The organism is Mesorhizobium sp. M0751, from assembly GCF_040320265.1.
Classification (GTDB): Bacteria; Pseudomonadota; Alphaproteobacteria; order Rhizobiales; family Rhizobiaceae; genus Mesorhizobium.
The window spans coordinates 1-113,063 of record NZ_JAMYPH010000014.1; the positions used below are offsets into that span (position 1 = coordinate 1).

The window sequence follows — 113,063 nt, forward strand, 5'->3', positions numbered from 1 at the left end:
TATTTTTTCTCTCCCCACACCCCATTTCATCCCACTCTTCCGACGGCCGGCTTCTTTATTTCTTTAACCCCCCCCCCCCCTTCTCGGGGGTGTGGGGGGGTGCGCCCCCCCCCCCACGGAGAGGGGACTGCGCCCTACGAAGGCCCCCTCTCCGGCCGCTTCGCGGCCACCTCTCCCCCGCTTCGCGGGGGCGAGGAACCCAGGTCTTGACCGGCCATACCTCACTTCTTCGCGAACAATCAGCGCCACGACGGCCAATGTTGCTTGCGGCCCCTTGCGGCCCTTCGGAAGCCGCTCTAGCGTCGATGGAGTTCAAAAAACGTCAAAAAGTGAGAGAAACGCCGATGCTGCCGGGCCTCAAGGCCGGATTCACGCTTGACGCCCAGCTGGAGGCCGACAGCGAACAGCTGATGTGGCTCGGCCTGTGCGAATTGCGCGTCATGAACGACCGCCGCTGGCCGTGGCTGCTGCTGGTGCCGCAGCGGCCGGGCATCGAGGAAATCCACGACATGACGCCGCTGGACCAGGCGATGCTGACCTTCGAGACCAACATGGTGGCGCTGGCGCTCAAGCGCGTGACCGGCTGCACCAAGATCAACACCGGCGCACTCGGCAACATCGTGCGCCAGTTGCATGTACACGTCATTGCGCGCTCGGAAGGCGATCCCGGCTGGCCCGGACCGGTATGGGGGCACGGCCTGCGCGAGCCCTATCAGCGCTCCGACCTTCGCAAGTTTGCGGAAAAGATCAAGGCAGCGCTATAAGCCTCTCCCGTGTCCATCTTGAACCTTCCCGAGTCTGCATGAGCTTTCGCCTGTTTGACGCGCCCTTGCGCGAGCCGAGCCAGTTCGTCGGCTTCGCCGGCAACATTATCGACCGGCAATCCGAAAACCGCGCCGACGATTCCGTCGAAAAGGCGCTCGCCGATCCCTCGGCGCGGCTTTTGCTGATGCGTGGCGGCCGGCTCTATCTGAAGCTTGCGCAGGGCGCATTCGACCCCTGGTTCGGCGCGGCCGAATGCCGGCCGCTCGAGGCATCGCTCGAAAATGGCGTCCTGCTCGGCTTTTCCGAAAGCGGTCCGGTGCTGGCGGTGCCGGCCGGGGTCGAGCCCGAGCAGCTTCCCGAGACGATCAAGGCGATCGACTATCGCTCGGTCTATATGCAGGGGCTGATCGACGAAGCGGCGGCCGGCGCGCTGGCGCAAGGGGCGGCGCTGCTCGCCTGGCATGCCAGCCATCGCTTCTGCAGCAAATGCGGCACCGAAGCCGAGATGCGGGCGGGCGGCTACAAGCGGCATTGCCCGGCCTGCGGTACGGAGCACTTTCCGCGCACCGACCCGGTGGCGATCATGCTGACGGCAACGCGCGAAAAATGCCTGCTCGGCCGCGGCCGGCATTTCGGGCCCGGCATGTATTCGGCGCTCGCCGGTTTCATCGAGCCGGGAGAGACGATCGAGGCGGCGGTGCGCCGCGAAACGCTGGAGGAAGCCGGCATCAGGCTTGGCCGCGTCGTCTACCACGCCAGCCAGCCCTGGCCGTTCCCCTATTCGCTGATGATCGGCTGCTTCGGCGAACCGCTCAACGACGATATCCAGCCCGACCTCAACGAGCTGGAAGATTGCCGCTGGTTCTTTCGCGACGAGGTGCTCTCGATGCTGGCCCGCGAGCATCCGGGCGGCCTGGTGACGCCGCCGAAGGGGGCGATCGCCTATAACCTGATCCGCGCCTGGGCCGACAGCGCATAACAGGATCGACATCGCAGGAGCAGAAAATGATCCGTCACACCGTCGTGTTCACGCTGAAGCACCCGCCGCATTCGCTCGAGGAAAAAAGGTTCCTCGCCGACGCCAAAAGAATCCTCACGGCGATTAAGGGCGTCACGCATTTCGAGCAGTTGCGGCAGGTCAGCCCCAAGAACGACTACCGCTTCGGCTTCTCGATGGAGTTCGCCGATCAGCGGGCCTATTCCGGCTACAACGATCATCCCGACCACGTCGCCTTCGTCCGCGACCGCTGGATCCCGGAAGTCGAGGCGTTCATGGAGATCGACTACGTGCCGCTCGGCTGGGGCTGAGACTGAGAAGCGGCGCTCTAGAAAATCAATATCCCGCGTTGCGGTCCACGACATTTTCCAGCGCTTCGCCGCGCTCGAAGGCGTCCATCTGACGCAGCATGATCGGCGCCAGGTGGACCGGATCGGAGGTTGCCGCCGCGTGCGGCGTCACGAATACTTTCGGATGGCTCCATAGCGGGCTGGTCTTCGGCAGCGGCTCGACCTCGAACACGTCGAGGCTGGCTTCCTTCAGCGTGCCGTCGTCAAGTGCGCGCAAAATGTCAACGTCCTTCTGCAGCCTGCCGCGCCCGGCATTGATCAGCACCGACCCGCCGAGGCCGTTGCGCTTGCGCAGCTCCTTCAGCACGCCGTGGTTGATGATGCCGTGCGTCTGCGGCGTCAGCGGCAGAAGCACCACCAGGATGTCGGTGGCGTTGAGGAACGGGATCAGGCCGGCCTCGCCCGCGTAAGTCGAGACCCCTTGCATCGGCCGGTCGCTGCGCGACCAGCCATTAACGGGAAAGCCGAGCGACAACAGCACCGATACCGCCGCGCGGCCAAGCGTGCCGAGCCCCATAATGCCGACCGAGATGTCGCCGGCCGGCCGCTGCTGCGGTTCGTGCCAGATCTTCTTTTGCTGCTGGGCGCGGTAGAGCATGCCCTGGCGATGGTGGTCGAGCACCCGCCAGACGACGTATTCGGTCATGTACTGGGTCAGGTTGTCGGCCACCACCTTGACGACCGGTACGTCGGGCAAGGTGGGATCGGCGAAAATGTGGTCGACGCCCGCGCCGATCGAGAAGATAGCCCGCAGATTGGGCAGCGACGACAACAGGTTCGGCCGCTGTTTCCACACCACCGCATAGGTGATCGACGGATCGCCGGCGCCATTCGGCTCGAGCACCACTTCGCGCTCCGCCGACAGTAGTTCGCGCCAGCGCAGCGGATGAATACCGGTGAGGGCGAGCAGGATGCGGCCTTTTTCCATTGCGGATTGTTTTTCCCTTTTTACCAACAGCTTTCGCGTCCCGACGCGCAAGGGCGCGGCAGCGTTTTGATTTTGTGCATGATCTCTGGCGAAAATCTACTCGCTGACGATGCCGACCGGCGCCGTTTCGATCTTGAAGGCGGCCGAGATCAACGCCTTTGTGTAGTCGGTCCGCGGGTTGCCGAAAATCTGTTCGGAAGGACCGGCCTCGACGATCCTGCCGTTGCGCATGACGATGACTTCGTTGGCGAGCGCGCGGATGACCCTCAGATCATGGCTGATGAAGAGGTAGGCGAGGTCGTGCTTGGCCTGCAGGCTGCGCAAGAGGTCGACGACCTGCGCCTGCACGCTCATGTCGAGCGCCGAGGTCGGCTCGTCCAGCATGACGAAACGCGGGTTGAGCACCATGGCGCGCGCGATGGCGACGCGCTGGCGCTGGCCGCCGGAGAATTCGTGCGGATAGCGGTTGCGCGTCGCCGGATCGAGGCCGACTTCCTTCAGCACGTCGACGACACGCTCGTCGCGCGCATCGGGCGACAGCTTCGGCTCGTGGATCTTCAACCCCTCCTCGATGATCTCGGCGACCGACATGCGCGGACTGAGCGAACCGAACGGATCCTGGAAGACGATCTGCAGCTCGCGCCGCAACGGCCGCATTTCGTTGAAGGACAGCTGATCGATGCCGCGTCCGTTGAACTGGATGGTCCCGGTCGACGAGATCATCCTGGCCAGCGCCAGACCGAGCGTCGTCTTGCCTGAGCCGGACTCGCCGACGACGCCAAGCGTCTGACCGGCCCGCACGGTGACGTCGATGCCGTCGACTGCCTTCACATTGTCGACGGTGCGCCGGAAGAAGCCCTTCTTGATCGGAAACCAGACCTTGACGTCCTTGCCGACCATCACCGGCTTGGCGGCCTGGTTGGCCGCCGGCGGCTTGCCTTTCGGCTCGGCGGCAAGCAGATGCCGCGTATAGGCGTGCTGCGGATTGGCGAATATCTCCTTGGTCGGGCCGGTCTCGACGATCTTGCCCTTGGTCATCACGCAGACCCGGTCGGCGATCTTCCTGACGATGCCGAGATCGTGGGTGATGAACAGCATCGACATGTTCTTGCGGCTTTTCAGGCCGGCCAGCAATTCGAGGATCTGCGCCTGGACGGTGACGTCGAGCGCCGTCGTCGGCTCGTCGGCGATCAACAGTTCAGGCTCGTTGGCGAGCGCCATGGCGATCATGACGCGCTGACGCTGGCCGCCGGAAAGCTGGTGCGGATAAGCGTCGAGCCGTTTCTCCGGTTCGCGGATGCCGACCTCGTGCAGAAGTTCCAGCGTGCGCGCCTTGGCTTTGCGGTCCCCCAGCCCCTGGTGCAGCTTCAGCACCTCGACGATCTGCTGCTCGATCGTGTGCAGCGGGTTGAGCGAGGTCATCGGCTCCTGGAAAATCATGGTGATCTTGTTGCCACGCACGCGGCGCAGGTCTCTCTCGTCCGCGGCAAGCAGGTCGGCGCCGAGGAACAGGATCTTTCCCGACGGGTGGCTGGCGGTCGGATAGGGCAGCAGCTTCAGCACCGACAGCGCGGTGACCGACTTGCCGGAGCCGGATTCGCCGACCAGCGCCACCGTCTCGCCCTTGGCGAGGTCGAAGGAGATATGGTCGACGGCGATCGACTGGTCGCCACCTTGCGTGAAGGCGACGCTGAGATCCTGGACCGAGAGCAGTGGGGTTTCGCTCATCTGAACGTCTTGCGCGGATCGAAGGCGTCGCGCGTCGCCTCGCCGACGAAGACCAGCAGCGACAGCATCAGCGAGATGACGACGAAGCCGGAAATGCCGAGCCAGGGGGCGTTGAGGTTGCGCTGCGCCTGCTTCAACAGCTCGCCGAGCGAGGCGGAGCCGGGCGGCAGGCCGAAGCCGAGATAGTCGAGCGAGGTCAGCGTCGAGATCGAGCCGCTGAGCAGGAACGGCAGGAAGGTCAGCGTCGCCACCATGGCGTTGGGCAGCAGATGCCGGAACATGATGGTGATGTTGGACACGCCGAGCGCGCGCGCCGCATTGACATATTCGAAATTCCGGGCGCGCAGGAACTCGGCCCGCACCACGCCGACCAGTGCCACCCACGAAAACAGCAGCATCAATCCGAGCAGGATGAAGAAGCCGGGCGGCAGGATGGCGGCGACGATCAGGAGCAGATACAGCACCGGTATCGCCGACCAGATCTCGATGAAGCGCTGGAACAGAAGGTCGGTCCAGCCGCCGAAATAGCCCTGCAGGGCGCCGGCCGCCACACCGATCAGCGCCGAGCCGGCAGTCAGGATCAGGCCAAACAGCACCGATATCCTGAAGCCGTAGATGACGCGCGCCAGCACGTCGCGGGCCTGGTCGTCGGTGCCCAGCCAGTTCCAGTTGCCGACGTTGCAATTGGGGTCCGCTTCGCCTTTCGGATACTGGTTGCAGCGCGTCTTCTTGTCGTAGAGCCAGGACGGCTTGGTGGGTGCTGCTTCGGGAATAGCGTTGTTGACGGTCTGGTAGGAGTAGCGCACCGGCGGCCAGACCATCCAGCCGTTGGCATTGATCTCGTCCTGGATGACCGGGTCGCGATAGTCGGTGACCGCGTAGAAGCCACCGAACTTCTCCTCGGGATAGGCGACCAGGACAGGAAACAGGATCTCGCCCTTGTAGGAGGCGATGATCGGCTTGTCGTTGGCGACCAGTTCGGAAACCAGCGACAGCACGAACAGGAACAGGAATATCCACAACGACCAGTAGCCGCGCCGGTTGGACTTGAAGTTCTGCAGGCGCCGCTGGTTGAGCGGCGACAGGAAGGGCCGCGCGATCCGAGGCGGCGCCGTTTCGGCTGCGGCTTGCGCCATCAGACGTCTCTCCGCTCGAAGTCGATGCGCGGATCGACCCAGGTGTAGATCAGGTCGGACAGCAGCCCGACGAACAGGCCAAGCAGCGAGAAGATGTAGAGATTGGCGAAGACCACCGGATAGTCGCGCTGCACGACCGAGTTGAAGCCGAGCAGGCCGAGGCCGTCGAGCGAAAAGATGTTCTCGATCAGCAGCGACCCGGTGAAAAAGGCCGAGATGAAGGCGCCGGGAAAACCGGCGATGACGATCAGCATGGCGTTGCGGAAGACGTGGCCATAAAGCACCTGCCGCTCCGACAGGCCCTTGGCGCGGGCGGTGACCACATATTGCTTGCGGATTTCCTCGAGGAAGGAATTCTTGGTCAAAAGCGTCGTCGTGGCGAAGGCCGACAGCACCAGCGCCGTCAACGGCAAGGTCATGTGCCAGAAATAGTCGACGATCCGCGCCGGCCATGACAATTGGTCCCAATTGTCCGAGGTGATTCCGCGCAACGGGAACCAGTCCCAGAACGAGCCGCCGGCAAACAGCACCATCAGCAATATGCCGAACAGGAAACCCGGAATGGCGTAACCGACGATGACGACGCCGCTGGTCCAGACGTCGAAAGTGGAGCCGTCCTTGACCGCCTTGCGGATGCCGAGCGGGATCGAGATCAGATACGACAAGAGCGTAATCCACAGCCCGATCGAGATCGACACCGGCATCTTTTCCAGGATCAGGTCGAGCACCGATATGTCGCGGAAATAGCTGTCGCCGAAATCGAAGCGGAGATAGTTCCACAACATCATGCCGAAGCGCTCGAGTGGCGGCTTGTCGAAACCGAACTGCTTCTCCAGTTTCTTGATGAATTCCGGGTCGAGCCCTTGGGCGCCGCGGTATTTCGAGCCGACGTCGCCGGCGACATCGAAATTGGCGCCGCCGGCATCACCCCCGCCGCCGCCGAGGCGATCGCTGCCGCCCTGGTTGGTCAGCCTGGCGATGACCTGCTCGACCGGCCCGCCCGGCGCGAACTGGATGACGGCAAAGGACACCGCCATGATGCCGAACAGGGTCGGGATCATCAACAGGATGCGGCGCAGTATATAGGCGCCCATCAGATGTTTTCTTCCTTGAGGAGGACCATTGCGCCCAAGCCAATCGCCTCAGACCAATTTTCAACATTGGCGCCGCCCCTCATTGTCCTGCCGGACATTTCTCCCCGTATAGGGACGGGGAGAAAGGGGCTGGCCGCAGTCTCGGCGCCTTTGTTGCGACGTTTGTAGTTGGCGAAATCCCCGGCGAAGGCACCCCTCTCCCCGTCGCTATACGGGGAGAGGATGCCGGCAGGCAGGTGAGGGGCGGCGCCAACGCCCGCAAGAAATTCAGCCTTTGCCAATCTTTGCCGCCTTGTCTTTGTCGAACCACCACGACGTCTCGACCGGGAAGTCGTAATCCGGCTTTTGAGCGGGAAAGCCGAACATGTCCCAGAACGCCGCTCGGTGATTCGCCAGATGATATGTTGGAATCCAGTCTAGCCGCGCGCGCAAGACCCGATCGAGCGCATTGAGCGCGGTGACGAGTTCGATGCGGCTCTGCGCCTTGCCGGCTGCCTCGATCAGCGCGTCGATGGCTTTGCTTTCCGTACCGGGATAGTTGCGCATCCCCGGCGTTTTCGCCATCTGGGAAGCATAGAGGATCTCCAAACCGTCAGCGGTGGGCGTCGCCCCGATCGACCATGCGAGCATGTTGAAGTCGAAATCGTAGCTGCTCTGCCGCGCTTCGAATTGCGTCGAGTCGACCTGCCGGATCGAAGCATCGATGCCGATCGCCTTCATATTCTCGGACCACGGCGCGAAAATGCGAACCAGGCCCTCGTCCTCGGCCAGCATTTCCACCTGCAGTCGCTCGCCCTTGTCGTTGACGACGAAATTGCCCGCTCGCTTCCAGCCGGCTTCGGCGAGCAGCCTCGAAGCCTCGCGCAGCAGCTTGCGGTCGTGTCCAGAACCGTCGGAGACGGGTTGCATCACCGGTTCGCCGAAGGTCTCCGGCGGCAACTCGGCTCGAAACGGCTCCAGGAGTTTCAGTTCCTGGGATGAGGGCAGGCCCTCGGCCTTGTAATCCGATCGCTCGAAGTTCGATTGCGAACGCTCGTAAGAACCGAAAAACAGCACCCGTTTGGTCCATTCGAAGTCGAAGCAATAGGCGATTGCCCGTCTCACGCGTACGTCGCGGAACTGAGGGCGGCGCTGGTTCAGCGCGGCAGCCTGCATGGAGGGCGTTTTCTCGCCGGGAAATTCGCGTTTGAGGACCCTGCCATCCTTCAGCGCGGGAAAATCGTAGCCGGTCGCCCATACCCGCGCGGTGAACTCCTCGCGAAAATGCGTATCCCCTTTCTTGAACGCTTCAAATGCTGCCTGGCGATCAAGATAGAAATCGATACGGATGCGGTCGAAATTATTCAGCCCGCGGTTCAAGGCCAGATCGCGGCCCCAATAGTCGGCGACGCGTTCATATTCGACAGTCTGCCCGGCCACGACCCGCCCCATTCGGTACGGCCCGGAGCTGAGCGGAGGGGTCATCGTCGAGGCGTCGAAATCGTTGGCCGTATAGAAAGCTTTGGACACGATCGGCATTGCGACGACGGCGAGGATATTCTGCGCGGACTGCTGGCCGTTGAAGGTAAGGTTGACCGTAAGCGGATCGACTGCGACCGCATTCGTCATATGCCGCAGCGCTTGGGAAAGGTTCGGATGTCCCCGGTCTTTGTAGAGGTTCAAGGCGAAGGCAATGTCTTCGGCGGTCAGCGGCGAGCCATCATGGAAACGCGCTTGCGGCCGCAGGCTGAAGCGGTAGCCATTGCGGTCCTGCGACAAGGTGACGGATTCGGCCAGCAGGCCGTAGACCGCATCCGGCTCATCGACTGCCCTTGCCATCAGCGAATCGAAGCAGAGCTCGGTACGCGGCGGCGAATCCCCTTTCAGCACCAGCGAGTTCAGCGTGTTGAAAGTCAGGAAGCTCTGATTGAGGGTGGAGTTCGGCGGAGCGAAATTCATCCGGCCGCCCTTGGGAGCGTCCGGATTGACATATTCGAAATGCGTGAAATCCGGAGGATATTTGAGATCGCCGAAGGCCGACAGGCCGTGCAGTTTCACGCCGGTCGGAATCGTGGCGAAAGCCCGGCCTGGCAGCAGCGCTGCGGCCGCGGCGGCACCGCCCAGGGCGAGGAAGTCGCGACGGGGCAGCGCCGCCATCAATTGCCACTCTTGTATTTGGCCGCCAGCGCCTTTTCCTTGACCGGATCGATCCACCAGGAATTCTGGTCGACGCCGATATAGGCGGGCTGCTTTTCCGGCATACCGAACTTGTTCCAGTAGGCCAGCCAGACCACGGCGCGGTAATATTGCGGCACGACGTAGAAATTCCACAACAGCACCCGGTCGAGTGCATGGGTGGCAGCAACCAGATCGTCGCGGTCGGTGGCATAGATGATCCGGTCGACCAGCGCATCGACGACCGGGTCCTTGATGCCGGCGTAATTGCGCGATCCCGGCGAATCGGCGGCCTTGGAGCTCCAGAAATCGCGCTGTTCATTGCCGGGAGAGTCCGACTGGCCGAGTATCGAAGTGACCACGTCAAAGTCGAAATGGGTGACGCGGTTGATATACTGGGTCTGGTCGATCAGGCGCAGCGTCGCGTCGACGCCGATCTTGCGCAGATTGGCGATATAGGGGCTGGCGATGACCTGGTCGGTGTCGTTCCAACCGAGGATCTCGAATTTGAACGGTTCGCCGGTCTTGGCGTTGACCATCTTGCCGCCCTTGATGACCCAGCCGGCCTTGGCGAACAGATCGACCGCCGTCTTCAGGTATTTGCGCTCAGCCTGAGGGGTGTCGTAGACCGGCAGCTTGAATTCCTGGGTAAAGACTTCAGGCGGCAGCTTGTCGCGGTACTCCTCGAGTATTTCCAGTTCCTTGCCTTGCGGCAGGCCGCTCGACGCCAGTTCCGTGCCCTGGAAATAGCTGCTGGTGCGGGTGTTGGAACCGAAGAACAGGGTCCGGTTCATCGTCTCGAAGTCGAACGGGTACATCAAGGCGGCGCGCACCAGGCGATCTTGGAACAGCGGGCGCCTGGTGTTGAGCATGAAGGCCTGCATCGGCTCGGGCGACGCGGTCTTGAATTCCTTCTTGATGACGTCGCCGGCTTGGACTGCCGGGAAATTATATGCCGTGTTCCAGCGCCTCGAACTGTTCTCCGGCTTGATGTCGTCAAGCCCGCCCTTGGTGAAGGCCTGCCAGGCGGCATTGTCGTCGAGAAAATAGGTGAAACGCTGCCTGTCGAAATTCTCGCGGCCGATTTTCACCGGCAGCTTGGCCGCCCAGTAATCGGGGACGCGCTGCCAGACGATTTCCGAACCCGGCTTGAAGCTGGCGATCTTATAGGCGGCCGAGCCGAGCGGCGGCTCCTGCGTTGGCCTGGTGACGTCGCGCTTCTTGCCGCTGGCGTCGGTGCCTTCCCACCAGTGCTTGGGCAGCACGACGAGATCGCCGATGATCTTCGGTAGTTCCCGGTTGCCCTTCTGGTTGAAATGGAACTCGACCTCGCGGTTGGAGATGGCGACCGCGTCGGTGACGTTTTCGAAATAGCGGCTGTATTGCGGGCTGTTGGCCTTCAGCACCTGGAAAGACCAGATCACGTCGTCGGTGGTGATCGGCTGGCCGTCATGCCATTTCGCCCGCGGGTCGAGCCGGTAGGTCGCCGAGGAATAGTCGGCCGGATATTTATAGGCATCAGCGATCAGCGGATGGCTGGTGCTGCCTTCGTCGGTCGCCTGCTCCATCAGCGTGTCGTAGAGCAGGCCGCCGCCGAACTGCGCGAAGCCGGCTGCCGGCGAACCCTGCACGATGTATGGATTGAAGCTGTCGAACGTGCCAAGCACCACGGAATTCACTGTGCCGCCCTTGGGTGCATCCGGGTTGACGTAGTCGTAGTGGTGGAAATTGTCGCCGTATTTGGACTCGCCGATCAGCGACGAGGTCGTGCGCCATTCGTCCGCTAAGGCCGCCTGCAGGCCGCCGGCAAAAGCAGCCAGCATCAGCACCGATTTCAGAAGCGTCCGCGCTCGGCCAACCGTCATGCGTTCTCCTCTTCGCGATATAGCGCCGTCACCATAGCGTCTGGGCCCAATCTAGATCATTTGGCGCCACTGAAAACCGCAACCGAGCGGCTTTGTCGTCGCATATGCATTTTTCCTAACGAAAAAGCCGGGCTGAACCCGGCTTTTTCAAGGATTATACCATTACAGTTTTGTTATTTTGCGGGTGCGACCGGAGCGGCGGGCGCCGCGCCTTCTGCCGGCTTGGCAGGGGCTGCACCTTCGGCCGGCTTGGCGGGCGCGTTTTCGGCCGAGGCGCCGGGCGCCGGCAGCGGCTTCGGATTGTCCGACAGCGTGCGCAGATAGGCGATGACGTTGGCGCGGTCCTCGTCCTTCGGCAGGCCGGCGAAGCCCATCGCGGTGCCCTTCACGAACTTCTTCGGCGAGGTGATGAAGTGGTTGAGATTGTCGTAGGTCCACTTCTCGCTGCCGCCCTTGGAGAACTCCTTCATGCCGGCCGAATAGGCAAAGCCCTCATGCTCGGCGACCGGACGGTCGATAATGTCCCACAGATCGGGGCCGACCTTGTTGGGGCCGCCCTTTTCGCCGGAATGGCAGGCCTGGCATTTCTTGAAGATGGCGGCGCCTGCTTCGGCGCTGGCGGTGGTCAGCAGCTCGGCGATCGGCTTGGCCTCTGCGGCGGGCGCGGCCGGGCCGCCTTCGGCGGGCTCGGTCGCCTCGATGGCGAAGCCGGGCTTTTCCGGCGCCGGCGAGGCAAACAGCGCGTCGGATACGATGCCAACGGAAAAGACGATGAACACCGTGCCGAGGAAAGCGGCGAGCAGCTTGTTGACTTCGTTGGAATCCATACGCCCCAGGCTCCCTTTTCCGGCGGACCGATCCGTCCACTCCGTCCGTCGGTATCGTGAACCACCCTGCGAGGCGGTCAAATCGCGCGGAAACTAGGTCTTTTGCTCCGGCGTTGCAACACCTATAAGGGCGCTGCCAGTGAGACCTTTTGCCACTTTTGTCCTCCTCTTTTTCGAGCCCCTGCCCGCCTCATGTCCACCCTCATCCTGATCCCGGCCCGCATGGCCTCGACCCGCCTGCCGGGCAAGCCGCTGGCCGACATCGCCGGCACTCCGATGATCGTCCACGTCGCCCGCCGTGCTGCCGAGGCCGGCCTCGGCCGGGTGGTCGTCGCCACCGATACGCAGAGCGTTGCGGAGGCGGTGCGCGCGCATGGTTTCGAGGCGGTGATGACGCGGGCGGACCACGAAACCGGCTCCGACCGCATCTTCGAAGCGCTGACCATTCTCGACCCTGGGAACAGCGTCGAGACGGTCGTCAATGTGCAGGGCGATCTGCCGACCATCGACCCCCTTATTATCGGCGCCGCGCTTAAGCCTTTCGAGAGCGCGGCGGTCGACATCGCCACGCTCTGCGTCGAGATCGTCCGCGACGAGGAAAAGACCAATCCGAACGTCGTCAAGCTGGTCGGCTCGCCACTCTCGGCGACGAGGCTCAGGGCGCTCTATTTCACCCGCGCCACCGCACCCTGGGGCGAAGGCCCGCTCTACCATCATATCGGCCTCTATGCCTATCGGCGCGCCGCACTCGAGCGCTTCGTTGCGCTGAGGCCGTCGCCGCTGGAGCGTCGCGAGCGGCTGGAGCAGTTGCGGGCGCTGGAGGCCGGCATGCGCATCGATGCGGAGATCGTGCAGTCGGTGCCGCTTGGCGTCGATACGCCGGACGATCTCGAGCGCGCCAGGGCGCTCCTTTCCAACTAAGAAGTTCTTCCCCCAATCCCCGAGACTCTGCGCATGCCTGAAAAGACCAACAAAATATCCTTCCAGGGCGAGCCGGGCGCCAATTCCGACACTGCCTGCCGCAACATGTTCCCGTCGATGGAGCCGTTGCCGTGCCCGACCTTCGAGGACGCCTTCAACGCGGTCGAGACCGGCAAGGCCGATCTGGCGATGATCCCGATCGAGAACACCATTGCCGGCCGCGTCGCCGACATCCATCACCTCTTGCCGGAATCGAAGCTGCACATCATCGGCGAATATTTCCTGCCGATCCACTTCCAGCTGATGGTGCTGCCCGGCGTCAGGCGAGACGAGATCAGGACCGTGCACAGCCACATCCACGCCCTCGGCCAATGCCGCAAATACATCCGCAAGAACGGCTGGAAGGCGACGGTGGCCGGCGACACCGCGGGCGCCGCCAAGATGGTCGCCGCGATGAAGGACCGCACCATGGCCGCGCTGGCGCCGGCCCTGGCCTCGACGCTCTACGGGCTCGACATCATCGAGGAGAATGTCGAGGATACCGACAGCAACGTCACCCGCTTCGTCGTGCTGACCAAGAACAAGCAATGGGCCGAACGCCCCTCCGCCGACGCCAGGATGATGACGACCTTCATCTTCCGCGTGCGCAACGTGCCGGCGGCGCTCTACAAGGCGATGGGCGGGTTCGCCACCAACGGCATCAACATGACCAAGCTGGAAAGCTACCAGCTCGGCGCGTTCACGGCGACGCTGTTCTACGCCGACATAGAGGGCCATCCCGACGATCCGCTGGTGAAGCTGGCGCTCGACGAGTTGCGCTTCTTCTCGCGCGAAATGCGCATTCTCGGCGTCTATCCCGCCAGCGCCTCGCGCGAGCAGTGGAAGGTGGCGGATTAGGATCCGGTCAGGTCAGGCCGAGCTTGTTCTGCTTGGGCGGCTTGCCGCATTCGCGGCGGCTGATCGACCGGTTCATGGCATCGATCTTGCCGCTTGCCTGGTCGGCGTCACGCCTGGCTTTTGAGCGCATATCCGGCGTGAACGGGCCAAAGCCCGTCGCCGGGTTGGAGAAGGACGGCTTGGCGTCCACCGGCAAATGATATTGCTGCGCCAGGCCGTTTCGTTGCGCCAGCAATTGATTGCAAGGCACCTTGTCGTATAGCAGCGAGGACTGGACGTTTTCGTCCTGCCGTTCGGACATCGAATTGCCGACGCAGCCGGCCATCGCCAGGCAAGACGCCAAGACCATCATGTTCCAGCGCATGAACGTGCTCCTTGTCTTTCGCAGCTGCCGCTCTCCTGCGCAGCGGCAGGAGTCTTAGCCAGATTTTACGCTGCCGGAAAGCAAGCTGGCCACGACGGCCAGCCCTTCGACCGGCTCGCGGCGATCCTGGCGGATGATGGTTGCCTGCAGCGACAGGACCGAAAAGCCGTCGGCGTCCAGAACCCGTTCTACATAGCTTTGCGAATGCGCGTAGCGGCGCGACGGCTGCAGGGCGAAGCCGGCGCTGCCGGACGATTCGCCGCCGGGGAACGTCTCGACGGAGAACGCAAACAGACCGCCGCCGGCAAGCATTCCGGCAATCTTGTTCACCACCCTGTCGAGTGCGCCGACATAGATGAACACATCGGCCGCCGTAACCAGATCGGCTTTCGGGCCGGAATAGCAAAACTCCTGCAGGTCCGCCTTGACCAGCAGATCGTAGACGCGTTTGGCGCGCGCCTGCCTCAGCATGCCGGCCGAGATGTCGTAACCTTCCAGCCGATCGGCGATCGGCCGCAGCTTCTGGCCCATGAGGCCGGTGCCGCAGCCGAGATCGAGCACCAGCGAAAACCGGCCCGGCCGTACTGCCCGGATGGCGCGGTCGAGGCATTCGGGGAGACGATAGCCGAGCCTGTCGACCAGTTCACCCTCGAAGCTCCCGGCATAGTGGTCGTACAGCGTCTCGACAAAGGCGCTGGGCGGCGCCGGGGCCGCCGCTGCCCTGCCGATCAATTGCAGCTTGAGCACCGCGCCGAGCCTGTCCGCCGGGTCGAGCCGCAGCGCCTTCGTCCAGGCCTGCGCGGCGAGATCGGGCGCGCTCGCTGCTTCCTGCATCTCGCCGAGGCGGAACCAGCCGGCCGCCCAGTGCGGCGCCAGTTCGAGCGCGCCGAGCAGCAATTCCGCCGCTGCCGCATGATCGCCGGATGCATAGAGCATTTCGGCATAGTCGGCGCGGCGGTCGGCGGTCAAATCGCCGGACGAGGTCTGGAGCGGTTTCATGGCGATCGGGTTCCGCCGGGTGTTTGCAGCCGGCTTGCGCTCTATGCTGGAGTCAGCAGTGACTTACAACAGGCTTCCCGCGCCGGAATTAGCGCCTATCTTGGGGCCATGCGCGCCAGCGACCTGCTTCATCCCCGGCCGGAAGGGCTGTATTGCCCGCCCGGCGATTTCTTCATCGACCCGGTGCGGCCGGTCAACCGGGCCTTGATCACACATGGCCATTCCGACCATGCCCGCTCCGGCCACCGCTCGGTGATGGCGACGCAGCAGACGCTCGATATTATGGGGCTGCGCTACGGCGAAGGTTTTGCCGGAACCACGCAAGCCGCCGTGCTCGGCGAGACGATTGCGCTTGGCGGTGTCACCGTCAGCTTTCACCCGGCCGGCCATGTGCTGGGCTCGGCGCAGATCAAGGTGGCGCATCAGGGCACATGCATTGTCGCGTCCGGCGATTATAAGCGCCAGAAGGATGCGACCTGCGAGCCGTTCGAGCCGCTCGAATGCGATGTCTTCATCACCGAGGCGACGTTCGGCCTGCCGGTGTTCCGGCATCCGCCCGATAGCGAAGAGATCGCGCGGCTGCTGAAATCGACCGAGCAGTTTCCCGAGCGCACGCATCTGGTCGGCGCCTATGCACTCGGCAAGGCGCAGCGCGTCATGCGTCTGCTGCGCGATGCCGGCTACGAAAAGCCGATCTACATCCATGGCGCGCTGGCCAAGCTCAGCGAGTATTACCAGAGCCAGAATATCGATCTCGGCACATTGGAGCCGGCGACCGTCGAGACCGGCGCGAAAAGCGACTTTGCCGGCGCCATCGTTGTCGGTCCGCCATCCGCCTTCGCCGATCGCTGGGCGCGGCGTTTTCCCGATCCGATGTCGTGCTTCGCCTCAGGCTGGATGCGCATCCGCCAGCGCGCCAAGCAGGGCGGCGTCGAGCTGCCGCTGATCATTTCCGACCACTCCGACTGGGACGAGCTGACGGCGACGATCAAGGAGACCGGCGCCGCGGAAATCTGGGTAACGCATGGCCGCGAGGAGGCGCTGGTGCGCTGGTGCGAACTCGAAGGCATCGCTGCCAGGCCGCTGCATCTGGTTGGCTATGAGGATGAGGGCGATTGATGGCAATCGTTGAACCACCAATCGCGGGCGCCGCATGAACCGCTTCGCCGAACTTCTCGACCGTCTCGTCCTGACGCCGTCGCGCAACGGCAAGCTGACGCTTTTGACCGACTATTTCCGCAGCGTCGAGGATCCGGATCGCGGGCTGGCGCTGGCGGCCATCACCGGCGATCTGTCCATCGCCGCGGTCAAGCCGGCGATGCTGCGGACATTGGTGATCGAGCGCATGGACCCCGTGCTGTTCGGCTATTCCTACGACTATGTCGGCGACCTGGCCGAGACCGTGTCGCTGGTCTGGCCGCAAGCGCCGGTCGACATTGCGAACCACGCGCCGACGCTGGCCGAGGTGGTGGCAAAGCTGCAGGCGGCGAGCCGCTCCGACGGGCCGCAGGTGCTGGCCCGGCTGCTCGACAGCGCCAGCACTTCGGCGCGCTTTGCTATCATAAAGCTGGTCACCGGCGGCCTGCGCATCGGCGTCTCGGCGCGGCTGGCCAAGCAGGCGCTGGCCGATTTCGGCAAGGTCGATATCGCCGAGATCGAGGAACTCTGGCACGGGCTGACGCCGCCCTATATCGCGCTGTTCGCCTGGCTGGAGGGCAAGGCGGAAAAACCCAGGAAGACGGCGCTGGCGCTGTTCAGGCCGGTGATGCTGTCGAATGCCGTCGGCGACGGCGACCTCGAAAAGCTCGACCCGGCCGACTACGCGGCCGAATGGAAATGGGACGGCATCCGCGTCCAGGCGGTTTGCGAAGGCGGCATTCGCCGGCTCTATTCGCGCACCGGTGACGATGTCTCCGGTGCTTTTCCGGATCTTGCCGAGGCGATGGATTTTTCCGGCGCCCTCGACGGCGAGCTTCTGGTCGGAGACCCCAGGCAGGCGACCGGCACCTTCTCGGACCTGCAGCAGCGGCTGAACCGCAAGAGCGTGTCACCCAGGATCCAGCAGCAATACCCGGCTTTCATGCGCTGCTACGATGCGCTGCAGATCGGTGACGAGGATGTGCGCGGACTTCCCTTCCGCGAACGGCGCGGCCGGCTCGAGGCCTTCGTCAGGACCCTCGATCCGAGCCGCTTCGATCTGTCGCCGCTGGTCGAATTCACCAACTGGCAGGCGCTGGAGGAATTGCGCCGCAAGCCGCTGCATCCGGTCATCGAAGGCGTCATGCTGAAGCGCTGGGATTCGCCCTATGTGGCCGGGCGGCCGAAGGGCCCCTGGTTCAAATGGAAGCGCGATCCGCACACGGTCGACGCGGTGCTGATGTATGCCCAGCGCGGCCACGGCAAGCGCTCGAGCTTCTATTCCGACTACACATTCGGTGTCTGGTCCGGGCCGGAAGGATCGGAGGAGCTGGTGCCGGTTGGAAAGGCCTATTTCGGCTTCACCGACGAGGAACTGAGGCAAATCGACAAATATGTCCGCGACAACACGATCGAGCGCTTTGGCCCGGTCCGCTCGGTACGTGCCGACCGCAGACAAGGCCTGGTGCTGGAGGTGGCGTTCGAAGGGCTCAACCGCTCGACGCGGCACAAATCCGGCGTTGCCATGCGCTTTCCGCGCATTTCACGGCTGCGCTGGGACAAGCCGGCGGCCGAAGCCGACCGCATCGAGACGCTGCAGGCGCTGCTCGACAGTTAATGCATGTCGCGCAAAAGTGTGCAGCGGTTTTGCGGTAACGACATGCGCCAAAACAAGAACCTAAGCGCGTCGCATGCGGCCGGTCGAACGCGACGCGCTTTAGGGAACGACTGAAACGCGGATCTCGTAAATGTCGACCGACTTGCCCTGCTTGTCGAAGTCGGAATTGATGGCGATGGTGCCGGCAGCACCCGGACGCTTGTCGGGAAAGCGCACGTCGAACAGATATTCATTGCGCTCACGACCGACCGCATAGCGCTTGCGGCCGCAGTCGCCGAGTTCGCCGAAATTGCAGTCGACGGAAATCTGCGTCTCCTGGCCCTCCTCGGAGCGCGCGATGATGTCGAATGTGGCATGCTTGCCGGCGAGTTTTTCCAGCACGCCTTGCCCGACGTCGAAGCTGATGGCCGAGCCGGATGCCCCCGAGCGGATGCGCAGGAAGGAACCGCTTTCGTCCTGGATGACGTCGGCCTTGGCGTCCGACGGTGCGTTGACCTGCGTCGGGTCACCCGGCGAAAAGACGTTGATCCAGTCGCGCGCCTGGTCCTGCTCGCCCTGCTTCGGCGGCGAAGCGGTGTCGTCCGGCGTGAAATCATCGCCATCGACCGTTGGCGGCGCTTCCGGCGGCGCCGTGTCGAGTTCGGTCGCCGATTTGAAGACGCCGGTCTGGTTGGCGAAATAAAGGCCGATGCCGGCGGCTGCGAGCAGCGTCACACCGAAGAAGATCGCGGTCAAAGGCAGGCGCCGCCGCCTCGCCCGCCGGTCGTCGCGGTCGGGCGTCACTTCCGCGTCGTCGATTTCGGCTTCGGTCGGAACCGAGGCCCCCATGTCGATCACCGGCGCCTCGGGAACAGGCGCATCGGGCATGATGTCGGGGACGACCGGCAGGACGCGCGACCGGGGCGCATCGGATTCAGGCGGCTGCGCCGGACCGTCAACGACGACATCGGGCGTAGGCTCGGCTTCGGCTTCGGTTTCAGCCGGAGGCTCCACCTCCGGTGCTGCCTCCAAACTGTCGGTCGGCGCGGCGACGTCGGCAACCGCCGGCAGGAATTCCGATTCGATTTCGGTGATCTTCGCCTGGACCGCCTTGCGGCGCTTGATGGCGACTTCCACGGTGACGTTTGGATTGGCCTGCAGGGCACGGTCGAGTGCCGCGAAAGCCGATCGATAGACCCGCTCGCGAAACGCCCGGTCGTCGGCATTGCCTTTCTCGAAGGCATTGCGGATCGCTTTTTCGATCGCGTCCAAGCGAATTCCCTCTGCAATTTCACTCACATTGTCATGATCGTTAGCCGCAGGCGACCAATCAATCAACAAGCGAGCGGCCGCATTCTGCCTTACCGAGGGGTACAAAACCGATTTCGGCGGTTTTCGGTAAAGGAATCAACATTTTTCGCTGATTTTCTGGTCACCGCCAACGTGGCGGTCGCGCGGCCTGCCGATGCGGCGTCACGCGGCCTATGGCGGATCGGTGCGGCGGAGGCGGCACGAATTACCTCGTCCTGAAATCGCGGCTGCCATCTTGAATTCGCGGCCGGTTGCGTCTATCACGCAGCCCATCTTGGAAGCTCGGCTTCCCGGGCCGCTTTAGCTCAGTTGGTAGAGCACATCATTCGTAATGATGGGGTCAGGTGTTCGAGTCACCTAAGCGGCACCAAAAACATCCAACAATATCAGTGATTTGAGGCAGTTTTACGCTGCAAGCCGTTCTCATCCTAGCAGCCATAGGCCACAGATAGCCACACAGAGCACCCCGCTTTTTTCGTTACGTTTGCCGAACCGGCTGCTGCCGGGACTCGCTCATCAGCGTTTCGCAACTAAGGATGAGTTGACGCCCGTACTGATTGGACGCCTCCATGACCGCCTTCTTGCCCACGCAAGATTGGGGCAAGCGCCGGAAACCCGGCCCCAGTCCGCCCCAGCCACCCACGACGAAGGCGACAGGCCACGTGAGCACCAAGGCTCCCATCCACGCCAGTCCTACGATCTCTGACGGAGCGGGTTTGAGTGCAGAACGTTCAGAACCGGTCGAGAGCAGGACCCGTTCAACGCCGCATGCGCCGAACAATTGTTATGACCACAATTGCAAAAATCAGCCCAAGCGTGAACCACGGTGCAACATCGAATAATATTCGAAGGCCACCCGCCATCTCGCTCGATCCTCTCGTTTGCCGGAGCTAGTCGATTGACCCTCAATATTCCACCCTCGACAGCAACACGCTCGTTTCACATGGCCGATTTGGCAAATCACCCCTCGGAGGCGGGCGTTATTTGGTCCCGGAGCCGATATGTTTGCTGCTGCCATAGGCATGAAGACTACAAAACAGCCAGACAACCAAGGCGGCGGCAAGACCTAGCGAAGCGGGCTGGATAGCCTCACTTCCGTGATGATAGCATGAAAGAAACGCGTTCCATCGATCCAGCCCAAAGCCCATCTCATCGTCGGCCGTTCCGGCCTCACGTTCAACAGGGGGAGAAAATCATGGAAGAGGAGCACGATGTCCTAAGCGACCTGAGCTATGTCGCCGAAAATTTCGATAATGTGGCGAAGGAAACGGTCGTCCTGGTGCTGGAGGCTGCGATCGCCGAGATCATCGGCCTCAGAATTGCCCTGCGGACTGCCGCGCCGAAGGCGACATGGACGACAGACTGAGTTGCAGCCGGGTTTAACGAGCGCCTTAGCTCGGCGAGGTGTCGCCCAGTGTCGCCACCGTCTTCAGCGCGCCGTCGAGCATGTCGCCCTTCTCGTCCTTCAGCGCGGCTTCGCGCAGGCGCCGGATCCAGTCGGCGGCGTCCGGGCGGCCTTTGAGCAGGTCGAGCGCCGACAGCACGCGATCGAACTTGGATTGCGCGCGGGCATGGGTGTCGCTGTAGCCCTTGATCAGCCGGCGGCAATTGAGGATCTCGACGGCCAGTGCGTAGTCTTGCCGGACATGGCCAAGCGCCAGCGCATACCAGCGCTCGATATGCGCGGTCTCGACCTTGTGGCGCAGCAGGCGGCGGCGCCAGCGGCGCAGGCCGCCGATGAACCACAATGCGGCAAAGCCGGCAAAGCTGTCGGTGCGGATATGGCGGCCGCGGTTGATGCGGCGGTCGAGGAAGGCGGCGAGCTTCGGCCGGCTTTCGATGTAGCTGCCGAGCCCGGCCGGCAGCGTGCCGCAGAATTCCTCGATGCGCGGATGGAAATATTCGGTCACCTGCAGGACCGAGCCTTGCTTGACGCCGACCTCGCGGCGTACGCGTCGGTCGCGGCTCGAGCGCGTCTTCAGGTCGGCGACGCGGATCATGTCGTCGTAGCACATCGCGTTGGCCAGATGTTTGGCGGCGGCGATCGACAGCGCGTAGGCGTGTTCGGCATTGTCCAGAGCGACGGCCTTGTCGAGCCTATCGAGATACTCGCCGCCATAAGCGATATCCTGATAGTCGACCACTTTTTTCAGGCCGCGAAGCGCCATGTCGCGCACGGGTACAGGCAGCGCGGCGACGCGCGCCGCCAATTGTTGCCAGCCTTTCAACAGGCTTTCCGGACCGCTGACTTCTGTCGCCGCGCCCGAGCCGGCTTCAGCGGCCGCCGGTCCTGCAGTCTTGTCGCCCGAAGGCGCACTCGCGATGCCGCGCGCCCGATCATAGGCGGCGCCGAAGGCGGCGAGGCTGGCCTTCACACCGCGGCCGCCGGCGGCGATCGCCTGCTCGTAGCTCTCGCGCGTGAACGGCAAGGCATCGGAGCCGGCCAGCGCGCCGAGCAGGCTGGCCGAGATCATCGAGCCATTGTCGGCGGCGATCTTCTCCATGTCGAAGGCGATGAAGCGCTTGGCCGCTGCCTCCGCCGTGGCGTGCACCTTGGAGGACGAGGCGCGGCCATCGCCGGGCTCGATCTTCTCCGACACCGCTGCGATGCGGTGCGACGAGGCGATCAGCGTAGTGCGCTCGGGCGTGACGAAGCCGCGGATGATGGCGCGGCCGGCTTCCATCAGTTCGGCGGCGATCAATATATCGACGTCGCCCTGCGACGGCGACAACGCGAAGACCGGCAGGCGGCCGGTGTCGCGGCACATCTCGACGTAATAGATGGTGGCGCCGGTGCGCTGGGCGACGCCGGCAACCGAGGTCGATTGCGCGACGTAGCCGTTGCGCTCGGCAACGTCGGTGATCCAGTCGGCCAGCACGCCGCCGCCCTGGCCGCCGACCGCCAGTACGGCAAGCTTGATGACGCGCTCGTCGTCCGGCGCGCCGGCCTTGGAACGGGTTGATGGGACAGCGTCAAGCATCGGCGAATATCAGGCGCCGGCTTTCACGGCGCCGTTGCAAGAGGCCGATCGTGGCGCGGCGAGCGGCTTCAAGGAAGCGGTCCCAGCGGCTCGGATTGTGCACGACATCGGCGCGGTAGAACGACGGGCAGAGCACCGCCGCGTCGGCGACCTCGCCGCAATTGCCGCAGCCGACGCAGCTCTGGTCGATATGCGCCACCGGGTCGTCGCGCAACGGATCGTCCAGCGATTTCACCGATAGCGACGGGCAGCCGGAAAGCCGCATGCAGGCATGATCGCCGGTGCAGATATCTTCGTCGACGCCGAATTTCGGCTTGACGATCCTTGTCCCGCCCTTGATCGCCTTGTCGACCAGCGGCTTTTCGCGGCGCTGCCGGTTGAGCATGCATTCGGACGAGGCGACGATGACTTTCGGGCCCTTTTCGTCCGTCGTCAGCGCCTCGCGCAGCGTGTCCTGCATCTTGGTTACGTCGTAGGTGCGGTCGATGTGGCGCAGCCATTTGACGCCCATGCCCTTCACCGCCTCGGTGATCGGGTGCTTGGTCGACTTGGTCTTGTTGCCGGCGCGGGACGACAGGATGTCCTGCCCTCCGGTCGCGGCCGAATAGAAATTGTCGACAATGACGATGACGCCGTCGTTCTGGTTGAAGACGGCGTTGCCCACCGAGGAGGTCAGGCCGTTGTGCCAGAAGCCGCCGTCGCCGACGAAGGAGATCGAGCGGCGCTTGGCATCGGGCGAATTGAACGCCGAAGCCGAGGCTGGCCCCAGCCCGTAGCCCATAGTGGTGGCGCCGAGCTCGAAAGGCGGCATGATCGAGAACAGGTGGCAGCCAATATCGGAGGCGATGTGGTGCTTGCCCAACTCCTGCTCGACCAGCTTGGTCGCGGCGAAGATCGGCCTTTCCGGGCAGCCGACGCAGAAGCCGGGCGGACGGCCCGGGACGACGTTGATCAGGTCGGCGGTATCGAGCCCATCGCCGATCTTGTTTGGTGCGCGGACTTCGCTCGGCAAAAGATGGGGAATGGTGGCGCGCAGGAACGATCCGATGCCGTCGAGCATCACCTGGCCGGTGTATTCGCCGGCCATCGGCAGATGTTCCTTGCCGACGAGTTTGGTGCCGCGCCCGGCCTTGTGCAGCATCGCGGCAAAGGCCTGCTCGATGTAGTTGGGCTGCCCTTCCTCGACCACGAGAACTGCATCCTTGCCCTCGCAAAAGGACAGGAACTCGTCGTCGACCAGGGGATAGACCGCATTGAGCACATAGAGCGGCACGTCGGTGTCGCCATAGGTGTCGGCGAGGCCGAGCCGCTGCAGCGCCCGGATGACCGAATTGTACATGCCGCCCTGCATGACGATGCCAACCGAGCCGTGCTCCGGGCCGAAAAACTCGTTGATCCTGTTGGTGCGGATGAAATCCACCGCCGCCGGCCAGCGTTTCTGCACCTTCTCCTTCTCGTGCAGGAAGGAGGCGGGCGGCAGCACGATACGGCCGGTGTCGCGGCGCGGCGCCTCGAGCGCATCGGCCACCGTCATCGCCGGGCGCTTGTTGTCCTTGGCAATGAAATGGCCGTGGACATGGCAGCAGCGGATGCGGACCTGCAGCATGACCGGCGTGTTGGAAACCTCGGACAGCTCGAAGCCGTCCTCCACCGCCTTGACGATCGACGGCAGGTTCGGTCGCGGGTCGAGCAGCCAGACCTGGCTCTTCATGGCAAAGGCGTGGCTGCGCTCCTGCATGATCGAGGAGCCTTCGCCGTAATCCTCGCCGACGATGATCAATGCACCGCCGGTGACGCCGCCGGAAGCGAGATTGGCGAGCGCGTCGGAGGCGACATTGGTGCCGACCGTCGACTTGAAGGTCGCCGCGCCACGGATCGGATAGTGCACCGACGCGGCCAGCATGGCGGTGGCGGTGGCTTCCGAGGCGCTCGCCTCGAAATGCACGCCGAGCTCGCCGAGGATATCCTGCGCATCGGCCAGCACGTCCATCAAATGGCTGATCGGTGCACCTTGATAGCCACCGACATAGCCGACGCCGCATTGCAGCAGCGCCTTGGTGATGGCCAGAATGCCCTCGCCGGAAAACTCCTCGCCGGCGCCGAGCCTGAGCTTTTCGACTTCCTTGGCAAAAGACCGTTCGGCCATTTTGGGCTCCTTCCGTTACCGCCCCGATGGCGGCGCGTAAGATCGTCAGATGTCGTGCTTGCGAATGTTCTTCAGCATCTTCTGCAATGTCGCGATCAGCGCCGCGTACTCTGCGTCATCGACATCGTCGAACATTGCCTCGAAAGCGTCGTGCATGGCCGGCCAGGCGCGCGCGAATTCGGCGCGCCCGTCGTCGGTCAGGAACACATGGCGGATCCGGCTGTCGGTGACCCCCTGCTCGCGCCGAACAAACCCTTGTCCCTCCAGCGTGTCGAGCGTCCTGCTCAAGGTCGACTGCTCGATGACAGTATAGACCGAGAGATCGTTGACGGTGACGCCATCGGTGACCGACAGCACGGCCAGCGTGCGCACTTGAGGAATGGTCAGCCCCTGCTTGCGGAAATTGTCGCGCAAGGTGGCGTTGTAGCGGCCCATGATGCGGTTCATCAGATAGGGCGCGAATTGCTGCAGGCCGATCTGGCCCAAAGTCGAGATGCGTTGGCGCCTTTCAACCTTCTGTTCCATCACAGCCTCCCCGCCAGGAGAAAGCCGGAGCCGCCGCCCAAGCCAGCACCCGGATGGGTCGAGGCACCGATGTGGTAGAGACCCCTGACCCCGGTGGCATGATTGCGGCTCGTCTTGAACGGCCGCCACAGGAACGACTGGTCGATGGTCGAGGAGCCGCCATAGGGGTCGCCGCCAACCAGATTGATGTTCATCGCTTCGAGATCAGCCGGCGAATAGGCGCGGCGTGCGATAACGCTGTCCTTGAACCCGCCGATATGGCTGGCAAGGATGGCTTCGGCACGATCGGCATAGGCTTCGCGCAGCGCCTCGGTCCAGCGACCGTCCGCTGGTGTTTGCAGTTTGCCGGCGGCATCACCCTTGATATTGCGAGGCGCCTCGGGAAGTTGAAGCCACAGGACCGCCTTGCCATCCGGGCAGCGCGACGGGTCGAGCGCGTGCGGCTGGCCAACGCAGATGGTCGGCACCTCAGGCAGCATGCCGCGCACAGCCTCGTTGCAGGCCTTCGACACGCCGTCGAGCCCCGGCGTCAGATGCAGCAGCGCGACCTTGTCCAGGCCCTCGCCGCGCCATACCGGCGGCTTGTCCAAGGCATAGTGGATCTGGAAATTGCCCTTGCCGTAGCGGTATTTTTGCGCTGCCTCGACGTCGGCTTTCGAGGCCGCGTCGCCGAGCAGCCGCTCGTAGAGCTGGGTCGGCGTGACCGAGCAGATAACGCTCTTGTTCGCCGTGACCGTTTCGCCCGAAGCCAGCCGCACGCCTGTGGCGCGGCCTCCGCTTTGGACGATAGCCGCGACGTCGGCGCCGGTGCGGATTTCGCCGCCACGTTCCCTGATCAGGGCTTCGAAGGCGGACAGCAGGTTCCTGGCGCCGCCCTTGACGATCGGCGCGCCGGCCGCCTCAAGCGCGAAGGCGATGACCTTGGCGATCTGGCCGGAGAACGCGTCCTCAGGCCCGAGGCCGGCATGCAGCACCCAGGGCGCCCAGAGCGCGCGCATGGTTTCCGACTGGTAGATGCTTTCCAGCCAGCCGCGCGCCGGCACCAGCGCGTCGCCGAGAAAGGCGGCAAGGCCGCGCGGGCCGCGCCGCCAGGCTTCGCCCGCCAGCAGCCTGGCCGTCGGGTAGGACCACAGGCAGCCGCCGAGCAGCCCGAACAGCAGGCCGGCGCTGCGCTCGATCTCGCCGACATCGTTTGCGTGCCGGTCGCCGTCACCCGCGGCGATTGCATTGATCGCCGTTACATTGGCGATACGGTCGGTGCGCAGGACGGCATGGCTGCCGTCCGGGCGCAGCACGCCGGTCGGCGTGGAGGTGTTGCAAAACTCCAGGCCGTGCCGCGCCAGATCCTTACCCAATGCCGCATAGGCCGGCGAGGTGATGAACAGGACGAAGGTCGTCGCCATTACGTCATGGATGAAGCCGGGCGCGGTGATCTCCTCGGTGCGCATGCAGCCGCCGATGCGGTCGTTGCGTTCGAGCACCAACACCTTCGCCCCCTTGCCGCCAAGCATCGCCGCGCAGACCAGCGCGTTGATGCCGCTTCCGACGATGATGTGATCGGGAGCACTCATCGAGTGTTGCTCCCGGTGAGCGGAAGGTGGAATTCATTTGCGCGGGCTGGCGTTCCTGCGCGCCCCCCTCTGTCCTGCCGGACATCTCCCCCACTTGGGGGGAGATCGGCCGTCACCTTGGCCTTCGCCACTCTCCAACGTCGCAGGAATGAGCGGGGCGCCGAAACTGCCAATCTCCCCCCAAGTGGGGGAGATGTCCGGCAGGACAGAGGGGGGCGCCGTAGAGCCGCAGCCTTGCAGGTCTGCTGCTCCCAAACCGTCACTACAGCATTGCCTGCGCACATGATCTTCTCCCGAAGACCGCAGCTACCCTATTGCCTTGGCACCAATGCCAGCGCGCGGATCGGGCTGCCGGTACCGTGCTCGATCTTGAGCGGTGCCGCGATCAGGATCGCGCCCTTCGGCGGCAGCCGGTCGAGGTTGCAGAGGCTGGCAAGGCCGTAGCGGTTGGCCTTGTGCATCAGGCTGTGCGCCGGGAATGGCGGCTCCATGCCGCCTGCTTTTCCAGCATCCGTGCCGATCGTCTCACTACCCCAGCCCTTGATGTCCTTGCCGATCAGATACTGGATGGCTTCGGCGGTCGGGCCAGGCGTGTGCGGACCAGTCTCATTGGCGTTGAGGAACTCGGCTTCCGAGCCGTTGCGCTTATACCAGTCGGTGCGCATCACCACCCACTCGCCCGCGTTGATAGCGCCATGTTCGGCTTCCCATGCCTTGATGTGATCGACGGTGAGCAGGAAATCGTGATCGGCTGCCGCTTGCTTCGAACAGTCGATGACGTTGACCGGACCGACGAAGTTCTGCGCCGGAATGGTGTCGGTAGCACCGTCCGGATAATCCTTGCCGGTGATCCAGTGGTTGGGCGCGTCGAAGTGCGTGCCCGAATGCTCGCCGAGCTTGAGCCAGTTCCACGCCCACCACGGGCCATTCTTGTCATAGGCGGAGATGGCGTGGATCTCGATCTTCGGCGTGTCCACCGCCAGTTCCGGCGGCAGCTTGATCAGCGGCGTGTCCGGCCCGAGCGGCGCCGTCAGGTCGACCACCTGGATGGCGCCGGAAAGAAGCTGGCCGGCAACTTCGCCGAGGAGTTGTTGTGTGTCCATGGTCTCTGTTCCCTCTTTCTCGATGGTGCTGAAGGCTCTCGCGGCCCTTAATATCCTACTAGACGAAAACATATGCATCTGCAATTATCTTTAAGCATAAAGGAAATGGGACGGGGCGTGAGCGAGTTCGACGCCATATTTGTCGGGGCAGGCCACAACAGTCTGGCATGCGCCGCGCATCTGGCGCTCAAAGGCTGGAAAACAGCGGTTTTCGAGCGCAATGCAACGATTGGCGGCGCCGTCCAGACGCGCGAATTCACGCTGCCGGGCTTCCGGCACGATTTCGGTGCGATGAATGTGAGCCTGTTCGCTGGTTCGGGCTTCCACAAGAAATATGCAAATGAATTGAAAACCCACGGGCTGGAATTCGTGCCGGCGGCCGACTGTTTTGCCAGCGCCTTCCCCGACGGTCGCTGGTTCGGCGTCAGCAGCGACCTGGAAAAGACCGCCTCGCGCATGGCTGGCTTCTCCGCGACCGACGCAGCCACATGGCGTGGTCTGGTTGCGGCATTCCCGGCGCAAGCCGAGCATCTGTTCCGGCTGCTGGGCTCGCCGATGAGCGGCCGAGCGCTCGCCGGCACCGCCTGGAACCTCTGGCGCAAGAAGGGTTTTGCCGGCGCGCTCGATACCGGGCGGTTGCTGCTTTCCTCACCCCGCGCGTGGCTCGAGGAGACTTTCCAGTCACCGCATGTCAGGGCGACGCTCGCCACCTGGGGCATGCACCTCGATTTCGCCCCGGACATTGCCGGCGGCGCGGTGTTCCCTTACCTCGAATCCATGGCCAACCAGTGCTTCGGCATGGTGCTCGGCAAGGGCGGCGCCGACACCATCATCCGCGCTGTGTCGGGGATGCTTACGGCTGCCGGCGGCAAGATCGTCACCGAGGCTGATGTCGCCGAGATCACGGTTTCCGCCGGCAAGGCGACCGGCGTACGGCTCGCTTCCGGCGAGACCCACACCGCCACCAGGGCCGTCATCGCCGGTGTCGCGCCCAAGGCGCTGACCGGGAAACTTTTGCGTAATGGATCGGGCGATGCCGGCTTCGACACGGCCATGAAAAACTTTCGCCATGCGCCGGGCACGTTGATGATCCATCTGGCGCTCGACGATCTGCCGGAATGGCGCGCCGGTGCCGAGCTTCGGCAGTTCGCCTATGTGCACCTGTCGCCGTCGCTCGATGCCATGTCGCGGACCTATCAACAGGCGATGTCCGGCATGCTGCCGGATGAACCGGTGCTGGTCGTCGGTCAGCCGACCGCGGTCGATCCCTCGCGTGCGCCGGACGGCAAGCACGTGCTGTGGGTGCAGGTGCGCATGCTGCCGGCCGAGATTGTGGGCGATGCGGCGGGCACGATCGCGGCGGCTCACTGGGACGAGGCTAGGGAGCACTACGCCGAGCGCGTCCTCGACATTATCGAGCGCTATGCGCCCGGCCTTCGCCGGAAGATCCTCGGCCGCGCCGTGTTCTCGCCCGTCGACCTCGAACGCGAGAACCCGAACCTCGTCGGCGGCGACCAGATCTGCGGCAGCCATCATCTGGCGCAGAATTTCCTGTTCCGGCCGGCGCGCGGTTACGCCGGCTGGAACACGCCGGTCGGCAATCTGCACCTGACCGGGGCGGCAACATGGCCGGGCGCCGGCACCGGGGCGGCGTCGGGCTTCATGCTCGCGCAACAACTTGGCGGGAGGTAGGCACCATTTTTCATCCAGGGGTGAAGGAGGACAAGGCGCGGTTGCCCAAGGAGCCTGAACCCACCGATTGACAACGACACCGCGCATAAAAGCAACAGGGGAACGACCATGACAATCAACAGACGAGAATTGCTCGGATATGGCGCGGCGGCACTTGGCGCAACGGCGCTCGGCCTGCCGCAAATCGCCAAGGCTGCAGGCGAACTGACCATCGCCTACAATGTCAACCTGCCGTCCTGGGACCCGACCACCGGGCCTTCGGCGGTCAACCCGACCATCCAGGGTCTCTACCAGTCGGTGTTCGACCAGTTCATCCCGCAGAAGCCGGATCTTTCTTTCGCGCCCGGCCTGCTCACCGAATGGGGCTGGAACGAGGATCGTAGCAAGATCATGATGACAGTGCGCGAGGGCGTGAAATGGCATGACGGCTCGCCATTTACGGCCGAAGACGTGGTCTGGTCGCTGCAGCGGGCGGGCGACGAAAAGACCGGCAACCCGATCCAGTTCGTCTGGAAGAACGTCAACAACTTCAAGATCGACGGCAACAAGATCACCGGCGATGTCGTGCAGTTCGACCCGGTGTATTTCAAGTGGATGTCGTTCCTCACCGGCTACATCATGCCGAAGGCCTATTACGAGAAGGTCGGCGCCGAAGGCTTCGAGAAAGCTCCGATCGGCACCGGACCCTATATGGTCGACAAATTCGAGCGCAACGCCTTCCTGCGGCTTAAAGCCAACCCGAACTACTGGGGCGGCAAGCCGGCCTTCGAAAACGTGACCATCAAGTTTGTCACCGATGCGGCGAGCCGCGTCGCCGAGATCGAGTCCGGTTCCTCGCAGGTGACGCTGGAAATCCCCTATGAGGAATATGACCGCCTGATCGCCAAGGACGGACTTGCCGGCTCGTGCAAGAATGTTTCCGACATCGGCATGATCTTCTTCAACGACATCGACGTGATGCTGGACAAGAACGTCCGCCAGGCGGCGGTGATGGCGGTCGACAAGAAGCTTTTGGTCGATCGGTTGCTGCGCGGTTACGGCCAGCCCATCGATACGCTGGAGACGCCGGAATACGCCGCTTACGATGCGTCGATCAAGGTGGAGCACAATCCGAAAAAGGCCAAGGAACTGCTGGCCGCATCCGGCTATTCGCCGGAAAAGCCGGTGACATTCACGATACAGACGACCAAGGGCTTCAAGCCCAAGGACTACGAGATGATCCAGGCGATCGTCGGCATGTGGCGCAAGGTCGGCATCGAGGCAACGATCGAGGTCTACGAGATCGCCAAGCACTACGAGCTGCGCGCAGCCGACAAGCTGGCGCCGGCGGCCTTCTACAATTGGGGCAATGCCATCGGCGATCCCACGACGTCGACCGGCTTTGCCATGTATGGCCCAAGCCCGCATTCGGTATGGGACAGTCAGGACCTGATCGACATGATCAACCCGCTATGGGGCGAGAAGGACGAGGCCAAGCGCATCGCCGGCTGGAAGGCCGTCGACAAATACATCGCCGAACTGGCCTATGTGCTGCCGCTGATCCAGTATGCGCAGCCGATCGTGCATGCCAAGGGCGTCAATGTCGTACAGCATGTGTCGGGCGCACTTCTGCCGGCGCTGATGAGCCCGGCCTGAGATCAGCGCGAGGAGGCCCGCGGTCGCAAGATAGCGTGCCTCCTCTGCTTGCGCAGGTCCCCTCATCCGGCCCTTCGGGCCACCTTCTCCCCAGCTGGGGAGAAGAGACTGGCTCAGCCGTCAGCGACCTCTTCTCCCCTCGGGAGAAGGTGGCCGCGAAGCGGCCGGATGAGGGGGCCTGTTCGTTCCATCAGTCACTGAAACGCATTAGGCTTAAGCCAGAATGCTGCTGCAAAGATTCCTGATCCGTCTCCTGACGATGGCGATCACGCTGTTCGGTGTGGCCGTCGTCGTCTTCGTCGTCATCCGCGTCGCGCCGGGCGATCCGATTGCGATGATGCTGCCGCCTGGCGCCACCGATACCGACATCGCGCGGCTGCGCGCGCTCTACGGGCTCGACAAGACCATCGTCCAGCAATTCTTCATCTGGCTGGCCGGTGTCGTCAGGGGCGATTTCGGCACTTCGATCTCATTGCGACAGGATGTGCTCGGGCTGGTCTTCAATCGCCTCCCGGCGACGCTGGAACTCGCCATCGTCGCGCTTGTGATGGCGGTGGCGATCGGCGGCACGACGGCAATCCTCGGCGCGCGCGAGCGCGGGACCGCGGTCGAAGCCGGCATCGACATTGCCAGCGGTGCGGCGCTCTCGATTCCCGATTTCCTGTGGGGCCTGGTGCTGATCCTGCTGTTCGGCGTGCTGGTGCCTATCTTCGACATTTCCGGCCGGGTGTCGCCGCAGCTCGACCTGCCCTTCGCCACGCAATTCTATCTGTTCGAAAGCATCGTGCGACTGCGCTTCGACCTGATCAGGGACCTGCTGGCGCACATGCTGATGCCGGCGATTGCGCTGGCGCTGCCGCTGGCCGCGATCATCTCGCAGCTGCTGAAACAGTCGCTGAAGGAAGTGCTCGACCTCGACTATGTCGTACTCGCGCGGGTAAAGGGCTTTTCGGAAACGCAGGTCATCCTGCGCGAGGCGCTGAAGAACGCGGCGCTGCCGACGCTGACACTGGTCGGCGTGCAGTTCACCTTCCTGATCGGCGGCACGGTCATCGTCGAGCGGCTGTTTTCCTATGAAGGCCTCGGCAACATGGCGATCGACGCCGTCATCAACCGCGACCTGCCGCTGATCCAGGGCATCGTACTGGTGTTCGCGCTGCTGTTCGTGCTGATCAACCTTGCCGTCGACATGATGTATGCGCTGCTCAATCCGAGGCTGCGCCATGGATGAGGCCCGCATTTCAAGACATGGCTCGCGGGCACGCCTGTGGCTGGCCGGCGGCTGGCTGCTGATTGCGCTGCTGGCCGCGATTTTTGCGCCGCTGGTCGCGCCGCAGGACCCGCTGGCGCAAGACCTGATGCTGGAACGCCTGCCGCCGTTCTGGCTGACCGGTGCCGAGCCCGGCTACTGGCTCGGCACCGACAGCCTCGGCCGCGACCTGCTCTCCCGGCTGATCTTCGGCGGCCGCATCGCCTTCATCGTCGCCTTCGCCGCCGCGATCGCCGCCTGCCTGGTCGGCTCGACGCTCGGCCTGATATCAGGCTATTTCGGCGGCTGGGCCGACCGCATCATCTCGCGCATCGTCGATGTCTGGATGGCGTTCCCGCCGGTGCTGTTCGCCATCCTGCTGGTCGCCGTGCTCGGTACCGGCTTGAGCTCGGTCATCATCGCGATCGCCGTCATCGACTGGACGCGCTTCTGCCGGGTGATCCGCGCCGAGGCGATGGGCCAGTCGCGAATGGACTATGTCGAGAACGCCCGCATCGCCGGCTATGGCCGCATCGGCATCATGCTGCGCGAGGTGCTGCCCAATGTGGTGCCGTCGATCGTCGCACTGCTGTCGCTTGAGATGGGCATTGCCGTCATCGTCGAGGCGATCCTGTCCTTCGTCAATCTGTCGATCTCGACCGACGATCCGACCTGGGGCGGCATCATCGCCGAGGGCCGCCTGTCGATCCATCAGGCCTGGTGGGTGCTGGTGTTCCCGCTGGTCACCCTGATCCTGACGGTGCTGTCGTTCAGCCAGTTCGGCGAAGGTCTCAGGGCACGTTTCGATCCGGTGCTGCGATGAACGCGCCCGCGAAACCCTGCCTCGACATACGCGACCTTAGCGCGGTGCTGCCTAATGGCTTGCGCGTGCTGCGCTCGGTGTCGCTAGCCGTCGGGTCCGGAGAAGTCCGGGCGCTGGTCGGCGAGAGCGGCGCCGGCAAGACGATGATCGGCAAGGCGGTGCTCGGCGTGCTGCCACCCAGCGTACGCATCGTCGAAGGCGATATGCTTTTCGAGGGCGAGGACCTCGGCAAGCTCCAGCCCAGGGCACGGCGCACGCTGATCGGCGCGCGCACGGCGCTGATCCCACAGGATCCCTTGACCGCGCTCAATCCGTCGCGCCGCATCGGCCCGCAGATGACCGACCGGCTGGTGCGCATCCTCGGCTGGAGCGGCGAGAAGGCCGATGCCCGCATCCGTCAATTGCTCGACGAGGTGCAGATCCGCGACCCCGAGCGTGTCCTCAAATGCTATCCGCACGAGCTGTCCGGCGGCATGCGCCAACGTGTGCTGATCGCCGCTGCGTTTGCGGCCGAACCAAGGCTGATCGTCGCCGACGAGCCGACCACGGCGCTCGACGTAACCGTGCAGAAGCAGATCCTGCGGCTGATCGCGCAATTGCAGCGCGAGCACGGCACGGCGATCCTGTTCGTCACCCACGATCTCGGCGTCGTCGCCAAGATCAGCCAGAAAGTTTCCGTGCTCTATGCCGGCAAGGTGGTGGAGGAGGCCGAGACGGCTGCCCTCTTCGCCGCCCCGCAGCACGCCTACACACGGGCGCTGATGGCGGCGACGCCGCGCTACACCGATCCGCTTGCATCGCTGAAACCGGTGGACGAGGCGGTATTGGCCGGACTGGCGGCCGAGATCGCCACGGCCGACCAGACCTGGAGGCGACCGCATGGCTGAGCCGCTGTTTTCCGTGCGCGGGCTCAAGGTTGCGTTGCCCGATATGACGCGCAAGCCGCTGATCGGCCGGGCGCCGATGGTGGAGATCCTCAAAGGCCTCGATTTCGACCTGCCAAGGGGATCGGTGACCGGCATCGTCGGCGAATCCGGCTCCGGCAAATCGACGCTTGGCCGCGCGCTGGTGCGGCTTTTGGAGCCGAGCGCCGGCACCGTCACCTTCGACGGCCGCGACATCACGCATCTGGCGGAGAATGAGCTGCGGCCGCTGCGCCGCAATCTGCAGATGATCTTCCAGGATCCGATGTCGTCGCTCAACCCGCGCCGCACCATCTTCAGCATCATCGCCGCGCCGCTCAAGCAGAACGGACATGGCGACAATCTCAAAGGGCGTGTCGCGGAGGCATTGCAGCGCGTCGGCCTGCCGCAAAGCTTTGCCAGCCGCTACCGCCACGAACTGTCGGGCGGCCAGCGCCAGCGTGTCGGCATTGCGCGCGCGCTGGCGCTGTCGCCGAAATTCGTGCTGGCCGACGAGATCGTCTCCGGCCTCGACGTCTCGACCCAGGCGCAGATCCTCATGCTGCTGGAAAAACTCGCCGCCGAGATGGGCCTCACCATTGCCTTCATCAGCCATGATCTGTCGGTGATCCGGCGGCTGTGCCGGCAGGTGATCGTCATGCGCGAGGGCGCGATCGTCGAAGCCAGCGCGACGGATACTTTGTTCGAGAAGCCGCAGCAGGCCTACACGCGCGACCTGCTCGCCGCCATTCCGCTGCCCGAGATCGATGACGCTTGGTTGCTGCCCGCCGCAAAGGCGCGGGCATGAAACACAATCCTATTCGCACGCCGAAGAGCGGGCCTCGGACGTGCGCCGACAAGTCAGCTCGCGAAACGGAGGAGAACTGGAATGAAATACGCAATCAGAAACACGATGCTTGCGGCCGCTCTGCTCGGCTCGATGGGAGCGGCCTCGGCTGATTCGATACCCGGCATGCGTGGCCACGACCACACCGGGGTCACCGTCCCCGACATGCAGCAGGCAGTCGAGTTCTTCACCGAAGTGGTTGGCTGCAAGAAGGCGATGTCGTTCGGCCCGTTCGCCGACGACAAGGGCACGTTCATGCAGGATCTGCTGGGCGTCGATCCCAAGGCGGTGATCGAGGAGATCACCCTGGTCCGCTGCGGACACGGGTCGAACATCGAGCTGTTCAAATACACTGCGCCGGACCAGAAGGACCTGACGCCTCGCAACAGCGACATAGGCGGCTTCCATATCGCCTTCTATGTCGACGACATCGCCGCCGCAAAAACCTATCTTGACGGCAAGAGCGTCAAGACGCGGATGGGGCCGCTGCCGGTTACCGAAGGCCCGGCCGCAGGCCAGACCATCCTCTACTTCCAGGCGCCTTGGGGCTTGCAGTTGGAAGCGATCAGCTATCCCAATGGCATGGCCTATGAAAAAGATGCGGAGACGGTGCTGTGGAGCCCGAAGAACCCGGAAAAATAGTCCGGGCGTCCCTGGCCTGCGCAAGCCGATTGCCGGCAAGCTGGGTTTCCGAGGCGGATTGTTTCAATCCTGAAACTTCAAGCTTGAATTAATCCGCCTCAGGCGTAAACTCGACGGACAGAAGCGAAGAGGAGATCGCACGATGAAAGTTGCGGTTCTCGGCGGCGGACCAGCCGGGCTCTACTTTGCCATCTCGCTGAAGCTCAGGGATGCCGCGCATGAAGTGACGGTGTTCGAGCGCAACCGTGCCGATGATACGTTCGGCTGGGGCGTCGTGCTGTCGGCCGAAACGCTGGAGAACCTGACCAAGAACGACCCGGTCAGCGCCGTCTGGATCCGCAAGCACTTCGCCTATTGGGACGACATTGCCGTCATCCATGACGGCGTGCGCACGGTCTCGACCGGCCACGGCTTTTGCGGCATCGGCCGCAAGCGGCTGCTCACGCTGCTGCAGCGGCGGGCGCGCGAACTAGGCGTCAAACTGGTCTTCGAAACCGACATCGCCGATCCCAAGCCGTATATGGAGACGCACGATCTGGTTGTCGCCGCCGACGGGCTGAACTCGAAAGCGCGGGGCGCCTTCATCGACGTGTTCAAGCCCGATATCGACATCCGCAAATGCAAGTTCGTCTGGCTCGGCACCCACCAGAAATTCGACGACGCCTTCACTTTCATCTTCGAGAAAACCGAGCATGGCTGGGTATGGGCGCATGCCTACCAGTTCGATAGCGATACCGCGACCTTCATCGTCGAATGCAGCGAGCAGACCTGGCAGCGCTTCGGCTTCGGCGCGATGTCGCAGCAGGAATCGATTGCCGTCTGCGAGCGCATCTTTGCCCGCCATCTCGGCGGCCACGCGCTGATGACCAACGCCAATCATATCCGCGGCTCGGCCTGGATCAATTTCCCGCGTGTCTTGTGCGAACGCTGGTCCTACAAGAACCTTGCGCTGATGGGCGACGCGGCGGCGAGCGCGCATTTCTCGATCGGCTCCGGCACCAAGCTGGCGCTGGAAAGCGCGGTGGCGCTGGCCGACTATGTCGAGTCCGAGCCGGACCTCGAGGCTGCCTTCCGCAAATATGAGGATGCGCGGCGTACCGAAGTGCTGAAGCTGCAGTCGGCGGCGCGCAATTCGCTCGAATGGTTCGAGGAGGTCGAGCGCTATCTCGGCCTCAACCCGGTGCAGTTCAACTATTCGCTTTTGACACGCTCGCAGCGCATCAGTCACGAGAATTTGCGGCTGCGCGATGCCGAGTGGCTGGCCGGCGCCGAGGAATGGTTCCAGCGCCAGGCCGGCGCCGGGGGCAATAATCTGCGTCGCGCGCCAATGTTTGCGCCGTTCCGGCTGCGCGACATGGCGCTGCAGAACCGTGTCGTCGTCTCGCCGATGGCACAGTACAAGGCGGTCGACGGCTGTCCGACCGACTGGCATTTCGCCCATTACGCCGAACGGGCCAAGGGCGGCGCCGGCCTCCTCTACATCGAGATGACCTGCGTCAGCCCGGAGGGCCGCATCACGCCTGGCTGCCCCGGTTTCTATGCGCCCGAGCATGAGGTCGCCTGGAAGCGGCTGGTCGAGTTCGTCCATGGCGAAACCGAGGCCAAGATCTGCGCCCAGATCGGCCATTCGGGTGCCAAGGGGTCGACCAGGCTCGGCTGGCAAGGAACCGACGTGCCGCTGCCCTCGGGCAATTGGCCGGTCATGGCAGCGTCTTCCGTGCCGTGGTCGCCGGAAAACCAGGTGCCGAAGGCGATGAACCGCGCCGACATGGATATGGTGCGCGACCAGTTTGTCGGCTCGGCCGAGATGGCGGCGCGCTGCGGCTTCGACATGCTCGAAATCCACGCCGCGCACGGCTATCTCCTGTCCTCCTTCATCACGCCCTTGACCAACCGGCGCACCGATGCCTATGGCGGCTCGCTGGAAAACCGCATGCGCTACCCCTTGGAAATCTTTCATGCGGTGCGCGCCGCCTGGCCGGCCGAGAAGCCGATCTCGATGCGCATCTCCGCCAATGACTGGCTAGGCATCGAAGGCGTGACGCCGGCCGATGCCGTCGAGATCGCGCGGCTGCTGCATGAGGCCGGCGTAGACATCTGCGACGTATCGGCCGGCCAGACTTCGGCCGTGGCAAGACCGGTCTATGGCCGCATGTTCCAGACGCCGTTTTCCGATCGCATCCGCAACGAGGTCGGCATGGCGACGATGGCGGTCGGCAATATCTATGAGCCGGACCACGTCAACTCGATCCTGATGGCGGGCCGTGCCGATCTCGTCGCACTGGCTAGGCCGCATCTTGCCGATCCCTACTGGACGCTGCACGCGGCCGTCACGCTTGGCGATCGCGGCGTCAAATGGCCGGATCCCTATCTGCCCGGCCGCGACCAGCTCTACCGGCTGGCCGAACGCGAAGCGGCAGCGGGGCTGAAAGTATGAGTGCCGCGGCGACGATTTCGGGGCGTCATGCGCTGGTCACAGGCGGCGGCTCCGGCGTCGGCCGCGCAATCGCGCTGGCGCTTGCCGGCGCCGGCATCGACGTGACCATCTGCGGCCGGCGCGTGGAGCCGCTTGCCGAGGTTGCCGCCGAGAACAAGCGCATCTTCGCCAATGCCGCCGACGTCGCCGACGAGGCATCGATGGCGTCGCTCTACGAGGCCGCGGAAGCGGCACGCGGACCGTTCGACATCGTCGTTGCCAATGCCGGCATGTCCGGCAGTGCGCCGGCGCAACGGACCTCGCTGGCAGACTGGCAGCGCACGCTCGACGTCAACTTGACCGGTGCGTTTCTGACGGTGAAGCCGGCGTTGGCCGGCATGGCAGTGCGCAAGACTGGCCGTATCATCTTCGTCGCCTCCACCGCCGGACTGAAAGGCTATCCCTATGTTGCAGCTTACGTTGCCGCCAAGCATGGCGTCGTCGGCCTGATGCGGGCACTCGCCGTCGAGACCGCCAAGTCCGGCATAACAGTGAATGCCGTGTGCCCAGGGTTTGTCGAAACCGAGATGCTGGAGAGCGCCGTCCAGCGCATCGTCCAAACGACCGGCCGCTCGTCCGAGCAGGCACGGACAAGCCTTGCCGCGACCAACCCGCAAGGCCGCTTCATCCAGCCGGAAGAAATTGCGGCCGCGGTACTTTATCTGTGTGGCGACGCCGCCCGGTCGATTACCGGGCAGACGATTTCGATCTCCGGAGGTGAGACATGGTAGCCGGTCCCCTGCCTGCCCCGTCCGGACCCGGCAAAGACCGCCTGCGGCTGTGGATACGCCTGCTGCGCGCCTCGCGCACCATCGAGGCCGAGCTGCGCGAACGCTTGCGGCAAGAGTTCAACACGACGCTGCCACGCTTCGACGTGATGGCCGCGCTCTACAGGGCGCCTGAAGGCATGCTGATGAGCGACCTGTCGCGCTTCCTGCTGGTGTCCAACGGCAATGTCACCGGCATCATCGACCGGCTGGTCTCGGAAGGGCTGGTGATGCGGGCCCGACGCAATGGCGACCGCCGCACTTCGATGGTGCGGCTGACCGAGGAAGGGTCGAAGACTTTCGCCGTAATCGCCGCCGCGCATGAGAAATGGGTCGGCGAGTTGCTGGGCAATGTGAGCGAGGACGAGGCGCGCCGGCTGACCGGCATGCTGACCTCCTTCCGCAGCAATTGGGAGGGACGGGAATGACGAAGATGGCGGGCCGCAAGCCGAAGCATTTCCTCTGGCAGGTCGACGGCAAGATCGCAAAGATCCGGCTCGACCGGCCGGAGCGCAAGAACCCGTTGACCTTCGACAGCTATGCCGAATTGCGCGACACTTTTCGCGATCTCGTCTATGCCGACGATGTCGATGCGGTGGTGTTCTTGCCCAATGGCGGCAATTTCTGCTCGGGCGGCGATGTCCACGACATCATCGGCCCGCTGGTCAAGATGGACATGAAGGCGCTGCTCGCCTTCACCCGCATGACCGGCGATTTCGTCAAGGCGATGCTGAATTGCGGCAAGCCGATTATCGCGGCGGTCGACGGCGTGGCGGTCGGCGCCGGCGCAATCATCGCCATGGCTTCCGATATCCGCATCGCCACACCTCAAGCCAAGACGGCATTCCTGTTCACTCGCGTCGGCCTTGCCGGCTGCGACATGGGCGCCTGCGCGATCCTGCCGCGCATCATCGGCCAGGGCCGCGCCGCCGAGCTGCTCTATACCGGCCGCACGATGAGTGCCGAGGAAGGCGAGCGCTGGGGCTTCTACAACCGGCTGGTCGATGCCGCAACGCTCGAGACCGACGCGCTCGACATGGCCGCGCGCATCGTTTCCGGCCCGACCTTCGCCCATGGCATGACCAAGACGCAGTTGAACCAGGAATGGTCGATGGGGCTTGACCAGGCGATCGAAGCGGAAGCGCAGGCGCAGGCGATCTGCATGCAGACCCGCGATTTCGAGCGGGCGTACACGGCTTTCGTCGCCAAGGAAAAACCGGTGTTCGAGGGGGATTGAGGATGGTCGTTTCCGTGGAGACACTGGCGGGACAGCACCCCCCTCTGGCCTGCCGGCCATCTCCCCCTCAAGGGGGGAGATCGAATGTCGCTGCGGCCTTCGCCAATCGCCACCGCCGCAAGATGGGAGCCGACGCCCGAGCTGCCAACCTCCCCCCTAGAGGGGGAGATGTCCGGCAGGACAGAGGGGGGCGCCGTGGAGCGCCAGGGCCGGAGAACTGTGGAGGCAGAAATGCCTGACCGTTCCTTCCTCTCCTGGCCGTTCTTCGAGGATCGTCACCGCGAGTTGGCGGAGCGGCTGGAGACATGGTGCGCCAAGAACCTGCCGGTCGCGCATAACGACGTCGACGCCGCCTGTCGCGAGCTGGTGGCCAAGCTCGGCCAGGACGGCTGGCTGAAGCCGACGGCGCTCGATACCGACAACCCTGCAGCACTCGACGTGCGTACGCTCTGCCTCACGCGCGAGACGCTGGCCCGGCGTGACGGGCTGGCCGATTTCGCCTTCGCCATGCAAGGGCTCGGCACTGGTGCGCTCAGCCTGTTCGGCTCGCCCGACCAGCAGAGCTGGCTGGCGAAGACACGGGTTGGCAAGGCGATTTCGGCTTTCGCGCTGTCGGAGCCGCGCTCGGGCTCGGACGTTGCCAATATGGAAATGACGGCCACGCGTGACGGCGACAGCTATCTCCTATCCGGCGAAAAGACCTGGATCTCCAACGGCGGTATCGCTGACTTTTATGTTGTCTTTGCCCGTACCGGCGAGGCGCCCGGCGCCAAGGGGCTTTCCGCCTTTGTCGTGCCTTCCGAAACCGAGGGGCTGATCGTTGCCGAGCGGCTGGAGGTGATTGCGCCGCACCCGCTCGCCCGGCTGTCCTTCGACAATGCACGCATTCCAGCCTCGGCGCTGATCGGCAAACCCGGTGACGGTTTTCGCATCGCCATGTCCGTGCTCGACGTGTTCCGTTCGACTGTCGGCGCAGCGGCGCTCGGCTTTGCCCGGCGCGCGCTGGACGAAAGCATCACAAGAGTGGCCGAGCGCAGCCTGTTCGGTGCGCCGATGGCCGAGCTGCAGATGGTGCAGGGCCACATCGCCGACATGGCGCTGGATGTCGATGCCGCCGCGTTGCTGGTCTATCGTGCCGCCTGGACCAAGGACATGGGCGCGGCTCGGGTTACCCGCGAAGCCGCCATGGCCAAGCTGTTCGCTACCGACAAAGCGCAAGAGGTGATCGACAAGGCTGTGCAGCTGCATGGCGGCGACGGCGTCCGCAAGGGCCATATCATCGAAAGTCTGTATCGTGAGATCCGGGCGCTGCGCATCTACGAGGGAGCGTCCGACGTGCAGAAGGTGGTGATTGCACGGCAGGTGATGGGGGCGGCCTGAGACCGGAGTTGTGTGGAAGAATTGATTGTCTTTGAGTTTTAAGCGACCGGATTTGAGCATTGGGAGGTTTTGACATGCACACCATCCTGCAGCCGGAAGGCTGGGCGAAACCCGTCGGCTACGCCAATGGCGTTACCGCGCGTGGGCAGCTTGTCTTCGTCGGCGGGCAGGTCGGCTGGAACGGACAGGGCCGCTTCGAGACCGATGATCTTGTCGGCCAGGTGCGGCAGACGCTGGCCAATATTGTTGCCGTGCTCGCCGAGGCCGGCGCCACGCCTGATGATATCACCTCAATGACCTGGTACTTTACCGACAAGGCGGAATATCTGGCCAATCTCAAGGGGATCGGCGAGGTCTATCGCGAGGTGATCGGCCGGCATTTTCCGGCGATGGCCGCTATGCAGGTGATGGCGCTTGTCGAGGATCGCGCCAAGGTTGAGATCCAGGCCACGGCGGTTATTCCGGAGTGACGGCAACACGCGGCAATTTTTTAAGCTTAAAACTTTCGCCTTGAAAAGCGCGGTACTTTGGATAGCATCGATCTTACGACTGCCGTGCCGGGAGGGCTTTCCGGCAGTCCGGTCACTTGGCGTATCAAAGCCGTGCGGGGCCAACCCGTCCGATCACAACCAGAGGGAACGAAAATGAACTTCACCCGTCGCAACCTGCTGCTTCTTGCTGCCGCCATCGGCATCGCCGGCGGCCCGGCCTATGCCGAAGGCACGCTGAATGTCGGCGCCTATCCGACCAATCCGCCTTTTGAATACAAGAACGAGAGCGGCACGTTCGAGGGTTTCGAAGTCGACATCATCAATGAGGCGGCAAAGCGTATCGGCATGACCACTGATATCGCCGACCTCGGTTTCCAGGCGCTGTTCGCCGCCACCACCTCGAAGCGCATCGACGTCGCCATCTCGTCGATCACCATCACGCCGGAGCGGCTGAAGTCTCAGTCGTTCACGCAGCCCTACTATGATTCCGACATGGGCATCGCCGCGAAGGCCGACAGCCCGATCAAAGCCGAGGCCGACCTCAAGGGCAAGATCGTCGGCGTGCTGTCCGGCTCGACCGGCGAAGCCTGGGTCAAGGCCCACCAGGAAGCGGACGGGTTCAGTGACGTCAAAGGCTACGACACGCAGCAGAATTTGCTGCTCGATCTCAGCTCCGGCCGCGTCGATGCGGCGGTCAGCGATATTCCGGGCCTGGAATATTCTTTCACCAGGATGAAGGATCTCGCCGTAAAAGAGCGCATCAAGACCGGCGAGCAGTACGGCCTGATGATGACCAAAGACCACCCGCTGCTCGGCAAGCTGAACGACGCGCTGACCGCGATGAAGAAGGACGGCACGCTGGCCGCGATCCACAAGAAGTGGTTCGGCAGCGACGCACCTGCCGAATCCTCGACCGTCAAGGAAATGCCTATGCCGAAGGCCTGAGCGGCAGTTCGCGCTTAAATGTCGTGCCGGCTTTCGTGCCGGCACGATTTTCGGATTTCGGGCTCGGGCTCGAGCGTCGCGGGACGCCAAACGTTTCGGGAATGCTGCGATGTCGCTGCTGGACACCTTCTTCAACGCCGACGTCATGGTCTCCAGCCTGCCGGCGCTGCTGCGCGGTTTCCTGAACACGCTGTTGCTTGGAATCATGAGCATCGGCATCGGTATTCCCGTCGGCCTCGCGATCAGCCTGGTGCGGCTCTATGCGCCGAAGCCGCTTCGGTTACTGGCTGTCGGCTACATCGACATTTTCCGGGCGATGCCGGTGCTGGTCGTGCTGATCCTGATCTACTATGCGCTGCCGTTCCTCGGCATTCGCCTGTCATCGTGGACGTCCGCGGTGATGGCCTTCGCCATCATCATGGCGGCCTATTCGGCCGAGGTGTTCCGCTCCGGCATAGAGAGCATTCCGCGCGGCCAGTTCGAGGCGGCGCAGGCGCTCGGCCTGCCGTTCTTGCTGACATTGCGCAAGGTGGTACTGCCGCAGGCGATCCGCGTGGTCATTCCGCCAATGACGAGCAATTGCGTTTCGATGTTCAAGGATACTTCGCTCGCATCCACCGTGGCGCTGCCCGAACTGCTGAAGGAAGCGACCAACGCACAGTCGCTCTATGCCAACCCCTCACCGCTGATCGGCGCGGCGCTGGTCTACCTCATCTTTCTCTGGCCGATGGTCCGTCTCGTCAGCCTCCTTGAACGCCGCTTCCAAACCGAAAAGACCCGCTGAATCTGTCAGCGCACTTCGCAGGAGACGACCTTGAACCAGCATCAGATTTCGAAAACCGGCGATGCCGCAGCTTTCCCGGTCGAGACGATCCGCGCCATGTTTCCCGCCTTGCAGCAGGCGGGCGACTTCGTCTTCATGGACAATGCCGCCGGCGCGCAGATCCCGCAAAGCGTACTCGATGCGGTCACCAACCATTTGGTCGCGCATAATGTGCAGCGCGGCGGCCGCTATGGCCGCAGCGTCACCGTCGACCAAGCCGTCGCCGGCGCGCGCGAAAGCGTGGCCTTGCTGATCAACGCCGCCAACCCGGCGGAGATCTGTTTCGGCATGAACGCCACTTCGTTCATCCGCCTGGTCAGCCTCGGCATCGGCCAGAGGCTTTCCGAGCGACCAAACGAGGAGCGTGATGAGATCGTCGTCACCGACATGGACCACGACGCCAATATCGCGACGTGGCTGGCGCTGGCGCCCGCCGGCGCCAAGTTCAAATGGTGGCGGATGCGCGAGGACGGCAATCTGCATGTCGACGATTTGCGCCCGCTGGTCTCCGAGCGCACCCGGCTCGTGGCCTGCACGGTGACGGCGCATTCGATCGGCTCGATTGTCGACGTTGCCTCCGTGGCTGGGATTGCGCATGCGGCAGGCGCTGAAGTGTTCCTCGACTGCGTGCATTACGGACCGCACGGGTTGATCGATGTGCAGGCTTGGGATTGCGACTATCTGGTCTGCTCCGGCTATAAGAATTTCTCGCCGCATATGGGCTTCCTGTGGGGCCGCTTCGAAACGTTGAAGCGCTTGCCGACCTTCCGCGAGGATTTCATCCCCGACGAGCCGCCCTACAAGATCGAGGCCGGTACCTTCATTTACGAGAACGTCTCCGGCATGGATGCCGCGGTGCGCTACCTCGAATCGATCGGCCGCAATTTTGCTCCAGCCAATAACCGGTCGCGCCGCGACAACATCGTCGCCGGCATGAATGCCATCCGCGACTACGAGCAGGTGCTGGCGCGCGAAATGCTGGCGGTGCTCAAAGATTGCGGCGCTACGATCTACGGCGTTGCCGAAGAGGCACGCCTCGGCGAGCGCGTGCCGACCTTCTGCTTCAACATCGGCACGCTGTCGCCGCAGAGGATCGTCGAGGAGATGGCCGAGATGCAGATCGGCATCCGCGACGGCCACATGTATGCGCCGCGCCTGATGAAGCGGCTCAATCTCAGCATGGACAGCGGCGCCGTGCGCGCCTCGCTGGTGCATTACAATACGATCGAGGAAGTCCGGCGCTTCGGCGAGGCGCTGCGCACCATCATCGCCCGGCTGTCCTGATCGGGCTGGCCGGCGGCGCCGGCGCGGTTCTCGTGAAGCGCGAAGGCGGTCGCACCCGGGTTCTCCAGGCCCGGGCGCAATTGCATGCTTGGGATCAAGTAATCGCCGCCATTCTGCTGCCGATAAGGAATGGGCCGGATTGTCTCGAGCGTCCGCATCCTCTCGCGCAGTCGCTCCGCGGCAGGCTCGAAATCGGCCTCCCCGAAACGGTCCACCCTGTAGACCACGAACGGCGGAAGCACGTCGTAGCCCGGATAGTAGAGAATCCCGTGATTGATCGGGAACAGCAGGTCGTCGATCGGGCCGTTGACGCCGCGGGCGGAATAATGCTCCTCCCAGCCGCCGGTGGTCACGATCAGCATTGCGCGCTTGCCGGCGAGCGTTCCCTCACCAAAGCGGTCGCCCCACCGCTTGTCGCTGTGCTCGCCGACGCCATAGGCGAAGCCGTAGGCGTACACCCGATCGACCCAGCCCTTGAGGATCGCCGGCATGGCGTACCACCACAGCGGGAACTGGAGGATCAGGGTGTCGGCCCATAGCAGCTTGCCGATCTCGGCTTTGACGTCATCGGTCAGAGTGTTCGTCGCGAAAGCCTTTTTGGAGGCGCCGGCCGGCAGGAAACGTGCTTCGGGTGGCCACGACGGAAAGTCGGCACGGTCTACCTCGGATTTCCAGCCATCGGCATAGAGGTCGGACACCCGCACCTCGTGGCCCTGGGCCTCGAGTTCCCTGATGGCGACGTCACGCAACGCGCCGTTGAGCGAACGCGGTTCAGGATGAGCAAAAACAAGCAGGACTTTCATGGGTCTACTCCGAAGAAGGGACGATAGACACCAAAAGTAGCCAGCCGTGGGCTGATCCACTATATGCGGGAAATGTATAATATAATGCCGAATAATGGATAGATCGGACGTCACTCTCGAGCGCATGCGCACCTTCGTTCGGGTTGCCGAGCGCGGTAGCCTCTCGGCTGTGGCGCGCGAACTCGGAGTTGGGCAGTCGACAATCACACGGCATTTGCGGGAACTCGAGGAGGCCGTCGGAGTACCCTTGCTCAGCAGGACCACCCGACGGGTCACGATGACCGATGAAGGCAGCCGCTACTATGCCGACAGCGTCCAGATCCTGCGCCTCGTTGAGCAGGCCGGCGACGAGGCGCGGGGCACACGCGGCGCGTCGGCCGGCACGATCCGGATATCCTGCACGGCGGCGCTCGGGATCTTGCACGTCAGCCGGCTGATCTTCGGCTTTCAAGACAGCTACCCAGATATCGGCATCGATCTCAGCCTCACCGACGAGCGCATAGATCTTGTGCGGGAGGGCGTCGATATCGCGCTTCGCCTTGGCCCGCTCACCGACAGCTCGATGAAACTGCGGGCGCTCGGCCAGTCCCGGCGTCTGCTGGTGGCGGCGCCGGCCTATCTGGCGGCGCGGGGCAGACCGGCTGTCCCGCAGGATCTGCGTGGCCATGAAGGCATCCGGATGTCGAACATCGCAGGAAGCGACATGCTCGTCCTGCAGGGGCCGGGCGGCGAGACCTTTGCGGTGCCCTTTGGCGGGCGACTTCGTGTGGACCATGGGCTTGCCGCGCGCGAAGCCCTTGTCGCCGGACGCGGTATCGCACCCGCCCACCACTGGCTTGTCGACGATCTTCTGGCGGCCGGCCGGCTGGAGGTGGTCATGCCGGGCTATTTTCCGCCTCCCGTCCCGCTGAGCATGCTGATCGTTCCGGAGCGTGCGGGCATTGCCCGGGTGCGGCTGCTGGTCGACTTTCTCGCCGAGCAGATTGTCGGCATTCCGGGGATCGAGAAGCGGTAGCCGGCCGGCAAACCTAGTCGGATCAGGCCGCCTTCTTCTTTGCCAATCTTGCCTTGATGCTGGCAACGTCGGCACGCGGCGTTGCCGCGAACAGCGTCCTGGTGTAGCTGTGCTTGGGGTCGGCGAAGACCTCGTCGCGCGAGCCGTATTCGACCGCTTCGCCGAAATACATCACCATCACGTCGTCGGCGATATAGCGCACCACCGACAGGTCGTGGCTGATGAAAACATAGGTCAGCTGAAACTCGTCCTGCAGGTCGGCGAGCAGGTTCAGCACCTGCGCCTGCACCGACAGGTCAAGCGCCGAGACCGGCTCGTCCAGCACCAGGAGGCTGGGGTTGAGCATCAGCGCGCGGGCGATGGCGATCCGCTGGCGCTGGCCGCCCGAAAACATATGCGGGTAGCGATTATAGTGCTCGGGGCCGAGACCGACCTTCTTCAGCATCTTCATGGCAAGATCGCGCCGCTCGTCGGCCGTGCTGTCGGTGTTGATGAGCAGCGGCTCGCCAAGCACGTCGCCGATCTTCTGGCGTGGATTGAGCGAACCATAGGGGTTCTGGAAGACGATCTGCACCTTGCGACGCATTTCCTTCGACAGGCCGTCCCTGGCGATGTCCACCTTCTTGCCGTCGATGAAAAGCTCGCCGGAGGTCGCCGGATCGATCAGGGTGATGATGCGGGCAAGTGTTGACTTGCCGCAGCCGCTCTCGCCGACGATGGCCAGCGTCTTGCCCTTGTTGACGCTGAACGAAACACCCTTGACCGCATGAACCGTACGGGAAGGGCGGAAAAGCCCGCCGCCGACATGATAGTCGCGCACGATGTTCTTGCCTTCGACTACCGTCACGCTCATGAGGCGGTTCCTCCTGCGGACCGGGCTGCGACTACAGATGGGGCCGGCTCGAACAACATGTCGGAAACAGTAGGCAACCGGTCGCCGACGGCGTTTTCCGGCAGCGCCGACAGGAGCGCGCGCGTGTAGTTGCTCTTGGGGGACTCGAACAGCGACAGCACGTCGGCCTCTTCCATCTTGCGGCCCTTGTACTGGACGATGACACGGTCGGCGGTCTCGGCAACCACCCCCATATTGTGGGTGATCATGATCAGGCCCATGCCGTATTTGGCCTGCAGGCCGACCAGCAGATCGAGGATCTGCTTCTGGATGGTGACGTCGAGGGCCGTGGTTGGCTCGTCGGCGATCAAAAGCTTGGGATTGCAGGCGATGGCGATGGCGATCATGACGCGCTGGCACTGGCCGCCCGACATCTGGTGCGGGAAGGAGCCCAGCCGTTCCTCAGGGTCGGCGATGCCGACGAGCTTCATCAATTCAATGGCGCGCGCCCGGCGCTGGGCGCGGTCCATGCCCATGTGGAAGCGCAGCACCTCCTCGATCTGGAAGCCGACGGTAAAGCACGGGTTGAGGCTGGCGACCGGCTCCTGGAAGATCATCGAAATGTCCTTGCCGACGATCTTGCGCCGCTCGGATGGGCCGAGCTTAAGCAGGTCGATGCCGTCGAAGGCCATGCGGTCCGCCCTCACCGTCGCCGTGTTGGGCAAAAGCCCCATCACCGCCAGCATCGCCACCGATTTGCCGGAACCGGATTCGCCGACGATCGCCAGCACCTCGCGCGGTTCGACCGACAGGTCGATGCCTTGTACCGCCATGAATGGTCCGGCGGCAGTGTCGAACGAAACGGTCAGGTTCTTGATCTCGAGAAGAGGCATTGGATTATGACCTCTTCAGCTTGGGATCGAAGGCATCGCGCAGGCCGTCGCCAATCAGGTTGATGGCAAGCACAGTGATCAGGATGGCAAGGCCGGGGAATGTCACCACCCAAGGCGCGCGCAGGATGAACTCTCGCGCCGAGGCGAGCATCGTGCCCCATTCCGGCGTCGGCGGCTGCGCACCGACACCGAGGAAGCCGAGCGCCGCAGCCTCGAGAATGGCGTTGGAGAAGGACAGCGTCGCCTGCACGATCAGCGGTGCCAGGCAGTTCGGCAGGATCGTCCTCACCATCAAGCGAAGATGACCGGCGCCGGCCACCTTGGCGGAGATGACATATTCGCGGTTCTTTTCGGCCATCACAGCGGCGCGGGTGAGACGCGCAAAATGCGGCTGCAGCACCAGCGCGATCGCCAGCATGGCGTTGAAAAGGCCGGGGCCGAGGATCGCCACCAGCACCAGCGCCAGAAGCAGCGACGGGAAGGCCAGAATGATATCCATGATGCGCATGATCAGCGTGTCGACCCAGCCGCGGAAATAGCCGGCGAGCACGCCAAGCACGATGCCGCTGGTGAGTGAGAAGACGACGACCACCAGGCCGATGAACAGCGAAAAACGCGCCCCGAAGATCAACCGTGAAAGCATGTCGCGACCGACGGCGTCGGTGCCGAGCAGGAACATCGATTTGCCGCCTTCCTGCCAGGCAGGAGGTGCCAGCAGCGCATCGCGAAACTGCTCGTCGGGCGAATGTGGGGCGACGAACGGCGCAAAGATCGCCACCAGCACCAGCGCCGAAAACACGACAAGGCCGATGACCGCGCCGGTGTTCATCGAGAAATAGTGCCAGAACTCGGCGAAAGCCCGTTGCCTGCCGCCTGTCGGGATGGAGGCAGCGGTGGCTTCGGCGGCGGATTCGTCGGTCATCTCACTGCACCCGGATGCGTGGATTGATGACGGCGTAGAGCACGTCGACGATCAGGTTCACCGCCATGACGATCAGCGCGATGATCAGCAATCCGCTCTGGACGACGACATAGTCGCGCTTGCCGATGGCGTCGATCATCCATTTGCCGATGCCCGGCCAGGAAAAAATGGTTTCGGTCAAAATGGCGCCCGCCATCAATGTGCCGACCTGCAAGCCAATGGTGGTGACCACCGGGATCAGCGCGTTGCGAAAAGCGTGCAGACCGATGACGCGGCGCGGCGCCAGGCCCTTGGCGCGCGCGGTGCGGACATAGTCCTCGCCCAGCACCTCGAGCATCGCCGAGCGCGTCTGACGCGCTATGACGGCAAGCGGGATCGTCGCCAGCACGATCGACGGCAGGATCAAATGGCTGACGGCAGATTTGAAAGCGCCGCTCCTGCCGGAGATCAGGCTGTCGATGAGCATGAACCCGGTCGTCGGCCTGAAGAAATACTGCAGGCCGATGCGGCCGGAAACCGGCGTCCAGCCGAGATAGCCGGAGAAGAAGATAATGAGCAGCAACCCCCACCAGAAGATCGGCATCGAATAGCCGGTCAGCGCGACACCCATCGTCGCCTGGTCGAACCACGAGCCGCGCTTGACCGCGGCGAAAATGCCGGCGGGGATGCCAAGCAGGACGGCGATGATCAACGCCACTGTCGCCAGTTCCAGCGTGGCTGGAAACAGCGCCTGGAATTCGCCGAGCACCGGCCGCTTGGTGGCAATGGATATGCCGAAATCGCCGGTGAGGACCCTGCCGATATATTCCAGGTACTGGATGACATAGGGCCGGTTGTAGCCAAACTGCTCGATGAGCTGGGCGTAGCGCTCGGGGCTGACGCCGCGCTCGCCGGCCAGGGCCAGGATGGGATCGCCAGGCAGAAGCCGGACGAAAGCGAACGCCGCCAGCGATATGCCGAACACGGTCGGGATGATCAAAGCGAGCTTGTGGAGGAGATAACGGAGCATCTTGCTTCATAGAACGGCGGCGCGGGAAGTCCAGCGCCGCCGTTCATTTTCTCAGGGCTTATTCGGAGACGTCGACGCCGTCAAACCGATGAATGCCGAGCGGGTCCATAACGAAGCCCGTCACCTTCTTGTTCATCGGCATGAAGACCTTGGAGTGGGCGATGGTAAGCCACGGGGCCTCACGCTTGAACACCACCTGGGCTTCCTCGTAGATCTTGGTGCGCTCGGCGACGTCCGTCGTTGCCTTGCCTTTCTTCAGCAGATCGTCGAACTCCTTGTTGCACCAGATCGCATAGTTGGACTGGCCGATGGCATCGCAACCGAGCAGGAACAGGAAGTTATCCGGATCGCCATTGTCACCGGTCCAGCCCAGTTCAAAGGCGCCGTCACGATCCTTGGCCTTGCCGCGCTGGCGGTACTCGGTCCATTCGTAGCTGACGATCTCCGCCTTGACGCCGACGGCGGCATAGTCGGCCTGGATCAACTCGGCGACGCGCTGGGCGTTCGGGTTGTAGGGGCGGCTGACCGGCATAGCCCAGATCTTCATCGAAAGATCCTTGACGCCTGCATCGGCCAGCATCTTCTTGGCCGCCTCCGGATCATAGGGATCGTCCTTGATGTCCTTGTTATAGGACCACATGGTCGGCGGGATCGGGTTGATGGCCGGCGCGCCGGCGCCCTGGTAGACCGCGTCGATGATCGCCTTCTTGTTTACCGCCATGTTGAGGGCCTTGCGGACCTCGACCTTGTCGAACGGCGGCTGCGTCGTGTTGTAAGCCATGTAGCCGATGTTCAGGCCTTCCTGCTCGTCGACCTTGAGGTTCGCGTCAGCCTGCAGTCCGGCAATGTCGGCCGGCGCCGGGTATGACATGATATCGCACTCGCCTGCTTTCAGCTTCTGCGCGCGTACGGCGGGATCGGGTGTGATGGCGAAGATCAGATCGTCGATCTTCTGTCGGCCGCCAAAGTAGCCGTCCCACGCCGCATAGCGCACGACCGCATCGACCTGATAGTCGACGAACTGGAACGGACCAGTGCCGACCGGCTTCTGGGTGAACTGCTGCCTGGTGCCGGCCTTGTCGAGCTGGTCGGCATATTCCTTGGAAACGATCGAGGCGAAATCCATGCCGAGGTCCGGCAGGAACGCGACTTCAGGCTTGTTCAGCACGAATTTCACCGTCAGGTCGTCGACCTTGACGATTTCCTTCAGGAGATCGGGGAAGCCCATGCCGGTGAAATATTCCCAGCCGGTGCCTTCCAGATAACTGTACCACGGGCTTTCTTTCTTCCACTGGCGTTCGAAGGAAAAGATCACGTCGTCGGCGTTGAAGTCGCGTGTCGGCGTGAAATAATCGGTCGTCTGGAATTTCACACCCGGGCGAAGCTTGAAGGTGTATTCGAGACCGTCGTCGGAAACCGTCCAGCTCTCGGCCAGGCCGGGCGAGATGGTGGTCTTGCCATGCTCGAACTCGACCAGGCGCGAATAGATGGTGCGGGACGAGGCATCGAAGTCGTTGCCGCCGCTCCATGGCGACGGGTCGAAGCCGGCCGGCGAAGCCTCCGAGCAATAGACCAGTTGTTTTGCATTGGCCATGCCGCCGAGGACGCTTGCAGCCAGCAACGCGGCTGCAAAAGTCAGTTTCTTTTTCATTGAGCACTCCCTGATGTTCTTCCAAGCCCCTCTATCAGGCTCGCGAAGGCCGCATATAAGCACCGTTTTTCTAGCTTTGGAACTGCTCGTTTGCCTAACCCACGGGAAGCAGAAAAAAATTCCGGCACGCAGCAGATTGTGGAAAAAACGAGCCGAATCCGCAGATCACGACATTATTAGCGACTTCAATTTTTTGTTGATCGGCGATGCCGCCAACTGGGGGAATCGAGCCGTTCGGTTCAAGAGATGCGCGTCCGAAAAGCGGTCGCGGCCGAGAGGTTTGACGGCAAGTCTTACCGCGCTGCCAGGTGAGCGAGGCTTGCAGGGCCGCCGCTAGTGGCAATACATAGATAGATGGACAGCGTGCCGGATTTCCCAGGTTCCGGGCATTGCGGCAAACGTGGATACCTTTGTTCGTCAGGGGCGGCGGTGGCGCTCAAGCGTGCCGAAACAATAAGAACGATTGAGGGAGCGACAGGTGGCAAAACCGGCAAAGACAACGACCGCGGCGAAAGCAAAGGCCGAGGCAACATCGAAAGCGGTCAAGCCAAAAGCGGCCGCCGCCAGGCCGAAGGCAAGCGCGAAGCCGGCGGCGAAGACCGCGGCTGGAACGGCTGCTAAACCGGCAACCGGCAAGACTGCGCCTGCTGCAAAATCTGCCGCCAAGCCGGCGGCGAAGGCAGTGCCGACAGCGCCACGACCGCCGGCAGGTCCGGCCAAGAGATTACCGAAGGCGATCACCGCACTGGCCGCCGGCCTGCCTGAAAAACCATGGCTCCAGAGTTACCCAAAGATCGTGCCGGCCGAGATTGGCGCCCTGCCCTCCAGCTCGATCGGCGACTTTCTCGTCGCCGTGTGCAAGCAGTTTGCGAATCGGCCGGCCTTCGTCTGCATGGGCAAATCGATCACCTATGCCGACCTCGAGCGACAGTCGGCCGCCTTCGGCGCCTATCTCCAATCAACGGGGCTGCAGAAGGGCGCGCGCGTCGCGCTGATGATGCCGAATGTGCTGCAATATCCGGTGGCGATTATGGCAGTGCTTCGCGCCGGCTATGTCGTGGTCAACATCAATCCGCTCTACACGCCGCGCGAGCTGGAGCACCAGCTCAAGGATTCCGGCGCTCAAGCCATTGTCATCCTCGAAAATTTCGCCTGCACCCTGCAGGCGGTGATCGCCAGGACCGCGGTCAAGCATGTCGTGGTCGCCTCGATGGGCGACATGCTCGGCGGGCTCAAGGGAACGATCGTCAACTTCGTTGTACGCCGCGTCAAGAAGATGGTGCCGGCATGGTCGCTGCCCGGCCATGTCAAATTCAACGCCGCGTTGAAGGCCGGCTCTGGCATGGCCTTCAGGCCCGCAAAGGTCGCGGCCGACGACATCGCCTTCCTGCAATACACGGGCGGCACGACCGGCATCTCCAAGGGCGCGATGCTTTTGCACAGCAACATTTTGGCGAACGTCGCGCAGAACGCGTTATGGGCCGAAGACGCCTTTACGGTCAAACCGAAGCCGGCGCATATGAACTTCCTCTGCGCGCTGCCGCTTTATCACATTTTTGCGCTTACGGCGAACGTGCTGGTAGGCATGCAGCAAGGCGCGCAGAACGTCCTCATCCCCAATCCGCGCGACATTCCCGGCTTCGTCAAGGAGCTGCAGAAATACCCCATCCACATCTTTCCGGGCCTCAACACGCTGTTCAATGCGCTGCTCAACAATGAGGAATTTCGCAAGCTCGATTTCAAGCCGCTGATCCTGACGCTGGGTGGCGGCATGCCGGTGCAGAGGGCCATCGCCGAACGCTGGAAGGCGCTGACCGGCTGCCCGATCAGCGAGGCCTACGGGCTCACCGAGACCTCGCCGGGGGCAACCATCAACAAATTCAGCGACGGCGTTTACACCGGCACGATCGGCCTGCCGCTGCCCTCGACCGAGCTCGCCATCCGCGACGACGACGGCAACAATTTGCCACTCGGCGAAGTCGGCGAAATCTGCATCCGCGGACCGCAGGTAATGGCCGGCTACTGGAATCGGCCGGACGAGACCGCCAACGTGATGACCGAGGACGGCTTCTTCAAATCGGGCGACATGGGCTTCATGGACGAGCTTGGCTACACCAAGATCGTCGACCGCAAGAAGGACATGATCCTGGTTTCCGGCTTCAACGTCTATCCGAACGAACTCGAGGAAGTGGTGGCGCAGCATCCAGGCGTACTCGAAGTGGCGGCGATCGGCGTGCCGGACGAGCATTCGGGTGAAGTGCCGAAGCTGTTCGTCGTCAAAAAGGACCCGGCACTGACCGCCGAGATGCTGACGGCTTATTGCCGCGAGAACCTGACCGGCTACAAGCGTCCCAGGTATATCGAGTTCCGCACCGAGCTGCCGAAGACACCGGTCGGCAAGATCCTGCGACGGGCGTTGCGGGGCTAGGCGCAGCTTGAGCGATTGCATCGCCGGCGCCAACGCCGTGAGCATAGGTTCGCGTCCAGACCCGGCAGAGTTCATCCGGGCGAACATGCGGATCGCCCCCGTGCCCGCGCTTCCCGAAATCCGGCTTTACACCGCCCATCCGGGAAGCGGGCTCAGGCGGCTTGTCGAGTGGAACCAACACGCGACCGAAGAGGACGGGCCTGAACCGGAGCCACCGTACTGGGCCTATGTCTGGGCCGGCGGCGCGGTGCTCGCCCGCTACATATTCGACCGGCCGGAGACCGTGGCCGGCCGTCGCGTGCTCGACCTCGGCGCCGGTTCGGGTCTCGTCGGCATCGCGGCGGCGAAAGCCGGCGCCAGCGAGGTCGTCGCGGCCGAGATCGATCGCAATGGTGTGGTTGCGCTCGGCCTCAACGCGACGGCGAACGGCGTTGTGATCGCGACGATCTGCGAGGACATCACCAGCGGTCCGCCGCCACCTGTGGATGTCGTGGTGGTCGGCGACCTGTTTTACGCCCATGATCTTGCCGGCCGGGTCGTTCCTTTCCTCGACCACTGCCTTGCAGCCGGCATCGCCGTGCTGATCGGCGATCCGGGCCGCGCCTATCTGCCCCGCTCGCGGCTTCGCCTGCTGGCCGAATACGAGGTGCCGGATGTCGGCGAAGGCAGGAATGCAGCGATGAAACCGAGCGGCGTGTTCTCGTTCGGACCAGCCAGCTGCGAGTCTAGACCGTCTCGCTGACTCGGGCGGAAAGAAAATCAGGCAGATCGGCAACTGAATCGAGGATGACGTCGGCGATCTGCGACAGCGATTCCCGTGTGCCGGTGCCGGACAGTACGCCGATTGCCAGGCCACAGCCGCCGGCGCGCGCCATCTCCAGGTCGTGGCGATTGTCGCCGACCATTGCGATCGTCGCTGGCCTGAGCCCTGTCAGGTCCGAGAAGGCAAGGATCGTATCCGGCGCCGGTTTTGGATTGGCCACCGCATCGTAACCATAGGCGGCTTCGAAAAGCTGCGCGACGCCGAGCGTGACCAAGGTCTTTTCCGCGCCGCTGGTCGAGTCGTTGGTGGCGACGCCAAGCCGGTAAGATTTTCTGTGAAGCAGCCCGAGCGTCTCGACCACGCCCGGCAGCGCCACCGCCATTGCCGATCCCTGCGCCGAAGTGATGGCGTTGAAGCGGGCGACGGCAAGCATCTGGTCCTCGTCGGACAGCCGTGGAAACCACAGCTCGACGACGTCCATGTTGGTGCCGGAGGCAAAAATCGAATCCGGCTTGAAGCGCTTGGTGGCGAAGTCGAAACCCGCCGCCGCAAGCAGCCTGTCTGCTTTCCAGCGATCGCCTTCGGCCGCATCCATCGCCATGAAGTCGGCGATGCCCAGCCATGTCGCGTTGAAATCTACGAGCGTGCCGTCCTTGTCGAACAATATTCCCTTGATGTCCGCCAAGCTTTTCACTCCGGGCCGCGCAAGCGGTGAATGTATTCCACCAGTCCGGCAGTCGAGGCATCCCGCTTTGCGGCGTTCTCCTTGCCTTCAACGACAGGCAGCAGCCCGGTCGCCAGTTCCTTGCCGAGCTCGACGCCCCACTGATCGAAGGAGTTGATGTTGAACAACGTGCCTTCGACGAAGACGCGGTGTTCGTAAAGCGCAATCAGCCGCCCGAATGTGTGGGGATCGAGCTTCCTGTAGAGGATCGTCACCGAGGGGCGGTCGCCGGAGAAGACGCGGTGCGGAGCAATCCTTTCGACATCGGCCGGCTTCATGCCTTTCGCCAGCATCTGCGCGCTGGCTTCCTCAAGCGTGCGGCCCTTCATGAAGGCTTCCGACTGCGCCAGGCAATTGGCGAGCAGAAGGTCGTGGTGATGCTTCAGTTCCGGCTCGTGGCCGACGGCAGCGGCAAGGAATTCGACCGGAATGAAATCGGTGCCCTGATGCAGAAGCTGGAAGAAGGCATGCTGGCCATTGGTGCCGGGCTCGCCCCAGACCAGCGGGCCGGTCGGCGTCGTCACAGCGCCACCATCCAGGGTGACGCTCTTGCCGTTCGATTCCATGTCGAGCTGCTGCAGATAGGCCGGCAACCTGGATAGACGCTGATCGTAGGGGATGACGGCACGAGCCGGATATTTGCAGATCACGCGGTGCCACCAGCCAATCAGCCCCATCAGCGCCGGCAGGTTCTTCGCCAGAGGCGCGGTGCGGAAATGCTCGTCCATCTCATGGGCGCCGTCGAGAAAGGCGCGAAAATTCCGCGGGCCGACGGCGATCATCACCGGCAGACCGATCGCACCCCAGACGGAATAGCGGCCGCCGACCCAGTCCCAGAAGCCGAAGACGCGATCGGGCGCGATGCCGAATTTGGCGACCAGGTCGAGCGCCGTCGAGACGGCGGCGAAATGCTTGCCGACCGCTTCCTTGCCGAGCGCCTTCTCGACCCATCCGCGCGCCGTCTCGGCATTGGTCATCGTCTCGACCGTGGTGAAGGTCTTGGAGGCGATGATGAACAGGGTGGTTTCGGCGGAAAGACCCTTCAGCGTGTCATGGATGTGGGCACCGTCGATATTGGACACGTAATGCGCGCGCGGCCCGTCGTGATAGGGCGCCAGCGCCAGCGTCGCCATGGCCGGGCCGAGATCGGAGCCGCCGATGCCGATGTTGACGATGTCGGTGATCTTCTTGCCGGTCGCGCCGGCCGCCTTGCCGGAACGCACCGCGTCCGCGAAGGCACCCATCGCGTCGAGTACGGCAAGGACTTCCACCTTCACGTCCTGGCCGTCGAGCACGATGCCCTTGCCGGTCAGGTTGCGCAGCGCCGTGTGCAGCACGGCGCGGCCTTCGGTGACGTTGATCTTCTTGCCAGCAAACATCGCATCGCGCCGGCCTTCGAGGTCGGCGGCCTCAGCCAGCTTCTCCAGCAACTCCATCGTCCGCGCATCGACCGCGCATTTCGACCAGTCGAGCAGCAGGTCGCCGTCACTGGCGGAGAATTTCTCGAAGCGCTGCGGATCGGCGGCGAAAGCCTCGCGCATCGAGCCCGATTTGGCCGCACGATGATCGCGCAATGCGTCGAGCTGCTTTTGAAAGGACGGTTGATCCACTGCCTCGCTCCGGTTCTTGAGGTGCATCTTATCAGGCCGGATGTTTCCGGCGCGTGTCGTCGCGGCAAACTATCGGGTCGAATTCCATCTGTTTCAATGCGCAGCGATGCCGCAGCGCAGCGTGGGCCGACGCAAAGGATCACTGGCATAAATCCCAGCGATCAGAAAAATTGATTGGCGCAACACCTTGTGCCACCGGTACATTCGACTGGTCCAGCCAAGTGAAAAAAGCTGGCCATCGAGGAACATCCCCATGCCACAGCGAAACGACACGGCCATATGGTCCGGCCTGTTCCGGATTTCGGCGGAATCCGGTCAGACCCTGCAGGCGCAGATCCGTCAGGCGATCGTCGCCGCAATCCTCGACCGGCAGATCGCGGCTTCCATGCCGCTTCCGTCCTGCCGGATTCTTGCCGAAAAACTCGGTGTGGCGCGCGGCACCGTGGTGCTGGCCTTCCAGCAGCTGGTCGACCAGGGCTTCCTGGTGGCGCGCGAGCGCCGCGGCCATTTCGTCAATCCCGAAGTGCTGGCGACGCCGGCCAAGCCGCACCAAAAGGCGCCCGACCAGGCCAACGAGATCGACTGGAAGGCGCGCCGGCAGATCGCAGCGAGCGACATGCCACCGCCGGCCAAGCACGACAACTGGATCAAGTCGTCCTACCCCTTCGTCTATGGCCAGTTCGACCCGGCGCTGTTCCCGACCGCCGAATGGCGCGAGTGCAACCGCATGGCGCTGGCGGTGCTCGAAATCCGCAACTGGGCGTCCGACATGGTCGACCGCGACGATCCGCTCCTGATCGAGCAGATCCAGGCACGGCTGCTGCCGCGACGCGGCATCTTCGCCAATCCGGACGAGATCATCGTGACGCTGGGGGCGCAGAACGCGCTCTACATGCTGGCGACCCTGTTGATGACCAAGGGCTCGAAGGTGGCGATGGAGGACCCGGGCTATCCCGATGCACGTTCGATCTTCCGGCTGGCCGGTGCCGACATCCAGCCGGTTCCGGTCGACCACTCCGGCATCGTAACCTCGGCCATTCCCAATGATTCCGGCTTCGTCTTCGTCACGCCCAGCCACCATTGCCCGACCATGGTGCCGCTGTCGGCAGAGCGGCGGCAGGATCTTTTGGCGCGCGCCAACCGGCACAACCAGATAATCATCGAGGACGGCTATGACAGTCAGCTCCTGGACGAGGCGCCGCAGCAGGCGCTGAAGAGCCTCGATCGCTCCGGCCGCGTCGTCTATGTCGGCTCGATGTCGAAGACGCTGGCTCCCGGCCTCAGGCTCGGTTACATCGTCGCCTCGGCCGGGCTGATCTCCGAGCTTCGGGCGCTGCGCCGCTTCATGCTGCGCCATCCGCCGGCGAACAACCAGCGCGCCGTCGCGTTGTTCCTGTCGCTCGGCCATCACGAAGCGCTGGTGCGGCGGCTGTCGAGTGCCTTCGACGAGAGGCGCAAGCGTCTGGTCCATGCGATTTCCGCCTTCCTGCCGGAATGGCGCTCGACCGATTCGGCCGGCGGCACGTCGCTCTGGCTCGAGGGGCCGCGCGGCACCGATTCGCGTGGACTGGCGGAGGCCGCAGCCTCGCGCAGCGTCATCATCGAGCCCGGCGACCGCTTCTTCGATCGCACCGAAAAGCCTTCGCGTTTCATGCGCTTGGGCATTTCCTCGATCGCGTTGCAGCACATCGAGCCCGGCATCCGCGAACTGGCGACGGCAGCTGGGCGCAGGCCGGCAGCGGCTTGATCTCCCTTCCCCGACCGGATCCTGGCGCATGTAGTGCGGCTCCGGTTCTTTAGCTCCTTGGCATATGCGACGGGACCGGCTGGCACATAGGCTGTGCCAATGCCGGCGGCATAGTCGCTGTATAGAGGGGACGAAGCAGGCCGATGGTGGACCAACCGCCGCGCCCGCTCCGCAGCTAAAGTTGGAGTGCCTTCATGCCAATGGCCCATGAGAAGCAGGACGTGTCCGCAGACCAGCGTTCGCGGCGGTCCGGCGGGCGCGAGGCGCGCCGCGCCATGCGGGCGGCACCGCTCGCCGACGACGTCAAGCCGGTGCGCGCCGGCCTCGAAGGCGGAAGCTACAGCCCGCTCAGCGGCAATGATTGCGAACGTATCCACGAGGCCGTGCTTACCCTTCTGGAGACAGTCGGTTTCGCCAATGCGATCCCCTCCTGCATCGAGGCACTGACCAAGGCCGGCGCGACCCTCAGTGAGGACGGCCGCCTGCGCTTTCCTCGCGGCCTTGTGCTCGACACCATCAAGAAAGCGGTGCGGCATTTCACCCTGCACGGCCAGGATCCGAAGCATGACATGGTGATCCAGGGCAAGCGCGTGCATTACGGCACGGCTGGTGCTGCGGTGCATCTCGTCGATGTCGAAAAGCGTGAGTACCGCGAGTCGCTGCTGCAGGACATTTACGATGCCGCGCGCCTGGTCGAAGGGCTCGACAACATCCATTTCTTCCAGCGGCCGATGGTGCCGCGCGACATTCCCGACCCGCTCGAAATGGATTTCAACACGCTCTACGCCTGCGTTATGGGCACGTCGAAGCATGTCGGTACCTCGTTTACCGTGCGCGAGAACGTCAAGCCGGCGCTCGACATGCTCTATGCGATCGCGGGCGGCGAAGAGAATTTTCGCGCGCGGCCCTTCGTCTCCAATTCGAACTGCTTCGTAGTACCACCGATGAAGTTTGCCGAGGACGCCTGTGGCGTTCTCGAAGCCTGCGTCGAGGGCGGCATTCCGATCCTGCTGCTGTCGGCAGGCCAGGCGGGTGCGACGGCGCCGGCGGCGATTGCCGGCGCCGTGGTGCAGGCGGTCGCCGAAGTGCTCGTCGGCCTCATCTACGTCAACGCCATCAAGCCAGGCCATCCGGCGATTTTCGGTACCTGGCCGTTTGTCTCGGATCTCCGGACCGGCGCCATGTCGGGCGGTTCGGCCGAGCAGGCGGTATTGACCGCGGCCTGCGCGCAGATGGCGCAATTTTACGACCTGCCGGGCGGTTCGGCCGCCGGCATGACAGATTCGAAACTGCCTGACATTCAGTCCGGCTACGAAAAGGGCATAACCGACGTGATGGCCGGTCTTGCAGGCCTCAACCTGGTTTACGAATCGGCCGGCATGCACGCCTCGCTGCTCGGCTTTTGCCTTGAGAGCCTGATCATCGACAACGACATGCTCGGCCACTGCCTGCGCTGCGTGCGCGGCATCGAAGTGACGGACGAGTCGCTGTCGATCGACACCATTGCCGATGTCTGCCTGAAGGGCCCGGGCCATTATCTCGGCAACGAGCAGACGCTGCGGCTGATGCAGACCGAATATTTCTATCCGGCCGTCGGCGACCGCTTTTCGCCGAAGGAATGGAATGAGAAAGGCAGGCCCGACATCTTGCAGCGGGCGATCATCGAGAAGAAACGCGTGCTTGCCGAACGCTTCCCGCGCCACGTGCCGAAGCCGGTCGACGACAAATTGCGCGCCCGCTTCGGCGATATGATCAAGCTGCCGCGCGGCAGAATGGGCGGCTGACGCTCTATCCGCTTGCCGCCAGCAACAAGACACCGGCCAGCGCCGATCCGGCAAGCGTCGGCAGCATGCCGATCTTCAGCTTCAGAATGGCGATCATCGAGGCACAGGAAAGCAGCGCCGCGCGCCAGTCTATCGATGAAAGCACCGGCACGTCCATTCCAAGCCCGACATTGCGCACTTCGCCGAAGATGACGTGCAAGCCGAACCATAGAGCGAGATTCATGATAACGCCGACGACGGCGGCGGTGATTGCGCCGAGCGCCGCCGACAACGCCTTATTGCCGCGCAGCGCTTCGATGTAGGGCGCGCCAAGAAATATCCACAAGAAGCACGGCGTAAATGTCGCCCACAATGTGAGCAATGCCCCAAGCGCGCCGGCGAGCAGCGGAGTAACCGCACCGGAGTGGCGGAAGGCGGCAACGTAACCGACGAACTGCAATACCAGGATCAGCGGGCCGGGCGTGGTTTCGGCAAGCCCAAGGCCGTCGACCATTTCACCCGGTGCGAGCCAGCCGAAGGACTCGACCGCTGCCTGCGCGACATAGGCAAGCACGGCGTAGGCGCCGCCAAAGGTGACGACCGCCATGACACTGAAGAAGCCACCGATTTGCGTCCAAACGCTGGCAGGGCCGGTGACAGCCCAGACCAGCAGAACAGGCCCCAGCCAGATCGGCAGCCAGATCGCTAAAGTGCGCGGCGCGTGCCATCGCGTCGGCCTGACGTGGGTCAGTTCGCCGCGCTCGAACATCAGATCGACCGCGCCCTTTATGTCGGGAACATCGCCCTTGCCATGCGAAGCGCCGGAAAAAAATGCCGGCGCACTACGGTTGCCGATCCAGCCTGCCAGGCCGGCAAGCAGCACGATCAGCGGAAACGGCACGTTCAACGCGTAGATGGCGATGAAGGCGGCGAGTGCGATCGACACCATGACCGGGTTTTTCAGCGCGCGTCTGCCGATCCGGATCACCGCCTCGATGACAATGGCGAGCACGGTCGCCTTGACTCCGAAAAACAGCGCCGCGACGAGTGGTACATCGCCGTAGAGCGCATAGAGGCTGCTCAGGACGAACATGACAAGCGCGCCCGGCACGACGAAGAGAATGCCGGCAACAAGGCCGCCGACCGTTTTGTGCAGCAACCAGCCGATATAGATGGCGAGCTGCTGGGCCTCGGGGCCAGGCAGCAGCATGCAGTAGTTCAACGCATGCAGGAAACGCCGTTCGCCGATCCAGCGCCGTTCCTCGACCAGTTCCTTGTGCATGAGCGCGATCTGCCCGGCCGGGCCGCCAAAGCTGAGCACCCCGATTTTCGCCCAGACCTTCACGGCCTGCCGGAAGCTCGGCACAACCGGCTCCTGGATCTCCGCCGGCTTTTTCGACAGGACGGCGCTCACGATGGTTTGCCTGCGCCGAGACTGACGGCGCCGGCCGCCGGCCAGTTATGCGTCTCCTCGGTGGCATCGCGGCACCAGCGGAAGAACGCATCGTAAAGCAGCATGCCGGCCTCGAGCTGCTCCAGATCGTCGCGAAACATCCGCGACAGGCCAAGCGAGGCGGCCAGGAACCCGGCCGCCTGCGGAACAAGATCGAGGCTCGCAGTATCGGCAGCGCGTATGATCGTGGCCAGGCGATCGAGCGCTTCGGATCTAAGCCCGAACTCCTCGATCATGGTGTCGAAAGTGCAGCGTTCTCCGCGGTGGCTCCAGAACACGTTCTCGATGTCGAAAGGCACGGCCTGAAAGCGATCGGCGACGGCCGCCACTTCGGCCGGCTCGACGAAGAGAAAGACCGCGTGAGGATCGATGAAGCGCCGGATCAGCCAGGGGCAGGCGATGCGATCGACCTTCGGGCGCGTACGCGTCACCCAAACGGTGCGGCCCTTGGCATCGGCCGGCGGTATCTTGTCGGCGTGAACGAGAAGGCCCTTGGCATCGCGCCATGCTTCAAACCCGCCGTCGAGCGACTCGGCGGCAGTGCCCTCGTACCGCAGCCACGCGACTACGCCTTGCGAGAGCTTTTTTCCCTGCTGGCAGACGACGGTCACTTGCCTGCCGGCGAAGTCGGCAGCCCAGTTCGAGACACTCCTGAAATCACGCCGATCCGACCCCGGCAGCAGGCGCGGATCGGCGTTGTAGTCATCATCGATGCGGACGTCGATGATTGCGGGTGCACCCGGCAGCCCAATCAGACGGGACAGTTGCGATACGGTGATAGCGGTTGTTGACGGCATGGCGTCCACCTCCTTGAAAGAGAAGCTTGGACGCGAACGTTGGGCTGACGCCTCACGGGGTCGTCGCGATGCACCCCTTGCGATGATCGTGGATTTGTCACGCCCGCTTGTCAAGCATTCTGCCTGATCTTGATACGTCCAGCTTGCCGGACGCCCGATAAAAAGCGAGACAGCCGAGACGAAATTCCTGCTGCAGGCGATCCTCACTCCTGCTCGATCGACTTGGCGCACTCGTTGAGCAGCACCAGCGCTTCGGCAAGACCTTCGGTGCGAAAGACCAGCGGCTGTTCGACACCCGTCACCCGCACGGTCATCGATCCGGCGCCGGCGATGGCCTTCTGCTCGTCCGTCGTCAGCGCATGGTCGAAGTCGACGATGTAGTCGACCGTGGTCATCGCGGTCATTTCCAGCGGCGTGTCGCCGTTGCCAAGTTGCAGCGTCGCGGTGACGGGCATGTCGTCCTTGACGGCACCCGGCCACAGGAACACGCGCATGACAATTCCCGTCCAGTCGCGCGTGCGCCCGAAATTCAGGCCGTTATAGGGCGTGGCGGCGAATTCAACCGGATCGCGGTTGGACGCGTTGCACCAGCGCCCAGCGACCGCAACCGTCCAGCCATTGGCCGTTACCGGAAATTCGGTGGCTGAAGCGACGAACGGCAACAACGAAGCAGCCGGTAAAAGAGCTGTACGCAGCAGTTTTCCCGGCCGCCTCATGCGACGGATCCTGGTCAGTGATTGTCCCTCGGTACGCCGCTCGTATGAGCCACATCCTGGTATTTCACCGCCGGCTTCAGCACCATGCCTTCGGAAAACTGATCGACCATGCCGCGCTGGATTTCCTGCCACGGCGTCTGGTGCTTCGGATAGTGATAGCCGCCATTGTTTTGCAGGTCGGCGCGGCGCCGTGTGATCTCGTCGTCGCTGACGAGGATGTCGGCGGTACCTTTGCGCAGGTCGATGCGGACGCGGTCGCCGGTCTTCAGCAGCGCCAGGCCGCCGCCGATGGCGGCTTCCGGCGAGGCGTTGAGGATCGATGGCGAGCCCGACGTCCCCGACTGGCGACCGTCGCCGATACAGGCCAGCGCGTGGATGCCCTTTTTGATCAGATAGGCAGGCGGCTGCATGTTGACGACTTCGGCGCCGCCGGGATAGCCGATCGGGCCGGCGCCACGCATAAACAGGATGGTGTGCTCGTCGATGCCCTGTGCCGGGTCGTCGATGCGGGCGTGATAGTCCTCGGGGCCGTCGAAGACCATGGCGTTGCCCTCGAAGGCTTCGGGGTCCTTCGGGTTCGACAGATAGCGCTCGCGGAATTCGGGCGAGATGCCGCTGGTCTTCATGATCGCCGAATCGAACAGATTGCCCTTGAGGTTGATGAAGCCGGCATTGGCTTTCAGCGGCTCGGCAACCGTGCGGATGACGTCGAGGTTCTCGTTGACGGCGCCGCTGCAATTGTCGCCGATGGTCTTGCCGTTAGCTGTCATGGCTTCCGGATAGGGCAGCAGGCCGCCCTTCATCAGTTCGGCGACCACGGCCGGCACGCCGCCGGCATGGTGATAGTCCTCGCCGAGATATTCGCCCGTCGGCTGCAGATTGACGATGAGCGGTATGTTGAGGCCGACCTTCTGCCAATCGTCATTGTCGAGCGGCACGCCGAGATGGCGGGCGATGGCGTTGAGGTGGATCGGCGCATTGGTCGAGCCGCCGATCGCCGAGTTGACGACGATGGCGTTCTCGAAGGCCTTACGGGTCATGATGTCGGAGGGCTTCAAATCCTCATGCACCATGTCGACGATGCGCTTTCCGGTCTCGTAGGCGATCTGGCCGCGTTCGCGATAGGGGGCGGGGATAGCGGCCGAGCCCGGCAATTGCATGCCGAGCGCCTCGGCCAGCGAATTCATCGTGGTGGCGGTACCCATCGTGTTGCAATAGCCGGTCGACGGCGCCGAGGAGGCAACGATATCCATGAACTCGTCATAGCCAATCTCGCCGGCCGACAGGCGCTGGCGCGATTCCCAGACGATAGTGCCGGAGCCGGTGCGCTTGCCCTTGTGCCAGCCGTTGAGCATCGGGCCGACCGAAAGCGCGATAGCCGGAATGTTGACGGTGGCCGCGGCCATCAGCATGGCCGGCGTCGTCTTGTCGCAGCCGATGGTGAGCACCACGCCGTCGAGCGGATAGCCGTAGAGCACCTCCACCAGGCTGAGATAGGCAAGGTTGCGATCAAGTGCAGCAGTCGGCCGCTTGCCGGTCTCCTGGATCGGGTGGCAAGGGAACTCGAAAGGAATGCCACCCATCGAGACGATGCCTTCGCGCACGCGCTTGGCCAGTTCGATGTGATGGCGGTTGCAGGGCGACAGGTCCGAGCCGGTCTGGGCGATGCCGATCAGCGGCTTGCCGGACATCAGTTCGGCCCGCGTCAGCCCGTAATTCAGGTAACGTTCCAGATAGAGTGCCGTCATGCCCGGATTGTCGGGATTGTCGAACCACTCCTGCGAGCGAAATTTTTTCTTGTGGGGGGGGGCGCCTGCCATCGTGGTCTCCGTATTTGTATGACAAATCGATATGACAACGCGCGGGAGCAGGCAAGGGGCACGCGCCATCCGAATCCGCTCTTTGGTACGAAAGACATACATCCGCCTCCGCGCTAGACGGGATCGTGGTTTGTCAGTCCGCCATCCCGGAAAAGTTGGAGCGTGTCGCCGCGGCCCCCCGGCCCTACGGGCCACCCTCCCCTCAAGGGTCTACTTGGGGAGGACATCCGTATCACTCGAATACGATGCTCGGCACTGCAGCCTCGGCCGCGCCGCGCTCTTCATTGACGCGGTCCCAGACCTTGGCGGCGATGTCGCGGTAGATTTTCGCCTCGGCGCCATCGGGTTTCGAGACCACCACCGGCGTGCCGGCATCGGAGCTTTCGCGGATGCCCATCTCGAGCGGCACTTCGCCAAGGAAGGTGACGCCGAGACGCTCGGCCTCGCGGCGCGCGCCGCCATGGCCGAAGATGTCGTAGCGTTTTCCCGTATCGGGGGCGAGAAAATAGCTCATGTTTTCGACTATACCCAATAGCGGCACGTCGACCTTTCTGAACATGTTGAGGCCTTTGCGCGCATCGATCAGGGCCAGGTCCTGCGGCGTCGAGACAATGACGGCGCCAGCCAGCGGCACCTGTTGGGCCATGGTCAGCTGGGCGTCGCCGGTGCCGGGCGGCATGTCGACGACGAGCACATCAAGCGGTCCCCATTCGACCTCGCGCAGCATCTGCGTCAATGCCGACATCACCATCGGCCCGCGCCAGATCATCGGCGTCTCCTCATCGACGAGGAAGCCCATCGACATGACCTTGAGGCCATAGTTCTGCATCGGCTTCAGGATCTTGCCGTCGACGGTCTGCGGCCTGCCACGAATGTTGAGCAGACGCGGCATGGAAGGGCCATAAATATCGGCATCGAGCACACCGACCCGCAGCCCGTTGGCGGCAAGCCCAAGGGCGATATTGACGGCGGTGGTCGACTTGCCGACGCCGCCCTTGCCGGAAGCGACGGCGATGATCGCCTCGATGCCGGGTACGCCGCGCTTGCCGTGGCTGTGCGAGGCGGGCGCCTGCGGCGCGGGACGCGCAGGTGCGGCCGGCGGAGCGGGCCTCTGAGCCGGTCTTTGCGGAACCGGCGCCTCCATGCCACCGCCCTTCTTTTCAGCCGTCAGCGCGACCACGGCGCCGGCAACACCGGGAATCGCCTTGACGACGCGCTCGGCCGCCGCACGCAGCGGTTCCATCTCCTGGGCACGGGCAGCGGGAACGGTGATCGAAAAGAACACCTTGGCATCGGCAATGAAAATCTCGGAAACCAGGCCGAGGTCGACGATATTGCCGGTGAAATCCGGCCCATTGACCGTCTTCAGGCGCTCGATAACGATTTCCTTGGTCACGTTTTCATTGGCGGCGGGCATGAGTTCTTTCCTCTACTTTTCCGCTCCAGATAATGCAGTTCCGGAACAGAACCAAGCAATGGACCAACAGTTGCAGCAGCGTATCAGGGAGGCGGCGACCATATGACGGCATTTCCAGTGGGAGTGGCCGTCGCCAAATCGTCAACGCAGCCTATTTCAATGGACAGGGAATGACCGCCAGGGAAGGAGACGAACCATGCTCGCAAACAGCAACGCAACGGCCAATCTCGCTGTGAAGGACCTGGCCAAGGCCAGGGCTTTCTACGAAGGGGTGCTCGGCCTGAAAGAGGTGCACAATGAAGGTGGCGAACTGATCGTCTATAAAAGCGGCGATACCAGCATCAACGTCTACCGTTCGAACTTCGCTGGAACCAACAAGGCGACAGCTGTGACCTGGACGGTCGGCGATGAACTCGGCAAGATCGTTGAGGCATTGAAATCGAAGGGCGTGACCTTCGAGCATTACGACATGCCAGGCCTGACGCTGGAGGGTGACGTTCATGTCGGTCAGGGCATGAAGGTCGCATGGTTCAAGGATCCGGACGGCAACATCCTGAACCTTGTGGATAGGTAGATACGGCGCATCGCCTGCCGCGCAGTGCTACGGTGCTGTCACCTTGCCAGGCCGAGCGCAAGGTAGGTGAGAGCCGCGATCGCCGCGGTTGCCGGCAGGGTGACGATCCATGCCACCACGATGTTGCCGGCAATGCCCCAGCGAACGGCGGAGACGCGGCGGGCGGCGCCGACGCCGATGATGGCGCCGGTGATCGTATGGGTAGTCGATACCGGAATACCGAGCCAGGTGGCGGCAAACAGCGTGATCGCTCCGCCGGTCTCGGCGCAGAAACCCTGCATCGGGTTCAGCCGGGTGATCTTCGAGCCCATTGTGTGGACGATACGCCAGCCGCCGAGCAACGTGCCCAGCGCCAGCGCCGACTGACAGGTGATGACGACCCACAGCGGCACGTAAAAATGCGCGCCGAGCATGCCTTGCGAATAGAGCAGCACGGCGATGATGCCCATGGTCTTCTGCGCGTCGTTGCCGCCATGGCCGAGCGAATAGAGCGAGGCGGAAAAGAACTGCATGACGCGGAAGGTGCTGTCGACGGCGAATGGTGTCTGCCGCAGGAACAGCCAGGAGACCGCGAGGATCAAGACGAGCGCCAGCAGAAAGCCTGCCGCCGGCGATAGCACGATGGCCGCCGTGGTCTTGCCCAACCCGGCCCAGACGATGGCGCCGGTGCCTGCCTTGGCAACGCCGGCGCCGACCAAACCGCCGATCAGCGCGTGCGAGCTGCTGGACGGGATGCCGACGAGCCAGGTGACGATATTCCAGACGATGGCGCCGACAAGTGCTGCGAAGATCACTGCCGGCGTGACGATGCTGGCGTCGATGATGCCGGTTCCCAGCGTCTCCGCCACGTGAAGACCGAAGAACATGAAGGCGATGAAATTGAAGAAAGCCGCCCAGAACACCGCATAATGCGGCCGCAGCACCCGGGTGGAGACGATGGTGGCGATCGAGTTGGCGGCATCATGCAGGCCGTTGAGGAAATCGAAGAACAGCGCGACGACGACAAGGCCGACCAGCACGGGAAAGGCTATTGCGGCTTCCACTATACGTTCTCGATGACGATGCCGCTGATTTCGTTGGCGACGTCCTCGAAGCGGTCGACCACCTTTTCCAGTTGGCCGTAAATCTCGCTGCCGATCAGATAGGCCATCGGGTCGCTGCGGCCGTGCCGCTTGAACAGGTCCTTCAGGCCTTGCTCGTGCAGGTCATCGGCTCGGCCTTCGGCGCGCATGACTTCCTCGGCGATGGCATTGAGGCGCACCGTATGCGCCCCGACCTTGCCGAGCAGCGGGATCGCCTCGGCCACCAACTTGGCGGCCTCGACGATGACGCCCCCCATTTCCTGCATCAGCGGGTCGAATTCCTTCTTTTCGAACAGCCTTACCGTCTTGACGGTCTTGTGCATCATGTCGATGGCATCATCCATCGACTGGATCAGGTCCTTGATGTCGCCGCGATCGAAGGGCGTGATAAAGGAGCGGCGCACGGCCAGCAGCACTTCCGCCGTGATCTGGTCGGCTTCGTCCTCGAGATCGATGATCGTCTGACACCAGCGGTCGATGTCGTTGCCCTGCAAAAGCTGCTGCAGTGCCTCGGCGCCGCCGACCACGGTGCGGGAATGCCGCTCGAACAGGTCGAAGAAGCGATCTTCGCGCGGCAAAAGCTTGCGGAACCAGCCCAGCATGTTCGGTCTCCCGTCGTGTCCAGTCCACGACCCGTCTCATCCACATAGCGCCGCATTCCATCGCGGGAAACAGTAAGCCGGCTGAAAGATGTGGATGCGGACGATTTACAGAGGCGGCTTGCGGCCGAAGGCGATTTCCACGACGTTGCGCGCTACGATCGGACACAGCGTCCGTGACAGGCTCCCGACGGCATGATCGACAAGCTGGAATTCTTCATAGCACTTGCCAGGGAAGAACATTTCGGCCGGGCGGCGGAGGTGTGCGGCGTCACCCAACCGACGCTTTCGGCCGGCATCAAGCAGCTGGAGGGCCAGCTCGGCGTGATGCTGGTGCTGCGCGGCTCGCGCTTCCAGGGGCTGACGCCGGAAGGCAAGCAGGTGCTGGTTTGGGCGCGCCGCATCGTCGGCGACAGCAGGACCATGCGCGAAGAGATGCGGGCGGCACGCCACGGCCTGTCGGGGCGCATCCGTATCGCGGCGATCCCGACGGCGCTCGCCATGGTGGCGCGATTGACGACACCGTTTCGGGCAAAGCACCCCGGCGTCACCTTTTCGGTGCTGTCGCGGACCTCGATCGAGGTGCTGTCGCTGCTCGGCAATTTCGACATCGACGCCGGCATCACCTATCTCGATAACGAGCCGCTCGGGCGCGTCACCAGCGTGCCGCTATACGACGAGCGCTACCAGCTGATCACCGCGGTCGGGAACCCCTATTTCGACCGCGACAAAGTGACATGGGCGGAACTCAGCCAGCTGCCGCTCTGCCTGCTGACGCCGGACATGCAGAACCGCCGCATCATCGACCAGCATCTGGCCGAAGCCGGCGTGCAGGTGCGGCCGACATTGGAATCCAACTCGATGATCGTGCTGTTTTCGCATATCCGCACCGGCAAATGGTCGTCGATCATGCCGCTTAACCTTGCGGAAACGTTCGGCTTTTCCGAGCCGATCCGGGCTATCCCGATCGTCGAGCCGGATGCCAGCCACACCGTCGGGTTGGTGGCGGCGCCGCGCGAGCCGCACACGCCGCTGGTCTCGGCGCTGTTGGACGAGGCAATGGCGCTGGCGGACGATTTCCGCGCCCGTCGCTAGGCTAGAAAATGCTGGTGACCGCCAACGATAGAAAATTTCTATCGAGCAACGGATCGGCTTTATTGATTTAGCGGGTTTCCTCTGATTTCCTAAGCACTTAGCGGAAGACCGCCACGACCAGGGAGGGCGCTGCATGACGATGCAGCCTGCAAGTACCGAGATCGCATCGCGCACGGCGGCGATCATCCACGAGCTAAAAAGCCTCGAAGGCCCGCTGTTGCCGATCCTGCACGGCATACAGGAAGAGTTCGGCTATGTGCCGCAGGAGGCGCTGCCGGTCATCGCCGAGGCGCTGAACATCTCCAGGGCCGAGGTGCATGGCGTCGTCACCTTCTATCATGATTATCGCAGCCAGCCGGCCGGCCGGCATGTGCTGAAGCTTTGCCAGGCGGAAGCCTGCCAGTCGATGGGTTCGGATGCGATTGCCGCCAAGCTCAAGCAATTGCTGGGCATCGGTTTTCACGAGACAACCCGCGACGGTTCGGTGACGCTGGAGCCGGTCTATTGCCTCGGCCTTTGCGCCTGCTCGCCGTCGGCGATGCTGGACGGCGAGGTGATCGGGCGGCTCGATGACGAAAAGCTCAATGAAATCGTTGCCGAGGTGCGCTCATGATCCCGCGTATCTACATTCCCGGCGATTCCGGCGCGCTGGCGCTGGGTGCGGAAAAGGTCGCCAAGGCGGTTCGGGCGGAATTGGCCGAGCGCGGCATCGAGGCCAAGATCGTGCGCAACGGCTCGCGCGGCGCCTATTTCCTCGAGCCGATGGTCGAAGTGGCGACAGCTAATGGCCGCGTCGCCTACGGGCCGGTGAAGCCCTCAGACGTCAAAAGCCTGTTCGACTGCGGCTTCCTCACCGGCGGCCACCACAAGCGCTGGCTGGGCGCACCGGACAAGATCCCGTTCCTGGCCAAACAGACGCGGCTGACCTTTGCGCGCTGCGGCGTCACCGATCCGCTGTCGCTCGATCACTACAAGGCGCATGGCGGGCTGAAGGGCCTGCAGAATGCGGTGGCCATGACGCCGGCCGATGTCGTCAAGCAGGTGACCGAGTCCGGGCTGCGCGGTCGTGGCGGCGCCGGCTTCCCGACCGGCATCAAGTGGAAGACGGTGCTCGACACGTCGGCCGACCGCAAATACATCGTCTGCAATGCCGATGAAGGCGATTCCGGCACGTTCGCCGACCGCATGATCATGGAAGGCGACCCCTTCGTGCTGATCGAAGGCATGGCGATCGCCGGCCTCGCCACCGGCGCGACCAAGGGCTTTATCTATATCCGCTCCGAATACCCGCATGCGGTGGCGGTGATGCAGAAGGCCGTCGAGATCGCCCGCAAGGCCGGCGTGCTCGGCATCAATGTGCTCGGCTCGGCCAATTCATTCGACATGGAAGTCCGCGTCGGCGCCGGTGCCTATGTCTGCGGCGAGGAGACCGCGCTGCTCGACAGCCTCGAAGGCAAGCGCGGACAGGTGCGGGCCAAGCCGCCACTGCCGGCGCACAAGGGCCTGTTCGGCAAGCCGACGGTGATCAACAACGTCATCTCGCTGGCCTCGGTGCCGGTGATCATGGACAAGGGCGCCGTCTTCTACAAGGATTTCGGCACGGGCCGTTCGCGCGGCACCATCCCGATCCAGATTGCCGGCAACGTCAAGTATCCCGGTCTCTACGAGGCCGCATTCGGCATGACGCTGGGTGAGATCGTCGACGATATCGGCGGCGGCACGGCGACCGGGCGTCCGGTCAAGGCTGTGCAAGTGGGTGGCCCGCTCGGCGCCTATTTCCCGCGCGCCCTGTTCGACACGCCGTTCGACTACGAGGCGTTTGCCGCCAAGGACGGGCTGATCGGCCATGCCGGCATCGTCGTTTTCGACGACAGCGCCGACATGCTGAAGCAGGCACGCTTTGCCATGGAATTCTGCGCCATCGAGAGCTGCGGCAAGTGCACGCCGTGCCGCATCGGCTCGACGCGCGGCGTCGAGGTGCTGGACCGGCTCGCCCAGAGCGTCGAACCGGAAAAGCAGATCGCGCTGGTCACCGACCTTTGCAACACGATGAAGTTCGGCTCGCTTTGCGCTCTCGGCGGCTTCACCCCATATCCAGTGATGAGTGCACTCAACCATTTCCCGGACGACTTTCGGCCGACGCCGGTCGCCGAAGCAGCGGAATAGGAGCGGACAGGCATGAACGCGGCATTCGACATCAAATCGCTGGTCCAGGAAATCGACTACGGCACGCCCGCCTCCGAAGCGGAACAAAAGGTGACGCTGACGGTTGACGGCAAGTCGGTAACGGTGCCGGCGGGGACCTCTATCATGCGCGCTTCGATGGAAGCGGGCGTCGAAATCCCGAAACTCTGCGCCACCGACATGCTGGACTCGTTCGGCTCTTGCCGGGTCTGCCTCGTCGAGATCGATGGGCGCGGCGGCACGCCGGCCTCGTGCACGACGCCGGTCGGCGAGGGCATGGTCGTGCATACACAGAGCGACCGGCTAGACGCCATTCGCCGCGGCGTGATGGAACTCTACGTCTCCGACCACCCGGCGGCGTGGGGCGAGAAGGCCGGCACCGGCGCCAGCGAGTTCGACAAGGTCGCCAGGACGGTCGGCCTGACCGAGAACCGCTATGGCGTGGACGGCCGCAACCACGTCAAGCAGGAAAACGGCGTGGCGCCCGGCCATGGCTCGCTGACCATCGACTATATCGCCCGTGATGAATCGAACCCCTATTTCACCTACGATCCGGCGCAGTGCATCGTCTGCTCGCGCTGCGTGCGCGCTTGCGAAGAGGTACAAGGCACGTTCGCGCTGACCATCGAGGGGCGTGGCTTCGAATCCAGGGTCTCGGCCGGCATGCACGAGACGTTCGTCGATTCCGAATGCGTGTCGTGCGGGGCCTGCGTGCAGGCCTGCCCGACCGATGCGCTGAGGGAAAAGACCGTGCTGGCGAAAGGCCTGCCCGAGCGCTCGACCGTCACCACCTGCGCCTATTGCGGCGTCGGCTGCTCGTTCAAGGCCGAGGTCAAGGGCGACGAGGTCATCCGCATGATGCCCTACAAGGCAGGCAAGGCCAACCACGGCCACTCCTGCGTCAAGGGCCGCTTCGCCTATGGCTACGCGACGCACAAGGACCGTATCCTGAAGCCGATGATCCGCGAGCGGGTCAGCGATCCGTGGCGCGAAGTGTCGTGGGAAGAGGCGCTCACCCATACGGCGAATGAATTCCGCCGCATCCAGTACCAGTACGGCCGCACCTCGATCGGCGGCATCACCTCCTCGCGCTGCACCAACGAGGAGACCTACCTCGTCCAGAAGCTGGTCCGGCAGGGCTTCCGCAACAACAATGTCGACACCTGCGCCCGCGTCTGCCATTCGCCGACCGGCTATGGCCTCGGCCAGACCTTCGGCACCTCCGCAGGAACGCAGGACTTCGATTCGATCGAGCAGACGGACGTCATCCTGCTGATCGGCGCCAATCCGACCGATGCGCATCCGGTATTCGCCTCGCGCATGAAGAAGCGCATGCGCCAGGGCGCCAAGCTGATCGTGCTCGATCCGCGCCGCACCGATATCGTGCGCTCGGCCCATGTCGAAGCACAGTTCCATCTGCCGCTGAAGCCGGGCACCAACGTCGCCATGCTGACGGCGCTCGCCCATATCATCGTCACCGAAGGCCTGTTCGACGAGGCTTTCATCCGCGAGCGCTGCGACTGGGACGAGTTCCAGGACTGGGCATCGTTCGTGGCGCTGCCGGAAAACAGCCCGGAGGTGGTCGGCCAGCTCGCCAATGTCGATCCCGACGACATACGCGGCGCGGCGCGGCTCTACGCCCGCGGCGGCAACGGCGCGATCTATTACGGCCTCGGCGTGACCGAGCACAGCCAGGGCTCGACCACCGTCATCGCCATTGCCAATCTCGCCATGGCGACCGGCAATATCGGCCGGCCGGGCGTCGGCGTGAACCCGCTGCGCGGCCAGAACAATGTGCAGGGCTCCTGCGACATGGGCTCGTTCCCGCACGAGCTTCCCGGCTATCGCCACATCTCAGGCGACGCCGTGCGCGCCATCTATGAGAGCCTGTGGGGCGTCAAGCTCGACGACGAGCCCGGCCTGCGCATCCCCAATATGCTGGACGCGGCCGTCGACGGCTCGTTCAAGGGGCTCTATGTACAGGGCGAGGACATCCTGCAGTCGGACCCCGACACCAAGCATGTCGCAGCGGGTCTCGCCGCGATGGAATGCGTCGTCGTGCACGACCTCTTCCTCAACGAGACGGCCAATTACGCGCATGTGTTCCTGCCCGGCTCGACCTTCCTCGAGAAGGACGGCACCTTCACCAATGCCGAGCGCCGCATCAACATGGTGCGCAAGGTGATGGAGCCGAAATGCGGCTATGCCGACTGGGAAGCGACGCAGGAACTCGCCAAGGCGCTCGGCCTCGGCTGGAACTACACGCATCCGTCTGAGATCATGGACGAGATCGCCAAGACAACACCGAGTTTCGCCGGCGTCTCCTTCGACCTTCTCGACCGGGTGGGCTCGGTGCAGTGGCCCTGCAACGAGAAGTCGCCGGAGGGCACGCCGATCATGCACATCGGCGGCTTCGTGCGCGGCAAGGGCAAGTTCATCCGCACCGAATACGTCGCGACCGACGAAAGGACCGGACCGCGCTTCCCGCTGCTGCTGACCACCGGCCGCATCCTGTCGCAATACAATGTCGGCGCGCAGACTAGGCGCACGGAGAACGTGGTCTGGCATAGCGAGGACCGGCTGGAGATCCATCCGCACGACGCCGAAAATCGCGGCCTGCGCGATGGCGACTGGGTGCGGCTGACCAGCCGCTCCGGCGAGACGACGCTGCGCGCGCTGATCACCGAGCGGGTGTCGCCGGGCGTCGTCTACACGACCTTCCACCATCCCGGCACCCAGGCCAACGTCATCACCACCGACTTCTCCGACTGGGCGACCAACTGCCCGGAATACAAAGTGACCGCGGTTCAGGTGGGTGCATCCAACGGCCCGTCGGAATGGCAGCGCGACTATGATAAGCAGGCAAAGCAAAGCCGCCGCATTGCGAAGTTGGAAGCGGCGGAGTAGTCCTTGACCGCGCGCCGCAAAGCCATTGCGCAGATCAGCCGCCTCGCGCGCCGCGCGGGCGGCACCGCGGCCGCCAACCGCATGGTGCCGGAAGAGACGCCGGTGGCGTTCTCCTTTGCCGGCACCACGCATGCGGTGATGATGGCAAGCCCGGCCGATTTCGAGGATTTCGCGCTCGGCTTCTCGCAGACCGAAGGCATCATTGCCTCGCCGGACGAAATCGAAGCGATCGAGGTCGAGGACCACGGCGCCGGCATCGATATCCAGATCAGGCTGAAGGACAGCGCCAACACCCGCTTCGAGGCGCGTCGCAGACGGCTGGCCGGCCCGGTCGGCTGCGGGCTGTGCGGCATTGAATCCATCGAAGAGGCGATGCGCTCGGTCGATCCGGTCGGTGCGTCGACACTTACACTTCGGGCCGACGACATCGTCCGCTCGGTCAAGCTGCTGTCGAAGCTGCAGCCGCTGCACGCCGAGACCGGCGCGGTCCACGCCGCCGGCTTCTATATGCCTGGCAAGGGCATCGTCATGGCGCGCGAGGATGTCGGCCGCCACAATGCGCTGGACAAGCTGGCCGGCGCGCTGGCCAGGGCCGGCATCGATGGCGCCGGCGGTGCGGTCGTCGTCACCTCGCGCGTTTCGGTCGAGATGGTGCAGAAGACCGCGGCAATCGGCTCGGCCGTCATCATCGCCGTCTCGGCGCCGACCGCGCTTGCCATCCGCACCGCGGACGATGCCGGCATGACGCTGGTGGCGCTGGTGCGCGGCGATGATTTCGATATTTTCACCCATCCTGACCGCGTGGTTTCCGGAGTTGCCAAGCATGTCGCATGACGAAGGCCACCTCATGAGCACCAGCGAAAAGCTGGTTCGCATGGCCAACCAGATCGCCGCCTTCTTCCACTCCAAGCCGCGCGAGCAAGGCATTGCCGGCGTCGCCGAGCACATCAACAAGTTCTGGGAACCGAGGATGCGCCGGCAATTGTTCGAGATGCTTGATAGCGGCGGCGAAGGGTTCAATGAGCTTGTCGTCGCGGCTGCGCCACACATCAAGCGGCCGGGCGCGCCGGAGGGCGCAGGTTTTAGCGTCGGCGGAGCGAACACCGAGACCGCCGCGTCACAGAAGTAGGTGCCGCGGGCCTACATTCACTCGCTCTAAAGTTTCATCTGCCGCAAGCTGCGCGGCTCTGCTATGATCCGGCGATAAGAAATCGTCCGGTCGGGCGGACAACTCGTGAGGCCGATCGAAACTCGATACGCGCTTAGCGGCGACGTGCGGATCGCCTATCAGGTGGTCGGCCAGGGATCGCTCGATCTCGTCTTCGTGCCGGGTTTCATTTCCAACCTCGACCTGCACTGGGAAGACGAAGGCTACACCCGGCTGTTGAGGCGGCTTTCCGAGTTCTCACGGCTGATCCTGTTCGACAAGCGCGGCACCGGTCTGTCCGACCGCGTCGATGTCCACCACCTGCCCAGCCTCGAAACCCGTATGGACGATGTGCGCGCGGTGATGGACGCGACCGGCAGCGGCCGCGCCGCCTTGCTCGGCGCTTCGGAAGGCGCGCCGATGGCAATGCTGTTCGCCGCCACCTACCCCGAGCGGACGCGGGCGCTGGCGCTTTATGGCGGCTATGCGCATTTCCACAAATGGGTGATGCCGCCGGAGCGCCTGGAGGCCTTCATCGCGACGGCGGAGACCGCATGGGGCACCGGCGCCACCCTGCCGCATTTTGCACCCGGCCGCGTCGACGATCCGCGTTTCGCCACATGGTGGGCGCGCTTCGAGCGGCTGTCGGCGAGCCCGACGGCGGCAATCGCCCTGGCCCGCATGAATGCGGCAATCGACGTGCGCGGCGTGCTGGCGGCGATCAGTGCACCGACGCTTCTGGTCCACCGCCGCAACGATGCACGCGTCGACCCGGAGGCCAGCCGCTTCCTGGCAAGGAAGATCCCGAATTCGCGATTGGTCGAGGTGCCCGGGCGCGACCACCCGATCTGGACCGGCGATGTCGACCGGGTGGCCGATCTGATCGAGGAGTTCCTGACCGGAGCGCGCGCCGTTGCCGAGGCCGAGCGCGTGCTGGCTGCACTGCTGGTCACCCGGATCTACGACACGGCGCGGATTGGCGACCGCATGTGGAGCGAGCGCGGCCAACGCTTCCTGGAAAGCTGGCGGCTGCTGGTCGGGCGCCATGGCGGTCGCTCGGTCGGCACGCATGGCGAGTTGATGATGGCGCGCTTCGACGGCCCGGCGCGGGCCGTACGCTGCGCGGCGGCGCTGCGCGATGCGGCGCAGGAGATCGGCGTCGCCAGCGCGCAGGGCGTGCATGTCGGCGAGGTCGAGTTGCGCGGACCGCCGACGGGGTTGACGGCGCGCGTGACGATGCAGCTTGCCGCGCATGCCGGGCGCGGCGACATCCTTGCGTCGCGGCTGGTCTCCGAACTTGCCGCCGGTTCAGGCCTTCATTTCAGCGACGCCGGGCGCATCGCGCTTGACGAGCTGGATGAGCCGCTGGCGCTGGTGCAGGCGACCTCGGAACAGCATCTGGAGCCTGCCTGCCGCCCAAAGGCCAAGGCGACCGAGCCTGCCGCGTTGACGGCGCGCGAAAGCGAGGTGGTGAACCTGATCGCCGACGGCAAGAGCAATGCCGCGATCGCCGCCGAACTCGGGCTGAGCGAACACACGGTCAAGCGTCACGTCGCCAATATTCTGCTCAAGCTGGACCTGCCGTCGCGGGCGGCGGCGGCGGCGTTCTCGGCCCGGCACGCTGGCCCGCACGGGCCATAGGAGCCATGGCGCTTTCGGGCGAAGCGGCCGGGCATGCATAAGCGCTATCACTTCGTCCCATGCAGGCCAGGCGGATATCGCCGGGAAAGGCGCTGCGAAGGGAGAAATAAAATGCTGAAGTCGACACTCAAATCGCTGGTGCTGGCGGCGGGCGTTGGCGGGCTGCTGGCGATAGTTCCTGCCAAGGCCGAGGACGCCTCGGCGACGGCTGCCTACAAGGACATCCAGGCAACGCTGGGCTCGGTGCCGGACATGTTCAAGACGCTGCCGGACGTCGCCGTCGCCGGCGCATGGGCCGAGATCAAGGGCGTGCAGCTCAACCCGAACACCGCTCTCGACGGCAAGACCAAGGAATTGATGGGCCTCGCCGTCGCCTCGCAGATCCCATGCCAGTACTGCATCTATTTCCACACGCAGGCGGCCAAGCTCAACGGCGCCAGCGACGAGGAGATCAAGGAGGCGGTGGCGATGGCTGCGATCGTGCGCCACTGGTCGACGATGCTCAACGGCAGCCAGGTCGATCTCGCCACCTTCAAGAAGCAGTCCGACGAGGTGTTCGCGGCCGTCAAGGCAAAGTCGCAGTGAAGAAACCGCTGCCCGGCGGCGAGCGCCGGGCAGTGCCGGATCAATCAATCGCCCGATCGTAAGACCGGCTCACGGAGGGTAAAATGCTGACCAATACACAGACGATAGACGGCGCTGCGATCAAGAAGGCGATCGAGGGCCGTGATGGAAAATTGCTGGCGAGCTTCTATGCCGACGATGCGGTGGTGCGGGTGATCGACCGTAACAACCCGCCGAGCAAGCCGCGCGAAATCCGCGGGCGCACGGCGATCACCACGTTCTGGGACGACATCTGCAGCCGGGCGATGACCCACAAGGTCGACACCACCATCGCCGACGGCAACAATCTCGCCTTCACCCAGGCCTGCGCCTATCCGGACGGGACCAAGGTGTTCTGCGCGGCGATGCTGGAGCTGAAGAACGGCCTGATCGCGCGGCAGACCGTCGTTCAGGCATGGGACGAGTGAGGCGGCCATGTTCGCCAAGATCAACGCGCGCGCCAATGGGTCAAGAAGATGGAGCCCTACCGCATCGTGGAATAGCTTCTCTCCGGTTTGCTCCCTTCGCCCCGTCACTTACGGGGAGAAGGTGGCGGCAGCCGGATGAGGGGCAGCGCCACATCTACAATTACGCGGAGTGCAAAAACCTACTCGCTCTCACCCTCCAGCGCCGGCACGGACACACCGGCAAGCTCCGCTGCCAGCAGCCGCGCGGCACCGGCGCGCGCGATCCTCAGCATCAGCGCCTTGCGCGTCGCCGCCGCCATGCGGTGTTCGGGCGCATCGCGCAAAATCTCGGCACCATAGCCGTCGGAGAGAATGAAGCCGCACTCTTCCGGAAAGATTTCCTGGGGCACGCCGGGATGCGTGGCGAAGAAGAAGCGGTCGGAATGCAGCCGGTAATCCGGCCATTTGCGGTCGACCCTGAAATCCTCGACCGAGGATTTGATCTCGATGATCCAGATGTCGCCCTGGCGGGTCAGTGCCACAAGATCGGCACGTCGGCCGGTGGCCAGCGACAGTTCGGGCAAGACATGCGCGTCCATCTGCTTGAGCAGCCGCTGGACGCCACGCCGGACCAGCATGGCACGCTCCGACTGGCGGCCGTCGATGAGCGGGTTGAGGGGTAGAGGTGAGATGATCGGCATGGCGGCACCATGCCAGATTTTGTTCACGGTTTGAACCCGGTTTTTTGGGGCGATTATGTACTTTACAAACAGGAAGGTCTGAAGACGCGGGTAGCCCCCTCTTCGGGGTCGATCACCAACACAACGTTTTCTGGGTTTTGCCAAGGCAGCGACATCACGTAGGCCGCAAAGTCGTCTTCGGAGAAATGGTTGAAGCCGCCGCCAGCTACAAACATTTGCGGATGCTTGCTGCCGCCGAAGCTAGCCTCGACGCTGTTAAGTTGTTGGAAGGGGCCGGCGCGCTCCGCCAGCCACTCCTGTATGCGCTCGAAAAGAACGGGCTGACCGTTCGGGCTCGAACAATCTTCAGCAATAGATGTACAAAGCACCACACCGCTGACGACGCTCATTGTGACTCATCCATTGCCTAACGGGCCTTCTTGCCTTTCGGCTTTGGTTTTGGGGCGAGCGGCATGTGCGCCAGCTTGCCCATCAACGTGTACATAATCGCCTTTTTGGGGGCGATTATCGGGCTGACAAACCTAATCTGCAAAATACTGTGGAGCGGGCGCTACAAGGCCCGCCCTTCCACAAGGCGGGCCGCTCGCGTTATGAATGCGGTTCCTACTAGCGAGGGGAGCTATGTTTTCGCGAGGCGTCGCGGTTGATCTAATATTCACCGCTGCATGCCCGATAGTGGTCGCAGCGTAATCAAAAAGGTGGCGAAGCATGGTTACTGAGAATGCAAGTTTGACGGTCGAGCAGACTAGGCTCAATAGGATGCTCACGCGGGGCGTCGTATTTTCCGTCATTTGGCTCGCCGGTTTCGGGTCTTCTTATGCACTCTACCAGGGGCTTCTGGCGCGACGGATGATAAAAATGAATCCCGTGCTTCGGGGAAATGGCCGCGCCTGGTGGTGCATCATTGTGGGAGGGCTTGGGGCCGCAGTCTTATGTGCGATAGTTGGCGCCGGCATTTTCAACGCCATGACACAACCCTAGGTCTGCCGATCCGGTGTGGGGCCATATTGATATGTAGGTCTCGTTCAATGAGTGCTGCCGGCGTCATCCCCCATCATTGGCCGTCATTTCCCGCCCGCAAGTTTGAAGCTTGCTGATTCATATCCTGTCCTGTCGCCGGACCGCACCAGATATGGCAACTCAGATTTACCATTGTCATCGACCTGGCCCTCTAACTAACCGGCATCATGCCCTCCAGAGCAATAATTCTCGTCTTTGCGCAGCGTTCGCGGATGGCTTTGAGGCGGCCGTATTCCGGAGAGTCGTACCATGCTAGGAGGGAAGCCATGTCTGGGAATTCGACAATGACCAGGCGATGAGGTTCCCAATCACCTTCCAGAACTTTGGTGGCTCCGCCGCGAGCTATGTATCTGCCCCCGTAGCGGGCTTCGGTTGCCGGCACGTCCCGGCGGTATTCCTCGAAAACGGCGGCGTCGGTTATGTCGACATCAGCAATGAGATATGCGGCCATTGACCTTACTCCCCTTGGGAAAGGCAATTGAAACAGGTCTATTAGCGGCCCCGCAACTAAGCCAGCGGTACTACGCCTCGGAAACGACTCGCCTTCTCCCGGATTGCGGCGCTTAACTATCCTCGTGGGGGCAGCTCTGGGAGGAGACGAACCATGCCGATGTATCTCACGCGATTCAGCTACAGGCCCGAAACCTGGGCGCGCTTGATGGATAATCCCGAGGATAGACGCGAGGCTGCCCGTTCCTACATCGAGTCGGTCGGCGGAAAGCTGCACGGGTTCTGGTATGCCTTCGGAGAATACGATGGCTGGAACCTATGGGAGGCGCCGGACAATGTGTCCATGGCATCCGTCATGCTCGCCATCGGTGCGGGAGGCGCGCTCAGCTCTTACGAGACCACCGTCTTGTTAAGTGTCGAAGAGACGATGGACGCGCTTGGGAAAGCCAAGTCGATCCGGTACCGCCCGCCGGGATCGTGACCGCCGCCCCTGCCTTGCGGCGTGTCGAAGGCTGGGGAACGCTTGCTCTCGAACGGCGCAGGTTCCTAAACTTTTGAGCGCTGGGCAGCGTCACCGACATTCATGGTGATTTCCTCGTCTTCCGGTTCTTGTTCTTGTCCCATTGATTTTGCAGCATAATCCTGCTGGGGCTGTTGCCGAAATGCCATAGTCGCAGGTTTACCAACACGCGAGGCCAAGGATATAGGCATCGCCCGCTTGGCAAGCAAAGCAAATGCCAGCATGAATGAAGATGAAAAAAGCGGCCGACTCGAGCCGCTGTTGTTTGGGCAGGCATCGGACCTTTTCATGCGCATGAAGTCACTTGCAATCGTCGCGGCCCTGGCGCTGTCGACGGCTGTCGCCGGTTGCAGCACCATCGGCTCGCAGATCTTCACCAACAACTATGGCGCGGTAACCGACGCCGGCTATCATCTGCCGCGCGTTCCGATCGAAAAGGTGCCGTTCAAATACCGCCGGCAGATCGTCGACTACGACACCAAGGAAAAGCCGGGCACCATTATCGTCGATACGCAGGACAAGTTCCTCTATTTCGTCATGGGCAACGGCGAGGCGATGCGCTACGGCATCGGCGTCGGCCGTGAGGGTTTCGAATGGCACGGCACCGCCCATATCGCGCTGAAGCGCGAATGGCCGACCTGGACACCGCCTTCGCAGATGATCAGGCGGCAACCGGAGCTGGCCAAGTTTGCCGGCGGCATGGAGCCGGGGTTGAAGAACCCGCTCGGCGCGCGCGCCATGTACCTGTTCAACAAGGGCGGCGACATGGGCTACCGCCTGCATGGCAGCCCGGAATGGAATTCGATCGGCAAGGCGATGTCGTCGGGCTGCATCCGGCTGATGAACCAGGACATTATCGACCTCTACGACCGCACCTCGGTCGGCGCCAAGGTCATTGTGATATAAAACCCTTATACGCGGACCGTCTAGGCAACAACACAGACGTCGCAAACAGAAAACCGGGCACTTTGGCCCGGTTTTTTGTTGTCTATCGACGTTGACGATGGAACGGTGCGTCAGGAGACCTGTTCGACATGCTGCACTTCCGGCACAAAGTGCCGGAGCAGGTTCTGGATACCGTGCTTCAGCGTCGCCGTCGAGGACGGGCAGCCGGCGCAGGCGCCTTTCATGTGCAGGAACACGGTGCCGTTCTCGAAGCCGCGGAAAGTGATGTCGCCGCCGTCCTGGGCCACCGCCGGGCGCACCCGCGTATCGAGCAGCTCCTTGATGGTGACGACAAGCTCCTCGTCGGCCTTGTCGTAGAATTCGCCGGTCTGGCTGGTCTCGGCGGCGGGGCCGGCCTTGGCCATCACCGGGGCGCCGGACATGAAATGCTCCATGATGGCGCCGAGGATAGCCGGCTTCAGATGCTGCCAGTCGGGGCCGTCCTTGGTCACGGTGATGAAATCATAGCCGAAGAAGACGCCGGTGACGCCGGGGATCTCGAACAGCCGGCCAGCCAGCGGCGAAGCCGTCGCGGCGCTGTCGGCATCGCGGAAATCGGCAGTGCCTTCTTGCAGCACTTCCTTGCCGGGCAGGAATTTCAGCGTCGCCGGGTTTGGCGTCGACTCGGTCTGGATGAACATGGCCGTCTCCGTGCCCGTTTCGGGCAGCTAGTTTGGAATAATTCTAATTAGGCTTTATCCGCCCGACATTCAAGCGAAAGGCATCGCCGGTAGTAGCGGCAGGCGGAATGTTTTACCCCTGCCTTGAGGGAGGCGCGCTCAGGCGAGGCTGTCGATCTCCTCGTCGGACAGGTTCTGCGGCACCACCGTGACCGGGATGGGAAAGGCGGCGCCCTTGCCGGCGACCGCGCCGACCAGCGGCCCGGGCCCTTCCTTGCCGGCGCCTGCCGCCAGCACCAGGATGGCGATGTCCTGGTCTTCCTCGATCAGCTTGTGGATCTCTTCGGTCGGCTTGCCTTCGCGCACCACCAGCTCCGGCTCGATGCCGAGCTTCTGGCGCACCTTGTTGGCGTAGCTGTCGAGTGCGGCGCGCGCCGTGGCGTTCGCCTCCTCGCGCATGATCTTCTCGACGCCCAGCCAGTGCTGAAAATCGTCCGGCTCGATGACATAGAGCAGCACCAGCACGCCGCCCGTGCTTTGCGCCCGCTTCGAGGCGTAGGCAACGGCGCGCTCGCATTCCGGCGTGTCGTCGATGATCGCCAGGAACTTGCGGCGATGACCGGCTTCGCGGCTGAGGCGTTTGGAGACCATATTCACCCTGTTCGATGGTTTCGGTCGCAATCTGCCACCGCCACAGCCCGCCCGCAAGCGACCGGCGGCTGTGGCGATATTGGTGCAGCTCAGCCCTGCAGCAGGCCGATAATGTCGCGCACGGTCTTCATCGTCGTTTCGGCCAATGTGCCGGCACGCTCGCCGCCATCCCGCAGCACCGCGTCGACATAGGCGCGGTCGCCGGAGATGCGGCGCATCTCGCCGGCGATCGGCGCCAGCTTTTCCACCGCAAGGTCGGCCAGTGCCGGCTTGAACACCGAAAACTGCTGGCCGCCATATTCCTTCAGCACCGCCTCTTTCGATATTTCGGCGAGGCCGGCATAGATGCCGACGAGGTTTTCCGCTTCCGGCCGGCCGGCAAGCCCGTCCAGTTCGCCGGGCAAAGCCTCCGGATCGGTCTTGGCCTTGCGGATCTTCTTCGAAATGGCATCGGCATCGTCGGTCAGATTGATGCGCGACAGGTCCGACGGGTCCGACTTCGACATCTTCTTCGAACCGTCGCGCAGCGACATGATGCGCGCCGCTGGGCCGCCGATGACCGGCTCGGTCAGCGGGAAATAGCCGTTCACCGTCTCCTCGCCGACCTGCATCTCGACGCCGACGCCAAGCGCTGCGATGCGGTCCGAAAAGTCGTTGTTGAATTTCTGCGCGATGTCGCGGGTCAGCTCCAGATGCTGCTTCTGGTCGTCGCCGACCGGCACGTGGGTGGCGCGGTAGACGAGGATGTCGGCGGCCATCAGGGAGGGATAGGCGAGCAAGCCGAGCGAGGCGTTCTCGCGGTCCTTGCCGGCCTTGTCCTTGAACTGCGTCATGCGGTTCATCCAACCGATGCGCGCCACGCAGTTGAAGATCCAGGCAAGCTCGGCGTGCTGCATGACCCGCGACTGGTTGAAGACGATGTGCTTGGTCGGGTCGATGCCGGAGGCGAGAAACGCCGCTGTGATCGAACGCGTCTGGTCCTGAAGATCCTCATGGACGAGCTGCGCGGTCAGCGAATGCAGGTCGACGACGCAATAGATGCAGTCGGAGGTGTCCTGCAGGGCGACGAATTTCTTGATGGCGCCGAGATAGTTGCCGAGATGCAGATTGCCGGTTGGCTGAACGCCGGAAAAGACGAGTGGCTTGAAGGGGAGCTGATCGGTCATGGTGTTTCCCTGGCTTGTGGAGGGCCGTTTCGCGCGCGGCGAAAGTCTTGCGACGGCGCGCTTATGGACGAGAGCGAGGAGACGATCAAGAGGGGCGTTGGCCAGAGCGCGGGGCTTTGGCTTCGGCCGAACAGAAGGCTGTTTGAGGGGATGGCGCCGACCAGAAACAAAAACCCGCCTCGGCGGGCGGGTCGCTGGAGCCAATTAGCACCATACTGAGATTAGTACCATAGCTGCCGGCACAAAGCAAGAACAAAATTGGCGCTGACGAATTTTCCGCCTCATGAATCCGGAGATTGCTCCTTGACCGGCTGGGATCCCTTGCGGCCGATATTGCGGCGGATCATGCCGAAATCTGCGCCGCCGATGGCGAAGGCGGTGACGAAGTAGAGCAGCGCCCCGCCGGCGACCAGCGCAAGCAGGGTTACCGCCTTGATCACCAGCGGCGAGCCGGAAGCCAGCCTTGCGGCGAACCAGTGTTCGGCAAAATAGAGCGCCGCCGCCATCACCGCCGCCGACAGCACCAGCCGCGGAATGCGTTTCATGAGCGGTACGTCGCGGCCCCAATGGCCGCGCCGGATCAGCACGGCGAGCAGCATCGCCGCATTGACCCAGCCGGCGACGGCGGAGGCAACGGCAATGCCGGGCGCGCCCATGGTCGGAAACAGCGTCAGCGCCGTGGTAATGTTAACCGCCACCGAGATGGCGGCGAAAATCATCGGCGTGCGCGTGTCCTCGCGGGCGAAATAACCTGGGGTGAACGCCTTGATCAGCACGAAGGCCGGCAGGCCGAGGCCGAAGATCGCCAGGATTGCGGCGACCGTCGGCGTCGAATTGTTGGCGGCAAAGGCGCCGCGCTCATAGACCAGCCGCACGATCGGCTCGGACATGACCAGCAAGGCGGCCGCCGCCGGCAAGGTCATGAACAAAGTGAACTCGACCGAGCGGTTCTGCAGATTGGCCGCCTCGACCAGATTGCCCGATTTCAGCGCCCGCGACAGTTCCGGCAAAAGCACGATGGCGACGGCGACGCCGACGACGCCCAACGGCAGCTGGTAAACGCGGTCGGCATAGGCCAGCGACGACACGGCGCTGTCTTGCGCCGACGCGATCGCCGTGCCGATCAGCTGGTTGATCTGGGTGATGCCGCCAGTGATCGCCGCCGGCAGTGCCAGGATCAGCAGCCGCTTGACGTTCGGCGTCATCTTCGGCCGCCGGAAGCCGATCGAAATGCCGGCATGGCGCACCGCCGCCCAGACGATCGCCAGCTGCACCAAGCCGGCCGCCAGCACGCCCCAGGCCAGGCCGAAACCAACGGTGCGGGCGTCCGAACCCTTGTACCAGGCATAGGCGAGCACGGCGATGAGGATGACGTTGAGGAACACCGGCGCCACTGCGGCGGCGAAATAGCGGCGCAGCGAATTCAGCATGCCGGCCATCATGGCGCCAAGCGACATGCAGATCAGGTAGGGGAACATGACGGTCGCCAGCGCCACGGTCATCTCGAATTTTCCCGGCGTGTCGGCAAAGCCCGGCGCCACGAGGTAGCGCACGATCAGCGGCATCGCCAGTTCCATGGCGATGGTCAGCGCCAGAAGCGCCGTGAACAAGACGCCGAACACCTCTTCGGAAAAGCGCTTGGCGCCGTCGGTGCCATGGGTCTCGATCTCCTTGGCGAACAGCGGCACGAAGGCGGCGTTGAAGGCGCCTTCGGCGAACAGCCGGCGAAAGGTGTTGGGGAACTGGAAGGCGGCGTTGAAGGCGTCGGCGATCGGTCCGGTGCCGAGTGCGGCAGCCATCAGCATCTCGCGGCCGAAGCCGAGGGCCCGGCTCATCAGCGTGCCGGAAGCGACCGTGGCGAATTTCTTGACAAGGCTCATGCGCTTGAAGACTGCCTGTGTGATTGGGGCAAATGGAAGGTGACAGTCACTCGGCCGCCGTCTTGGTCTTGCCTCGCTCGGACGCCGTGCCCTCGAGCACCGCGATCAGCCTGTTGCGGATGGTCGCGGTGCGCGACGGGCTGTCGATCTTCTGGCCGGTGAGATCGGTGACGTAGAACGTGTCGATGACCTTTTCGCCGAAGGTGGTGATGTGTGCCGAGGCGATGTCGAGCGACAGGTCCGACAACATGCCGGTGATCTCCGACAGAAGGCCCGGCCTGTCCAGTCCCTCGACCTCGATCACCGAGAACCGGTTCGACAGCGTGTTGCGGATCTCGGCGCGTGGCGGGATGCGGAAAACCTTGGCGCCGCGCCGTGGCTTGGTGCGCTTTTCGATCATTTCGGGCAGCCAGCTCTTGCCCGACAGCACGTCCTCGATCAGCCGGCCGACGCGCTCGGCGCGGCGGCGCTCGTCCTCGTCGCGGTCGAACTCCCTCGAGATCAGGATGGTGTCGAGCGCGCGGCCGTCCGAAGTGGTGAAGATCTGCGCGTCGACGATGTTGCCGCCGGCCGCCGCGCAGGCGCCGGCAATCACCGAGAGCAGGCGCGGATGGTCCTGCGCCAGCACGGTGATCTCGGTCACCGCCTCGAACTGGTGGGTTTTCACCATTGTGGCGAGCTTCTTGCCGGCGTGATCGGCCTCGCGGATGAATTCGGCATGGCGCACCTGGTCGGGAAGATCGACCGCCAGCAGATAATTCTCGTAGTGCTGGCCGACATAACGCTTGCGGGCCTTTTCCGGCCAGTCGGCAAGTGCCTCGGCCAGTTGTTCGCGCGCCGCCGCAGTCCGCTTGGCGCGCGACACCTCCGAAAACCCGCCGGTCAACAAAAGCTCGGTCTCGTAGTAGAGCGTGCGCAGCAGCTGGCCTTTCCAGCCGTTCCAGACCCCAGGCCCGACACCGCGGATATCGCAGACGGTAAGCACAAGCAGCATCTTCAGCCGTTCGACCGACTGCACAATGGCGGCAAAATCCTCGATCGTCTTGCGGTCGTTGAGATCGCGGGTCTGCGCGGTCATCGACATGACGAGGTGGTTCTCGACCAGCCAGGCGACCGTTTCGGTGTCGGCCGGCGAGAGCCCCATATGCGGGCAGATGCGCCGGGCGATCCTGGCGCCGGCTTGCGAATGGTCTTCCGGCCTGCCCTTGGCGATGTCGTGCAGCAGCACGGCGACGTAGAGCGCCTCGCGGCTCTTCTTCAGCCCGGGCATCAGCGAGTGGGAAAGCGGATGGACCTTTTCGCCGTCGCCGCGTTCGATCTCGGCCAGCACGCCGATGCAGCGGATCAGGTGCTCGTCCACCGTGTAGTGGTGATACATCGAGAACTGCATCATGGCGACGATCTTGCCGAAATCCGGGATCAGCTTGGCCAGCAGTCCGGCCTCGTTCATGCGCCGCAAATTGAGCTCGGCATTGCGGTCCGAGGTCAAGATGTCGAGGAACAGCCGGTTGGCCTCCTCGTCGCGCCTGAGCGCCTTGCCGACGAGGCCGAGCGAGCGGGTCAAAAGCTTCAGCGCATCGGGATGGAATTCCAGGCCGTGCTTGTCGGCAAACCAGAACAGCCTGAGCAGGTTGACCGGATCGCGCTCGAACACCTCGTCGTCGGCGATATTGATGCGGTGGTTGTCGACGATGAAATCGGCCGTGCCGGCGAGCTTGCGCTTGCGCCGCGAGAAGGTGAGGAAAATGCGGTTGAAGCCCGGCACATGCTTGGCCTGCTCCTCTTCCAGCGCGGCGCAGAAGATGCGGGTCAGGTCGCCGACATCCTTGGCGACGAGGAAGTAGTGCTTCATGAAGCGTTCGACCGCCGACAGGCCGGGATGGGTGGTGTAGCCGAGCCGCTCGGCAATGTCGCGCTGGATGTCGAAATGCAGCCGCTCCTCGGCCTTGCCGGTGAGGAAATGCATGTGGCAGCGCACCGCCCACAGGAAGTCCTCGGCCTTCTGGAATTCCCTGTATTCGGCGTCGGTGAAGACGCCCTTGTCGACCAGTTCCTCGCCGGTGCGCACTCGGTAGAAATATTTGGCGATCCAGAACAGCGTCTGCAGGTCGCGCAGGCCGCCCTTGCCGTCCTTGACGTTGGGCTCGACCAGATAGCGGCTCTCGCCGGCCTTGGCGTGGCGCTCGTCGCGTTCGGCGAGCTTGGCCTGCACATATTCGGGGCCGGTGGTGCGCACCACCTCGTGGTCGAAGCGCTGCAGAAGCTCGTCATAGAGCTTTTGCTCGCCCCACAGGAAACGCGCTTCCAGGATCGAGGTGCGGATGGTGATATCGGTGCGCGACAGCCTGAGGCACTCGTCGATGTTGCGCGTGGCGTGGCCGACCTTCAGGCCGAGGTCCCACAGCATGTAGAGCATGTATTCGACGATCTGCTCGCCCCATGGCGTCTGCTTGTAGGGCAGCAGGAACAGCAGGTCGATGTCGGACCCCGGCGCCAGCGTGCCGCGGCCATAGCCGCCGACAGCGACGACCGCCATGCGCTCGGCCGATGACGGGTTTTTGACGCGATAGACATGGGTGGCGGCGAAATCGTAGAGCGCGCGGATGATCTCATCCATCAGATGCGACAGCCGGGCGGCGCAGGCGGTGCCGCTGCCATCGTCCATCAGCATGCGTTCGGCGACCATGCGGCCGTCGGCGAGCCGGCTTTTGAGAAGCTTGAGGACGCCGCTGCGCGCGGCCTTGCCGGAACCGTCGCCTGCCGTGGCCGCGGTCAGTTCCGTCATCTCGCGGCGCAAGGCTTCGCCGTCGATCAGTTCCTCGAGCTTCAGGGATATTCTTGCCATAAATGCCGTTCGGCCTCGCCGTTTCGGCGGCGTCTATAGCGCGTTTTCGCGGCGCTGGGTATGGGGCGGACGGATGCGTCCACGGCTGCCGACGGGACGATCGTCGGGTGCCCACGGCCGGTTCGGTTAGGGCTTGGGCCACGAAAAATCGAAATCAGCGCTTGACCTTCCAGTTACTGGAAGCACTACCTCCGTCCCAACATCGAAATTCAGGGGCTTTCGGCATGACGCATTCCGACCACCATCATCACGCCCATGGCAGTTGCTGCTCGGCAAAGGGTGCCTCGGCCGTCGCGGACGCCGTCATCCGCGATCCGGTTTGCGGCATGACCGTCGATCCGGCCGCCGGCAAGCCGACGGCGGAGCATGGCGGCCAGCGCTATCATTTCTGCAGTGAAAGCTGCCGTTCGAAATTCGTCGCCGAACCCCAGAAATATCTGACCGCAACCGATCCCGTCTGCGGCATGAGCGTCGACCGCGCCACGGCCAGGCACTTTTTGCGGCACGAGGGCCAGGGTTTCTATTTCTGCTCCGCCGGTTGCAAGGCGAAGTTCGAGGCCGAGCCGGCAAAATATCTCGGCGACAGGCCGGCGCCGCAGGCGATGCCCAAGGGCACGCAATACACCTGTCCGATGCATCCCGAAATCATCCGCGACAAGCCCGGCTCCTGCCCGATCTGCGGCATGGCGCTGGAGCCGATGGGGGTGCCGACCGGCGACGAGGGTCCGAACCCCGAACTGGTCGACTTCACCAGGCGCTTCTGGGTGAGCGCGGTGTTGTCCGTGCCGTTGCTGGTCATCGCCATGGCACCGATGCTCGGCCTGACGTTCGAGGCCTTCATCGATGACCGTGCGAAGGTCTGGCTGGAACTGGCGCTGGCCAGCCCGGTGGTGCTGTGGGCGGCATTCCCGTTCTTCCACCGCGGCTGGGATTCGATTCTCAATCGCAGCCCCAACATGTGGACGCTGATTTCGCTCGGCGTCGGTGCCGCCTATCTCTACAGCGTCGTCGCCACACTGTTTCCAGGCCTCTTTCCGCACCAGTTCCGCGGCCATGACGGCACCGTGCCGGTCTATTTCGAGGCGGCGGCGGTAATCGTCGCGCTGGTGTTCCTCGGCCAGGTGCTGGAATTGCGCGCCCGCGAGAAAACCGGCTCGGCGATCCGTGCGCTGCTCGACCTGGCGCCGAAGACGGCGCGGCTGATCGGCGCGGACGGTTCCGAAAACGACGTGCCGCTCGAAACCGTCAACGCCGGCGACCGCTTGCGCATCCGCCCCGGCGATGCCGTGCCGGTCGACGGAATCGTACTCGAAGGACGCTCCTCCATCGACGAATCGATGATCACGGGCGAGCCGCTGCCGGTCGAAAAGACCGAAGGCGACAACCTCACCGGCGGCACGCTCAACAAGAACGGCTCGCTGGTCATGCGCGCCGAAAAGATCGGCGCCGAGACGACGCTGGCGCGCATCGTCGAGCTGGTCGCCAAGGCGCAGCGCTCGCGCGCGCCGATCCAGGGGTTGGCCGACCGCGTCTCGTTCTACTTCGTCCCGGCCGTCGTGCTTGTCGCCATTATTGCGTTCGTCGCCTGGGCGATCGTCGGACCGGAACCCAGCTTGGTCTTTGCCATCGTCTCGGCGGTCTCGGTGCTGATCATTGCCTGTCCGTGTGCGCTCGGCCTTGCGACGCCAATGTCGATCATGACCGCCACCGGGCGCGGCGCGCATGCCGGCGTGCTGATCAAGGAAGCGGCAGCGCTCGAGCGCTTTGCCTCGGTCGATACGCTGATCGTCGACAAGACGGGAACGCTGACCGAAGGCCGGCCGCGACTGACCGACGTCGTTGCCGTCGAAGGCATGGCACAGGACGAGCTGCTGGCGCTCGCCGCCGGTCTGGAAAAAGGCTCCGAGCATCCGCTGGCCGAGGCGATCGTCGAAGGCGCCCGCGAACGCGGCGTCAAAGTCCCGGACGCGAGCGGTTTCGAGGCGGTTACCGGCAAGGGGGTTTCTGGCACGGTCTCGGGACAGAAAGTGGCGCTCGGCAATGCCGCAATGATGGCCGATCTCGGCATCGATACCGCATCGGTCCAGGCCAGCGCCGAGGCGCTGCAGGCCGACGGCAAGACCGCGATGTTCGTTGCCGTCGCAGGCAAGCTCGCCGGTCTCGTTGCCGTTGCCGACCCGATCAAGGCGACCACCGCCGAGGCGATCAAGGCGCTGCATGACAGCGGGCTGAAGATCGTCATGGCGACCGGTGATAACGAGCGCACCGCCAAGGCCATCGCAGCCAAGCTCGGCATCGACGCGGTGCGTGCCGGGCTCTTGCCCGAACAGAAGAACGCGCTGGTCGAGGAGTTGCGTGCCGGCGGTGCCGGCGTCGCCATGGCCGGCGACGGTGTCAACGATGCGCCGGCACTTGCCGCCGCCGATGTCGGTATCGCCATGGGCACAGGCGCCGATGTTGCGGTCGAAAGTGCGGGAATTACGCTGGTCAAGGGCGATCTCAACGGCATCGTCAGGGCCCGGATGCTGGCCCGCGCGACGATCCGCAACATCCGCCAGAACCTGTTTTTCGCTTTCCTCTACAATGTGCTTGGCGTGCCGGTAGCTGCCGGGGTGCTCTATCCGCTCACCGGCACGCTGCTGTCGCCGATGATCGCGGCGGCGGCGATGAGCCTGTCTTCGGTTTCGGTGATAGCCAACGCATTGCGGCTCAGGACGTTGAAACTCTGAATAAAACTTCCAGATAGACCCTGTTCGAATAAGGAGACGATGAATGACCTTGGCCAAGAAGATCGTGCTTTTGATGATGGCGGCGGGAATGCTGCTTGCTGTTTTCCTCGAAAGCGTTCCGGCACAAGCCGAGGAGATGAAGCACGACATGGGCGCAATGGGCGCGCAGAGCCCCTCGACCGCGGGCTACAAGGCGGCGATGGACAAGATGCATACCGACATGATGGCGATCGAATATTCCGGCAATGCCGATGTCGATTTCGCCCGCGGCATGATCCCGCATCACCAGGCGGCCATCGACATGGCCAAGATCGAGCTCGCCAATGGCAAGGACCCGGAAATCCGCATGCTCGCCGAAGCGGTGATCGCCGCGCAGCAAGCCGAGATCAAGCAGATGCAGGACTGGCTCGCCGCCCATCCGATGAAGTAGGCGTCACGCTATCAGAGCGAATCCGGGGAAGAGGCTTCACCTGGATTCGCTTTGGCGGCTATGATGTCGCCTGACTGGAGCATGCCATGCCATCGACGATACGGACGACCACCCTGCCCTGCGGCGAAGCCGTGCCGGTGCTCGGCCAGGGCACCTGGAAGATGGGCGAAGACGCTCGCCGCCGTGGCGACGAGGCCAATGCCCTGAAGCTCGGGCTGGATCTCGGCATGACGCTGATCGACACCGCCGAAATGTATGCCAGCGGCGGCGCCGAGGAGGTGGTGGCGGAGGCCATCGCCGGTCGCCGCGACGAAGTGTTCCTCGTCTCTAAGGTGCTACCGTCCAATGCCTCGCGCACCGGCGTGAAACGGGCCTGCGAGAACAGCCTGAGGCATCTCGCCACCGACCGCATCGATCTTTATCTGCTGCATTGGCCGGGCAGCGTGCCTTTGATGGAAACGGTCGAGGCGTTCGAAGCGTTAAAGGCAGCCGGCAAGATCCGCCACTGGGGCGTCAGCAATTTCGATACCGGCGAGATGGAGGAGCTGGTCCGGTTGACGGCCGGCGGCAACGTCCAGACCAACCAGGTGCTCTACAATCTGTCGCAGCGCGGCGTCGAGTTCGACCTCGCCCCGTGGAGCCGGCAGCGCGGCATGCCGCTGATGGCCTATTCGCCGGTCGATCAGGGGGTATTGGCGCGCAACGCCAGGTTAGATGCCATCGCCGCTCGCCACGGTGCGACGCCGGCGCAGATCGCGCTTGCCTGGGTGATGGCGCAGGAGGGCGTGATTGCGATTCCCAAAGCTAGCCGCCCGGAGCATATCCGGCAGAATGTCGCGGCGTTGGACATCGAGCTCACGAGCGGAGATTTCGCCGAAATTGACCGCGCCTTCCCGCCGCCGAGGCGGAAGCGTGGTTTGGCGATGATCTGAGGGTGAAGCTGCCAATCTCCCCCCTCGTGGGGGAGATGCCCGGCAGGGCAGAGGGGGGCGTGAAGGATCGCTAACCTTTCAGTCAAAACCTATGCGCGCCGAAGATCTACGCAACCATGCATATGCAATCGACGGATAGGCCGGCGGGACAGCGCCCCCCTCTGTCCTGCCGGACATCTCCCCCACGGGGGGGAGATCGGCGGCTTCGGCGACGCCGCTCCGATTTGCAGAAGCCCTACTTCCCCAGCATCCCCTTCAGCCGGTACAGCGCTTCCAGCGCCTCGCGTGGCGTCATCTCGTCGGGGTTGATCGCGCCCAGCGCTTCACCCAGCCCATCACTCTTCGCCGGCTTCGACGCTTCCCGCTTCGCCGCCACGGAAAACAGCGGCAGGTCGTCGACCAGACGGTTGGCCTTGCCCGAAACCTCGCCTGCTTCGAGCTGGTGCAGCACTTCCTTGGCCCGGCCGACGACGGCTTCCGGCAGGCCGGCCAGCCGCGCCACCTGGACGCCGTAGGAACGGTCGGCGGCACCCTTGCCGACCTCGTGCAGGAAGACCACGTCGCCCTCCCATTCCTTGACCCGCATGGTGACGTTGGAGAGCCGCGGCAGTTTTCCGGCCAGCGCCGTCATCTCGTGGAAATGCGTGGCGAAGATCGCCCGGCAGCGGTTTTTCTCGTGCAAATATTCGACCGCCGCCCAGGCGATCGACAGGCCGTCGAAGGTGGCGGTGCCGCGGCCGATCTCGTCGAGGATGACCAGTGCGCGCTCGCCGGCCTGGTTGAGGATCGCCGCAGTCTCGACCATCTCGACCATGAAGGTCGAGCGGCCGCGCGCCAGGTCGTCGGAGGCGCCGACCCGCGAAAACAGCCGGTCGACGACGCCGATATGGGCTGATGCCGCCGGCACGAACGAGCCGGTCTGGGCAAGGATGGCGATCAGCGCGTTTTGCCTGAGGAAGGTCGACTTGCCGCCCATATTGGGGCCGGTCAGCAGCCAGATCGCGCCGGCCTTAGCATCGCCTTGCGGCGACAGATCGCAATCATTGGCGACGAACGGGCCTTCGCCGGAACGCCGCAGCGCCTGTTCGACCACCGGATGGCGTCCACCGGCGATCTCGAAGGCAAGGCTCGCATCGACCAGGGGGCGGCACCAGGCCTCGCTTTCGGAAAGCAGGGCAAGTGCGGCCGAAACGTCGAGCACGGCGAGCGCTTCGGCGCCGGCGCGGATCCTGTCGGCCTGGCCGACGACTTCGGCCGTCAGCGCCTCGAAGGCGGCAAGCTCGATCGCCAGCGCCCGATCGGCGGCATTGGCGATCTTGGTTTCCAGTTCGGCGAGTTCCGTGGTGGTGAAGCGCATGGCGTTGGCCATGGTCTGGCGATGGATGAAGCGCGCCTTGGCGCCGTTGCTGCCGGTCATCAGCGCATGGTGGTTGGCGGTGACTTCGATATAGTAGCCGAGCACATTGTTGTGCCTGATCTTCAGCGAGCGGATGCCGGTCTCGTCGATCAGCGAGCGTTCCAGCCCGGCGATCACCTTTCGCGACTCGTCACGCAACGCCCGCATCTCGTCGAGTTCGGCGTGGTAGCCGGAACGGACGAAGCCGCCGTCGCGCTTGAGCAACGGCAGCTCGTCGCTGAGCGCCTGCGCCAGATGCGTCGCCAGTTCACTCGGCAGTGCCTTGATAGCTCCCAACGCCGCGGTCAGTTCGCCCGGCAAGGCGGTTTGGCCGAACAGTTCGGCGATGGCGCCGGCCGCTTCGAAACCGGCGCGCAGCGCGCCGAGGTCGCGCGGGCCGCCGCGGTTGAGCGCCAGCCTGGACAGGGCGCGCGGCATGTCGGCGACGCTCTTCAGGCTGGCCCGCACCGCCTGGCAGAGGCGCGTCTCGGAGCGGAAGAACGACACCGAGTCCAGCCTTGCTGTGATTGCCGCCGGGTCGGTCAGCGGCGCCATCAGCCGGTCGGCGAGCAGCCTTGCGCCGCCGCCGGTCACCGTGCGGTCGATCGCCTTGAACAGCGAGCCCTCGCGGCTGCCGGACAGCGTGCGCAGCAGCTCCAGATTGGCGCGCGTCGCCGGGTCGATGAACAGCGTCGAGCCCTGCTCCTCGCGCTCCGGCCGCGACAGCGGCGGCCGCTCGGCCTTCTGGGTCTTCTCGACATAGGCGATGACGCCTGAGATCGCTGACAGCTCGGCGCGCGAAAACGAGCCGAAACTATCAGGCGTCGCGACCTCGAAGAAGCGGGCGATGCGGCCGGCGGCTGAAGCCGAATCGAACAGCGAAGGCGGCTGCGGGCTGGCGACGCGGCCGAGCACGTCAAATACCGGTTTCAGCTCCGGGTCGTAAAACACCGGCTCGGCGACGATCAGCTCGCGCGGATCGACACGGAAGACATCGGCGAGCAGCCGGTCGGCGGTGGTTTCGGCGACGCGGAAGACACCGGTCGAGATTTCGATCCAGGCTAGGGCGAATGCGTGATCGCTGCTGCCGCCCTTGACCCGTCCCAGCGCCATCAGAAAACTCGATTCCGACGGCGCCAGCAGTTTGTCTTCGGTGATGGTGCCGGGCGTTACGAGCCGCACCACGTCGCGGCGCACCACCGATTTGCCGCCGCGCTTCTTGGCCTCGGCCGGATCCTCGATCTGCTCGCAGACGGCGACGCGGAACCCCTGGCCGATCAGCTTCTGCAGATAATCGTCGGCGGCATGCATCGGCACGCCGCACATCGGGATGTCGAGCCCCTGGTGCTTGCCGCGCTTGGTGAGCACGATGCCGAGCGCCCGGCTTGCCTTCTCGGCATCGTCGAAGAACAGCTCGTAGAAATCGCCCATGCGGTAGAACAGCAGCGAATCCGGGTTCGCCGCCTTGATCTCGATATACTGCTCCATCATCGGCGTCGCCGGCGCGAAGGCCGGCGTGGCGGTGTCGCTTCGAATGGGCGTCTCGTCGTTCAAGAAGCTGCTTCCAAAATTTTGCAAGCCATGCTTGGCGGTTTACAGCGGCGAAGTGTAGCCTTAATCCCGAACCTTCCACAAAAGAAAGCATGCGCACCCATCGCAAGCGGTGCCGTACGGGCGAGGAAACCAAAAGTACCATGGCCAAGAAAACAGAAAGCAACGGGCCCTCCGTCAGCGCCCAGGAGGCGTTGGAATTCCACGCCATGGGCCGCCCCGGCAAGCTGGAGATCGTCGCCACAAAACCGATGGCGACGCAGCGCGATCTCAGCCTGGCCTATTCGCCGGGCGTCGCCGTTCCGGTTCTCGCCATCGCCGAGGATCCGAGCCGCGCCTTCGACTACACGGTTCGCGGCAACATGGTCGCCGTCATCTCCAACGGCACCGCCATCCTCGGCCTCGGCAATCTCGGCGCGCTGGCCTCGAAGCCGGTGATGGAAGGCAAGGCGGTGCTGTTCAAGCGCTTCGCCGATGTCGATTCCATCGACCTCGAGGTCGACACCGAGGATGCCGACGAATTCATCAACTGCGTGCGTTTTCTCGGGCCCTCCTTCGGCGGCATCAACCTCGAGGACATCAAGGCGCCGGAGTGCTTCATCATCGAGCAGCGGCTGCGCGAGCTGATGGACATACCGGTCTTCCATGACGACCAGCACGGCACCGCCATCATTTCGGCCGCCGGCCTGATCAATGCGCTGGAGGTCACCGGCCGCGACATGAAGACCACGAAAATGGTCTGCAACGGCGCCGGTGCTGCCGGCATCGCCTGCATCGAATTGATGAAGGCGATGGGCTTTGCGCCAGAAAATATCATCCTGTGCGACACCAAGGGCGTCGTCTTCCAGGGCCGCACCGAAGGCATGAACCAGTGGAAGTCGGCGCACGCCGTGAAAACCGGTGCGCGCTCGCTGGCCGAGGCGCTGGACGGCGCCGACGTGTTCCTCGGCCTGTCGGCCAAGGGCACGCTGACCACCAAGATGGTGCAGTCGATGGCCAAGAACCCGATCATCTTCGCCATGGCCAATCCCGACCCCGAGATCACGCCGGAAGAAGTCGCCGAGATCCGCACCGACGCCATCATGGCGACCGGACGGTCCGACTATCCGAACCAGGTCAACAACGTGCTTGGCTTCCCCTACATCTTCCGCGGCGCGCTCGATGTGCGGGCGACCACCATCAACGACGACATGAAGATCGCCGCCGCCCGGGCGCTGGCAGAACTGGCGCGCCAGGACGTGCCCGACGATGTCGCCGCCGCCTATCAGGGCAACCGGCCGAAATTCGGCCCCAACTACATCATCCCGGTGCCGTTCGACCCGCGGCTGATCTCGGCCATCCCGATCGCCGTCGCCAAGGCGGCGATGGACTCCGGCGTCGCCCGCAAGCCGATCCTCGATCTCGACCGTTACGCGCAGGAGCTTTCCGCCCGCCGCGACCCGATCGCCTCGACGCTGCAGCGCATCTACGACCGCGTCCGCCGCCAGCCCAAGCGCATCGTCTTTGCCGAGGGCGAGGAGGAGCAGGTGATGCGCGCCGCCGTCTCTTATGTGAACCAGCGGCTCGGCACCGCCATCCTGCTCGGCCGCGACGACATCATCAAGGAAAACGCCAGGAACGCCGGCATCGACCTCGGCAAGCAAGGCATCGAGATCATCAATGCGCGGCTGTCGCGGCGCAACTCGGTCTACACCGACTATCTCTACGAGCGCATGCAGCGCAAAGGATTCCTGTTCCGCGACTGCCAGCGGCTGATCAACAACGACCGCAACCATTTCGCCGCCTGCATGGTGGCGCTGGGCGACGCCGACGGCATCGTCACCGGCGTCACCCGCAACTATTCGACGGCGCTCGACGACATCCGCCGCGTCATCGACGCAAGGCCCGGCCATTGCGTCATCGGCGTGTCGATCGTGCTGGCGCGGGGTCGTACCGTGCTTGTCGCCGATACCGCCGTGCACGACATGCCGAATGCCGTCGAGATCGCCGACATCGCCGAGGAGGCAGCCGGCTTCGCCCGCCGCATGGGCTACGAGCCGAGGCTCGCCATGCTCGCCTATTCGACCTTCGGCCATCCGCAGGGCGAGCGCTCCGAGCGCGTCCAGGAAGCGGTGCGCATCCTCGACAAGCGCCGCGTCGATTTCGAGTATGACGGCGAGATGGCCGCCGACGTGGCGCTCAACGCCCGCGCCATGGCGCAGTATCCGTTCATCAGGCTGACCGGCCCGGCCAATGTGCTGGTCATGCCGGCTTTCCACTCGGCCTCGATCTCGACCAAGATGCTGCAGGAGCTCGGCGGCTCGACCGTCATCGGCCCGCTGCTGGTCGGCCTGAACAAGCCGGTTCAGATCGTCTCACTGAATGCCAAGGACTCAGATATCGTGAATATGGCAGCGATCGCGGCGTATAGCGCGGGGGCTTGAGCGGCGCGTAGCGGCAGCGTCTCTTCCTTCTCCCCTTGTGGGAGAAGGTGTCGCCGAAGGCGACGGATGAGGGGTGCTCCAGCTTGGCTCGGACGGCATTCCTTCCAACACCCCTCATCCGTCTCGGCGCTGCGCGCCGATCCACCTTCTCCCACAAGGGGAGAAGGAAGAGACGCTGCTACAACAACCCCACCTGCTCGGCCTCTCGGCGCAGGTTCTGCCTTGGCCTTGGGCCGATTTGCTGGATGACCAGCCCTGCCGCCAGCGAGCCGAGATCGCCGCACTGCTTCAGGCTGCGGCCTTGCGTGTAGCCGTAGAGGAAGCCGGCGGCGTAGAGGTCGCCGGCGCCGGTCGTATCGACCAGCTCGCGGATCCTGGTCGCCTCGATGGTGACGGTCTCGTGCCCGCGCACGATGACCGAGCCCTTTTCCGAGCGGGTGACGGCGGCGATTTTGCAATCCTTGCGGATCTGCGCCAGCGCCTCGTCGAAGGACGCGGTCTGGTAGAGCGACTTGATCTCGTGGCTGTTGGCAAAGACGATGTCGACGGTGCCTGAGCGCATCAGGTCGAGGAACTCGTCGCGGTAGCGGTCGACGCAGAACGAGTCCGACAAGGTCATCGACACTTCGCGGCCGGCGGCATGGGCGAGCTTCGCCGTCTGCCGGATCGCTTCCTTGGCGCGCGGCGGGTCCCACAGATAGCCCTCGAAATAGGTGACTGCGGCGCCCGACGCCTTGTCGGCCTCGACGTCCTCCGGGCCGAGCTCGATGCAGGCGCCGAGATAGGTGTTCATCGAGCGCTCGCCGTCGGGCGTGACGAAGATCATCGAGCGCGCCGTCGGCGGTTCGCCGTTGAGCGGCCTGGTGTCGAAGGCGACGCCCTGGGCATGGATGTCATGCGCGTAGATTTCGCCGAGCGCGTCGTTGGAGACCTTGCCGAAGAAGGCGGCGCGACCGCCGAAGGAGGCGACGCCCGCCGCCGTATTGCCGGCGCTGCCGCCCGAGGCTTCAATGGCCGGGCCCATCCGGCTGTAGAGCAGTTCGGCGCGCCTCGTGTCGATCAGATTCATCGCGCCCTTGATGATGCCGTTGGTCTCCAGGAACGCCTCGTCGCACTGGGCGATGATGTCGACGATGGCATTTCCGATACAAAGCACGTCATAGTCCGGCATCAATTCATGTCTCCGCCAAAAAACCACCGGCTTTCTGCCACGCCGGGCGCGGGCGGGTCTAGCGGTTTGATGCGGCTTTGCCTAGTCGCCAATGCGGCGATCCGACGAATGTCGGCATAGCGAGCATCGTTGGATGGCGGCCGAAGCATTTCCCGCGTGCCTGTCTTACAAGCATGGCTGAGATGAGCGATGTCCAGAGGTGCCCGGCGGCCATGTCCATGAAAACCGACACCAGGATCGAGCTGGTGCTGCTCGTCATATTGGCGGTGCTGTGGGGCGCATCCTACAGCTTCATCAAGATCGGCGTCGCGACGATCCCGCCGGTGACGCTGATCGCCGCGCGAACCCTGATCGCGGGTGGCATCCTGCTTGCCCTGATCCGCTGGCGCGGGCTGGCCTTGCCGGGTGATGCCGCAAGCTGGCGCCGGTTTGCATTCCAGGCATGTCTCAACAGCGTCGTGCCGTTCACGCTGATCGCTTCGGCCGAGCGCTCGCTGGACGCCGGGCTGGCCACGATCCTGAATGCGACCTCGCCGATCTTCACTTTCTTGCTGACCGCCCTCATCAGCCGCCACGAACCGGCGACCATGCGCAAGCTGTTCGGCGTCGCGGCGGGAATAGCCGGAATATGCCTCGTTGTCGGCGCCCCGGCGCTAGGCGGCCTCGAACAGCAATTGTTGCCGCAACTTGCCGTGGTCGCGGCGACGCTCTGCTATGCCGGCGCTGCCGTTTTCGGCCGCGGCTTCAGGAGGCTCGACCCGATGGTGGCCGGCGCTTCGATGCTCTGCGGCGCCGCGATGCTGATCCCGTTGAGCCTTGCGTTCGACCGGCCATGGACCCTGGCGCCATCGACAGCTTCGGTCCTTGCGCTGCTCGGGCTTTCGGTGTTTTCAACCGCGCTGGCCTTCTCAATCTATTTCCGCCTCCTGCACACGCTGGGCTCCGTCGGCACCACCTCGCAAGCCTATCTGCGGGTGCCGATCGGCGTCGCTATCGGAGCCGTGTTCCTTGGCGAAAGCCTTGGTCCGAGCGCATGGTGGGGAATGGCCCTGGTCGTCGCCGGCGTGGCGGCGATGACCATTCCCCAGGCGAAGGTCGCGCGCTAGGAAGCCGCGCTTGCGACTTGGGCGGTCTCCGCCTATTCGGAGATATCAGCCACGGGCACGTTTGATATGGAATTGGAAACGCCGTGATTCTCGACGCCGCCCGCGCCGCCTTGAGCCGGCTGTTCTCGCCCGAATTCCGTTCCGTATTCCTGAAGACGCTGGGGCTGACCTTGCTGGCGCTGGCGGCGCTGTGGTTCGGGATTAAGAGCCTGTTCGAATGGCTGGCCTGGCCATGGATCGATGCATGGCTGCCCGCCCTTCCCTCCTGGGCCGGATGGCTGGGCGCTGTCGTCGCCGGTATCGGCCTTGCGCTGGGCTTGGCTCTTTTCATCGCGCCGGTGACGGCGATCATCGCCGGCCTGTTCCTCGACGACGTCGCCGAAACGGTCGAGCGCACCGACTATCCGGACGATCCGCCCGGACGCGACGTGCCGGCGCTGCGCTCGCTGGTGCTGGCGATCAGGTTCTTCGGCGTCGTCATCCTCGGTAATATCGTCGCCCTGCTGCTTCTGCTGGTGCCGGGCATCAACATTGCCGCTTTCTTCATCGTCAACGGCTATCTGCTCGGGCGCGAGTTCTTCGAATTCGCCGCCATGCGCTTTCGCCCGGAGGCCGAGGCCAAGGCACTGCGCAGAAAGCACGCGGTCACCGTGTTCCTGGCCGGGCTGGTCGTCGCCGCGTTCCTGGCGGTGCCGCTGCTCAACCTTCTGACGCCGCTGTTCGCCGCCGCCATGATGGTGCATCTGCACAAGGCGATCTCGGCGCGGGAAGGGAGCTAGCGCAGCAGGAAGCCCCTGCCCAGTTCGTCGTCGTCCTCGACGATGAATTCGGCCCGGCCTGAGTAATAGGCGCGGCCGCCGACGCGGGCGATGATGGCATCATGCGGCCCGGCTGCGGCCGTGCGCGCGACGGCGCCGGAAAAGCGCGAGCCGGCGATGCTCTCGAAAAGCCGCGTCCGGCCGATCCCGATCTGGCCCTTGGCGTGCATGGCCGCCAGCCGCGCGGTGACGCCCGAGCCGGTCGGCGAACGGTCGACCTCGGCTTCGGCGAAAACGCAGATGTTTTTGGTCGGCGTATCGGAGAATGCATCCTGTCCGTCGGTCAGGATGGTGCCGTAGAGGAAGGCGAGATCGGCATGGTCGGGGTGCGACAGCGGCAATTCGGCCTTGAGCTTATTGGTCAGCGCGGTCGCCGCATCGACGAAATCGCGCACCCGGTTCCTACGGAATTCCAGCCCGAACTGACGGCAATCGGCCAGCGCATAGAAGGCGCCGCCATAGGCGATGTCGAAGCCGACCGGACCGTAGCCCGGCAGCTCGATCCGCTGGTCGCGGGCGAACAGAAACGCCGGCACGCTTTCGAAGGACACCGCACCGGCCTTGCCATCCCTTACCTCGACCACAGCCGAAATCAGCCCGCATGGCGCCTCGATATTGACGGTCGTCAGCGGCTCGCGTGGCACCACCAGCCGCTCGTCGACGGCGTAGCGGCCGAGCGCGACGATGGCGTGGCCGCACATCGTCGAATAGCCCTCATTGTGCATGAACAGCACCGCGAGGTCGGCCCCCGGCAGGTCGGGCTCCACCAGCAGCGCGCCATACATGTCGTAATGGCCGCGCGGCTCGAACATCAGGATCTTTCTGAGATGATCGAGATGGTCGCGCACATAGGCACGCTTTTCGAGGATGGTGCCCTTGGGAATGTCGGGGTAGCCGCCGGTGACGATCCGCAGCGGCTCGCCGCCGGTGTGCATGTCGACGACGGTGAGCGTCATTCGCCGGGCCCGACCTAGGCTGAAGATTTGGCAAAAAGCGCCTGCAGCTTGCCGAACGGCATGGCGGCGCGGGTGAAGCCGAAGGTGCCGTCCTGCTGGATCTCGCGCGCCGCGGTCTCCAGCATGCCGAAGGCGAAATTGGTGAGCCATGGGCCGAGCGAGACGCGCTTTACCCCCGCCATGGCAAGGTCGGCGATGGTGAAGCCGGGCCTGGCCATGACGTTGACCGGCTTGGTCAGCGCCGAGCAGACGGTTCGCACCATCTCAATGTCGCCCAGCCCAGGTGCATAGAGCACGTCGGCGCCGGCCTTCTCGAAGGCCTGCAGCCGCTTGATCGTATCGTCAAGGTCGGGCTTGCCCCACAGAAAATTCTCGGCCCGCGCGGTGAAGACGAAATCGCGTTTCAGCGCCCGTGCCGCCTCCGCCGCAGCCGCGACGCGCTCGACGGCATGCGTAAAATCATAGATCGGCTTGTCGGGCTCGCCGGTATGGTCTTCGATCGAGCAGCCGGCGAGGCCAGCCGCCTCGGCGGCGAAGATGGTCTCGCCGGCACTTGTCGCGCTGTCGCCCTTGCCCCTTTCGAGATCCGCCGAAACCGGCAGCCCGGTCGCCGCCGACACTTCACGGCAATGATGGATCATCGCCTCGAACGTCACCGCGCCATCGGGCAGGCCGCGCGAAAAGGCAAAGCCGGCGCTGGTCGTGGCAAGCGCCTTGAAGCCGAACGAGGCTAAGAGCTTGGTCGTGCCGACGTCCCAGGAATTGGCCATGACGAAGATCGAGGCATGCAGGTCGCGAAAAATCTTGCCTTTATCCATGGATGCTCCCCTCCAGTGCAGAATGTGAGGCAAATTCTAGCCCGGCGGAAGGCGCCGGGCAAACAAATGCGGTTGGTTCAGAAGCGTTTGGCGTTCTCATCTGCCAATCGGTCCAGCGCATCGGAATCCTTGACGTAGCGCGAAGCGTTTTTGTCCCAATGATAGGTGACGGAAATGTCGCGCGAAGACGCCTCTGGCGGCTGCTGGCCGTCGCAGCTGTCTTCCCCCGGCAGCGTCGCGTCGGTCACCGTGACCTTGATGGCTGCATAGGGCTGGCCGTCGGCCATCGCCTGGAACGCCGCCTTCTGCGTCCTCCTATGGGTGCAGAGGTTTTCGTCGAACGTATAGATCATGTCGATCAACTCGAACCTGTCGTTGCGGACCATGATCAGCGGCGTGATCCCATAGCCCTGGCTCGAATTGAAATGCATGCTCATGCTGATGATGGCGTCGTCACCAGGCCCGATCGGCAGCTTGCCCGGCTCGCGAAGATAGGTGATGCGGTCGACGGCGACATTGACCGCGTCGAGCAGCGCCGGCTTGTCGGTGATGTCGTAGAGTGCCAGCACGACATAGCCCTCGGCACTGTCAGGCGAGTCGCCGAGGTCGAACAGCATGGCCAGCCGCTCCTTGCCGCCGGCCTTGATGCCGAGCACGCCGGCACTGGAAAGGCCCGACGTCGGCGGCGGCGAGCCGCCGTAGTCCGGTCCAGCGATGTGACGCATCTCGATCGGCATCGAACCTCGGAAAAAGCCGTCCTTGTCCGCGGCCAGATCGGGAATGACCATCCTGGCGAGGTCGAGATAAGTGACATCGCTGTGGCCGGAGACGGCGCTGCCGAGCTCCGGGAAGCTGACGGCCTCTGCGCTGGCCGTCGTCCAAAGACAGGGCAGCAGCAGGCAGGCAAGGAGGAAACGAAGCAGGGGGAAGGTCATGCGCACGCTCGTTATGTCCGGCGCGCGCAAGCTAGCACAAGCAGCTGCAACATACAGTGCAGCCTGCGCAAAGGCGATCAGTGGATCGGCACCAGCCCGGCCAGTTCACGCATGTCGTCGAACAGGATACCGCCGGCTTCGATCAGCCCATCGCGGTCGGAAAGCGGGTCGCCGTGATAGGAATAGACGCGCATGCCGGCGGCGATGCCGGCTGCCGTCCCGGCGACGCTGTCCTCGATGACGATGCAGTCGGCGGGCGCGAAGCCCATCGTCGCTGCCGCATGCAGGAAGAGGTCGGGAAACGGCTTGCCGCGCGAGACCATGGTCGAGCTGAACAGCGCATGCTCGAACAGCGGCAGCAGCCCGGTCTGGCCGAGCGTGATGTGCATTTTCGATACCCGTGCCGACGAGGCGACGCAGGTGGCGATACCGGCGGCGTGCACGGTTTCGATGAACTCGCGAACATAGGGGATAGCCTCGACGCCATGCGCGAACAGGTCCGGCAGGCCGGCGTTCCAGCGCTCGACGAAATCGGCGCCGAGGCTGACGCCGGTTGCCTCGACTTCCTTCTGCACCGAGACCATGCTGCGGCCGGAGAAGTTCTTGCGGCAATATTCGAAGCTGGCCGGAAAGCCGGCCGCGGTCAGCCACTCGGCGAGGCGCTGATTGGCCAGGTTCTCGGTATCGACCAGAACTCCGTCGCAATCGAAGATAACGAGCTTGGGGATTTTCATCAGGCGGTGCCGGTCGATCCGAAGCCGCCCGAGCCGCGCGCCGTGCCGCCGGCCAATGTGCGCTCCTCGACGGTCGCCTGCGTCACCGGGGCGAAGACGATCTGGGCGATCCGCATGCCGCGCGTCACCGCGAAATCCTCGTCGCCGAGATTGATCAGCAGCACCTTGACCTCGCCGCGGTAGTCGCTGTCGATGGTGCCCGGCGTGTTGAGGCAGGTGAGCCCGTGCTTGAAGGCAAGACCGGAACGCGGCCGGACCTGGCCTTCGACGCCCCCCGGAATTTCCAGGACCAGGCCGGTCGGCACCAGCGCGCGCTTTCCCGGCAGGATCAAAAGCGGCCTGTCGTCCGGGACGGCGGCGCGCAGGTCCATGCCGGCGGCGCCCGAGCTCTCATAGGCAGGCAGCGGCAACCCCTCGCCATGCGGTAGCCTGACGAAGCCGACAGCCGGACCGATGACGGAGGTAGGATAAAGTGCTGCGCGCATGAGGCTGATCCTATCGTCGCGAACGCCGGTTCAGTCAACTCGGCGGCAATGCTATCAACGGCTTTCTTTCAGCACAGTTCCGCTTCAGCGCAGTTCCATCGGAACGACCGTGGTCTCCCTGATCTCCTCCATGACGAAGGAGGCCGAAACGTCCGACAGTGCCACCTTGGCGATCAGCCGCTGGTAGAGCCGGTCATAGGCCTTCACATCGGCGACGCGGGCGCGCAGGACATAGTCGAGGTCGCCGGACATGCGGTAAGCGCCGGTGATCTCGGCAAAGCCGGTCACCGCCGCCCGGAATCTTTGCAGCCAGTCGGGATCGTGGTTCGAGGTGCGGATCAGGATGAACACGGAAAGGCCGAGCCCAAGCTTGTCGGCGTCGACCAGCGCCACCCGGCCGGTGATGACGCCGTCTTCCTCCAGCCGCTTGACCCGGCGCCAGCAGGCATTGCGCGACAGCGATATTCTTGCCGAGAGCTGGTCGACGGACAGCGTGCCGTCGCGTTGCAGCTCGGCCAGCAATCTCCGGTCTATTTCGTCGATTTCCGGCATCATGTGGGATGTTTGTCCCAAAATTCGGCTAGAGACAAGGACAATTTGAGACCGATGAACCTGACAGCCGTGGCAGGATATTCATCGTCGGCTCTTCATACCGGCAGGAGGGATCGACATGACAGCACGGCTCGCAAGACTTTTTACCTCTCACCCGGCCGCGGTCGGCGAGAGCTATTTCGGCCATATGGCTTTCGCCGCGTGGTTTTCGTCGCGATTGTTCATGGCGGCCTTTGCCGCGCTTATTCATGCTTTCTTGCCGTTTCTGTTCGAGACCACGGCAAGCGGCATCATCCGTGAACTCTATGAGCGGACGCACAACAGGGGACGGTGAGCCGTAGAGGCGCCGATCGCGGCGAGGCCGCTGGACAGCGCCGACCCTCAACGGATCCCGGCAGCGCAATCCCGATCAAGCGCCGCCGTCGTCGAAATGCCGAACCAGGCTTGAAGCTGCGCCGCAATCTGCCATTTTGGGGAGCGCGGCGCGATAGCCCGGAGCAGTCACGATGGATATCGTCTTTTCCTCGACCGCCAAACTGGCCGCGGCCATCCGCGACCGTACGGTTTCCGCAATAGAGGTGCTGGACGCGCATCTGGCGCAGATCGACAGGGACAATGAAGCGGTCAATGCCGTCGTAACCCTCGATCGGGACGGTGCACGGCAACGCGCCGGCAAGGCCGACGAGGCGCAGGCGCGCGGTGAGGCACTTGAGCCGCTGCACGGTATACCATTCACGCTAAAGGACACGCACGAAACCGCTGGCATGAGAACCACCGTCGGCTTCCCGGCCTTCGCCGACTATGCCCCGAGGGCAGACAGTCCGGTCGTTGCCCGGCTGGAGGCGGCAGGCGGCATATTGGTGGGCAAGACGAACGTGGCGACAATGCTCGGTGACTGGCAGTCGAGCAATCCGCTGTTCGGCCGCACCGGCAACCCCTGGAACCTCCAGCGCACCGCCGGCGGCTCCAGTGGCGGTGCGGCGGCGGCGCTCAGCACCGGGATGACGCCGTTCGAGGTCGGCACCGACATGCAGGATTCAATCCGGCTGCCCGCTGCATTTTGCGGCGTCTATGGCCTCAAGCCGACCGAGCACCGCGTCTCGCTCGCCGGCGCCTTCCCCGATCCAGGCGGGGCGCCGCGCAGCGTGAGGCTGATCTCCTGCCTAGGACCGATGGCGCGCAGCGTCGAGGACCTAGCGCTGATCTACGGCCTCATTGCCGGGACGTATGGAAGCGACACCGACCTTGCGCCGGTACCGGTCGAAGACCTACCGGAACTGGATCTCAGGAATTTGCGCATTGCCGTCGCGCCGTCCTTTCCGGGCTTTCCGGTGGCCGGCGAGATCGGCGCGGCGGTCGAAAGTCTGGCAAATGAGCTTCAGGCTGCGGGCGCCATCGTCGAGGAAGCCGAATTGCCGAAGCTAGACCTGCACGACGACCTGAAGCAGGGCGGCGTCCTGATCGGCATGATGCTGGAGGCGGCGCGGCCCGAACCGCCGGAAAAGCCGACGCCGGTCTCGCGCTGGTTCGAGGCGCTCGCCCGCCGCGACCGCTCCATCCTGGCGTGGGATCGGTTCTTCGAAGACTGCGACGCCTTGCTGTGCCCGGTCGCCATGGCCGCCGCCTTCCCGCATTGCGAGCCGGGAACGCCGATCGAGGTCGATGGTAGCGAGCAAAGCTACTGGATGCTGCCGGCCTATGGCGCGGTGTTCAACTACAGCGGCCATCCCGCACTGTCGCTGCCCTGCGGACAGGACAGCGACGGCCTGCCCATCGGCCTACAGCTTGTTGGCAAACGCTGGTCGGAGTCGCGCCTGCTCGGGATCGCCAGGGCAATCGAGCCGCTGACCGGCGGCTTTCGCCGGCCGCCCGGTTATTGAGTAAACCGCCCCAGCCCGTAGGGATCAAGCAGCGGATCGCGCTCGCCGTCGAGGATTTCGCGGGCGACAAACAGGCCGACGGCCGGGGCCAACGTGATGCCGGAATGCATGACCGCGACGTAGACGCCGCTCGTGCCTGCGGCGCGGCCAATGATTGGAAAGCCATCGACCGGCGTCGGCCGGTAGCCAATGGTGTGGAAATCGAATTCCAACCCATCTGCGCCGCGCAGCATCGCCTTCATCGCCGCAAACAGGTCGCGGGCGGTGGCTGCGGCATCCATGCCGGGATCGGCGCCGCCGAAATCCGAGCCGGCGATGATGCGGCCTTCCGCCGTCTGGCGCAGATGCAGGCGGTCGCCGATCACCAGGCCGTTGAGCAGCTTTTCGGTGGGGCGCGAATGCACGATCAGGCCGGGTGGCGTCTCGATCGGCAGTTCTATCCCGGCTGTTGCCGCTAGTGCCGGAGACCCGGCTCCGGCCGCGATCATCACCTCGTCGGCAGCAATCCGCCCGCCGGATGTATCGACGCCGGCAATCCTGCCGTTGGCCTGCACAAGCGCGGTCGCGGTAACTCCCGTCAGCAGCCGCGCGCCGCGCCGCTCGGCGTCAACCAGCAGTGCTTGCGTGGCGGCGACCGGCTCGGCAACGCCTTCCCCAGGCACATAAAGGGCGAAATCGGGAAGCTCGGTCAGATTGGGCTCGATGCGCGCCGCTCCGGCACGGTCGACACGTTCGATGCCATAGCCCCAGGCGGAATGCTCGGCCGCATAGGCCTCAAGTTCGGCACGCGGCAGGTCCCAGCACAAACCACCGCACCATTGCAACGGGATGCCGGGCACCTCGTTCGCCAGCCGCGTCCATTCGGCCATCGACCGAATGCGCAGCCGGAAATAGACCTCCGGATTACCCCAGCTGGCATTGATCCAAGCAAAGGAATTCGGCGTCGCGATGCCGCCGGCGCCGGTGCCGGCAATGACCGTCACCTTTGCCCCGGCCCTGGTCAGGTGCCAGGCGATGGAGGCGCCGACGATGCCGGCGCCGATGACAATCACTTCTTTCGCCGCTGTCATACTTCACTCCTCGTTCCGACGCCACCACTGCGATGCCATTGCCCGTGGGTTCTGCCAAGAGCGCGCGATACCAAAAATGCCTCTTGACTTTAATACGTACGTACGTATTATACCGACATGGCTAGACATTCACTTCGCGAAAAACTTCTCGACGCCGGTTTCAAGACCATCTGGAGTTCCGGCTATTCGGCGGCCGGCGTGCGCGACATCGTCGCCGCGGCCGATGCCCGCCCGGGCTCCTTCACCAATCATTTTGCCTCCAAGGAGGCGTTCACCGGCGAGGTGCTGGACCGCTATTTCGCCTATGTGAGCGGTTTGGTGGAGCAGGCCCTCGCCCGGGACGGCACGCCCCCGGTCGGGCGCTTGCGCCGCTATCTCGAAATCATCACGTCGAAGCTGGAGGCGCATGATTGGGCACGGGGCTGCATGATCGGCAATCTCAGCCTCGAGACGGCGGCTCACAGCGAGGCGCTGAGGCTGCAACTCGTCGCCATCTTCGAACGCTGGCGTAAGCCCTTTGCCGAATGCATCGCCGAAGGCCAGGCGGCCGGCGATATCTCCGACGCGTTCGATGCCGAGGATCTCGCCGATTTCCTTTTGAGTTCCTGGCAAGGCGCGATGCTGCGCATGAAGGTGGAGCGCAGTCCCGAACCGCTCGAGCGTTTCAAGAACATCGTCTTCAAAACAGTCTTCGCAGAAAGGAGCTGATCCGATGACCCCGAAACTCGAAAAGCCGCAATCCCGCACAATGTTGCCGCGCTCGCAAGTCGCGGTACTCGATTCCACCATTTCCTATGTCGAGGCAGGTACGGCTGGCCCGACAGTACTCTTCCTGCACGGCAACCCGACGTCGTCCTACATCTGGCGCGACATCATCCCGCATGTGGCGCCGTTCGGCCGCTGCATTGCGCCCGACCTGATCGGCTATGGCCAATCCGGCAAGCCGGACATCGACTATCGCTTCTTCGACCACGTCCGGTATCTCGACGCTTTCATCGAGACGCTTGGCATCACCGACATGGTGGTCGTCGCGCAGGATTGGGGCACCGCGCTCGCCTTCCATCTCGCCGTACGGCGGCCGCAGCGGATCCTCGGCCTCGCCTTCATGGAATTCATCCGCCCTTTCGAGAGCTGGGACGATTTCCACCAGCGTCCGCAGGCGCGCGAATTGTTCAAGGCAATGCGCACGCCCGGCGTCGGTGAGAAGCTTGTCCTGGAAGACAACGTCTTCGTCGAAAAAGTGCTGCCGGCTGCTGTGCTGCGCACGATGAGCGATGAGGAAATGGCCGCCTACCGGGCGCCGTTCCCGACACCGCAATCGCGCAAGCCGATCCTGCAGCTGCCGCGCGACCTGCCGATCGAAGGCCAGCCCGCCGATGTCGCCGCCATCAGCGAGAACGACCATCGGGCGCTCCGGCTCTCCTCCTACCCGAAGCTGCTTTTCTCAGGCGATCCAGGCGCCCTCGTCTCGCCGCAGGCGGCACGGGAATTCGCGGCGGGCCTGAAGAACTGCCGGCTGATCGATCTCGGACCCGGCGCACATTATCTGCAGGAGGACCATGCCGACAGGATCGGCGCCGCGATTGCCGAGTGGATTCCCGAGGTGGCCTCCCAGAGCCGTGCGGCCGAACCGGCCTGACGTCGGGACGTGAACCGGCGGCTGCGGCAGCCGGAGAGGTCGACTGCACTGCACTCAGGTTCCAGGCGATGGAAGCGCAGATGCCGAGGATGTCTTTGCTCACGGCCGTCCACCTTTAACGGCAGGACTTCATACCCTCCTGCCGTCGTGATACATGCACGTCGTGGTGTTCCGTTCTCGAAACGGTCGATGACATCGTCTTTGCGAGAAAGCTCTGCGCTGTTGAGTTCCCGACCAGAAATCATGTCCCAGCCACGAAGGGCTCGTTTGCGCCGCTGGACGCGAGGTCTCGCTCTTGGCACTGCCATGGTCATGATCGTCTATGCCGTCTTCTTCGGCCCACTGCCGTTCATTCGATCGTGGTGGCAAGTCGGTGACTACAGCTGGCATGATCCCTTGCATAAACGCCATCGCATCGCCGACAGCCTGGTGCTGACCGGGTGGTTGGTTGGGAAATCGCGGGCAGAAGTCCTTGCGGCGCTCGGCGCGCCGCCTGAGACCGACAAGTTTTCCGATTGGAGCCTGGTCTATGTCCTTGGCCCGGAAAGGGGATTGCTTTCGATCGACTATGAATGGCTCGCCATCCGCACGGATGATGCCGGTTCGGTCACTGAAGCGGCTGTGATCCGTGACTGAACTCGCGGCCCGCAGCGACATTTGCATCATCTGGCATTGAGGGCGAAGGGTGTTTCCGTTCGACAGACCGGAAAAGCGCTGCTAAAAGCCGCGCACCACATGGGATTCCATAAATTGGCTGAACACATCACGCACGCGGTGGCGCGCCGCCGCACTTTCGCGATCATTGCCCACCCCGACGCCGGCAAGACCACGCTCACCGAAAAACTGCTTTTGTTCGGCGGCGCCATCCAGCTCGCCGGCGAGGTCAAGGCCAAGAAGGACCGCATCCAGACCCGGTCGGACTGGATGAAGATCGAACGCGAGCGCGGCATTTCGGTGGTCACCTCGGTGATGACCTTCGAATACGAGGACACCGTCTTCAACCTGCTCGACACGCCCGGCCACGAGGATTTCGCCGACGACACCTATCGCACGCTGTCGGCGGTCGACAGCGCGGTGATGGTCATCGACGCTGCCAAGGGCATCGAGCCGCGCACGCTGAAACTGTTCGAGGTCTGCCGGCTGCGCGATATCCCGATCATCACCTTCGTCAACAAGATGGACCGCGAAAGCCGCGACCCCTTCGACATCCTCGATGAGATCGAGCAGAAGCTGGCGCTCGACACCGCACCGATCACCTGGCCGATCGGCCGCGGCAAGACCTTTTCCGGCACCTACCATCTGGCGCTGAACGCGGTGCGCAAGGGTGACGCCGAGAAGGAGCGCACGCCGGTCAACGGTCCCGATTCCAACCGCGTCGCCGGCCTGCTGCCGGAGAACGACCGTGAGGCCTTCATTGAGGAGCTGGAGCTGGCGCGCGAGGCCTGCCGC

General features: G+C 63.9%; 103 protein-coding genes and 1 tRNA gene (1 of these 104 running past the window's edge). 55 read left to right on the forward strand and 49 right to left on the reverse strand.

Features of this window, described 5'->3' with window-relative positions:
• The first annotated feature begins 344 nt into the window (after nucleotides 1-344).
• The 3 genes from NKI19_RS20900 to NKI19_RS20910 are packed head-to-tail and all read left to right on the forward strand — an operon-like array spanning nucleotide 345 to nucleotide 2,073.
• The gene (locus NKI19_RS20900) at nucleotides 345-764 is read left to right on the forward strand and encodes an HIT family protein (RefSeq protein ID WP_023676868.1); all 420 of its coding nucleotides are present in this window, start codon (nucleotides 345-347) and stop codon (nucleotides 762-764) included.
• Nucleotides 765-802: 38 nt separating this feature from the next.
• Entirely contained in the window at nucleotides 803-1,744 is a 942-nt protein-coding gene (nudC, locus tag NKI19_RS20905) for an NAD(+) diphosphatase (protein WP_352488126.1), read from the forward strand.
• Between the two features lie 26 nt (nucleotides 1,745-1,770).
• Nucleotides 1,771-2,073, forward strand: coding sequence for a Dabb family protein (locus NKI19_RS20910; protein ID WP_023676866.1), 303 nt, complete (start codon nucleotides 1,771-1,773; stop codon nucleotides 2,071-2,073).
• A 25-nt stretch (nucleotides 2,074-2,098) separates the two neighbouring features.
• On the opposite strand, the gene NKI19_RS20915 is transcribed toward NKI19_RS20910, so the two are convergent.
• The 8 genes from NKI19_RS20915 to NKI19_RS20950 form a co-directional block, all read right to left on the reverse strand.
• Nucleotides 2,099-3,040 (reverse strand): 2-hydroxyacid dehydrogenase, encoded by a 942-nt coding sequence (locus NKI19_RS20915; RefSeq protein WP_352488123.1) that lies wholly within the window; start codon nucleotides 3,038-3,040, stop codon nucleotides 2,099-2,101.
• A 96-nt stretch (nucleotides 3,041-3,136) separates the two neighbouring features.
• The gene (locus tag NKI19_RS20920; RefSeq protein ID WP_352488122.1) at nucleotides 3,137-4,768 is read right to left on the reverse strand and encodes an ABC transporter ATP-binding protein; all 1,632 of its coding nucleotides are present in this window, start codon (nucleotides 4,766-4,768) and stop codon (nucleotides 3,137-3,139) included.
• Nucleotides 4,765-5,904: an ABC transporter permease gene (locus NKI19_RS20925; RefSeq protein ID WP_352488120.1), complete on the reverse strand. Its 1,140-nt coding sequence runs from the start codon at nucleotides 5,902-5,904 to the stop codon at nucleotides 4,765-4,767. Before NKI19_RS20925 ends, NKI19_RS20920 begins: the two co-directional genes overlap by 4 nt.
• A complete protein-coding gene (locus tag NKI19_RS20930; RefSeq protein WP_352488119.1) occupies nucleotides 5,904-6,998 on the reverse strand; it encodes a microcin C ABC transporter permease YejB in 1,095 nt (364 codons plus the stop codon). The genes NKI19_RS20925 and NKI19_RS20930 overlap by 1 nt, the downstream gene beginning before the upstream one ends.
• A complete protein-coding gene (locus tag NKI19_RS20935; RefSeq protein ID WP_352488118.1) occupies nucleotides 6,998-7,279 on the reverse strand; it encodes a hypothetical protein in 282 nt (93 codons plus the stop codon). Before NKI19_RS20935 ends, NKI19_RS20930 begins: the two co-directional genes overlap by 1 nt.
• Nucleotides 7,266-9,134 carry an extracellular solute-binding protein gene (locus NKI19_RS20940; protein ID WP_352488117.1) on the reverse strand — a complete coding sequence of 623 codons (1,869 nt, stop codon included), beginning with the start codon at nucleotides 9,132-9,134 and terminating at the stop codon, nucleotides 7,266-7,268. The genes NKI19_RS20935 and NKI19_RS20940 overlap by 14 nt, the downstream gene beginning before the upstream one ends.
• Complete coding sequence (locus tag NKI19_RS20945; RefSeq protein WP_352565181.1) at nucleotides 9,134-11,017, reverse strand: extracellular solute-binding protein; 1,884 nt, start codon at nucleotides 11,015-11,017, stop codon at nucleotides 9,134-9,136. Before NKI19_RS20945 ends, NKI19_RS20940 begins: the two co-directional genes overlap by 1 nt.
• A gap of 173 nt (nucleotides 11,018-11,190) precedes the next feature.
• Nucleotides 11,191-11,844, reverse strand: a complete 654-nt coding sequence (locus NKI19_RS20950) for a c-type cytochrome (protein ID WP_352488114.1) — start codon at nucleotides 11,842-11,844, stop codon at nucleotides 11,191-11,193.
• 192 nt (nucleotides 11,845-12,036) lie between these two features.
• On the opposite strand from NKI19_RS20950, the gene NKI19_RS20955 reads away from it, so the two are divergent.
• Nucleotides 12,037-12,765 (forward strand): 3-deoxy-manno-octulosonate cytidylyltransferase, encoded by a 729-nt coding sequence (locus tag NKI19_RS20955; protein ID WP_352488113.1) that lies wholly within the window; start codon nucleotides 12,037-12,039, stop codon nucleotides 12,763-12,765.
• 33 nt (nucleotides 12,766-12,798) lie between these two features.
• Nucleotides 12,799-13,662, forward strand: a complete 864-nt coding sequence (locus NKI19_RS20960; protein ID WP_023717847.1) for a prephenate dehydratase — start codon at nucleotides 12,799-12,801, stop codon at nucleotides 13,660-13,662.
• A gap of 7 nt (nucleotides 13,663-13,669) precedes the next feature.
• On the opposite strand, the gene NKI19_RS20965 is transcribed toward NKI19_RS20960, so the two are convergent.
• Complete coding sequence (locus NKI19_RS20965) at nucleotides 13,670-14,026, reverse strand: hypothetical protein (protein ID WP_352488111.1); 357 nt, start codon at nucleotides 14,024-14,026, stop codon at nucleotides 13,670-13,672.
• A 54-nt stretch (nucleotides 14,027-14,080) separates the two neighbouring features.
• The gene (locus NKI19_RS20970; protein ID WP_352488109.1) at nucleotides 14,081-15,025 is read right to left on the reverse strand and encodes a methyltransferase domain-containing protein; all 945 of its coding nucleotides are present in this window, start codon (nucleotides 15,023-15,025) and stop codon (nucleotides 14,081-14,083) included.
• 108 nt (nucleotides 15,026-15,133) lie between these two features.
• Here NKI19_RS20970 and NKI19_RS20975 point away from each other — a divergent pair, with 108 nt between their 5' ends.
• Both NKI19_RS20975 and NKI19_RS20980 read left to right on the forward strand, forming a co-directional pair.
• A complete protein-coding gene (locus NKI19_RS20975) occupies nucleotides 15,134-16,144 on the forward strand; it encodes a ligase-associated DNA damage response exonuclease (RefSeq protein ID WP_352565183.1) in 1,011 nt (336 codons plus the stop codon).
• A gap of 34 nt (nucleotides 16,145-16,178) precedes the next feature.
• Complete coding sequence (locus NKI19_RS20980; protein ID WP_352565185.1) at nucleotides 16,179-17,780, forward strand: cisplatin damage response ATP-dependent DNA ligase; 1,602 nt, start codon at nucleotides 16,179-16,181, stop codon at nucleotides 17,778-17,780.
• A gap of 99 nt (nucleotides 17,781-17,879) precedes the next feature.
• On the opposite strand, the gene NKI19_RS20985 is transcribed toward NKI19_RS20980, so the two are convergent.
• Nucleotides 17,880-19,031: a hypothetical protein gene (locus NKI19_RS20985; RefSeq protein ID WP_352488105.1), complete on the reverse strand. Its 1,152-nt coding sequence runs from the start codon at nucleotides 19,029-19,031 to the stop codon at nucleotides 17,880-17,882.
• Nucleotides 19,032-19,364: 333 nt separating this feature from the next.
• Here NKI19_RS20985 and NKI19_RS20990 point away from each other — a divergent pair.
• Both NKI19_RS20990 and NKI19_RS20995 read left to right on the forward strand, forming a co-directional pair.
• Nucleotides 19,365-19,440: transfer RNA gene (locus tag NKI19_RS20990), tRNA-Thr, on the forward strand.
• A gap of 825 nt (nucleotides 19,441-20,265) precedes the next feature.
• Entirely contained in the window at nucleotides 20,266-20,436 is a 171-nt protein-coding gene (locus tag NKI19_RS20995; protein ID WP_352488104.1) for a hypothetical protein, read from the forward strand.
• A 25-nt stretch (nucleotides 20,437-20,461) separates the two neighbouring features.
• Here the strand turns inward: NKI19_RS20995 and NKI19_RS21000 are convergent, their stop codons facing one another.
• From NKI19_RS21000 to NKI19_RS21020, 5 genes are all read right to left on the reverse strand, one after another.
• Entirely contained in the window at nucleotides 20,462-22,051 is a 1,590-nt protein-coding gene (locus NKI19_RS21000; RefSeq protein ID WP_352488103.1) for an indolepyruvate oxidoreductase subunit beta family protein, read from the reverse strand.
• Complete coding sequence (locus NKI19_RS21005; protein ID WP_352488102.1) at nucleotides 22,044-24,197, reverse strand: thiamine pyrophosphate-dependent enzyme; 2,154 nt, start codon at nucleotides 24,195-24,197, stop codon at nucleotides 22,044-22,046. The genes NKI19_RS21000 and NKI19_RS21005 overlap by 8 nt, the downstream gene beginning before the upstream one ends.
• Nucleotides 24,198-24,242: 45 nt before the next feature.
• Nucleotides 24,243-24,722 carry a MarR family winged helix-turn-helix transcriptional regulator gene (locus NKI19_RS21010; RefSeq protein WP_352488100.1) on the reverse strand — a complete coding sequence of 160 codons (480 nt, stop codon included), beginning with the start codon at nucleotides 24,720-24,722 and terminating at the stop codon, nucleotides 24,243-24,245.
• Complete coding sequence (locus NKI19_RS21015) at nucleotides 24,722-26,293, reverse strand: phytoene desaturase family protein (protein ID WP_352488099.1); 1,572 nt, start codon at nucleotides 26,291-26,293, stop codon at nucleotides 24,722-24,724. The genes NKI19_RS21010 and NKI19_RS21015 overlap by 1 nt, the downstream gene beginning before the upstream one ends.
• Nucleotides 26,294-26,604: 311 nt before the next feature.
• Entirely contained in the window at nucleotides 26,605-27,396 is a 792-nt protein-coding gene (locus NKI19_RS21020) for a cyclase family protein (protein WP_292655997.1), read from the reverse strand.
• Nucleotides 27,397-27,513: 117 nt separating this feature from the next.
• Between NKI19_RS21020 and NKI19_RS21025 the strand changes: the two genes are divergently transcribed.
• The 16 genes from NKI19_RS21025 (at nucleotide 27,514) to NKI19_RS21100 (ending at nucleotide 44,589) form a co-directional block, all read left to right on the forward strand.
• Complete coding sequence (locus NKI19_RS21025) at nucleotides 27,514-29,088, forward strand: phytoene desaturase family protein (RefSeq protein WP_352488098.1); 1,575 nt, start codon at nucleotides 27,514-27,516, stop codon at nucleotides 29,086-29,088.
• A 108-nt stretch (nucleotides 29,089-29,196) separates the two neighbouring features.
• On the forward strand, nucleotides 29,197-30,723 hold the full coding sequence (locus NKI19_RS21030; protein WP_352488097.1) for an ABC transporter substrate-binding protein: 1,527 nt from the start codon (nucleotides 29,197-29,199) through the stop codon (nucleotides 30,721-30,723).
• 223 nt (nucleotides 30,724-30,946) lie between these two features.
• Nucleotides 30,947-31,954: an ABC transporter permease gene (locus NKI19_RS21035; RefSeq protein WP_352488096.1), complete on the forward strand. Its 1,008-nt coding sequence runs from the start codon at nucleotides 30,947-30,949 to the stop codon at nucleotides 31,952-31,954.
• Entirely contained in the window at nucleotides 31,947-32,795 is an 849-nt protein-coding gene (locus NKI19_RS21040; RefSeq protein ID WP_352565186.1) for an ABC transporter permease, read from the forward strand. Before NKI19_RS21035 ends, NKI19_RS21040 begins: the two co-directional genes overlap by 8 nt.
• Entirely contained in the window at nucleotides 32,792-33,682 is an 891-nt protein-coding gene (locus tag NKI19_RS21045; protein WP_352488093.1) for an ABC transporter ATP-binding protein, read from the forward strand. Before NKI19_RS21040 ends, NKI19_RS21045 begins: the two co-directional genes overlap by 4 nt.
• Nucleotides 33,675-34,505, forward strand: coding sequence for an ATP-binding cassette domain-containing protein (locus tag NKI19_RS21050; protein WP_352488092.1), 831 nt, complete (start codon nucleotides 33,675-33,677; stop codon nucleotides 34,503-34,505). The genes NKI19_RS21045 and NKI19_RS21050 overlap by 8 nt, the downstream gene beginning before the upstream one ends.
• Nucleotides 34,506-34,586: 81 nt before the next feature.
• The gene (locus tag NKI19_RS21055; protein WP_352488090.1) at nucleotides 34,587-35,186 is read left to right on the forward strand and encodes a VOC family protein; all 600 of its coding nucleotides are present in this window, start codon (nucleotides 34,587-34,589) and stop codon (nucleotides 35,184-35,186) included.
• Between the two features lie 142 nt (nucleotides 35,187-35,328).
• Nucleotides 35,329-37,623: a bifunctional salicylyl-CoA 5-hydroxylase/oxidoreductase gene (locus tag NKI19_RS21060; protein ID WP_352565187.1), complete on the forward strand. Its 2,295-nt coding sequence runs from the start codon at nucleotides 35,329-35,331 to the stop codon at nucleotides 37,621-37,623.
• Nucleotides 37,620-38,393 carry an SDR family NAD(P)-dependent oxidoreductase gene (locus tag NKI19_RS21065; protein WP_352565189.1) on the forward strand — a complete coding sequence of 258 codons (774 nt, stop codon included), beginning with the start codon at nucleotides 37,620-37,622 and terminating at the stop codon, nucleotides 38,391-38,393. The genes NKI19_RS21060 and NKI19_RS21065 overlap by 4 nt, the downstream gene beginning before the upstream one ends.
• The gene (locus tag NKI19_RS21070) at nucleotides 38,387-38,857 is read left to right on the forward strand and encodes a MarR family winged helix-turn-helix transcriptional regulator (RefSeq protein WP_254816232.1); all 471 of its coding nucleotides are present in this window, start codon (nucleotides 38,387-38,389) and stop codon (nucleotides 38,855-38,857) included. Before NKI19_RS21065 ends, NKI19_RS21070 begins: the two co-directional genes overlap by 7 nt.
• Nucleotides 38,854-39,666 (forward strand): enoyl-CoA hydratase family protein, encoded by an 813-nt coding sequence (locus NKI19_RS21075; protein ID WP_352565191.1) that lies wholly within the window; start codon nucleotides 38,854-38,856, stop codon nucleotides 39,664-39,666. The genes NKI19_RS21070 and NKI19_RS21075 overlap by 4 nt, the downstream gene beginning before the upstream one ends.
• 231 nt (nucleotides 39,667-39,897) lie before the next feature.
• On the forward strand, nucleotides 39,898-41,046 hold the full coding sequence (locus tag NKI19_RS21080) for an acyl-CoA dehydrogenase family protein (protein WP_352565193.1): 1,149 nt from the start codon (nucleotides 39,898-39,900) through the stop codon (nucleotides 41,044-41,046).
• A gap of 74 nt (nucleotides 41,047-41,120) precedes the next feature.
• The gene (locus NKI19_RS21085; RefSeq protein ID WP_352565194.1) at nucleotides 41,121-41,516 is read left to right on the forward strand and encodes a RidA family protein; all 396 of its coding nucleotides are present in this window, start codon (nucleotides 41,121-41,123) and stop codon (nucleotides 41,514-41,516) included.
• Nucleotides 41,517-41,690: 174 nt separating this feature from the next.
• On the forward strand, nucleotides 41,691-42,482 hold the full coding sequence (locus NKI19_RS21090) for an ABC transporter substrate-binding protein (RefSeq protein ID WP_352565195.1): 792 nt from the start codon (nucleotides 41,691-41,693) through the stop codon (nucleotides 42,480-42,482).
• A gap of 109 nt (nucleotides 42,483-42,591) precedes the next feature.
• Nucleotides 42,592-43,266, forward strand: coding sequence for an amino acid ABC transporter permease (locus NKI19_RS21095; RefSeq protein WP_292656040.1), 675 nt, complete (start codon nucleotides 42,592-42,594; stop codon nucleotides 43,264-43,266).
• Nucleotides 43,267-43,296: 30 nt separating this feature from the next.
• Nucleotides 43,297-44,589, forward strand: coding sequence for a cysteine desulfurase-like protein (locus tag NKI19_RS21100; protein WP_352565197.1), 1,293 nt, complete (start codon nucleotides 43,297-43,299; stop codon nucleotides 44,587-44,589).
• Here NKI19_RS21100 and NKI19_RS21105 read toward each other — a convergent pair.
• Complete coding sequence (locus NKI19_RS21105) at nucleotides 44,520-45,392, reverse strand: NAD(P)H-dependent oxidoreductase (RefSeq protein ID WP_352565198.1); 873 nt, start codon at nucleotides 45,390-45,392, stop codon at nucleotides 44,520-44,522. The genes NKI19_RS21100 and NKI19_RS21105 overlap by 70 nt on opposite strands.
• A 94-nt stretch (nucleotides 45,393-45,486) precedes the next feature.
• Between NKI19_RS21105 and NKI19_RS21110 the strand changes: the two genes are divergently transcribed.
• On the forward strand, nucleotides 45,487-46,407 hold the full coding sequence (locus NKI19_RS21110) for a LysR family transcriptional regulator (RefSeq protein WP_352565199.1): 921 nt from the start codon (nucleotides 45,487-45,489) through the stop codon (nucleotides 46,405-46,407).
• Nucleotides 46,408-46,429: 22 nt separating this feature from the next.
• Here the strand turns inward: NKI19_RS21110 and NKI19_RS21115 are convergent, their stop codons facing one another.
• The 5 genes from NKI19_RS21115 to NKI19_RS21135 are packed head-to-tail and all read right to left on the reverse strand — an operon-like array spanning nucleotide 46,430 to nucleotide 51,714.
• On the reverse strand, nucleotides 46,430-47,260 hold the full coding sequence (locus NKI19_RS21115) for a dipeptide ABC transporter ATP-binding protein (protein WP_352565201.1): 831 nt from the start codon (nucleotides 47,258-47,260) through the stop codon (nucleotides 46,430-46,432).
• A complete protein-coding gene (locus NKI19_RS21120; RefSeq protein ID WP_023676824.1) occupies nucleotides 47,257-48,132 on the reverse strand; it encodes an ABC transporter ATP-binding protein in 876 nt (291 codons plus the stop codon). The genes NKI19_RS21115 and NKI19_RS21120 overlap by 4 nt, the downstream gene beginning before the upstream one ends.
• A gap of 4 nt (nucleotides 48,133-48,136) precedes the next feature.
• On the reverse strand, nucleotides 48,137-49,054 hold the full coding sequence (locus tag NKI19_RS21125; RefSeq protein ID WP_023676823.1) for an ABC transporter permease subunit: 918 nt from the start codon (nucleotides 49,052-49,054) through the stop codon (nucleotides 48,137-48,139).
• A gap of 1 nt (nucleotide 49,055) precedes the next feature.
• Entirely contained in the window at nucleotides 49,056-50,063 is a 1,008-nt protein-coding gene (locus NKI19_RS21130) for an ABC transporter permease subunit (RefSeq protein WP_023676822.1), read from the reverse strand.
• A 58-nt stretch (nucleotides 50,064-50,121) separates the two neighbouring features.
• Nucleotides 50,122-51,714, reverse strand: a complete 1,593-nt coding sequence (locus NKI19_RS21135) for an ABC transporter substrate-binding protein (protein WP_352565203.1) — start codon at nucleotides 51,712-51,714, stop codon at nucleotides 50,122-50,124.
• A 354-nt stretch (nucleotides 51,715-52,068) separates the two neighbouring features.
• On the opposite strand from NKI19_RS21135, the gene NKI19_RS21140 reads away from it, so the two are divergent.
• The 3 genes from NKI19_RS21140 to NKI19_RS21150 all read left to right on the forward strand — a co-directional run bounded on the left by NKI19_RS21140 (nucleotide 52,069) and on the right by NKI19_RS21150 (nucleotide 54,884).
• Nucleotides 52,069-52,335 carry a hypothetical protein gene (locus NKI19_RS21140; protein ID WP_352488084.1) on the forward strand — a complete coding sequence of 89 codons (267 nt, stop codon included), beginning with the start codon at nucleotides 52,069-52,071 and terminating at the stop codon, nucleotides 52,333-52,335.
• Between the two features lie 61 nt (nucleotides 52,336-52,396).
• Nucleotides 52,397-54,142 (forward strand): long-chain fatty acid--CoA ligase, encoded by a 1,746-nt coding sequence (locus NKI19_RS21145; protein ID WP_352565205.1) that lies wholly within the window; start codon nucleotides 52,397-52,399, stop codon nucleotides 54,140-54,142.
• Nucleotides 54,143-54,227: 85 nt separating this feature from the next.
• Entirely contained in the window at nucleotides 54,228-54,884 is a 657-nt protein-coding gene (locus NKI19_RS21150; protein ID WP_352488082.1) for a class I SAM-dependent methyltransferase, read from the forward strand.
• Here the strand turns inward: NKI19_RS21150 and NKI19_RS21155 are convergent.
• Together NKI19_RS21155 and pgi are read right to left on the reverse strand one after the other, a co-directional pair.
• The gene (locus NKI19_RS21155) at nucleotides 54,868-55,590 is read right to left on the reverse strand and encodes an HAD family hydrolase (RefSeq protein WP_352488081.1); all 723 of its coding nucleotides are present in this window, start codon (nucleotides 55,588-55,590) and stop codon (nucleotides 54,868-54,870) included. The genes NKI19_RS21150 and NKI19_RS21155 overlap by 17 nt on opposite strands.
• 5 nt (nucleotides 55,591-55,595) lie before the next feature.
• On the reverse strand, nucleotides 55,596-57,239 hold the full coding sequence (gene pgi, locus NKI19_RS21160; RefSeq protein ID WP_352488080.1) for a glucose-6-phosphate isomerase: 1,644 nt from the start codon (nucleotides 57,237-57,239) through the stop codon (nucleotides 55,596-55,598).
• Nucleotides 57,240-57,492: 253 nt separating this feature from the next.
• Between pgi and pdxR the strand changes: the two genes are divergently transcribed.
• Nucleotides 57,493-58,986 (forward strand): MocR-like pyridoxine biosynthesis transcription factor PdxR, encoded by a 1,494-nt coding sequence (pdxR, locus tag NKI19_RS21165; protein ID WP_352488079.1) that lies wholly within the window; start codon nucleotides 57,493-57,495, stop codon nucleotides 58,984-58,986.
• 194 nt (nucleotides 58,987-59,180) lie between these two features.
• Nucleotides 59,181-60,770 (forward strand): trimethylamine methyltransferase family protein, encoded by a 1,590-nt coding sequence (locus NKI19_RS21170; protein WP_352488077.1) that lies wholly within the window; start codon nucleotides 59,181-59,183, stop codon nucleotides 60,768-60,770.
• A 4-nt stretch (nucleotides 60,771-60,774) separates the two neighbouring features.
• On the opposite strand, the gene chrA is transcribed toward NKI19_RS21170, so the two are convergent.
• The 5 genes from chrA to NKI19_RS21195 all read right to left on the reverse strand — a co-directional run bounded on the left by chrA (nucleotide 60,775) and on the right by NKI19_RS21195 (nucleotide 66,952).
• Complete coding sequence (gene chrA / locus NKI19_RS21175) at nucleotides 60,775-62,163, reverse strand: chromate efflux transporter (protein WP_352488076.1); 1,389 nt, start codon at nucleotides 62,161-62,163, stop codon at nucleotides 60,775-60,777.
• Nucleotides 62,160-62,999, reverse strand: a complete 840-nt coding sequence (locus NKI19_RS21180; protein WP_352488075.1) for a chromate resistance protein ChrB domain-containing protein — start codon at nucleotides 62,997-62,999, stop codon at nucleotides 62,160-62,162. Before NKI19_RS21180 ends, chrA begins: the two co-directional genes overlap by 4 nt.
• Before the next feature lie 203 nt (nucleotides 63,000-63,202).
• Nucleotides 63,203-63,715 carry a hypothetical protein gene (locus NKI19_RS21185; RefSeq protein WP_352488074.1) on the reverse strand — a complete coding sequence of 171 codons (513 nt, stop codon included), beginning with the start codon at nucleotides 63,713-63,715 and terminating at the stop codon, nucleotides 63,203-63,205.
• Nucleotides 63,716-63,729: 14 nt separating this feature from the next.
• Nucleotides 63,730-65,535 carry an IlvD/Edd family dehydratase gene (locus NKI19_RS21190; RefSeq protein WP_352565207.1) on the reverse strand — a complete coding sequence of 602 codons (1,806 nt, stop codon included), beginning with the start codon at nucleotides 65,533-65,535 and terminating at the stop codon, nucleotides 63,730-63,732.
• A 232-nt stretch (nucleotides 65,536-65,767) separates the two neighbouring features.
• Complete coding sequence (locus NKI19_RS21195; RefSeq protein ID WP_352488071.1) at nucleotides 65,768-66,952, reverse strand: Mrp/NBP35 family ATP-binding protein; 1,185 nt, start codon at nucleotides 66,950-66,952, stop codon at nucleotides 65,768-65,770.
• A 196-nt stretch (nucleotides 66,953-67,148) separates the two neighbouring features.
• On the opposite strand from NKI19_RS21195, the gene NKI19_RS21200 reads away from it, so the two are divergent.
• Nucleotides 67,149-67,526, forward strand: a complete 378-nt coding sequence (locus tag NKI19_RS21200) for a VOC family protein (protein ID WP_352448526.1) — start codon at nucleotides 67,149-67,151, stop codon at nucleotides 67,524-67,526.
• A 38-nt stretch (nucleotides 67,527-67,564) separates the two neighbouring features.
• Here NKI19_RS21200 and NKI19_RS21205 read toward each other — a convergent pair whose 3' ends face one another.
• On the reverse strand, nucleotides 67,565-68,569 hold the full coding sequence (locus NKI19_RS21205; RefSeq protein WP_352488068.1) for an inorganic phosphate transporter: 1,005 nt from the start codon (nucleotides 68,567-68,569) through the stop codon (nucleotides 67,565-67,567).
• Nucleotides 68,569-69,210, reverse strand: a complete 642-nt coding sequence (locus tag NKI19_RS21210; RefSeq protein ID WP_254816177.1) for a DUF47 domain-containing protein — start codon at nucleotides 69,208-69,210, stop codon at nucleotides 68,569-68,571. Before NKI19_RS21210 ends, NKI19_RS21205 begins: the two co-directional genes overlap by 1 nt.
• Nucleotides 69,211-69,402: 192 nt before the next feature.
• Between NKI19_RS21210 and NKI19_RS21215 the strand changes: the two genes are divergently transcribed.
• The 9 genes from NKI19_RS21215 to NKI19_RS21255 all read left to right on the forward strand — a co-directional run bounded on the left by NKI19_RS21215 (nucleotide 69,403) and on the right by NKI19_RS21255 (nucleotide 79,212).
• A complete protein-coding gene (locus NKI19_RS21215) occupies nucleotides 69,403-70,302 on the forward strand; it encodes a LysR family transcriptional regulator (protein WP_023717897.1) in 900 nt (299 codons plus the stop codon).
• A gap of 133 nt (nucleotides 70,303-70,435) precedes the next feature.
• Nucleotides 70,436-70,915 carry a formate dehydrogenase subunit gamma gene (locus tag NKI19_RS21220; RefSeq protein WP_352488066.1) on the forward strand — a complete coding sequence of 160 codons (480 nt, stop codon included), beginning with the start codon at nucleotides 70,436-70,438 and terminating at the stop codon, nucleotides 70,913-70,915.
• Nucleotides 70,912-72,468 carry a formate dehydrogenase beta subunit gene (locus tag NKI19_RS21225; RefSeq protein WP_352488064.1) on the forward strand — a complete coding sequence of 519 codons (1,557 nt, stop codon included), beginning with the start codon at nucleotides 70,912-70,914 and terminating at the stop codon, nucleotides 72,466-72,468. The genes NKI19_RS21220 and NKI19_RS21225 overlap by 4 nt, the downstream gene beginning before the upstream one ends.
• A 12-nt stretch (nucleotides 72,469-72,480) precedes the next feature.
• Nucleotides 72,481-75,393, forward strand: coding sequence for a formate dehydrogenase subunit alpha (fdhF, locus tag NKI19_RS21230; protein ID WP_352488062.1), 2,913 nt, complete (start codon nucleotides 72,481-72,483; stop codon nucleotides 75,391-75,393).
• A gap of 3 nt (nucleotides 75,394-75,396) precedes the next feature.
• Nucleotides 75,397-76,227, forward strand: coding sequence for a formate dehydrogenase accessory sulfurtransferase FdhD (gene fdhD, locus NKI19_RS21235; RefSeq protein ID WP_352488060.1), 831 nt, complete (start codon nucleotides 75,397-75,399; stop codon nucleotides 76,225-76,227).
• A complete protein-coding gene (locus tag NKI19_RS21240; protein WP_352488059.1) occupies nucleotides 76,217-76,522 on the forward strand; it encodes a formate dehydrogenase subunit delta in 306 nt (101 codons plus the stop codon). The genes fdhD and NKI19_RS21240 overlap by 11 nt, the downstream gene beginning before the upstream one ends.
• Before the next feature lie 105 nt (nucleotides 76,523-76,627).
• Entirely contained in the window at nucleotides 76,628-78,181 is a 1,554-nt protein-coding gene (locus NKI19_RS21245; RefSeq protein WP_352488058.1) for an alpha/beta fold hydrolase, read from the forward strand.
• A gap of 111 nt (nucleotides 78,182-78,292) precedes the next feature.
• A complete protein-coding gene (locus tag NKI19_RS21250; RefSeq protein ID WP_352488056.1) occupies nucleotides 78,293-78,766 on the forward strand; it encodes a carboxymuconolactone decarboxylase family protein in 474 nt (157 codons plus the stop codon).
• An 83-nt stretch (nucleotides 78,767-78,849) separates the two neighbouring features.
• Nucleotides 78,850-79,212, forward strand: coding sequence for a nuclear transport factor 2 family protein (locus NKI19_RS21255; RefSeq protein ID WP_352488055.1), 363 nt, complete (start codon nucleotides 78,850-78,852; stop codon nucleotides 79,210-79,212).
• Nucleotides 79,213-79,391: 179 nt separating this feature from the next.
• On the opposite strand, the gene NKI19_RS21260 is transcribed toward NKI19_RS21255, so the two are convergent.
• The 3 genes from NKI19_RS21260 to NKI19_RS21270 form a co-directional block, all read right to left on the reverse strand.
• Entirely contained in the window at nucleotides 79,392-79,892 is a 501-nt protein-coding gene (locus NKI19_RS21260; RefSeq protein WP_352488561.1) for an MmcB family DNA repair protein, read from the reverse strand.
• A gap of 62 nt (nucleotides 79,893-79,954) precedes the next feature.
• A complete protein-coding gene (locus tag NKI19_RS21265; protein WP_352488046.1) occupies nucleotides 79,955-80,281 on the reverse strand; it encodes a hypothetical protein in 327 nt (108 codons plus the stop codon).
• 782 nt (nucleotides 80,282-81,063) lie between these two features.
• Nucleotides 81,064-81,363 carry a DUF1330 domain-containing protein gene (locus tag NKI19_RS21270; RefSeq protein ID WP_023717905.1) on the reverse strand — a complete coding sequence of 100 codons (300 nt, stop codon included), beginning with the start codon at nucleotides 81,361-81,363 and terminating at the stop codon, nucleotides 81,064-81,066.
• A gap of 153 nt (nucleotides 81,364-81,516) precedes the next feature.
• Here NKI19_RS21270 and NKI19_RS21275 point away from each other — a divergent pair, with 153 nt between their 5' ends.
• Nucleotides 81,517-81,843, forward strand: a complete 327-nt coding sequence (locus NKI19_RS21275) for a GYD domain-containing protein (protein WP_023717906.1) — start codon at nucleotides 81,517-81,519, stop codon at nucleotides 81,841-81,843.
• A gap of 65 nt (nucleotides 81,844-81,908) precedes the next feature.
• On the opposite strand, the gene NKI19_RS21280 is transcribed toward NKI19_RS21275, so the two are convergent.
• Entirely contained in the window at nucleotides 81,909-82,178 is a 270-nt protein-coding gene (locus NKI19_RS21280) for a hypothetical protein (protein WP_352488044.1), read from the reverse strand.
• On the opposite strand from NKI19_RS21280, the gene NKI19_RS21285 reads away from it, so the two are divergent.
• Nucleotides 82,171-82,788 (forward strand): L,D-transpeptidase, encoded by a 618-nt coding sequence (locus NKI19_RS21285; protein WP_352488042.1) that lies wholly within the window; start codon nucleotides 82,171-82,173, stop codon nucleotides 82,786-82,788. The genes NKI19_RS21280 and NKI19_RS21285 overlap by 8 nt on opposite strands.
• 110 nt (nucleotides 82,789-82,898) lie before the next feature.
• Here the strand turns inward: NKI19_RS21285 and NKI19_RS21290 are convergent, their stop codons facing one another.
• The 5 genes from NKI19_RS21290 to NKI19_RS21310 all read right to left on the reverse strand — a co-directional run bounded on the left by NKI19_RS21290 (nucleotide 82,899) and on the right by NKI19_RS21310 (nucleotide 89,989).
• A complete protein-coding gene (locus tag NKI19_RS21290; RefSeq protein WP_023676386.1) occupies nucleotides 82,899-83,468 on the reverse strand; it encodes a NifU family protein in 570 nt (189 codons plus the stop codon).
• Nucleotides 83,469-83,606: 138 nt separating this feature from the next.
• On the reverse strand, nucleotides 83,607-84,098 hold the full coding sequence (locus NKI19_RS21295; RefSeq protein WP_352469977.1) for a universal stress protein: 492 nt from the start codon (nucleotides 84,096-84,098) through the stop codon (nucleotides 83,607-83,609).
• 89 nt (nucleotides 84,099-84,187) lie between these two features.
• Nucleotides 84,188-85,264, reverse strand: a complete 1,077-nt coding sequence (gene trpS / locus NKI19_RS21300; protein WP_352488040.1) for a tryptophan--tRNA ligase — start codon at nucleotides 85,262-85,264, stop codon at nucleotides 84,188-84,190.
• 281 nt (nucleotides 85,265-85,545) lie between these two features.
• On the reverse strand, nucleotides 85,546-87,144 hold the full coding sequence (murJ, locus tag NKI19_RS21305; protein ID WP_352488039.1) for a murein biosynthesis integral membrane protein MurJ: 1,599 nt from the start codon (nucleotides 87,142-87,144) through the stop codon (nucleotides 85,546-85,548).
• A gap of 46 nt (nucleotides 87,145-87,190) precedes the next feature.
• A complete protein-coding gene (locus NKI19_RS21310; protein WP_352565209.1) occupies nucleotides 87,191-89,989 on the reverse strand; it encodes a [protein-PII] uridylyltransferase in 2,799 nt (932 codons plus the stop codon).
• A 224-nt stretch (nucleotides 89,990-90,213) separates the two neighbouring features.
• Between NKI19_RS21310 and NKI19_RS21315 the strand changes: the two genes are divergently transcribed.
• The 3 genes from NKI19_RS21315 (at nucleotide 90,214) to NKI19_RS21325 (ending at nucleotide 94,080) form a co-directional block, all read left to right on the forward strand.
• Nucleotides 90,214-92,718 (forward strand): heavy metal translocating P-type ATPase, encoded by a 2,505-nt coding sequence (locus NKI19_RS21315; RefSeq protein ID WP_352488036.1) that lies wholly within the window; start codon nucleotides 90,214-90,216, stop codon nucleotides 92,716-92,718.
• Between the two features lie 43 nt (nucleotides 92,719-92,761).
• Entirely contained in the window at nucleotides 92,762-93,148 is a 387-nt protein-coding gene (copM, locus tag NKI19_RS21320) for a CopM family metallochaperone (protein ID WP_352488035.1), read from the forward strand.
• Between the two features lie 86 nt (nucleotides 93,149-93,234).
• On the forward strand, nucleotides 93,235-94,080 hold the full coding sequence (locus NKI19_RS21325) for an aldo/keto reductase (protein WP_352488033.1): 846 nt from the start codon (nucleotides 93,235-93,237) through the stop codon (nucleotides 94,078-94,080).
• 235 nt (nucleotides 94,081-94,315) lie between these two features.
• On the opposite strand, the gene mutS is transcribed toward NKI19_RS21325, so the two are convergent.
• Nucleotides 94,316-96,967: a DNA mismatch repair protein MutS gene (gene mutS, locus NKI19_RS21330; RefSeq protein ID WP_352565256.1), complete on the reverse strand. Its 2,652-nt coding sequence runs from the start codon at nucleotides 96,965-96,967 to the stop codon at nucleotides 94,316-94,318.
• Nucleotides 96,968-97,170: 203 nt separating this feature from the next.
• On the opposite strand from mutS, the gene NKI19_RS21335 reads away from it, so the two are divergent.
• Nucleotides 97,171-99,450: an NADP-dependent malic enzyme gene (locus NKI19_RS21335; protein ID WP_352488031.1), complete on the forward strand. Its 2,280-nt coding sequence runs from the start codon at nucleotides 97,171-97,173 to the stop codon at nucleotides 99,448-99,450.
• A gap of 178 nt (nucleotides 99,451-99,628) precedes the next feature.
• Here the strand turns inward: NKI19_RS21335 and NKI19_RS21340 are convergent, their stop codons facing one another.
• Complete coding sequence (locus NKI19_RS21340; protein ID WP_352488030.1) at nucleotides 99,629-100,621, reverse strand: adenosine kinase; 993 nt, start codon at nucleotides 100,619-100,621, stop codon at nucleotides 99,629-99,631.
• Between the two features lie 218 nt (nucleotides 100,622-100,839).
• Between NKI19_RS21340 and NKI19_RS21345 the strand changes: the two genes are divergently transcribed.
• Together NKI19_RS21345 and NKI19_RS21350 are read left to right on the forward strand one after the other, a co-directional pair.
• A complete protein-coding gene (locus NKI19_RS21345; protein ID WP_502899321.1) occupies nucleotides 100,840-101,727 on the forward strand; it encodes an EamA family transporter in 888 nt (295 codons plus the stop codon).
• Between the two features lie 83 nt (nucleotides 101,728-101,810).
• Nucleotides 101,811-102,506: a sulfate transporter family protein gene (locus NKI19_RS21350; protein ID WP_352488027.1), complete on the forward strand. Its 696-nt coding sequence runs from the start codon at nucleotides 101,811-101,813 to the stop codon at nucleotides 102,504-102,506.
• On the opposite strand, the gene NKI19_RS21355 is transcribed toward NKI19_RS21350, so the two are convergent.
• The 6 genes from NKI19_RS21355 to NKI19_RS21380 all read right to left on the reverse strand — a co-directional run bounded on the left by NKI19_RS21355 (nucleotide 102,503) and on the right by NKI19_RS21380 (nucleotide 107,028).
• On the reverse strand, nucleotides 102,503-103,501 hold the full coding sequence (locus NKI19_RS21355) for a proline racemase family protein (RefSeq protein ID WP_352488025.1): 999 nt from the start codon (nucleotides 103,499-103,501) through the stop codon (nucleotides 102,503-102,505). The two genes, NKI19_RS21350 and NKI19_RS21355, sit on opposite strands and share 4 nt — an antisense overlap.
• 14 nt (nucleotides 103,502-103,515) lie before the next feature.
• On the reverse strand, nucleotides 103,516-104,319 hold the full coding sequence (locus NKI19_RS21360; RefSeq protein WP_352488024.1) for an isocitrate lyase/PEP mutase family protein: 804 nt from the start codon (nucleotides 104,317-104,319) through the stop codon (nucleotides 103,516-103,518).
• A 77-nt stretch (nucleotides 104,320-104,396) separates the two neighbouring features.
• On the reverse strand, nucleotides 104,397-105,254 hold the full coding sequence (locus NKI19_RS21365; RefSeq protein ID WP_352565211.1) for a hypothetical protein: 858 nt from the start codon (nucleotides 105,252-105,254) through the stop codon (nucleotides 104,397-104,399).
• A 77-nt stretch (nucleotides 105,255-105,331) separates the two neighbouring features.
• A complete protein-coding gene (locus tag NKI19_RS21370; protein WP_352565213.1) occupies nucleotides 105,332-105,988 on the reverse strand; it encodes an HAD family hydrolase in 657 nt (218 codons plus the stop codon).
• Nucleotides 105,988-106,473, reverse strand: a complete 486-nt coding sequence (gene dut / locus NKI19_RS21375) for a dUTP diphosphatase (protein WP_352488019.1) — start codon at nucleotides 106,471-106,473, stop codon at nucleotides 105,988-105,990. Before dut ends, NKI19_RS21370 begins: the two co-directional genes overlap by 1 nt.
• 84 nt (nucleotides 106,474-106,557) lie before the next feature.
• On the reverse strand, nucleotides 106,558-107,028 hold the full coding sequence (locus NKI19_RS21380; protein WP_352488018.1) for an Lrp/AsnC family transcriptional regulator: 471 nt from the start codon (nucleotides 107,026-107,028) through the stop codon (nucleotides 106,558-106,560).
• Between the two features lie 115 nt (nucleotides 107,029-107,143).
• Between NKI19_RS21380 and NKI19_RS21385 the strand changes: the two genes are divergently transcribed.
• Both NKI19_RS21385 and NKI19_RS21390 read left to right on the forward strand, forming a co-directional pair.
• Complete coding sequence (locus tag NKI19_RS21385; protein WP_023717932.1) at nucleotides 107,144-107,359, forward strand: DUF6356 family protein; 216 nt, start codon at nucleotides 107,144-107,146, stop codon at nucleotides 107,357-107,359.
• A 172-nt stretch (nucleotides 107,360-107,531) separates the two neighbouring features.
• The gene (locus tag NKI19_RS21390; RefSeq protein WP_352565215.1) at nucleotides 107,532-108,905 is read left to right on the forward strand and encodes an amidase; all 1,374 of its coding nucleotides are present in this window, start codon (nucleotides 107,532-107,534) and stop codon (nucleotides 108,903-108,905) included.
• On the opposite strand, the gene NKI19_RS21395 is transcribed toward NKI19_RS21390, so the two are convergent.
• Entirely contained in the window at nucleotides 108,899-109,975 is a 1,077-nt protein-coding gene (locus NKI19_RS21395; protein ID WP_352488017.1) for an NAD(P)/FAD-dependent oxidoreductase, read from the reverse strand. The genes NKI19_RS21390 and NKI19_RS21395 overlap by 7 nt on opposite strands.
• Before the next feature lie 117 nt (nucleotides 109,976-110,092).
• On the opposite strand from NKI19_RS21395, the gene NKI19_RS21400 reads away from it, so the two are divergent.
• The 4 genes from NKI19_RS21400 to NKI19_RS21415 all read left to right on the forward strand — a co-directional run.
• Complete coding sequence (locus tag NKI19_RS21400) at nucleotides 110,093-110,683, forward strand: TetR/AcrR family transcriptional regulator (protein ID WP_352488016.1); 591 nt, start codon at nucleotides 110,093-110,095, stop codon at nucleotides 110,681-110,683.
• Between the two features lie 4 nt (nucleotides 110,684-110,687).
• Nucleotides 110,688-111,614, forward strand: a complete 927-nt coding sequence (locus tag NKI19_RS21405) for a haloalkane dehalogenase (RefSeq protein ID WP_352488015.1) — start codon at nucleotides 110,688-110,690, stop codon at nucleotides 111,612-111,614.
• 189 nt (nucleotides 111,615-111,803) lie between these two features.
• Entirely contained in the window at nucleotides 111,804-112,250 is a 447-nt protein-coding gene (locus NKI19_RS21410; RefSeq protein ID WP_352565217.1) for a hypothetical protein, read from the forward strand.
• A 99-nt stretch (nucleotides 112,251-112,349) separates the two neighbouring features.
• On the forward strand, nucleotides 112,350-113,063 hold the 5' portion of the coding sequence (locus tag NKI19_RS21415) for a peptide chain release factor 3 (RefSeq protein ID WP_502899320.1). The gene runs 894 nt beyond the window's last position; only the first 714 of its 1,608 coding nucleotides appear in the window; it begins with the start codon at nucleotides 112,350-112,352; its stop codon lies off the right edge, out of view.

Excerpts from the sequence above, each read along its gene's own strand:
- NKI19_RS20900 (WP_023676868.1), top strand. The coding sequence starts at position 345 with ATGCTGCCGGGCCTCAAGGCCGGATTCACGCTTGACGCCCAGCTGGAG.
- nudC (WP_352488126.1), top strand. The coding sequence starts at position 803 with ATGAGCTTTCGCCTGTTTGACGCGCCCTTGCGCGAGCCGAGCCAGTTC.
- NKI19_RS20910 (WP_023676866.1), top strand. The coding sequence starts at position 1,771 with ATGATCCGTCACACCGTCGTGTTCACGCTGAAGCACCCGCCGCATTCG.
- NKI19_RS20915 (WP_352488123.1), bottom strand. The coding sequence starts at position 3,040 with ATGGAAAAAGGCCGCATCCTGCTCGCCCTCACCGGTATTCATCCGCTG.
- NKI19_RS20920 (WP_352488122.1), bottom strand. The coding sequence starts at position 4,768 with ATGAGCGAAACCCCACTGCTCTCGGTCCAGGATCTCAGCGTCGCCTTC.
- NKI19_RS20925 (WP_352488120.1), bottom strand. The coding sequence starts at position 5,904 with ATGGCGCAAGCCGCAGCCGAAACGGCGCCGCCTCGGATCGCGCGGCCC.
- NKI19_RS20930 (WP_352488119.1), bottom strand. The coding sequence starts at position 6,998 with ATGGGCGCCTATATACTGCGCCGCATCCTGTTGATGATCCCGACCCTG.
- NKI19_RS20940 (WP_352488117.1), bottom strand. The coding sequence starts at position 9,134 with ATGGCGGCGCTGCCCCGTCGCGACTTCCTCGCCCTGGGCGGTGCCGCC.
- NKI19_RS20945 (WP_352565181.1), bottom strand. The coding sequence starts at position 11,017 with ATGACGGTTGGCCGAGCGCGGACGCTTCTGAAATCGGTGCTGATGCTG.
- NKI19_RS20950 (WP_352488114.1), bottom strand. The coding sequence starts at position 11,844 with ATGGATTCCAACGAAGTCAACAAGCTGCTCGCCGCTTTCCTCGGCACG.
- NKI19_RS20955 (WP_352488113.1), top strand. The coding sequence starts at position 12,037 with ATGTCCACCCTCATCCTGATCCCGGCCCGCATGGCCTCGACCCGCCTG.
- NKI19_RS20960 (WP_023717847.1), top strand. The coding sequence starts at position 12,799 with ATGCCTGAAAAGACCAACAAAATATCCTTCCAGGGCGAGCCGGGCGCC.
- NKI19_RS20965 (WP_352488111.1), bottom strand. The coding sequence starts at position 14,026 with ATGCGCTGGAACATGATGGTCTTGGCGTCTTGCCTGGCGATGGCCGGC.
- NKI19_RS20970 (WP_352488109.1), bottom strand. The coding sequence starts at position 15,025 with ATGAAACCGCTCCAGACCTCGTCCGGCGATTTGACCGCCGACCGCCGC.
- NKI19_RS20975 (WP_352565183.1), top strand. The coding sequence starts at position 15,134 with ATGCGCGCCAGCGACCTGCTTCATCCCCGGCCGGAAGGGCTGTATTGC.
- NKI19_RS20980 (WP_352565185.1), top strand. The coding sequence starts at position 16,179 with ATGAACCGCTTCGCCGAACTTCTCGACCGTCTCGTCCTGACGCCGTCG.
- NKI19_RS20995 (WP_352488104.1), top strand. The coding sequence starts at position 20,266 with ATGGAAGAGGAGCACGATGTCCTAAGCGACCTGAGCTATGTCGCCGAA.
- NKI19_RS21000 (WP_352488103.1), bottom strand. The coding sequence starts at position 22,051 with ATGCTTGACGCTGTCCCATCAACCCGTTCCAAGGCCGGCGCGCCGGAC.
- NKI19_RS21005 (WP_352488102.1), bottom strand. The coding sequence starts at position 24,197 with ATGGCCGAACGGTCTTTTGCCAAGGAAGTCGAAAAGCTCAGGCTCGGC.
- NKI19_RS21010 (WP_352488100.1), bottom strand. The coding sequence starts at position 24,722 with ATGGAACAGAAGGTTGAAAGGCGCCAACGCATCTCGACTTTGGGCCAG.
- NKI19_RS21015 (WP_352488099.1), bottom strand. The coding sequence starts at position 26,293 with ATGAGTGCTCCCGATCACATCATCGTCGGAAGCGGCATCAACGCGCTG.
- NKI19_RS21020 (WP_292655997.1), bottom strand. The coding sequence starts at position 27,396 with ATGGACACACAACAACTCCTCGGCGAAGTTGCCGGCCAGCTTCTTTCC.
- NKI19_RS21030 (WP_352488097.1), top strand. The coding sequence starts at position 29,197 with ATGACAATCAACAGACGAGAATTGCTCGGATATGGCGCGGCGGCACTT.
- NKI19_RS21035 (WP_352488096.1), top strand. The coding sequence starts at position 30,947 with ATGCTGCTGCAAAGATTCCTGATCCGTCTCCTGACGATGGCGATCACG.
- NKI19_RS21040 (WP_352565186.1), top strand. The coding sequence starts at position 31,947 with ATGGATGAGGCCCGCATTTCAAGACATGGCTCGCGGGCACGCCTGTGG.
- NKI19_RS21045 (WP_352488093.1), top strand. The coding sequence starts at position 32,792 with ATGAACGCGCCCGCGAAACCCTGCCTCGACATACGCGACCTTAGCGCG.
- NKI19_RS21050 (WP_352488092.1), top strand. The coding sequence starts at position 33,675 with ATGGCTGAGCCGCTGTTTTCCGTGCGCGGGCTCAAGGTTGCGTTGCCC.
- NKI19_RS21055 (WP_352488090.1), top strand. The coding sequence starts at position 34,587 with ATGAAATACGCAATCAGAAACACGATGCTTGCGGCCGCTCTGCTCGGC.
- NKI19_RS21060 (WP_352565187.1), top strand. The coding sequence starts at position 35,329 with ATGAAAGTTGCGGTTCTCGGCGGCGGACCAGCCGGGCTCTACTTTGCC.
- NKI19_RS21065 (WP_352565189.1), top strand. The coding sequence starts at position 37,620 with ATGAGTGCCGCGGCGACGATTTCGGGGCGTCATGCGCTGGTCACAGGC.
- NKI19_RS21070 (WP_254816232.1), top strand. The coding sequence starts at position 38,387 with ATGGTAGCCGGTCCCCTGCCTGCCCCGTCCGGACCCGGCAAAGACCGC.
- NKI19_RS21075 (WP_352565191.1), top strand. The coding sequence starts at position 38,854 with ATGACGAAGATGGCGGGCCGCAAGCCGAAGCATTTCCTCTGGCAGGTC.
- NKI19_RS21080 (WP_352565193.1), top strand. The coding sequence starts at position 39,898 with ATGCCTGACCGTTCCTTCCTCTCCTGGCCGTTCTTCGAGGATCGTCAC.
- NKI19_RS21085 (WP_352565194.1), top strand. The coding sequence starts at position 41,121 with ATGCACACCATCCTGCAGCCGGAAGGCTGGGCGAAACCCGTCGGCTAC.
- NKI19_RS21090 (WP_352565195.1), top strand. The coding sequence starts at position 41,691 with ATGAACTTCACCCGTCGCAACCTGCTGCTTCTTGCTGCCGCCATCGGC.
- NKI19_RS21095 (WP_292656040.1), top strand. The coding sequence starts at position 42,592 with ATGTCGCTGCTGGACACCTTCTTCAACGCCGACGTCATGGTCTCCAGC.
- NKI19_RS21105 (WP_352565198.1), bottom strand. The coding sequence starts at position 45,392 with ATGAAAGTCCTGCTTGTTTTTGCTCATCCTGAACCGCGTTCGCTCAAC.
- NKI19_RS21110 (WP_352565199.1), top strand. The coding sequence starts at position 45,487 with ATGGATAGATCGGACGTCACTCTCGAGCGCATGCGCACCTTCGTTCGG.
- NKI19_RS21115 (WP_352565201.1), bottom strand. The coding sequence starts at position 47,260 with ATGAGCGTGACGGTAGTCGAAGGCAAGAACATCGTGCGCGACTATCAT.
- NKI19_RS21120 (WP_023676824.1), bottom strand. The coding sequence starts at position 48,132 with ATGCCTCTTCTCGAGATCAAGAACCTGACCGTTTCGTTCGACACTGCC.
- NKI19_RS21125 (WP_023676823.1), bottom strand. The coding sequence starts at position 49,054 with ATGACCGACGAATCCGCCGCCGAAGCCACCGCTGCCTCCATCCCGACA.
- NKI19_RS21130 (WP_023676822.1), bottom strand. The coding sequence starts at position 50,063 with ATGCTCCGTTATCTCCTCCACAAGCTCGCTTTGATCATCCCGACCGTG.
- NKI19_RS21135 (WP_352565203.1), bottom strand. The coding sequence starts at position 51,714 with ATGAAAAAGAAACTGACTTTTGCAGCCGCGTTGCTGGCTGCAAGCGTC.
- NKI19_RS21140 (WP_352488084.1), top strand. The coding sequence starts at position 52,069 with ATGGACAGCGTGCCGGATTTCCCAGGTTCCGGGCATTGCGGCAAACGT.
- NKI19_RS21150 (WP_352488082.1), top strand. The coding sequence starts at position 54,228 with ATGCGGATCGCCCCCGTGCCCGCGCTTCCCGAAATCCGGCTTTACACC.
- pdxR (WP_352488079.1), top strand. The coding sequence starts at position 57,493 with ATGCCACAGCGAAACGACACGGCCATATGGTCCGGCCTGTTCCGGATT.
- NKI19_RS21170 (WP_352488077.1), top strand. The coding sequence starts at position 59,181 with ATGCCAATGGCCCATGAGAAGCAGGACGTGTCCGCAGACCAGCGTTCG.
- NKI19_RS21180 (WP_352488075.1), bottom strand. The coding sequence starts at position 62,999 with ATGCCGTCAACAACCGCTATCACCGTATCGCAACTGTCCCGTCTGATT.
- NKI19_RS21185 (WP_352488074.1), bottom strand. The coding sequence starts at position 63,715 with ATGAGGCGGCCGGGAAAACTGCTGCGTACAGCTCTTTTACCGGCTGCT.
- NKI19_RS21190 (WP_352565207.1), bottom strand. The coding sequence starts at position 65,535 with ATGGCAGGCGCCCCCCCCCACAAGAAAAAATTTCGCTCGCAGGAGTGG.
- NKI19_RS21195 (WP_352488071.1), bottom strand. The coding sequence starts at position 66,952 with ATGCCCGCCGCCAATGAAAACGTGACCAAGGAAATCGTTATCGAGCGC.
- NKI19_RS21200 (WP_352448526.1), top strand. The coding sequence starts at position 67,149 with ATGCTCGCAAACAGCAACGCAACGGCCAATCTCGCTGTGAAGGACCTG.
- NKI19_RS21210 (WP_254816177.1), bottom strand. The coding sequence starts at position 69,210 with ATGCTGGGCTGGTTCCGCAAGCTTTTGCCGCGCGAAGATCGCTTCTTC.
- NKI19_RS21215 (WP_023717897.1), top strand. The coding sequence starts at position 69,403 with ATGATCGACAAGCTGGAATTCTTCATAGCACTTGCCAGGGAAGAACAT.
- NKI19_RS21220 (WP_352488066.1), top strand. The coding sequence starts at position 70,436 with ATGACGATGCAGCCTGCAAGTACCGAGATCGCATCGCGCACGGCGGCG.
- NKI19_RS21225 (WP_352488064.1), top strand. The coding sequence starts at position 70,912 with ATGATCCCGCGTATCTACATTCCCGGCGATTCCGGCGCGCTGGCGCTG.
- fdhF (WP_352488062.1), top strand. The coding sequence starts at position 72,481 with ATGAACGCGGCATTCGACATCAAATCGCTGGTCCAGGAAATCGACTAC.
- NKI19_RS21240 (WP_352488059.1), top strand. The coding sequence starts at position 76,217 with ATGTCGCATGACGAAGGCCACCTCATGAGCACCAGCGAAAAGCTGGTT.
- NKI19_RS21250 (WP_352488056.1), top strand. The coding sequence starts at position 78,293 with ATGCTGAAGTCGACACTCAAATCGCTGGTGCTGGCGGCGGGCGTTGGC.
- NKI19_RS21255 (WP_352488055.1), top strand. The coding sequence starts at position 78,850 with ATGCTGACCAATACACAGACGATAGACGGCGCTGCGATCAAGAAGGCG.
- NKI19_RS21260 (WP_352488561.1), bottom strand. The coding sequence starts at position 79,892 with ATGCCGATCATCTCACCTCTACCCCTCAACCCGCTCATCGACGGCCGC.
- NKI19_RS21265 (WP_352488046.1), bottom strand. The coding sequence starts at position 80,281 with ATGAGCGTCGTCAGCGGTGTGGTGCTTTGTACATCTATTGCTGAAGAT.
- NKI19_RS21270 (WP_023717905.1), bottom strand. The coding sequence starts at position 81,363 with ATGGCCGCATATCTCATTGCTGATGTCGACATAACCGACGCCGCCGTT.
- NKI19_RS21275 (WP_023717906.1), top strand. The coding sequence starts at position 81,517 with ATGCCGATGTATCTCACGCGATTCAGCTACAGGCCCGAAACCTGGGCG.
- NKI19_RS21285 (WP_352488042.1), top strand. The coding sequence starts at position 82,171 with ATGCGCATGAAGTCACTTGCAATCGTCGCGGCCCTGGCGCTGTCGACG.
- NKI19_RS21280 (WP_352488044.1), bottom strand. The coding sequence starts at position 82,178 with ATGCGCATGAAAAGGTCCGATGCCTGCCCAAACAACAGCGGCTCGAGT.
- NKI19_RS21290 (WP_023676386.1), bottom strand. The coding sequence starts at position 83,468 with ATGTTCATCCAGACCGAGTCGACGCCAAACCCGGCGACGCTGAAATTC.
- NKI19_RS21295 (WP_352469977.1), bottom strand. The coding sequence starts at position 84,098 with ATGGTCTCCAAACGCCTCAGCCGCGAAGCCGGTCATCGCCGCAAGTTC.
- trpS (WP_352488040.1), bottom strand. The coding sequence starts at position 85,264 with ATGACCGATCAGCTCCCCTTCAAGCCACTCGTCTTTTCCGGCGTTCAG.
- murJ (WP_352488039.1), bottom strand. The coding sequence starts at position 87,144 with ATGAGCCTTGTCAAGAAATTCGCCACGGTCGCTTCCGGCACGCTGATG.
- NKI19_RS21310 (WP_352565209.1), bottom strand. The coding sequence starts at position 89,989 with ATGGCAAGAATATCCCTGAAGCTCGAGGAACTGATCGACGGCGAAGCC.
- NKI19_RS21315 (WP_352488036.1), top strand. The coding sequence starts at position 90,214 with ATGACGCATTCCGACCACCATCATCACGCCCATGGCAGTTGCTGCTCG.
- copM (WP_352488035.1), top strand. The coding sequence starts at position 92,762 with ATGACCTTGGCCAAGAAGATCGTGCTTTTGATGATGGCGGCGGGAATG.
- NKI19_RS21325 (WP_352488033.1), top strand. The coding sequence starts at position 93,235 with ATGCCATCGACGATACGGACGACCACCCTGCCCTGCGGCGAAGCCGTG.
- mutS (WP_352565256.1), bottom strand. The coding sequence starts at position 96,967 with ATGATGGAGCAGTATATCGAGATCAAGGCGGCGAACCCGGATTCGCTG.
- NKI19_RS21335 (WP_352488031.1), top strand. The coding sequence starts at position 97,171 with ATGGCCAAGAAAACAGAAAGCAACGGGCCCTCCGTCAGCGCCCAGGAG.
- NKI19_RS21340 (WP_352488030.1), bottom strand. The coding sequence starts at position 100,621 with ATGCCGGACTATGACGTGCTTTGTATCGGAAATGCCATCGTCGACATC.
- NKI19_RS21345 (WP_502899321.1), top strand. The coding sequence starts at position 100,840 with ATGAAAACCGACACCAGGATCGAGCTGGTGCTGCTCGTCATATTGGCG.
- NKI19_RS21355 (WP_352488025.1), bottom strand. The coding sequence starts at position 103,501 with ATGACGCTCACCGTCGTCGACATGCACACCGGCGGCGAGCCGCTGCGG.
- NKI19_RS21360 (WP_352488024.1), bottom strand. The coding sequence starts at position 104,319 with ATGGATAAAGGCAAGATTTTTCGCGACCTGCATGCCTCGATCTTCGTC.
- NKI19_RS21365 (WP_352565211.1), bottom strand. The coding sequence starts at position 105,254 with ATGACCTTCCCCCTGCTTCGTTTCCTCCTTGCCTGCCTGCTGCTGCCC.
- NKI19_RS21370 (WP_352565213.1), bottom strand. The coding sequence starts at position 105,988 with ATGAAAATCCCCAAGCTCGTTATCTTCGATTGCGACGGAGTTCTGGTC.
- dut (WP_352488019.1), bottom strand. The coding sequence starts at position 106,473 with ATGCGCGCAGCACTTTATCCTACCTCCGTCATCGGTCCGGCTGTCGGC.
- NKI19_RS21380 (WP_352488018.1), bottom strand. The coding sequence starts at position 107,028 with ATGATGCCGGAAATCGACGAAATAGACCGGAGATTGCTGGCCGAGCTG.
- NKI19_RS21385 (WP_023717932.1), top strand. The coding sequence starts at position 107,144 with ATGACAGCACGGCTCGCAAGACTTTTTACCTCTCACCCGGCCGCGGTC.
- NKI19_RS21390 (WP_352565215.1), top strand. The coding sequence starts at position 107,532 with ATGGATATCGTCTTTTCCTCGACCGCCAAACTGGCCGCGGCCATCCGC.
- NKI19_RS21395 (WP_352488017.1), bottom strand. The coding sequence starts at position 109,975 with ATGACAGCGGCGAAAGAAGTGATTGTCATCGGCGCCGGCATCGTCGGC.
- NKI19_RS21400 (WP_352488016.1), top strand. The coding sequence starts at position 110,093 with ATGGCTAGACATTCACTTCGCGAAAAACTTCTCGACGCCGGTTTCAAG.
- NKI19_RS21405 (WP_352488015.1), top strand. The coding sequence starts at position 110,688 with ATGACCCCGAAACTCGAAAAGCCGCAATCCCGCACAATGTTGCCGCGC.
- NKI19_RS21410 (WP_352565217.1), top strand. The coding sequence starts at position 111,804 with ATGACATCGTCTTTGCGAGAAAGCTCTGCGCTGTTGAGTTCCCGACCA.